The 115,343-nt window shown below is 48.5% G+C and carries 109 protein-coding genes and 1 tRNA gene (1 of these 110 running past the window's edge); 66 read left to right on the top strand and 44 right to left on the bottom strand.

What is annotated here, in order from left to right:
* Positions 1–942, top strand: partial view of an adenylate/guanylate cyclase domain-containing protein gene (locus F459_RS0102300; protein ID WP_020611118.1) — the 3' portion only. 645 nt of this gene lie to the left of the window's left edge; only the last 942 of its 1,587 coding nucleotides appear in the window; its start codon lies off the left edge, out of view; the stop codon is at positions 940–942.
* A gap of 10 nt (positions 943–952) precedes the next feature.
* A complete protein-coding gene (locus F459_RS0102295) occupies positions 953–3,451 on the top strand; it encodes a HEAT repeat domain-containing protein (RefSeq protein ID WP_020611117.1) in 2,499 nt (832 codons plus the stop codon).
* A gap of 50 nt (positions 3,452–3,501) precedes the next feature.
* Here the strand turns inward: F459_RS0102295 and leuS are convergent, their stop codons facing one another.
* Positions 3,502–5,913 carry a leucine--tRNA ligase gene (leuS, locus tag F459_RS0102290; RefSeq protein WP_026294850.1) on the bottom strand — a complete coding sequence of 804 codons (2,412 nt, stop codon included), beginning with the start codon at positions 5,911–5,913 and terminating at the stop codon, positions 3,502–3,504.
* Positions 5,914–5,968: 55 nt separating this feature from the next.
* Positions 5,969–7,231, bottom strand: coding sequence for a hemolysin family protein (locus tag F459_RS0102285; RefSeq protein ID WP_026294849.1), 1,263 nt, complete (start codon positions 7,229–7,231; stop codon positions 5,969–5,971).
* A gap of 122 nt (positions 7,232–7,353) precedes the next feature.
* Here F459_RS0102285 and htpG point away from each other — a divergent pair, with 122 nt between their 5' ends.
* From htpG to F459_RS0102240, 9 genes are all read left to right on the top strand, one after another.
* A complete protein-coding gene (gene htpG, locus F459_RS0102280; protein WP_020611113.1) occupies positions 7,354–9,225 on the top strand; it encodes a molecular chaperone HtpG in 1,872 nt (623 codons plus the stop codon).
* Between the two features lie 19 nt (positions 9,226–9,244).
* Complete coding sequence (locus tag F459_RS0102275) at positions 9,245–9,637, top strand: NusG domain II-containing protein (RefSeq protein WP_020611112.1); 393 nt, start codon at positions 9,245–9,247, stop codon at positions 9,635–9,637.
* Between the two features lie 16 nt (positions 9,638–9,653).
* Positions 9,654–10,286 carry a cytochrome c biogenesis protein ResB gene (locus F459_RS0102270; RefSeq protein ID WP_051086150.1) on the top strand — a complete coding sequence of 211 codons (633 nt, stop codon included), beginning with the start codon at positions 9,654–9,656 and terminating at the stop codon, positions 10,284–10,286.
* Positions 10,283–11,071, top strand: a complete 789-nt coding sequence (gene ccsA, locus F459_RS0102265) for a cytochrome c biogenesis protein CcsA (protein ID WP_020611110.1) — start codon at positions 10,283–10,285, stop codon at positions 11,069–11,071. Before F459_RS0102270 ends, ccsA begins: the two co-directional genes overlap by 4 nt.
* A gap of 50 nt (positions 11,072–11,121) precedes the next feature.
* Complete coding sequence (locus tag F459_RS0102260) at positions 11,122–11,532, top strand: response regulator (RefSeq protein ID WP_020611109.1); 411 nt, start codon at positions 11,122–11,124, stop codon at positions 11,530–11,532.
* Between the two features lie 4 nt (positions 11,533–11,536).
* Positions 11,537–12,805 (top strand): PP2C family protein-serine/threonine phosphatase, encoded by a 1,269-nt coding sequence (locus F459_RS0102255; protein ID WP_020611108.1) that lies wholly within the window; start codon positions 11,537–11,539, stop codon positions 12,803–12,805.
* Positions 12,792–13,298 carry an STAS domain-containing protein gene (locus tag F459_RS0102250; RefSeq protein WP_020611107.1) on the top strand — a complete coding sequence of 169 codons (507 nt, stop codon included), beginning with the start codon at positions 12,792–12,794 and terminating at the stop codon, positions 13,296–13,298. The genes F459_RS0102255 and F459_RS0102250 overlap by 14 nt, the downstream gene beginning before the upstream one ends.
* A 167-nt stretch (positions 13,299–13,465) precedes the next feature.
* Positions 13,466–14,059, top strand: a complete 594-nt coding sequence (locus F459_RS0102245) for a PadR family transcriptional regulator (RefSeq protein ID WP_020611106.1) — start codon at positions 13,466–13,468, stop codon at positions 14,057–14,059.
* The gene (locus F459_RS0102240) at positions 14,056–15,513 is read left to right on the top strand and encodes an NAD(P)H-dependent oxidoreductase (protein WP_020611105.1); all 1,458 of its coding nucleotides are present in this window, start codon (positions 14,056–14,058) and stop codon (positions 15,511–15,513) included. Before F459_RS0102245 ends, F459_RS0102240 begins: the two co-directional genes overlap by 4 nt.
* A 49-nt stretch (positions 15,514–15,562) precedes the next feature.
* Here the strand turns inward: F459_RS0102240 and wrbA are convergent, their stop codons facing one another.
* From wrbA to F459_RS0102220, 4 genes are all read right to left on the bottom strand, one after another.
* The gene (wrbA, locus tag F459_RS0102235) at positions 15,563–16,174 is read right to left on the bottom strand and encodes an NAD(P)H:quinone oxidoreductase (RefSeq protein WP_020611104.1); all 612 of its coding nucleotides are present in this window, start codon (positions 16,172–16,174) and stop codon (positions 15,563–15,565) included.
* Positions 16,171–16,629 carry a MarR family winged helix-turn-helix transcriptional regulator gene (locus F459_RS0102230; protein WP_020611103.1) on the bottom strand — a complete coding sequence of 153 codons (459 nt, stop codon included), beginning with the start codon at positions 16,627–16,629 and terminating at the stop codon, positions 16,171–16,173. The genes wrbA and F459_RS0102230 overlap by 4 nt, the downstream gene beginning before the upstream one ends.
* A 253-nt stretch (positions 16,630–16,882) precedes the next feature.
* Positions 16,883–17,593: an NlpC/P60 family protein gene (locus F459_RS0102225; RefSeq protein ID WP_020611102.1), complete on the bottom strand. Its 711-nt coding sequence runs from the start codon at positions 17,591–17,593 to the stop codon at positions 16,883–16,885.
* A complete protein-coding gene (locus F459_RS0102220) occupies positions 17,586–18,263 on the bottom strand; it encodes an SAM-dependent methyltransferase (RefSeq protein WP_020611101.1) in 678 nt (225 codons plus the stop codon). The genes F459_RS0102225 and F459_RS0102220 overlap by 8 nt, the downstream gene beginning before the upstream one ends.
* 79 nt (positions 18,264–18,342) lie before the next feature.
* On the opposite strand from F459_RS0102220, the gene F459_RS0102215 reads away from it, so the two are divergent.
* Positions 18,343–18,987, top strand: coding sequence for a rhomboid family intramembrane serine protease (locus F459_RS0102215; RefSeq protein ID WP_020611100.1), 645 nt, complete (start codon positions 18,343–18,345; stop codon positions 18,985–18,987).
* Positions 18,984–19,739, top strand: a complete 756-nt coding sequence (locus F459_RS0102210) for a hypothetical protein (protein ID WP_020611099.1) — start codon at positions 18,984–18,986, stop codon at positions 19,737–19,739. Before F459_RS0102215 ends, F459_RS0102210 begins: the two co-directional genes overlap by 4 nt.
* Positions 19,740–19,753: 14 nt before the next feature.
* Here the strand turns inward: F459_RS0102210 and F459_RS0102205 are convergent, their stop codons facing one another.
* Positions 19,754–20,842, bottom strand: coding sequence for an adenosine deaminase (locus tag F459_RS0102205; protein WP_245540056.1), 1,089 nt, complete (start codon positions 20,840–20,842; stop codon positions 19,754–19,756).
* 79 nt (positions 20,843–20,921) lie between these two features.
* On the opposite strand from F459_RS0102205, the gene F459_RS0102200 reads away from it, so the two are divergent.
* Complete coding sequence (locus F459_RS0102200; RefSeq protein ID WP_033301103.1) at positions 20,922–22,550, top strand: B12-binding domain-containing radical SAM protein; 1,629 nt, start codon at positions 20,922–20,924, stop codon at positions 22,548–22,550.
* On the opposite strand, the gene F459_RS0102195 is transcribed toward F459_RS0102200, so the two are convergent.
* From F459_RS0102195 to ulaD, 4 genes are read right to left on the bottom strand one after another with little or no spacing between them, the layout of a single operon-like run.
* The gene (locus F459_RS0102195) at positions 22,541–24,016 is read right to left on the bottom strand and encodes an FGGY-family carbohydrate kinase (protein ID WP_020611096.1); all 1,476 of its coding nucleotides are present in this window, start codon (positions 24,014–24,016) and stop codon (positions 22,541–22,543) included. The genes F459_RS0102200 and F459_RS0102195 overlap by 10 nt on opposite strands.
* Positions 24,017–24,028: 12 nt before the next feature.
* Positions 24,029–24,730: an L-ribulose-5-phosphate 4-epimerase gene (locus F459_RS0102190; RefSeq protein WP_020611095.1), complete on the bottom strand. Its 702-nt coding sequence runs from the start codon at positions 24,728–24,730 to the stop codon at positions 24,029–24,031.
* The gene (locus F459_RS0102185) at positions 24,723–25,592 is read right to left on the bottom strand and encodes an L-ribulose-5-phosphate 3-epimerase (protein WP_020611094.1); all 870 of its coding nucleotides are present in this window, start codon (positions 25,590–25,592) and stop codon (positions 24,723–24,725) included. The genes F459_RS0102190 and F459_RS0102185 overlap by 8 nt, the downstream gene beginning before the upstream one ends.
* Positions 25,589–26,245 (bottom strand): 3-keto-L-gulonate-6-phosphate decarboxylase UlaD, encoded by a 657-nt coding sequence (gene ulaD / locus F459_RS0102180; protein ID WP_020611093.1) that lies wholly within the window; start codon positions 26,243–26,245, stop codon positions 25,589–25,591. The genes F459_RS0102185 and ulaD overlap by 4 nt, the downstream gene beginning before the upstream one ends.
* A 272-nt stretch (positions 26,246–26,517) precedes the next feature.
* Between ulaD and ulaG the strand changes: the two genes are divergently transcribed.
* The 6 genes from ulaG to F459_RS0102150 all read left to right on the top strand — a co-directional run bounded on the left by ulaG (position 26,518) and on the right by F459_RS0102150 (position 32,871).
* Positions 26,518–27,582, top strand: a complete 1,065-nt coding sequence (gene ulaG / locus F459_RS0102175) for an L-ascorbate 6-phosphate lactonase (RefSeq protein WP_020611092.1) — start codon at positions 26,518–26,520, stop codon at positions 27,580–27,582.
* A 95-nt stretch (positions 27,583–27,677) separates the two neighbouring features.
* Positions 27,678–29,036, top strand: a complete 1,359-nt coding sequence (locus tag F459_RS0102170) for an ABC transporter substrate-binding protein (protein ID WP_020611091.1) — start codon at positions 27,678–27,680, stop codon at positions 29,034–29,036.
* A 70-nt stretch (positions 29,037–29,106) separates the two neighbouring features.
* Positions 29,107–29,991 carry a carbohydrate ABC transporter permease gene (locus tag F459_RS0102165; RefSeq protein WP_245540055.1) on the top strand — a complete coding sequence of 295 codons (885 nt, stop codon included), beginning with the start codon at positions 29,107–29,109 and terminating at the stop codon, positions 29,989–29,991.
* Between the two features lie 14 nt (positions 29,992–30,005).
* On the top strand, positions 30,006–30,839 hold the full coding sequence (locus F459_RS0102160; RefSeq protein WP_026294846.1) for a carbohydrate ABC transporter permease: 834 nt from the start codon (positions 30,006–30,008) through the stop codon (positions 30,837–30,839).
* 11 nt (positions 30,840–30,850) lie between these two features.
* On the top strand, positions 30,851–31,993 hold the full coding sequence (locus tag F459_RS0102155) for a uroporphyrinogen decarboxylase family protein (RefSeq protein WP_020611088.1): 1,143 nt from the start codon (positions 30,851–30,853) through the stop codon (positions 31,991–31,993).
* Between the two features lie 98 nt (positions 31,994–32,091).
* Entirely contained in the window at positions 32,092–32,871 is a 780-nt protein-coding gene (locus F459_RS0102150) for a DeoR/GlpR family DNA-binding transcription regulator (RefSeq protein ID WP_020611087.1), read from the top strand.
* A gap of 97 nt (positions 32,872–32,968) precedes the next feature.
* Here F459_RS0102150 and aspS read toward each other — a convergent pair whose 3' ends face one another.
* Positions 32,969–34,753 (bottom strand): aspartate--tRNA ligase, encoded by a 1,785-nt coding sequence (aspS, locus tag F459_RS0102145; protein ID WP_020611086.1) that lies wholly within the window; start codon positions 34,751–34,753, stop codon positions 32,969–32,971.
* Between the two features lie 86 nt (positions 34,754–34,839).
* On the opposite strand from aspS, the gene F459_RS0102140 reads away from it, so the two are divergent.
* A complete protein-coding gene (locus F459_RS0102140; RefSeq protein ID WP_245540054.1) occupies positions 34,840–35,493 on the top strand; it encodes a SanA/YdcF family protein in 654 nt (217 codons plus the stop codon).
* A 58-nt stretch (positions 35,494–35,551) separates the two neighbouring features.
* Here the strand turns inward: F459_RS0102140 and F459_RS0102135 are convergent, their stop codons facing one another.
* Complete coding sequence (locus tag F459_RS0102135; protein ID WP_020611084.1) at positions 35,552–35,974, bottom strand: hypothetical protein; 423 nt, start codon at positions 35,972–35,974, stop codon at positions 35,552–35,554.
* 82 nt (positions 35,975–36,056) lie between these two features.
* Here F459_RS0102135 and rsmI point away from each other — a divergent pair, with 82 nt between their 5' ends.
* The 4 genes from rsmI to F459_RS0102115 all read left to right on the top strand — a co-directional run bounded on the left by rsmI (position 36,057) and on the right by F459_RS0102115 (position 39,221).
* Entirely contained in the window at positions 36,057–36,737 is a 681-nt protein-coding gene (gene rsmI / locus F459_RS0102130; protein WP_020611083.1) for a 16S rRNA (cytidine(1402)-2'-O)-methyltransferase, read from the top strand.
* A gap of 48 nt (positions 36,738–36,785) precedes the next feature.
* Positions 36,786–37,073, top strand: coding sequence for a flagellar biosynthesis anti-sigma factor FlgM (locus F459_RS0102125; RefSeq protein ID WP_013252936.1), 288 nt, complete (start codon positions 36,786–36,788; stop codon positions 37,071–37,073).
* Positions 37,074–37,196: 123 nt separating this feature from the next.
* Positions 37,197–38,342 carry an iron-containing alcohol dehydrogenase gene (locus tag F459_RS0102120; protein ID WP_020611082.1) on the top strand — a complete coding sequence of 382 codons (1,146 nt, stop codon included), beginning with the start codon at positions 37,197–37,199 and terminating at the stop codon, positions 38,340–38,342.
* A gap of 9 nt (positions 38,343–38,351) precedes the next feature.
* Positions 38,352–39,221 (top strand): TrmH family RNA methyltransferase, encoded by an 870-nt coding sequence (locus F459_RS0102115; protein ID WP_020611081.1) that lies wholly within the window; start codon positions 38,352–38,354, stop codon positions 39,219–39,221.
* Here the strand turns inward: F459_RS0102115 and F459_RS0102110 are convergent.
* The 3 genes from F459_RS0102110 to F459_RS0102100 all read right to left on the bottom strand — a co-directional run bounded on the left by F459_RS0102110 (position 39,184) and on the right by F459_RS0102100 (position 43,561).
* Positions 39,184–39,414 carry a glutaredoxin domain-containing protein gene (locus F459_RS0102110; RefSeq protein ID WP_013252939.1) on the bottom strand — a complete coding sequence of 77 codons (231 nt, stop codon included), beginning with the start codon at positions 39,412–39,414 and terminating at the stop codon, positions 39,184–39,186. The genes F459_RS0102115 and F459_RS0102110 overlap by 38 nt on opposite strands.
* 200 nt (positions 39,415–39,614) lie before the next feature.
* Positions 39,615–41,096 (bottom strand): HDOD domain-containing protein, encoded by a 1,482-nt coding sequence (locus tag F459_RS0102105; protein WP_020611080.1) that lies wholly within the window; start codon positions 41,094–41,096, stop codon positions 39,615–39,617.
* Between the two features lie 74 nt (positions 41,097–41,170).
* A complete protein-coding gene (locus tag F459_RS0102100) occupies positions 41,171–43,561 on the bottom strand; it encodes a Lon protease family protein (RefSeq protein ID WP_020611079.1) in 2,391 nt (796 codons plus the stop codon).
* Between the two features lie 77 nt (positions 43,562–43,638).
* Here F459_RS0102100 and F459_RS0102095 point away from each other — a divergent pair, with 77 nt between their 5' ends.
* Genes F459_RS0102095 through F459_RS0102085 form a run of 3 tightly spaced genes read left to right on the top strand, consistent with a single transcriptional unit; the run spans position 43,639 to position 45,169 of the window.
* Entirely contained in the window at positions 43,639–44,400 is a 762-nt protein-coding gene (locus F459_RS0102095; RefSeq protein WP_020611078.1) for a Nif3-like dinuclear metal center hexameric protein, read from the top strand.
* Entirely contained in the window at positions 44,400–44,897 is a 498-nt protein-coding gene (gene lspA, locus F459_RS0102090) for a signal peptidase II (RefSeq protein ID WP_020611077.1), read from the top strand. Before F459_RS0102095 ends, lspA begins: the two co-directional genes overlap by 1 nt.
* Positions 44,894–45,169: a hypothetical protein gene (locus F459_RS0102085; protein WP_020611076.1), complete on the top strand. Its 276-nt coding sequence runs from the start codon at positions 44,894–44,896 to the stop codon at positions 45,167–45,169. The genes lspA and F459_RS0102085 overlap by 4 nt, the downstream gene beginning before the upstream one ends.
* A gap of 9 nt (positions 45,170–45,178) precedes the next feature.
* Here the strand turns inward: F459_RS0102085 and F459_RS0102080 are convergent, their stop codons facing one another.
* The 6 genes from F459_RS0102080 to F459_RS0102055 all read right to left on the bottom strand — a co-directional run bounded on the left by F459_RS0102080 (position 45,179) and on the right by F459_RS0102055 (position 49,934).
* A complete protein-coding gene (locus F459_RS0102080) occupies positions 45,179–46,819 on the bottom strand; it encodes a hypothetical protein (RefSeq protein ID WP_026294843.1) in 1,641 nt (546 codons plus the stop codon).
* 29 nt (positions 46,820–46,848) lie between these two features.
* Positions 46,849–46,922: transfer RNA gene (locus F459_RS0102075), tRNA-Ala, on the bottom strand.
* 49 nt (positions 46,923–46,971) lie between these two features.
* Positions 46,972–48,234 (bottom strand): POTRA domain-containing protein, encoded by a 1,263-nt coding sequence (locus F459_RS0102070; RefSeq protein ID WP_020611075.1) that lies wholly within the window; start codon positions 48,232–48,234, stop codon positions 46,972–46,974.
* A 118-nt stretch (positions 48,235–48,352) separates the two neighbouring features.
* A complete protein-coding gene (locus F459_RS0102065; protein WP_020611074.1) occupies positions 48,353–48,994 on the bottom strand; it encodes a peroxiredoxin in 642 nt (213 codons plus the stop codon).
* A gap of 68 nt (positions 48,995–49,062) precedes the next feature.
* Complete coding sequence (locus F459_RS0102060; RefSeq protein WP_020611073.1) at positions 49,063–49,491, bottom strand: Fur family transcriptional regulator; 429 nt, start codon at positions 49,489–49,491, stop codon at positions 49,063–49,065.
* A 35-nt stretch (positions 49,492–49,526) separates the two neighbouring features.
* A complete protein-coding gene (locus F459_RS0102055) occupies positions 49,527–49,934 on the bottom strand; it encodes a hypothetical protein (RefSeq protein WP_020611072.1) in 408 nt (135 codons plus the stop codon).
* A 109-nt stretch (positions 49,935–50,043) separates the two neighbouring features.
* Here F459_RS0102055 and F459_RS0102050 point away from each other — a divergent pair, with 109 nt between their 5' ends.
* From F459_RS0102050 to F459_RS0102035, 4 genes are read left to right on the top strand one after another with little or no spacing between them, the layout of a single operon-like run.
* Positions 50,044–51,297: a 1-acyl-sn-glycerol-3-phosphate acyltransferase gene (locus F459_RS0102050; protein ID WP_020611071.1), complete on the top strand. Its 1,254-nt coding sequence runs from the start codon at positions 50,044–50,046 to the stop codon at positions 51,295–51,297.
* A 26-nt stretch (positions 51,298–51,323) separates the two neighbouring features.
* Complete coding sequence (hydA, locus tag F459_RS0102045; protein WP_020611070.1) at positions 51,324–52,715, top strand: dihydropyrimidinase; 1,392 nt, start codon at positions 51,324–51,326, stop codon at positions 52,713–52,715.
* A gap of 21 nt (positions 52,716–52,736) precedes the next feature.
* Entirely contained in the window at positions 52,737–53,483 is a 747-nt protein-coding gene (locus tag F459_RS0102040; RefSeq protein ID WP_020611069.1) for a tetratricopeptide repeat protein, read from the top strand.
* Positions 53,480–54,907, top strand: a complete 1,428-nt coding sequence (locus F459_RS0102035; protein ID WP_020611068.1) for a hypothetical protein — start codon at positions 53,480–53,482, stop codon at positions 54,905–54,907. The genes F459_RS0102040 and F459_RS0102035 overlap by 4 nt, the downstream gene beginning before the upstream one ends.
* Here F459_RS0102035 and F459_RS0102030 read toward each other — a convergent pair.
* The gene (locus F459_RS0102030; RefSeq protein WP_020611067.1) at positions 54,892–56,055 is read right to left on the bottom strand and encodes a CapA family protein; all 1,164 of its coding nucleotides are present in this window, start codon (positions 56,053–56,055) and stop codon (positions 54,892–54,894) included. The two genes, F459_RS0102035 and F459_RS0102030, sit on opposite strands and share 16 nt — an antisense overlap.
* Before the next feature lie 92 nt (positions 56,056–56,147).
* Here F459_RS0102030 and F459_RS0102025 point away from each other — a divergent pair, with 92 nt between their 5' ends.
* Positions 56,148–56,336: a hypothetical protein gene (locus F459_RS0102025; protein WP_020611066.1), complete on the top strand. Its 189-nt coding sequence runs from the start codon at positions 56,148–56,150 to the stop codon at positions 56,334–56,336.
* Positions 56,311–56,613 carry a hypothetical protein gene (locus F459_RS0102020; RefSeq protein ID WP_020611065.1) on the top strand — a complete coding sequence of 101 codons (303 nt, stop codon included), beginning with the start codon at positions 56,311–56,313 and terminating at the stop codon, positions 56,611–56,613. The genes F459_RS0102025 and F459_RS0102020 overlap by 26 nt, the downstream gene beginning before the upstream one ends.
* Here the strand turns inward: F459_RS0102020 and F459_RS0102015 are convergent.
* Together F459_RS0102015 and F459_RS0102010 are read right to left on the bottom strand one after the other, a co-directional pair.
* A complete protein-coding gene (locus F459_RS0102015; protein WP_020611064.1) occupies positions 56,610–57,410 on the bottom strand; it encodes a TrmB family transcriptional regulator in 801 nt (266 codons plus the stop codon). The genes F459_RS0102020 and F459_RS0102015 overlap by 4 nt on opposite strands.
* Positions 57,411–57,524: 114 nt before the next feature.
* Positions 57,525–58,349 carry a Cof-type HAD-IIB family hydrolase gene (locus F459_RS0102010; RefSeq protein WP_020611063.1) on the bottom strand — a complete coding sequence of 275 codons (825 nt, stop codon included), beginning with the start codon at positions 58,347–58,349 and terminating at the stop codon, positions 57,525–57,527.
* Positions 58,350–58,412: 63 nt separating this feature from the next.
* Here F459_RS0102010 and F459_RS0102005 point away from each other — a divergent pair, with 63 nt between their 5' ends.
* Entirely contained in the window at positions 58,413–59,651 is a 1,239-nt protein-coding gene (locus F459_RS0102005) for an MFS transporter (RefSeq protein WP_020611062.1), read from the top strand.
* Positions 59,648–59,821, top strand: a complete 174-nt coding sequence (locus F459_RS23880; RefSeq protein ID WP_020611061.1) for a hypothetical protein — start codon at positions 59,648–59,650, stop codon at positions 59,819–59,821. Before F459_RS0102005 ends, F459_RS23880 begins: the two co-directional genes overlap by 4 nt.
* Here the strand turns inward: F459_RS23880 and F459_RS0101995 are convergent.
* Positions 59,784–60,746 carry an Hsp33 family molecular chaperone HslO gene (locus tag F459_RS0101995; RefSeq protein WP_245540053.1) on the bottom strand — a complete coding sequence of 321 codons (963 nt, stop codon included), beginning with the start codon at positions 60,744–60,746 and terminating at the stop codon, positions 59,784–59,786. The genes F459_RS23880 and F459_RS0101995 overlap by 38 nt on opposite strands.
* 48 nt (positions 60,747–60,794) lie before the next feature.
* Here F459_RS0101995 and msrA point away from each other — a divergent pair, with 48 nt between their 5' ends.
* From msrA to F459_RS0101955, 7 genes are all read left to right on the top strand, one after another.
* On the top strand, positions 60,795–61,322 hold the full coding sequence (gene msrA, locus F459_RS0101990) for a peptide-methionine (S)-S-oxide reductase MsrA (RefSeq protein WP_020611059.1): 528 nt from the start codon (positions 60,795–60,797) through the stop codon (positions 61,320–61,322).
* 142 nt (positions 61,323–61,464) lie between these two features.
* Positions 61,465–62,589 carry a branched-chain amino acid ABC transporter substrate-binding protein gene (locus F459_RS0101985; protein ID WP_020611058.1) on the top strand — a complete coding sequence of 375 codons (1,125 nt, stop codon included), beginning with the start codon at positions 61,465–61,467 and terminating at the stop codon, positions 62,587–62,589.
* 98 nt (positions 62,590–62,687) lie between these two features.
* A complete protein-coding gene (locus F459_RS0101975; RefSeq protein ID WP_020611057.1) occupies positions 62,688–63,596 on the top strand; it encodes a branched-chain amino acid ABC transporter permease in 909 nt (302 codons plus the stop codon).
* A 12-nt stretch (positions 63,597–63,608) separates the two neighbouring features.
* Positions 63,609–64,868 (top strand): ABC transporter permease subunit, encoded by a 1,260-nt coding sequence (locus F459_RS0101970; RefSeq protein WP_020611056.1) that lies wholly within the window; start codon positions 63,609–63,611, stop codon positions 64,866–64,868.
* Complete coding sequence (locus tag F459_RS0101965; protein WP_020611055.1) at positions 64,865–65,656, top strand: ABC transporter ATP-binding protein; 792 nt, start codon at positions 64,865–64,867, stop codon at positions 65,654–65,656. The genes F459_RS0101970 and F459_RS0101965 overlap by 4 nt, the downstream gene beginning before the upstream one ends.
* On the top strand, positions 65,649–66,356 hold the full coding sequence (locus tag F459_RS0101960) for an ABC transporter ATP-binding protein (RefSeq protein WP_020611054.1): 708 nt from the start codon (positions 65,649–65,651) through the stop codon (positions 66,354–66,356). The genes F459_RS0101965 and F459_RS0101960 overlap by 8 nt, the downstream gene beginning before the upstream one ends.
* Positions 66,357–66,379: 23 nt before the next feature.
* Positions 66,380–67,024 (top strand): CBS domain-containing protein, encoded by a 645-nt coding sequence (locus F459_RS0101955; protein ID WP_020611053.1) that lies wholly within the window; start codon positions 66,380–66,382, stop codon positions 67,022–67,024.
* Here the strand turns inward: F459_RS0101955 and F459_RS0101950 are convergent.
* From F459_RS0101950 to F459_RS0101935, 4 genes are all read right to left on the bottom strand, one after another.
* Positions 67,002–69,023, bottom strand: a complete 2,022-nt coding sequence (locus tag F459_RS0101950; protein WP_245540052.1) for a transporter substrate-binding domain-containing protein — start codon at positions 69,021–69,023, stop codon at positions 67,002–67,004. The two genes, F459_RS0101955 and F459_RS0101950, sit on opposite strands and share 23 nt — an antisense overlap.
* 206 nt (positions 69,024–69,229) lie before the next feature.
* Positions 69,230–69,952 carry an amino acid ABC transporter ATP-binding protein gene (locus tag F459_RS0101945; protein ID WP_020611051.1) on the bottom strand — a complete coding sequence of 241 codons (723 nt, stop codon included), beginning with the start codon at positions 69,950–69,952 and terminating at the stop codon, positions 69,230–69,232.
* Complete coding sequence (locus tag F459_RS0101940; protein ID WP_020611050.1) at positions 69,945–70,622, bottom strand: amino acid ABC transporter permease; 678 nt, start codon at positions 70,620–70,622, stop codon at positions 69,945–69,947. The genes F459_RS0101945 and F459_RS0101940 overlap by 8 nt, the downstream gene beginning before the upstream one ends.
* A gap of 12 nt (positions 70,623–70,634) precedes the next feature.
* The gene (locus tag F459_RS0101935) at positions 70,635–71,381 is read right to left on the bottom strand and encodes a basic amino acid ABC transporter substrate-binding protein (protein WP_020611049.1); all 747 of its coding nucleotides are present in this window, start codon (positions 71,379–71,381) and stop codon (positions 70,635–70,637) included.
* A gap of 157 nt (positions 71,382–71,538) precedes the next feature.
* On the opposite strand from F459_RS0101935, the gene F459_RS0101930 reads away from it, so the two are divergent.
* The 3 genes from F459_RS0101930 to F459_RS0101920 are packed head-to-tail and all read left to right on the top strand — an operon-like array spanning position 71,539 to position 75,945.
* Positions 71,539–72,048: an NADH-quinone oxidoreductase subunit NuoE family protein gene (locus tag F459_RS0101930; RefSeq protein WP_020611048.1), complete on the top strand. Its 510-nt coding sequence runs from the start codon at positions 71,539–71,541 to the stop codon at positions 72,046–72,048.
* Complete coding sequence (locus F459_RS0101925; protein ID WP_020611047.1) at positions 72,035–73,933, top strand: NADH-ubiquinone oxidoreductase-F iron-sulfur binding region domain-containing protein; 1,899 nt, start codon at positions 72,035–72,037, stop codon at positions 73,931–73,933. The genes F459_RS0101930 and F459_RS0101925 overlap by 14 nt, the downstream gene beginning before the upstream one ends.
* Positions 73,930–75,945 (top strand): [FeFe] hydrogenase, group A, encoded by a 2,016-nt coding sequence (locus F459_RS0101920; RefSeq protein ID WP_020611046.1) that lies wholly within the window; start codon positions 73,930–73,932, stop codon positions 75,943–75,945. Before F459_RS0101925 ends, F459_RS0101920 begins: the two co-directional genes overlap by 4 nt.
* A 32-nt stretch (positions 75,946–75,977) precedes the next feature.
* Here F459_RS0101920 and F459_RS0101915 read toward each other — a convergent pair whose 3' ends face one another.
* Positions 75,978–77,372 (bottom strand): HD-GYP domain-containing protein, encoded by a 1,395-nt coding sequence (locus F459_RS0101915; RefSeq protein ID WP_033301090.1) that lies wholly within the window; start codon positions 77,370–77,372, stop codon positions 75,978–75,980.
* Positions 77,373–77,462: 90 nt separating this feature from the next.
* Here F459_RS0101915 and F459_RS0101910 point away from each other — a divergent pair, with 90 nt between their 5' ends.
* The gene (locus tag F459_RS0101910) at positions 77,463–79,325 is read left to right on the top strand and encodes a hypothetical protein (RefSeq protein ID WP_020611044.1); all 1,863 of its coding nucleotides are present in this window, start codon (positions 77,463–77,465) and stop codon (positions 79,323–79,325) included.
* 107 nt (positions 79,326–79,432) lie between these two features.
* Here F459_RS0101910 and F459_RS0101905 read toward each other — a convergent pair whose 3' ends face one another.
* The 4 genes from F459_RS0101905 to F459_RS0101890 are packed head-to-tail and all read right to left on the bottom strand — an operon-like array spanning position 79,433 to position 84,075.
* A complete protein-coding gene (locus F459_RS0101905; protein ID WP_020611043.1) occupies positions 79,433–80,365 on the bottom strand; it encodes a DUF4340 domain-containing protein in 933 nt (310 codons plus the stop codon).
* Positions 80,358–82,448: a GldG family protein gene (locus F459_RS0101900; protein ID WP_154651600.1), complete on the bottom strand. Its 2,091-nt coding sequence runs from the start codon at positions 82,446–82,448 to the stop codon at positions 80,358–80,360. The genes F459_RS0101905 and F459_RS0101900 overlap by 8 nt, the downstream gene beginning before the upstream one ends.
* 3 nt (positions 82,449–82,451) lie before the next feature.
* A complete protein-coding gene (locus F459_RS0101895) occupies positions 82,452–83,147 on the bottom strand; it encodes an ABC transporter permease subunit (RefSeq protein ID WP_020611041.1) in 696 nt (231 codons plus the stop codon).
* Positions 83,140–84,075, bottom strand: coding sequence for an ATP-binding cassette domain-containing protein (locus F459_RS0101890; RefSeq protein ID WP_020611040.1), 936 nt, complete (start codon positions 84,073–84,075; stop codon positions 83,140–83,142). Before F459_RS0101890 ends, F459_RS0101895 begins: the two co-directional genes overlap by 8 nt.
* Positions 84,076–84,203: 128 nt before the next feature.
* Between F459_RS0101890 and F459_RS0101885 the strand changes: the two genes are divergently transcribed.
* The 4 genes from F459_RS0101885 (at position 84,204) to F459_RS0101870 (ending at position 88,863) form a co-directional block, all read left to right on the top strand.
* Entirely contained in the window at positions 84,204–85,094 is an 891-nt protein-coding gene (locus tag F459_RS0101885) for a damage-control phosphatase ARMT1 family protein (protein WP_020611039.1), read from the top strand.
* A gap of 38 nt (positions 85,095–85,132) precedes the next feature.
* A complete protein-coding gene (ercA, locus tag F459_RS0101880; protein WP_020611038.1) occupies positions 85,133–86,299 on the top strand; it encodes an alcohol dehydrogenase-like regulatory protein ErcA in 1,167 nt (388 codons plus the stop codon).
* Positions 86,283–87,119 carry a sensor histidine kinase gene (locus F459_RS0101875; protein ID WP_020611037.1) on the top strand — a complete coding sequence of 279 codons (837 nt, stop codon included), beginning with the start codon at positions 86,283–86,285 and terminating at the stop codon, positions 87,117–87,119. The genes ercA and F459_RS0101875 overlap by 17 nt, the downstream gene beginning before the upstream one ends.
* A gap of 196 nt (positions 87,120–87,315) precedes the next feature.
* Positions 87,316–88,863 carry an ATP-binding cassette domain-containing protein gene (locus F459_RS0101870; protein WP_020611036.1) on the top strand — a complete coding sequence of 516 codons (1,548 nt, stop codon included), beginning with the start codon at positions 87,316–87,318 and terminating at the stop codon, positions 88,861–88,863.
* Here the strand turns inward: F459_RS0101870 and F459_RS0101865 are convergent.
* The gene (locus tag F459_RS0101865; RefSeq protein ID WP_020611035.1) at positions 88,860–90,407 is read right to left on the bottom strand and encodes a methyl-accepting chemotaxis protein; all 1,548 of its coding nucleotides are present in this window, start codon (positions 90,405–90,407) and stop codon (positions 88,860–88,862) included. The two genes, F459_RS0101870 and F459_RS0101865, sit on opposite strands and share 4 nt — an antisense overlap.
* A gap of 120 nt (positions 90,408–90,527) precedes the next feature.
* Between F459_RS0101865 and F459_RS0101860 the strand changes: the two genes are divergently transcribed.
* Positions 90,528–90,851 (top strand): hypothetical protein, encoded by a 324-nt coding sequence (locus F459_RS0101860; protein ID WP_020611034.1) that lies wholly within the window; start codon positions 90,528–90,530, stop codon positions 90,849–90,851.
* On the opposite strand, the gene F459_RS24630 is transcribed toward F459_RS0101860, so the two are convergent.
* Positions 90,796–90,969, bottom strand: coding sequence for a histidine kinase dimerization/phosphoacceptor domain -containing protein (locus tag F459_RS24630; RefSeq protein WP_407636021.1), 174 nt, complete (start codon positions 90,967–90,969; stop codon positions 90,796–90,798). The genes F459_RS0101860 and F459_RS24630 overlap by 56 nt on opposite strands.
* A 104-nt stretch (positions 90,970–91,073) precedes the next feature.
* Positions 91,074–92,192 (bottom strand): aminopeptidase, encoded by a 1,119-nt coding sequence (locus F459_RS0101855; protein ID WP_020611033.1) that lies wholly within the window; start codon positions 92,190–92,192, stop codon positions 91,074–91,076.
* Between the two features lie 138 nt (positions 92,193–92,330).
* Between F459_RS0101855 and F459_RS0101850 the strand changes: the two genes are divergently transcribed.
* The 7 genes from F459_RS0101850 to F459_RS0101815 all read left to right on the top strand — a co-directional run bounded on the left by F459_RS0101850 (position 92,331) and on the right by F459_RS0101815 (position 100,510).
* Positions 92,331–93,899: a histidine kinase N-terminal 7TM domain-containing diguanylate cyclase gene (locus F459_RS0101850; RefSeq protein ID WP_020611032.1), complete on the top strand. Its 1,569-nt coding sequence runs from the start codon at positions 92,331–92,333 to the stop codon at positions 93,897–93,899.
* Between the two features lie 236 nt (positions 93,900–94,135).
* Positions 94,136–95,299 carry an MFS transporter gene (locus F459_RS0101840; RefSeq protein WP_020611030.1) on the top strand — a complete coding sequence of 388 codons (1,164 nt, stop codon included), beginning with the start codon at positions 94,136–94,138 and terminating at the stop codon, positions 95,297–95,299.
* A 27-nt stretch (positions 95,300–95,326) separates the two neighbouring features.
* Positions 95,327–96,106: an exodeoxyribonuclease III gene (locus F459_RS0101835; RefSeq protein ID WP_020611029.1), complete on the top strand. Its 780-nt coding sequence runs from the start codon at positions 95,327–95,329 to the stop codon at positions 96,104–96,106.
* 238 nt (positions 96,107–96,344) lie between these two features.
* Entirely contained in the window at positions 96,345–97,373 is a 1,029-nt protein-coding gene (locus F459_RS0101830) for a Gfo/Idh/MocA family protein (protein ID WP_020611028.1), read from the top strand.
* Positions 97,374–97,388: 15 nt separating this feature from the next.
* On the top strand, positions 97,389–98,753 hold the full coding sequence (locus tag F459_RS0101825; protein ID WP_020611027.1) for an ABC transporter substrate-binding protein: 1,365 nt from the start codon (positions 97,389–97,391) through the stop codon (positions 98,751–98,753).
* Positions 98,754–98,819: 66 nt separating this feature from the next.
* Positions 98,820–99,701, top strand: a complete 882-nt coding sequence (locus tag F459_RS0101820) for a carbohydrate ABC transporter permease (protein WP_020611026.1) — start codon at positions 98,820–98,822, stop codon at positions 99,699–99,701.
* Positions 99,698–100,510, top strand: a complete 813-nt coding sequence (locus tag F459_RS0101815; RefSeq protein ID WP_020611025.1) for a carbohydrate ABC transporter permease — start codon at positions 99,698–99,700, stop codon at positions 100,508–100,510. Before F459_RS0101820 ends, F459_RS0101815 begins: the two co-directional genes overlap by 4 nt.
* On the opposite strand, the gene F459_RS0101810 is transcribed toward F459_RS0101815, so the two are convergent.
* Both F459_RS0101810 and F459_RS0101805 read right to left on the bottom strand, forming a co-directional pair.
* Complete coding sequence (locus F459_RS0101810; RefSeq protein ID WP_020611024.1) at positions 100,511–101,188, bottom strand: response regulator transcription factor; 678 nt, start codon at positions 101,186–101,188, stop codon at positions 100,511–100,513.
* Positions 101,172–102,473, bottom strand: coding sequence for a sensor histidine kinase (locus tag F459_RS0101805; RefSeq protein WP_245540049.1), 1,302 nt, complete (start codon positions 102,471–102,473; stop codon positions 101,172–101,174). The genes F459_RS0101810 and F459_RS0101805 overlap by 17 nt, the downstream gene beginning before the upstream one ends.
* Before the next feature lie 179 nt (positions 102,474–102,652).
* Here F459_RS0101805 and F459_RS0101800 point away from each other — a divergent pair, with 179 nt between their 5' ends.
* The 3 genes from F459_RS0101800 (at position 102,653) to F459_RS0101785 (ending at position 107,060) form a co-directional block, all read left to right on the top strand.
* Entirely contained in the window at positions 102,653–103,966 is a 1,314-nt protein-coding gene (locus F459_RS0101800) for an amidohydrolase family protein (protein WP_020611022.1), read from the top strand.
* 15 nt (positions 103,967–103,981) lie between these two features.
* The gene (locus F459_RS0101795; protein ID WP_020611021.1) at positions 103,982–106,489 is read left to right on the top strand and encodes an FAD-dependent oxidoreductase; all 2,508 of its coding nucleotides are present in this window, start codon (positions 103,982–103,984) and stop codon (positions 106,487–106,489) included.
* A gap of 136 nt (positions 106,490–106,625) precedes the next feature.
* Positions 106,626–107,060 carry a hypothetical protein gene (locus F459_RS0101785; RefSeq protein WP_033301086.1) on the top strand — a complete coding sequence of 145 codons (435 nt, stop codon included), beginning with the start codon at positions 106,626–106,628 and terminating at the stop codon, positions 107,058–107,060.
* Between the two features lie 381 nt (positions 107,061–107,441).
* Here F459_RS0101785 and F459_RS0101780 read toward each other — a convergent pair whose 3' ends face one another.
* The 3 genes from F459_RS0101780 to F459_RS0101770 form a co-directional block, all read right to left on the bottom strand.
* Positions 107,442–108,599 (bottom strand): iron-containing alcohol dehydrogenase, encoded by a 1,158-nt coding sequence (locus F459_RS0101780; RefSeq protein ID WP_020611018.1) that lies wholly within the window; start codon positions 108,597–108,599, stop codon positions 107,442–107,444.
* Positions 108,600–108,784: 185 nt separating this feature from the next.
* Entirely contained in the window at positions 108,785–109,393 is a 609-nt protein-coding gene (locus F459_RS0101775) for a TetR/AcrR family transcriptional regulator (RefSeq protein WP_020611017.1), read from the bottom strand.
* Entirely contained in the window at positions 109,393–110,265 is an 873-nt protein-coding gene (locus F459_RS0101770; protein WP_020611016.1) for an SDR family oxidoreductase, read from the bottom strand. The genes F459_RS0101775 and F459_RS0101770 overlap by 1 nt, the downstream gene beginning before the upstream one ends.
* A 128-nt stretch (positions 110,266–110,393) precedes the next feature.
* Here F459_RS0101770 and F459_RS0101765 point away from each other — a divergent pair, with 128 nt between their 5' ends.
* Complete coding sequence (locus F459_RS0101765; protein WP_020611015.1) at positions 110,394–111,197, top strand: SDR family NAD(P)-dependent oxidoreductase; 804 nt, start codon at positions 110,394–110,396, stop codon at positions 111,195–111,197.
* Positions 111,198–111,227: 30 nt separating this feature from the next.
* On the opposite strand, the gene F459_RS0101760 is transcribed toward F459_RS0101765, so the two are convergent.
* The gene (locus F459_RS0101760; RefSeq protein ID WP_020611014.1) at positions 111,228–112,514 is read right to left on the bottom strand and encodes an integron integrase; all 1,287 of its coding nucleotides are present in this window, start codon (positions 112,512–112,514) and stop codon (positions 111,228–111,230) included.
* Between the two features lie 648 nt (positions 112,515–113,162).
* On the opposite strand from F459_RS0101760, the gene F459_RS0101755 reads away from it, so the two are divergent.
* The 3 genes from F459_RS0101755 to F459_RS0101745 form a co-directional block, all read left to right on the top strand.
* A complete protein-coding gene (locus F459_RS0101755) occupies positions 113,163–114,263 on the top strand; it encodes a hypothetical protein (protein WP_020611013.1) in 1,101 nt (366 codons plus the stop codon).
* Positions 114,264–114,467: 204 nt separating this feature from the next.
* Positions 114,468–115,097, top strand: a complete 630-nt coding sequence (locus F459_RS0101750) for a DUF3644 domain-containing protein (RefSeq protein ID WP_020611012.1) — start codon at positions 114,468–114,470, stop codon at positions 115,095–115,097.
* Between the two features lie 47 nt (positions 115,098–115,144).
* Positions 115,145–115,343, top strand: a 199-nt coding sequence (locus F459_RS0101745) for a transposase (RefSeq protein ID WP_020611011.1), incomplete at its 3' end; no start/stop codon positions are given.

Below are 115,343 nucleotides of genomic sequence, written 5' to 3'. Positions count from 1 at the left end.
GCCTATGGGAAAAGTGTGCGGGATCTCTTTTCTTCCAATCTGAGTAAGGCTGTGTTGAGTGCCATCGCCGAATCGGATCGGGACGGAAAAGAACGGCCGGGGATTCAGGGAATTGCAAAGGGGATCATCATGGGCGATGGTCGGAAAGAGGATATCGACTTTGCCCTTACCATTGCTCCGTTACGGGGTAAGCGCGGCCGAAAAGAGGGGCTGACCTTGTTGTTTACCGATCAGAGCAGGGAGCGAAAACTTCAAGATGAAATGAAGGTTGCGGTGGAAGAGCGACGTGTTATTAAAAACATGTTTAGTCGTTATCTCTCCGGGGATATTGTTCAGGCCCTGACCGAACATCCCGAGCTTGTCCGGCCGGGAGGAGCGAAGAAAATCGCGACCGTATTTTTTGCCGATATACGTGGTTATACCTCCTTTTCCGAATCAAAAGAGCCTGAATATATCATCGAAGTCTTAAATGAGTACTTCAGCCAAGCGGTGGAGGTGGTGATCAAACATCGGGGCTACATCGATAAATTCATAGGCGATTGTATTATGGCTGCCTGGGGTGTCCCTGTATTTTCCGATGAACAGGATGCAATTTCCGCCGTTTCCTGTGCAGTGGAAATTCAGGAACTCGTCAAATCCAAAAAACGTACCTTTTTTACCGGAGCCGCTTCGAAGCTTTCTATTGGTATCGGAATGCATACCGGCAGGCTTGTGGCCGGCAATCTCGGCAGCAACCGAAGGATGGATTATTCGGTTATCGGTGATACCGTCAATGTCGCTGCGCGATTGGAAGGGGTTGCGGGAAAGGGTGAGGTCATCATCACCGAAGATACCAGGTCCCTTATAGGAGAGCGTTTTAAACTTAAGGAATTGGAGCCTGTCAAGGTTAAGGGAAAAGAGAAACCTATCCACATTTTTAGTGTTCTGAAGCAGGTAAGCTAAAGGAGCGAATATGAACAGTGATTTTCTATCGATCAGAGTCGGAAACTTTCCTGTCTGGGCGATTGCTGCGGCTGTTCTCGCGGTTATCGTTTGCATTGTCGTGGTATTTCTGGCGATGAAAAGAAGATCAGCGGGAAAAAGTGTTAAGGAAAGAATCGATTCATTCCTTCGTCGTCCGGCCAAAAAAACGGCCCTTTGGATTTTGGAAGAGGCCCCGGATATGGGACTGTTTTCCGTTTTTCTGGCTGCGCTCGGTAATGAAAAAATCGCCACAGTGTTACGGGCCTGGATTGAGGCCAGTGATGATCTTTTTGTATTCAGGCGAATTGCCCTCACTGGCAGGGGCGAATCCTTCGATGGAACGGAAGCCTTTCGCTTCTTTTCTCAGCAGCTTGATCGCATCCGGGAGATGACCGGTGATCCGGAATGGCCGGCCCGCTATATGGCGGTAAAGACCTTGCTTGCCGATGATGAGGAACGCTCCCGCCGTGCGCTTATTGAGCTGTTTCACGATCCACATCCGCTTATCCGGCGGACCCTCATTGCGGAATTTCAGCCCAAGGATGATCGGGAGAAGGATGATTTTTATAATCAACTGATTGTTTTTCTTACCGATGATACGGCGTTTGAGGTCCGCAGTGAGGCGAAAAAGCGACTCCTTTCGTCGTTTTCTGACCGTTATGTTATCGATTTTTCGGACCTCGCACCTGCCGCCGTACTTCATGTGGTCGAACAATTCGATCTTTCATCTACCGAAGATCGGAGAAAAGCCTTTGCGCTGCTGGAGCATAAGGATTTGGAGATTCGCTTTGCCGCGGCCCAGTTCCTCCAGGAGTCAGGGAGTTTGGATACTCTTTTTGCCGAGGCCGATGGAGAGGATGTCGAGGGTCTGAAACGGGTGGAAATGCTTCTCGGGAATGCTGTCGAAGTGAATGTCGTCGGATTCCTTAATACCTTGCCCTTTTCTGAGAACAGGGTATCGCTTCAGATCGCTGCCGATCTTCTGCAACATTCGGGGGATCGCGGTTTGATTGCCGATCTGCTTCGAAAGGTATTTCCTCTTGTGGGAACGATCCATGAAGAGAATGGGGTTTTTCGTGGGGGTGATCCTGACCTGTTTCGGCTTTTTTCTTCCTCTCTTACCGCAGTGCGGGAGCGAGGGACCGAATCTTCCGTTTCTATGGCGGTAGAAGAGCTGGATCGTCGGTGTCGGATCTCGGATGCCGGGGCCAGGTTGATACTTGATGCTTTGCCGGCAGGCTTCCCTCACCTCGTCCTTCCCGAATTACTCAAAATTCTTGAAGAAAATTTGTGTGATGAAACATACAGAAATGCTCTCCATGATGCTTTTCTGTGTTATTCTCCTTCTCTGTACCTTGATCGCCTGATGGATATCCTGAAAAGCGGTAGAGAAGGGTATGCCCATGCCGTTCGAATCTCCGCTCTGATATTGCTTGGCAAATTGAAGTTGACCTACTGCATGCAATTCCTCCTTGAGCAGATGCCTGTACTTCCTTTTGATGAAGCACGAGATTTTTCCCTTCACCTGAAAGAGTATGCCGGTACATTATTCCAGCAACGTGTTCTCGACACATTGGAAAAAGACGATGGTAAGGTTCGTGCCGCACTTATTTCAGCAATTCCGGCCACAGGAGTAAAGGATTTCCTGACACCGATTCGTGATGCTGTGGGAGATGCAGATCCCGAGGTCAGGCGGGCTGCCGTATGGGCGCTGCTTGAGTACGGCGACCAGAAGTCGATAAAATCTTCCTTCGATCTTCTTAGGGATCCCGTTGAACGGGTGCGTATGGAAGCTGCAAGGGCTCTTAGCTCCAAGGCCGGTGACTCAATGCTTGGGAATTTTGAAAATCTTATAGCCGATGAAAACGAGGTTGAATCGGTAAAACTTGCTGCAATCAAAGGCCTCTCCCAATCCACCGGACAGAGGGCCGTGGATATTCTTGTAAAATTTCTCAAAGATCCTTCCGAGGATTTGACCGATCCCCTGATTGAGGCCCTTTCGAAATTGCGGGAGAAAAAACAGGTTAAGCAACTTATCGAGAAAATGAAGGACGCCGGACCCGAGCTGCGGGAGCGTATCACTGTTGCCTTCGGACGGATGGGGGAAGAGGCTGAAGGACCATTGCTGGCCCTGCTTTCCGAGGAGATCGGCTCTTTAACTCCTCTTATAACCGAGGTTCTTGAGGCGACAGGATACGTCGAGCATGCGATTAGGAAACTAAACCATCGGGATCCCCGGGTTCGAAGAGAGGCCGCCGAAACCCTTTCCAAGATTGGGACCCTTGCGGCGTTTCGCGGAATCGTTCTTGCCGGGCGCGATCCCGATCAGGAGGTTCGTGTGATGGTAACAAAGGCCCTTGAAAAGCTCGGGACCGAAAGCGGTAGAGAAATACTGGAGGCCTTGAAAGAGGATCCTGACAAGAAAATAAGAAAATACACACTTTGGGCCCTGGAACGGGTTGAAGCAAGATCCGGGGATGCGGAATAAAAAAAAGCCCCTGCCGCTTTCGGCAGGGGCGACATCAAGCTTTTTTGCGATTATGTGCCGATAACAATATTGACCAGCTTATCGGGAACGGCAATCACCTTGATTACCCTTTTCCCGTCGATCAGCTCTTGTATCCGTTCGTTGGCCATGGCCTGCTTTTCAAGTTCTTCTTTTGCCATACCGACGGGAAGCATACACTTAGCCCGCACCTTTCCGTTTACCTGAAAAACAACTTCGGTTTCATTTTCCTGGCACAATGCTTCGTCCCACTGGGGCCATGGCTCGTAGGCCAGCGTTTCGTTATGACCGAGACGGTCCCAGAGTTCTTCGGCAAGATGGGGAGCATATGGAGCAATAATCAACACAAAGGGCTCCCATATTTCCCGGTACAGTTTCTCACTTTTGAACATCTCATTGATGAAAATCATCATCTGAGCGATTGCCGTGTTAAACTCCAGGGCGGCGGTATCCTGGCTCACCTTACGGATGGTCTGATGAAGTACCTTTCTCTGATCATCAGGGGCAGGACCATCGATCACATCCCGTTCCCCAAGGCGCCAGACTCGGTCGAGAAAGCGGTGGACACCTGCCAATCCGTTGGTCGACCACGGCTTTGAAACCTGCAGCGGTCCCATGAACATCTCATAGACCCGCATCGAATCGGCACCGTATTCCTTGATAATATCATCGGGATTAATGACATTACCGAGGCTCTTGGACATCTTGACGCCCCCTTCTCCCAGGATCATGCCCTGATTGACCAGGCGCTGAAAGGGCTCGGTGGTATTAACGGCGCCGATTTCATGCAACACCTTGTGCCAGAAGCGGCTGTAGAGGAGGTGCAGTACCGCATGTTCGGCACCTCCGACGTAGAGATTAACCGGCATCCAGTAATCGATCTTGTCCCGTGAGGCAAACGCTTTATCGTTATGCGGATCAAGATAGCGAAGATAGTACCAGCAGCTACCGGCCCACTGGGGCATGGTGTTTGTTTCCCGTTTTGCCGGTCCCCCGCATTTCGGACAGGTTGTATTGACCCATTCATCAATGGCGGCAAGGGGCGATTCTCCGGTTCCTGTCGGCGCATAGCTTTCGACCTCCGGAAGGGTCAGGGGCAGCTCTTCTTCCGACAACGGAACTACACCGCACTTTTGACAGTGTACGATGGGAATCGGCTCACCCCAGTAGCGCTGACGGCTGAAGATCCAGTCCCTGAGCTTGTAGTTGATAGAGCGTTTGCCCAGCTTTCGTTCTTCGAGCCAGTCGAGCATCTTGGCAATGGCTTCTTCCTTGCCGAGGCCGTCGAGAAAGCCGGAATTGACATGAATACCGTCACCTGTATAGGCTTCGGATTCGATATCGCCGCCTTCGAGAACGCGAATAATCGGGATAGCGAACTTTTTTGCAAACTCCCAGTCTCGCTGGTCATGGGCCGGGACCGCCATAATGGCACCGGAACCGTATGATATCAGAACGTAGTCCGCAATCCATACCGGAATTTTCTCTCCGTTGACAGGATTGACGGCATAGGCACCGGAAAAAACACCGGTTTTATCTTTTGCAAGATCGGTTCTTTCAAGATCCGATTTCTTTGCCGCTTCATCCAGGTATGCTTGTACCGCAGCCTTCTGCCCCTCTGTGGTGATTTTTGCGACCAGCGGATGTTCGGGAGCGAGAACCATATAGGTTGCTCCGAAAAGGGTGTCGGGACGGGTCGTATAGACCGTTATTTCGTCCTCGGTACCTTCGACAGTGAAGACCACATCGGCCCCTTCGCTGCGACCGATCCAGTTTCGTTGCATCGTTTTGATCGCCTCCGACCAGTTGAGGTCCTCTAATCCCTCAAGAAGCTGATCGGCATAGTTGGTGATCTTGAGAATCCACTGTCGGATATTCTTTCTTGTCACCTGAGCACCGCAACGCTCGCATTTCCCCTCTTTTACCTCTTCGTTGGCAAGCCCCGTTTTGCAGGATGGACACCAGTTGATCGGTGTCTGAGCTTCGTACGCCAATCCTTTTTTGAAGAGCTGAAGAAATATCCACTGAGTCCAGCGGTAGTACTCGATTTTATGGGTTGATATTTCCCGATCCCAGTCGTAAGAAAACCCCAGCCGCTTAATCTGGGAGCGGAACATATTGATATTTGATTCGGTGGTGGCCTTCGGGTGCGTACCGGTCTTGATGGCATAATTTTCCGCCGGTAGACCAAAAGAGTCGAAACCCATAGGGTGTAGGACGTTATAACCGTTCATCCTCAAGTATCTGCAATATATGTCGGTGGCGGTATAGCCTTCCGGATGGCCGACATGGAGCCCTTGACTGGAGGGATAGGGAAACATATCAAGGACATAAACCCGCTTTTCCGGCGGAATTGCAGGATCTTCAACAACGTGAAAACTCTTATTACGTTCCCAGTAATCCTGCCATTTTTTCTCGATATCTGCGAAGGGATATTTGCTCATAATCGCCATGATATCGTCACGATCGGTGTGCGTCAATGAGCCTATGCTTACGAGGCTATTCTTCTTCCTTTTCGGCCGGTTCGAATATAAGTGACTCGATTCTGTTGCCGCTACGACTTTCGATGGTAAAACACCCTGCTCCGGTATCTATCCGCTGTCCCTTTTCCGGAATTATTCCAAGGTATTCGGTCAGAAATCCCGCAATGGTTTGGACATACTTGCTGTGGGGTAAGACCACGTCGAAGCGGTCGGTCATTTGTAGAAGGCTGGTGTCTCCCATGATTCTGAAACGTCCCGGTTCGATTTGGGTAATCTTCTCAAACCCCTTTATCTCATTTTCATCGTAGAGCTCACCGAAAAGTTCCTCGACAATATCTTCAAGCGTGACCACTCCTGCCAAACCTCCATATTCATCCATGACTACCGCAAGATTCAGCTTTTCTTTTTTGAATTGAAAAAAGAGTTCGCTTACTTTCCGGTTTTCAAAGACAAAAATCGGCTCGACCATCAACTCTTTTGCCTTACGCTTTCGTGCTTCATCTGCTCCTTCCGACAGAGTTTCCATGATGTCCCGGTATAAAAGAATTCCGACCACATGTTCGGGATCTTCCTGGTAAACAGGGATTCTGCTGAAGCCGTTTTCGATGATTTTGGGAAGCAGCTCCTTAATCGTTACTTCCTGGTCGACGAGAAAGAGATCCGTCCTGTGGGTCATAATCGAACCAACGGTTATATCGTTGAAACGGAAGACGCCGCGGACCATCCTTGTCTCGTAATCCTCAACCACTCCCTCATGTTCCGCAAGGCTCACCATGTGGAGGATCCCTTCCAAGCTGATTTTTGAACTGCGTTCTTTCGGTGTAAACAGCTTGGTAATGGCCATGCTGATGGTACCGATCATGGCGATGAAGGGCAGCAGGATGATGGAAAGTATGCGGATCGGATAGGCCATGGCGAGGCATATCCGTTCGTTGTGGATAATTGCTATCTGTTTTGGGGTAACTTCGGCAAAGATCAGAATGACGAGGGTAAGAACTCCTGTCATGATGCCGACGGCTGCACTACCGAAAATCCTGATGGTAAGCTGAGTGGCCAATGCAGAAGCCGCAATATTTACCAGATTATTTCCGAAAAGGATGGTCGTCAGCAGCGTATCCGGCCGCTTTGATAGATGTGCAACCAATTTTCCTGCTTTCCCCTGCCTGCTGGAAAGGAGCTGGAGTTGCACGATGGACAAACTGGTAAAGGCTGTTTCCGTGGAAGAAAAAACCGCGGATAAAAAAATGAGTACTATTAATGTACATAGTGGAATGGTCATAGAGTTTTATTATCATAGCAGTTTTTTTCCGAACAATCCAATCTCGGAATTTGCCGATCGAAGAGGATTATCAGTATATTTTCTTCAACCTCAAGAAAAAACTGAATTCAGGAGATCTGTTTATGTCAAAGCACACATTTAAGACTGAGGTGTCACAGCTTCTTCACCTCATCATCCACTCCCTTTACTCACATAAGGAGATATTTTTGCGGGAGTTGGTATCCAATGCTTCCGATGCGCTGGATAAGCTGAAATACCTCACCCTTACGGATGACGCCTATAAGGAAATTGCCTTTGATCCAAAAATCGATATTTCCTTCCAGGAGAGCCCTTCCAAGACGATTACCATATCCGATGACGGGATTGGTATGAATAAAGAAGATCTCACCAACCAGCTTGGTACCATTGCCCGATCCGGAACCAAGGCCTTTATCGATCAGCTGTCGGGGGATGCAAAAAAGGATGCAAACCTGATCGGTCAATTCGGAGTCGGCTTTTACAGCTGCTTCATGGTTGCCGACAGGGTGGAAGTCCTGACGCGGAAGGCAGGAGAGGAACAGGCGTGGATATGGAAAAGCGATGGGAAGAGCAATTTTACCATTGAAGAGGGACAGCGTGAGGAGCCCGGGACGACTATTACGCTTTTCCTGAACGACGAAGGTGTGGAATACGCCAGCCGTTGGGAGATTGATCAACTGGTGAAGAAGTATTCCAATCATATTCCTTTTCCGATTTTTCTTAGCTACGACCAAAAGAAATACGACGATAAAGGTAAAGAGACTGGAGAGATCGAACATAAGCGGGAGCAGATCAATAGTGCCGCGGCACTCTGGAAGCGTCCCAAAAATGAGCTTACCGATGAAGATTATCACGAGTTCTACAAAAGCATCGGTCACGACAGCGAGGAGCCTCTTCTCTATATCCATACAAGAGCGGAAGGAACCCTTGAGTACACGACCCTCTTTTTTGTTCCCAAGCATGCTCCCTTTGATCTCTATCAGGCTGATTACCGTCCCGGTGTGAAGCTCTATGTGAAGCGGGTCTTCATTACCGATGATGAAAAGGAGTTGATGCCTACCTATCTTCGCTTCCTTCGTGGCGTGATTGATTCCGAGGATCTGCCCTTGAATGTAAGCCGGGAAATTCTTCAGCAGAACAGGGTTCTGAACAGTATCAGGACCGCATCGGTTAAGAAGGTTTTGGGTGAGTTTAAAAGCCTGGCCGAGAACAATCCCGAAACATACAACGAGTTTATTACCGAGTATAACAGGCCATTGAAAGAGGGGCTCTATTCTGATTTCGCCAACCGGGATCTTCTGTTGGAACTTGTTCGCTTTAAGTCAACATCTCAAGAAGGCTTTACCAGCCTTGCCGCATACAAGGAGCGCATGAAAGAAGATCAGAAGGCGATCTATTACATTACCGGAGGTGATGAAGAAACCCTTCGCAGCAGCCCGCTTCTTGAGGCCTATAAGGGGAAGGGTATCGAGGTTCTCGTCATGAATGATGAGATTGACGAGATCGTGGTACCTTCCATCGGCAAATTTAACGATGTGGAATTAAAGGCTGTCAATCGCACAGGTGCCGCAGACGACCTGAAAAGTGACGACGATAAGAAAACTGAAGAATCGGCAAAGCCTTTGATGGAAAAACTAAAAAAGGCTCTTGGTGATCGCGTTAAGGATGTTGTCGCCTCCACCCGTCTCTCCGACAGCCCTTCCTGTATCGTGGCCGACGAGGATGATCCCACGGCTCAGCTTCAGCAGATGCTCAAGGCGATGGGACAGAAAAACATGCCCGAGTTCAAACCTATTCTTGAGGTAAATCCCACTCATCCCATAGTCAAAGGGCTTGAATCCTCCGGTGATGATTCTCTGATCGATGATGTTGCCCAGCTTTTGCTTGATCAGGCATTGTTGATCGAAGGGGTCGAATTAAAAAAACCTGCCGAATTTGTAAAGCATCTCAACCGCATTCTGGAGAAAGCTCTCTGATTTGTGGTAGAGTCGTGGTATGAATACCACCCGGCTGAAACGGTGGCCGCGTCCTTTGGACGCGGTCATTATCATTATAGCGGTACTTGTTATCGTTTTGATTTCCATTGAGGTGTACGGAGGCAAGGGGAGCGCTGCTCGTCTGCTTGTTCAGAGTGAGGGCCGTACCTTTGTCTATCCTCTCGACCAGGACCGCATCATTGAGGTAAAAGGCCCTCTGGGCACAACCACCATAGAGATACGTGACGGGCGGGCCCGATTTGTCGATTCTCCGTGTCGAGATAAGATATGTGTTGCCTATGGGTGGCTTGAGAATCCCGGTGAATGGACCGCCTGCCTTCCCAATAAGGTCCTTGCTGCCATTGAGGACAATTCGTCGAAGGAAGCTTCAATTGACTTTCTTAGTTATTAAAAAAATTTTGCGCTCCATGAAACTCGCTCTCATCCTTATCATTTTCCTTGCCCTTTATGCTGCTGTTTCCGGCATTACAGGAAAAGGATCCGAGGCTTTTCGCTTTCCTTTCTTTTTGGTTCCCCTTGGCTTGTTCGCTCTGAATTTAGTTTCGTGTACGGCATACCGTTTGTACCGAGAGATTTCGGGACGTCAGATGTGGCATGTCGGTCCTGATCTGGTCCATATTGCGCTTATTCTGATGATCATATCAGGGTTGATTTCGTTATTCGGCCGTTGGGAAGGGCAGGTTGCGCTTTCACCCGGTGAGGCGGCCCGCCTTGATGAGACGCATGTGGTCGTTCTCGAGGAATTTCGAATAGAACATTATGAAAACGGGGCACCGAAAGAATGGGTTTCGGCGCTTGTCGTATCTTCCAAGGGGGGAGAGACAAAAAATGCGGAGGTGCGGGTTAACCATCCGGCCCGCGTTGGCCCTTATTTGATATACCAGTCATCCTGGCAGGAAAGCGAACGAGGTGCCGTGAGTGTTCTCCTTGCGGTAAAAGATCCATCTTCTCCCCTTGCCTTTATCTCCATTGCTTTTATGGTAATGGGGATGGGTATGACCTATGTTCCGAAATTGCGATCGCTTCTGGAGGCATCATGAACGCTACCCTCTCTTTTTTCTTGTTTCTTGCGGCAACAGCCGTATCTGCTTGCTCTCTCTTTACAAAACGCGCTACTATTTTTTGCGATCTGATCGCCCGTATTCTTGCAGCCATAGCCGTGCTTTTGCTTCTCATCCTCCTTCTTTGGCGTTCATTTTCCATCGGTTTTCCTGCGTTGACCGGTATGTATGAAGGTTTGACCTTTTTCTCCGGGGCAATCGGTGGCTTGACCCTCTTTATGATGAGAAAGGGAGAGCGGGCATCCCGGATGATCAGGCTCTGGGGCTTCTTGGTGGCTGCGGTACTTCTTGCCCTTGCCTCCAGCCCTCTTGCCCCTTCTTCTCTTTCCTATCCGGTTCCGGCTCTCCGGTCCGGTTGGCTCGTACTGCATGTTTCTTTCAGTTTTCTCGGTGAAGCCGCCTTCGCCGTCTCCTTTGCTGCAGCAATCACCTGGTTTCTTGCGAGACGACCGGAAACGAAGAATAAGGCTGAAGCCGTTGCCTCGGCTGCTGTTGCTCTCGGTTATCCCGTTTATACTTTGGGAGCGCTTCTGTTCGGGGCCATCTGGGCTCAGTATGCCTGGGGCCGATTCTGGGGGTGGGATCCTAAAGAGATTTGGGCCTTGGTGACCTGGCTTGTTTACACCCTGTATCTTCATATTCGGCTAGGAAGAAAGCGTCGGGGAGCTTTTCCCATGGCCGTTTTGGTTCTCGGTTTTGCACTTGCGCTTTTTACTTTTCTTGGAGTTAATTTTCTCGCCAGCGGACTCCATTCCTACCGGTAGACTACAAACACCCTGTTGACTTCCTTGCTCCTCCTTCCTATTCTGGAACTGTGGCACAAGTCGAGGGCATTAGCACCGACAAAAGTCGTTTGATTCTTCTCTGCGATGATGAGCTCATCTTACGGAAAGTTGCACGGAAAATGATCATTGCATGTGGTTATGATGTGGAGGTTTTCGACTCAGGCAGAGATTTGATCGACTATGTTGAAAAAGAGCAGGGTAAAGCGCCCTCTGCGGTTATTATCGATCTTCAAATGCCGGATATGGATGGGGTTGCACTTTTCCGCTATTTTCGGAGAACCTTCCCCTTGCTTCCTGTGATCATTTCCACGGGGCATGTAGATGAAGAGATCATCAGTTCGGCAAAGGCGATAGGAGTTTCTTATCTCTTATATAAGCCGTATTCGATTCTTGAATTGGGTCGGGTGTTAAATTTGGCGCTGGCATCCACGGAGCATTAGTGATATGAGCGGAAATTCGAAGAGCCCTTGGAAAATTCTCATTGTTGATGATGAAGAAGAGGTTCATATCGTCACCAGGATGGTCTTGAAGGGGCTTGAATTTAGGGATAAGCCCCTGGAACTGATAAGTGCGCATACTGCAGAAGAAGCATTCGATATTTGCGAGCGGCAGCGGGATATTGCCGTCGCTCTTGTTGATGTCGTCCTGGAGCGGGATGATGCCGGTTTGACATTTGTCAGGGCCGTAAGAGATAAGCTCCATGATAAGCTCATGCGTGTCATCCTTCGTACCGGTCAGCCCGGCCAGGCTCCCGAAGCCCGGGTTGTTATTGATTATGATATTAATGATTACAAAGAAAAGGTCGATCTTACCTCGCAAAAGCTGATCACCTCGGTGATCGCGGCGATTCGAAGTTACGCCGATTTGCTGACCATCGCCGATTTGAACAGGCAGCTGGAACAGAAGGTTGCAGATCGTACCAGAGCGCTGAATGATGCAAACTTAAAACTTCGTTCCTATATTGCAAAGCTCGAAAGCGACCACGCGGCAGGTGGCAGAATGCAGCAACGACTTTTGCCGGACCAGGACCGTCGTTTCGGTGACTATACTTTTTCAAGCCGGCTTTTTTCCTCGATGTCTCTCAGCGGCGATTTTCTTGATTACTATGAAATAGATGATCAGCATATCGGATTCTACATTGCCGATGTTTCAGGACATGGCATCGGGTCGGCTATTGTTACGGTTTTGCTGAAGAATTTTATGGACACTTATCTTGAGCTTTATAAGGAAGAGGGTGTTGATCTCGTTCTTCATCCGCTTGATCTTGCTTCCAGGATAAATTCGGAGCTTTTACGCGAAAACCTTGGTAAGTATTTGACGATTTTCCTCGGAGTGCTTGATACTGATTCCGGACGGATCGACTACTGTAACTGCGGACAGTTTCCCTATCCGATGAGGATTGCAGGGGGCAGGCAGGAGACCTTGGAAGAGAGCGGAACACCTGTGGGGCTTTTTTCCGCTCCTGATTTTATCGAAGCAGGTACCGTACTTCCGGAGGGCGGATCTCTCTTGATTATATCCGATGGGATTCTCGAGTTTATGAAAGAGGGGAGCATCGAAGAAAAGCAGCAGAAATTGCTTACGCTTTTCGGAGAACACGAGCCTGATATTGGTGATGCGCTGCAAAAACTTGGGCTTGCAATGCCTGTTGCGCTGCCGGACGATATTACGCTATTGCTTGTTCGCAGGGAGGTGCCCCTTGGAGCGCGGTAGGTACTTTGTGGCGGAACGCGAGGGCATCACCTTTATTCGAATGGTAGGGAATTTGAAGTATACCGGAAGTTCCGCTTTCGATATGTTTTTAGATGATTTTCTTTCCCAGGAATATCGTGATGTTGTTGTCGATCTTTCCGATGCGATCTTTATCGATTCAACGAATCTTGGCCTCCTTGCTCGAATTGCAGAGCGTTCCCGACGCATGGGGAAACCTTCCGTTACCCTTATAAGTCCCCATAACGATATCAACAGAATACTTCGTAGTGTCAGGTTTGATCGCATTTTTCACATTGTTTCATCCCTCGATACCCCGGAAAGCCTTGAGGAACTTGAGGTGGGGGGCTCCCATACCGTCTCCAAACAGAATGATAATCTCAACATGATCCTTCGAGCCCACAAAGCCCTAATTAATCTTGATGATGCGAACCGACATGAGTTCCAGGATGTGGTGGATCTGCTGGAACAGCATCAACAGAAGCAGAACGGCTGAAGGATTACCTACCAGTTACCAAACAGCGCTTTTTTTGAGTTAGGAACCGCCTCCGTATTGTAACGCGGTGTTGTCAACAAGACCATTGTGGTTTATTATATATTTTAGATATATATCTTGAATATATATAGTATAGTTGCATCTATATTCATGCTCAAGGAGGCATCATGGCACGCACAAATAAAACGCAATATGCCATTCTCGGCATGCTGAATTATCAGCCAATGAGCGGATACGATATAAAAAAGATAAGTGATCACAGTATTGGACATTTCTGGAATGAAAACTACGGCAACATTTATCCAGTCCTTAAACGAATGATGAAAGAGGGCCTTGTTACTATGGAACTCCAGCAAGGAGACTCCGCTCCGCCGCGAAAGGTGTACACCATAACGGTGAAGGGACGACAGGTTTTTCTGGATTGGCTTGCCGGGAGTCCTGAACGGCAAATCCTGCGGAAAGAATTGCTGTTGCAACTTTTTTTCGGGCAATGGATATCTTTCGAAACTATTGAAGACAAGCTTCACAGTGAATCCGCATTCTGTTCTTCCATGATCAAAAATCTTCAGCAGATTATGGATCATCTGGAGGATGATCATGGAAAAAATCTTCCTGAGCAGTCGGTGGGTACGTTTGCGGCAGGACTACCGTATTGGAGAATGACAGTCGAATTTGGACTTCGGTATTACCAAGGCATCCGGGAGTGGTGTGATACTTCCCTGCATGAACTTTCTCAAATTGATAAGGGGGAAAAGAGATGAAGATGATTGTTTTGGGAGGAAGCCCCAAGGGTGAAATCAGTGTGACAATGCAGTATGTACATTATCTTGAGCTAAAATATCCCGAAATTATATTTCAGAAACGATTTCCTGCACATGATATTCGGCGTCTTGAGAAAAATGAAGAGGCCTTTGAGCAATTAATAGAGGATATCCGCCAGGCGGATGCAATTCTTTGGGCTTTTCCCCTCTACATTTTCTGCGTTTGTTCCCAGTATCTTCGTTTCCTCGAATTGGTGGAGGAACGAGGTGCAATTGAGGCCTTTGCAGGAAAACCTGCGGCGAGTCTCTCTACCTCAATCCACTTTTTCGACCACATTGCCCACGACTATATCAAGGCGGTCTGCGAAGATTGGAAAATGAACTTCATTGCAATGCACTCTCCCGCCATGGATGATTTGGTAAAGGCCGAAGGCCGCCAGGCCCTGGAACGGTTTTTTTCCTTTTTTCTTCATCTTGCAGGACAAAAACGTCCTGTCTGCCGACAGTTCCCTCCAGTTCCTTCGCAGAAACCAAGCTATCGCTCACTTTCTGCGCCAGTGAACATCCACTCTATGGAAGCTTGTAAAATAACGGTAATTGCGGACTCTACGGAAGGCAGCCTTGGGAACATGATAGAACGTTTTGCCTCCTGCTTTTCCGATGGAGTGGAGATTGTCGATTTGAATCGTATCAAGATGCTTAGTGGTTGTATGGGCTGCCTTCATTGCGGGCCCAAAAATATGTGCCGGTATGACAAGACCGACGAAGTTCGGCGGATCTATGAGGAAAAGATCCATCCTGCAGATGTGCTGGTCATTGCCGGGACCATCCGGGGGCGTTGGGTTTCCTCTCTTTTGAAGGCCTTTATTGATCGAGGTTTTTTTCATACCCACCAGCCGTTCCTGACGGGAAAGCAGGTGGCGCTTTTTCTGGATGGAAGCTTAACCTCCAACCCTGTTTTGTATGCTGGACTTTCCGACTACATAGCGTGCCAGGGGGGAAGTCTTATCGATACCATATGTGATGAGACGGAAGATTGCTCCTTTATCGACGGCTGTATTGACACCCTGGCCGAAAAGATAGACACGGCACAGGAATATTCCTACCGGAAGTCGCAAACCTTCCCTGCAATTGCAGGCATGAACCTTTTTCGCGATGAAGTATATATGCATCTTCGGATGGTGTTCCACGGGGATCATCGATTTTATCATCGGAACAAGATCTATAAAACCTTGCCTCACAAACGTCCTCTTGCCTTATTGGGATATCGATTAATCGGGGGAATAACATCATTACCTCCCATCCAACGGAAGATGGTCAGGAATATGCAAACTTTCATGCTTACCCCCTATAAGCCGGTCCTTGCCATGGCTGCTCGGGAGGCAAAACGGGGAGAAAAGGGAAGCGGTCCGGAAGCGGCAGATGAGAGGTGTACAAAAAGGAAGGGCCCATGACATCTTCTTAGTGTCACAGGCCCTGTTATGCGTGTTGTGGGAGATGGTGTTATGTGCTCAGTTTTTTTGCAATCTCGGCCACGTATTCCCCTTGGAACCGCGCCGCCGACAGCTCATTCTCACTGGGCATCCGCTCGCCTTTTCCCCCGGTAATTGTTGAAGCCCCGTAGGGAGAGCTTCCTGATATTTCGTCTATGGTCATTTGTCCCTGGAATGAGTAGGGGAGCCCAACAATAACCATCCCGTGGTGCATGAGTGTCACGATGGAGGTGAGGATTGTGCTTTCCTGACCACCGTGCTGAGTAGCGGAGCTGGACATCACACTACCGACCTTACCGATCAAAGCCCCCTGGGCCCAAAGCTGACCGGTTGTATCGAAAAAAGCGCGAGCCTGACCAAGCATGTTTCCAAATCTGGTGGGAATACCGAAAATGATGCCGTCCGCATCTTTGATGACATCAAGGGTCACTTCCGGTATCGACGACAGTTTTTTCTGTACTTCAGTAGCTCCCAACATCTCCAGAACCTTGGGATCAAGCGTTTCGGGAAATCGATAGAGACCTCCCTCTGCTCCCGGCACGGTTACGGCTCCTTCCAGGGCCGCCTCTGCCATGGCATGCATGTGACCGTACATTGAATAAAAAACAACGGCGATTTTCATTTTTGCTCCTCCTTCTTTCCGAGCTTTTTCGCCAAATTTCCTAATAATCGCTGTTCTTCGATGGTCAGCGATTCCATCTCCTTGGTTAGTGCTGCCGTATACTGCGGAAAATAGGCACTAATCAATCCTGTTCCCTCTTCGGTAATAGCCACCTTACGAAACCTGCGATCTTCGTTTCCCTCACTCCGTGACACCAAACCGGCCCGCTCAAGCTGCTCAACAGAGATTGAAACGGTTCCCTTCGACTTAAGGAGCTTCTCTCGTAACTCGTTCTGATGCAATGGACCAAGGTGATAGAGTGTCTCAAGAATTCCGAATCGTACAGGAGAAAGCGAAGCCGGTAATGGTGCTTTCGCAAACGTTCGATCGGAAAGGCCCTGGAGGGCCCTGTTTAGTTTTATAAAGGTATCCAGGGCGACTCGTTCCTTTTCGCTGCCGATGTAATGTGTGCTCATGCTGTGTTCCTCCGACCGATGACCATTAGTTCCGTATTGAACTATTCAATGAGAGTAAAATACTACTAAAACAGTATGATATCAAGCCCTATATTGTTTTTTATCAGTGTTACGAATATTGGTGGTCCGTAACATACAATCTTTTTTCTTATCGTCAATTACAAAGATATACATATAAAAATCAGGCAAGAGGGAAAAATCAAGGAATTTTCCTGCAAAAAGAACACATTACCACCAGGATTCGGAACACTATCTAATAGGCAAGAAGGTAGGCATGGCCCCAGGCATGCACGAGCTCCCCCGACAAGGTCTTATCGTATGCCGGACTTCCCCGCATACGCATTGGGCTGTTGACAATAATGGACTTACCATTTTCTTCCCTTGTATATAAAGATGGAGTCTTATGGTTCATCTTTTCGAGGACTATGCCTTTTCGATAGTTGTGATGAATATACTCAAGATCGCCGTTTTCCCAAACGTTAACAACCATACCAATATGGGTAAGGGGGTCATCAACTTTGCCATTACCGTTCCTGTCGTAGGTGTCGTCCCAGAAGATCAGATCTCCCGGACTCGGAGTGCTTGCTTCTTCAAGCAGCCCCTGATCGTTGAGATAGGCATATAATCGTGACACACCGTTTCCCGTATAGCGGGAAAGAGGGGCGACGAGATCGATACCGGCTCCCCAGTAGACTGCCTGCACGACTCCGGTGCAATCGAGCCGAAAGTTTTTACCTTTTACGGCAAGCCGCTTTTTTCCAAGTAGGGTATAGGCGGAGTCGATCAGTGCTTGCTGGGTTTCTGCGGCAGGGCCTGTGAGCATGTTACCCATTGCGGATGGTGACGTTCTCGATGAACCAATTGGGGACAGAGACGCACAGGAGGAGAGGATGAGGGCGGCATAGGCACCTACGACGAGGAAAAGCAATGTGGAACCACGTGCGGCGATGTTTACGTCAGCCATTGTGTTTTTTCCTCAGCCCGATCAAATAGGTCTCAAAAGAGTCTTTACGACACGCCTTAGGCTTGAGGGTTTTCAGCTGAGAGAAGCGGCTGCGCACCATCTCCATCAGCTCTTGCTCATCTCCTCCCTGGAAAATCTTAACAACCAGGTTTCCACCCGGGGTGAGAAATTCTTCGGCAAGGGTGATAACCGATGATGCAAGCGAAAAAGATCTTCTTGTATCGACGATACGGTTGCCGGTCGTAGCCGGAGCCGCATCGGAGACAATGGTACCATAGGGGCCCCTGTCTCGAATGCTTTGGCATGCATCTCCCGCAAAGGCATCTCCGGTGATGACGGTGATGCCGCTTTTTCTGGGGACCGTCATTTCTTTCAAATCAACCGAAACGATGGTCGGTTGCAATCCCTTGGCTTTGATTAACCTGGAAATGAAGAGGCTCCAACTGCCGGGTGCCGCTCCGACATCCAGGATGGGAAGTTCTGCGTTGATCACCGCAAAACGTTTCTCGATCTCTTCAAGCTTGTAGACCGAACGAGCGGGATATCCCTCTTTTTTTGCCAGCTGGCTGTAGTAGTCAGCTGTTGCACGTTTATTTGAAGCTATCTGTCTCTCCTTTTTCCCGTTTAGAGGTTTTCTTTTAGCATACGAACAGAAGGCCTTATCGGTCAACGATAGAGCCGTCGCCTTTTCTTTTTATGCGGTTGACCCGAGGAGAAAAACTGACTACTTTCTTTGTAGGAAGGAAAGCATGGATAACAGATCGATCATCAGAAGACCGTTCCGCTATCGTTATTACAACGCGGCATTCGGCATCATTATCATCAATATTGTCTTTTTCGTTTTTAATACCATATCGCCCCAAAGTCGCTATTATACCGCCCTGATTCCCGGTCTAATCATCGGTAAAGGCTTCTACTGGCAGTTTTTTACCTATATGTTTACGCATGCCAATATAAGCCACATCTTTTTTAACATGCTCGGCCTCTTTTTCTTTGGAACCCAGGTCGAACGCCGCATAGGGAGCAGTGAATTTCTGCTGTTCTATCTCTTGACAGGATTTCTGGCCGGTCTCTTCTCTTTTATTGTCTATATGTTCACCGGAATGTACGGCGCTGTTTTGCTGGGGGCATCAGGGGCTATTTTTGCGGTTCTTCTTGCCTTTGCCGTCTACTTTCCGTATGCAAACATCTACATTATGGGAATTATTCCGGTAAAGGCCCCGCTTTTGGTCATTGGATATACCGCTATCGAACTTTTTAGCCAGCTTTTATCCATCAACTCGGGTGTGGCTCATCTCACGCATCTGGCAGGTTTCGTTTTTGCATTTTTCTACTTCCTCGTCCGTCTTAACATCAATCCCATAGACGTGTTTCGAGGCGGCGGAAGGAGATGAGGATTGGGTTTTCCCTAAAAAGAATCGGGTGGCTGCTTCTTTTCTTTTTGCTTTCTTTTTTTCTTGTTCCCCTTTGGGCGTATGATGAGCAAGTTGATTTTCTTACTGCGGAATTATGGGTCGAACTTACACCCGCTGTTTCCATTCCTACGACTGATAAAGGCGATTCCCAAGAGAGTACGTCTCAGAAGCCTGAGATCCTTCCGATTTCTCCTGTTCCTCTAAAGCGGGAGGAGGCAATTCACCGACTCCTTGAGGAGGCCCAGTTTGTGATTTCGGGGATGATCTACGGCTATCGACTGGAGTATACTCCTCTTGATCGCAGCCGAGGGGTCAGCGAGGTTTTTCATGCCGATCCTGTGGCGACCATCCCCTGGGGAGATCCTGCCTTGCGCGTACTCGATACCTGGATGCGTGGGAATAAATTTTTTGCCAGGATCCGCTACGATCTGTCGCCGGACCAGATGCTTCGTCTTCGTTTCTGGAATAGCGGGGTGCACGCTTCTGCGTCGGCTAGTGCGGAGGCGGCTCTCTCCCTCGGATATCTCGGCCGCATCGAGGCTCATCGGCAGGCAATCAAACAGGCCTTCCGGGACTATCTGCGTTCCATAGAACCGAATAAACCTCGAGTCGCTACCGGACGTGTCGTGCTGGCCGAAGCCCCGATATCCGCAGTTTCTGCGGGTGGATATCGGAGCACCGTTCGCATTAGAATCGATCTTGAAGATCTCCATCCCTATGGGGCCTTTTAGAATCCGCCCTCTGCCTAATGTCCATTGTAACCTGACGTTTTTTCCACCTCAGCGTATCCCGGTTTCAGAACATCATAGATGATTTTGATTCGCTCGTCGTAGTGAGCAAATGAACTTTTCATGGCGTTTATGGTCAGCCGTTCAAGGTCCTTTAGGCTGAGATTGTAATGCTTTACAGCCAATTCCATCTCTTTGCTGAGGGTGGTATTACTCATAAGGCGGTTATCCGTATTGAGAAAAACACGAAAACCATTGCGAAAGTAGATGTGAAAGGGATGATCGTCGAAATTGGGGGCGGCACCGGTTTGGATATTGCTTGAGAGGCACACCTCAAGCGGAATACGTTTATCCCGGATAAAATGGGCAAGTGTCCCCATTTTTTCGATCCTGGTACCGTGGACCGACATATCCTCAATGAGGCGGGTTGCATGGCCTATGCGGTGAGCTCCACAGATTTGAATGGCCTGCCAGATCGATTCCAAACCAAAGGCTTCCCCTGCGTGAATGGTTATGTTGAAATTCCGATTGCGAATATACTGGAAGGCTTCAAGGTGTTTTTTAGGGGGATGTCCATTTTCGTCACCCGCAATGTCGAAGCCGACGACGCCACGGTCGCTGAAGGCAACGGCAAGCTCGGCGATTTCAAGGCTGATGGCGGCACTTTGATCTCGCATGGCGCAGAGAATCAACCCGTATTCGGTCCCCGTTTCCCTGCGGCCCCGCTCGAGTCCTTTAAGCACGGATTCAACTACCGCTTCCACGTTTAGTCCCTCTTTGAGGTGCAGTACCGGAGAAAAGCGCATTTCGATGTAGACCACATGTTCCTTTGCCACATCGAGGATCGCCTCGTAAGCAGCGCGTTCAAGGGCTTCAGCCTTCTGTAGAACAGCCACCGTCACCCCAAAACTTTCGAGGTAGAGGGGCAGGCTTTTTCTATCGGAGCCCCGGTGAAGCCACTGAGCAAGGCGTTCGGGATCTTTTTCGGGAAGTGAAATTCCGTACTCATCAGCCATTTCAACAATGGTTTGTGGTCGCAAACCTCCATCGAGGTGGTCATGCAGTTCCACTTTGGGAATCTGCCGTATCATTTCTTTTGTAACCATGCTGATATTGTAATTCATGAAAGCTTTGCGGGGAAGGGCCGTTGACACGCTTTTCTCTTCCACGTATATACTCTCGGCTATGCCTAGTTCCATAAAAAGATTGGTTATAGTCTCGATCCATATAGATCGGGGGGCTCGTGCCGTCCCTCTCGGTGCGGCTTCGGTTGCGGCCCTCGTTCAGGCACGCCATGGGGACCGGGTTAAACCGATTATTCTTGATTTCTTCCTTGATCAGGATATAGCCCTTTGTGTAGCGGCGATCAAGGAACTGCAGCCCGATATCCTTGCTTTTTCCATATACCTCTGGAATAGGCGGAAGAGTATTGAAATCGCTCGGTGTATAAAAACGGAACTGCCCGATCTTCCGATCTTTGCGGGAGGACCGGAGGTAACGGCCGATTGGCATCGCCTCGGTGAAGCATACCCGGGTTGTTTTGATCTTTTCCTCCCCGGAGAAGGTGAGGGATCGATTCTTCAGGGCCTGGATATGCTTCTTGCCGGTAGGCCCGGTACCTCAGTCCTTTTCCCGCAGAGCGTTGATCTTACCGTTCTTCCCTCTCCTTATTTGGACGGGACGCTGGATCCGGCTGCTTATACCGGTTTGCTGTGGGAACTCTCCAGGGGGTGTCCTTTCCGTTGTCATTTTTGTTTTGAATCCAAGGGCTCCGAACAGGTCAGATATTTCTCCATGGAGCGAATTACTCGTGAACTTGAGCTGTTCGCCCATGCCGGAGTCCGGGAACTTTTTATTCTCGACCCTACCTTTAATCACAACCGTACAAGGGCCAAGAAATTACTGCGCTTGATGCAAAAGATTGCGCCCGATATTCATTACAACATTGAAGTCAGAAGTGAGTTTCTCGATCAGGAACTCGCCGAACTCTTTTCCGGCCTCTCCTGTTCCCTGCAAATTGGACTGCAAAGTGCCGATCCAAAGGTACTCCGTAACATTAATCGAAGCATTAAACAGGATGATTTCCGCCGGAAAGTGCTCTTCCTGCACGAAGCTGAAGTCGTGTATGGCTTTGATCTCATCTACGGTTTACCTGGGGATTCTCTTGAGGGGTTTCTTGCAAGCATTGACTTTGCCTTTTCTATGGTACCGAACCATATCGATATCTTTCCTCTTGCTGTTCTTCCGGGAACCATACTATACGATAAAGCGGACTCCTTCGGCCTTGTTCGAGATAGCGATGATCCCTATCTCGTCCACGCATCTTCCGACTTTCATTCCGAAGATATGGCTGTTGCTTCACGTATCGCTTCTGCAATCGACCTGTTCTACAACCAGGGAAACGCTGTTCCGTGGTTTGACATCATTATCGAAAGACTTGGAATCAACCCCTCCCGGTTTTTTCTTGATTTTTCTCTCTGGCTGGAAGGCAAAATATCAGATGGGCATGATCAGGCAATGAGCGAGGTTCAGCAGATATACCTTTTAAAGCTTTTTACTGACAGGGGATTGCAGGCAGAAGGCGAGGTCGTTCATGATATTATTGAAATTTTCGCCCTCTGGGATCGCATAGATGAAGCCACTTCAGGCAATGTGCCGGAGCTATCGGGATTTTTCCACTTTTCGCCCTCCCAGCTTTTTGAATATTTGGAAGAGGGCGTTAGAGATTTGGGGGAGCTTGCATTCTTTTTGCCCCGAGTTGAAAAAACTATCCTTGTATCTTCCTCTGAAGGCGTTCTTCTGTTTCAGGAATAACCAAGAGCTTTCATGGTTTGTTTACGCCTTTCCAATATGCTGCGATATAATGCGGAGTGCTTTCTATGAGGAAGGTAGGTGTCGGCTTCCGCCTCTTTCATGTTGTCGGAAAATTCTACACCTGTTTGAGACTCCGTGAATGCCCGGTTTGTATTCAGCCATGCCCCGAATGCAGTTGCTTCCCCGTTTTTCATGCTTGTTACGGGCCTTTGAAATATATCGGCGAGGATCTGATTGTATAGGGGGAATCTTGTCATGCCTCCTGATGCAAAAATTCGATTATGAGTGTTGGTTTGTGATTCTATCTCGATGATCCTCTCGTGTAGTTCGAAGGATATGCCCTCAAGTATTGCCCGGGCCATATCTCCCCGTTTTGTTGAGAGATCAAGATTAAGGAATGCTCCCTTTGAAAAGGTCTGACCTGCCGGATCGGCTGGACCTTTGAATCGGGGAATAAGCATGACGCCGTTTGCACCTGGAGGCGATTGTGCAATTTCGCTATCGAGCAGTGAGAAGTTGTTCTTTTCCGTTGTGGTTGTTTTCGTACTGACCTCTGCGAACCAGCGATATACCGTTCCTGCGGTCGATAGTGAAGATTCGATGAGGTAATCTCCCGCTGCGGCCACATTGGAATATATCGAACATGCCTCGTTTCTGACCGGCTCTGGTGATATGGTAAGGACGTAAGCACCTGTGCCGGTATTTACCGTGATGGTTCCGGGGGTGGTGATCCCGAATCCCAGAACCGAGCATTGCTGATCGCCCCCCGCTGCAACGACCGGAATCGATCCGCTTATCGAAAGCTCTTTTCGGATCTTTTTGCATAGTTCTCCGCAGACAGAGCCTGGAGAAACAAGTTCTGCCAGTTTGGCTTTATCAATACCAAAATATGATATGAGTTTATCGTCCCAATCCTTGGCCTGCAGGTTGAAGAGATTTGTTCTGCTGGCCACGGAATGATCGGTGACCATTCTTCCCGTCAGCAGGAAGAGAAGATATTCATAGATGCCGATAAGCTTCCATGATTGCTGGTATTCTTCCGGTTTGTATTGTTTAATCCAGTACATTTTGATGGCGGAAAAGACCGAAGAAACAGGAAGGCCTGAACGCATATAGATATCCAGGTGGTGGGAGCTAAACCTCTCCAGCAGGCAGTCGGTCCTTTTATCCTGCCACATGATTGCCGGAAGAAGCGGAGTGCCGTTTTTATCGACGGGAAAGACAGGGGATCTGAATGCCGTTAGCCCGATTGCCTCGAGGGAGAGGTGGTGTTGATCAAGATGCTCAACCGCTTCCTTGAGGGCTGTTTCCAGAAGCTGCTTCCAGATAAGCGGATTTTGTTCGACACGGCCGTCGGGCAAGAATTGAGGCGAGGAGTGGTGCTGAGAGATAAAAGCGGCGTTCCCTTCCTTGTCGTAAAGAATTCCGCGGATACTGGTTGTTCCTGCATCAATAATGAGTATCATATCTATACACGCTCATTGTCCATAATAGGCGTTTTTTCCATGTTTTCGTAGGAAATGTTTGTCCAGTAAGGTTTGTTGCATGTGGGAAATAGCGGGTTGTATCGACATGGTAGCCATCGCCATGCAGGCAATTTCTTCAAGAACTACTGCGTGATAGAGTGCTTCTTCGGGTGTTTTTCCCCAGGAAAAGGGGCCATGAGCGGCCACCAGGGCGGATGGGACCGCTTCCGGATCGATGGCCCGTGTCCTGAACGTCTCTACGATGACATTGCCTGTTTCCAGTTCGTAGTTTTTCTGAATCTCGTGGTCGGTCATCTTTCTGGTACAGGGAACGGCGCCGAAAAAATAGTCTGCGTGAGTGGTGCCCAGAGGAGGCAGGTCCGTACAGGACTGGGCCCATGCCGTACTGTTTCTTGCATGGGTATGAACAATTGACCCGCAGCAGGGAAAGCCCTTGTACAACGCGATGTGGGTTGCCAGGTCACTGGATGGGCGTTTTGTTCCGTGTACGATGTTGCCATCCATATCGGTGACGACCATATCTTCGACTTGTAATTTTTCATAGGGAACGCCGCTTGGTTTTATCACAATCCACCCTTGCTTCCTGTCAACGGCGCTGACGTTTCCCCAGGTGAAGGTTACCAAGCCCCGAGCCGGAAGCTCGAGGTTCGCCTTAAAAACCGCTTCGATAAGACTATCTATATGTTTACTCATTGATGTAACCACCTTCTTTCATTCTTGTAATAATCCATTCCCTGGCTTCCTCTATTTCTTTGACCGGGTTCTTGCCTTTCCCCGACCACATCTCCATGAGAAAGGGGCCGGTAAAGTGCAGCCTTTTCAAGGCTCGAAACGCTGCGACGAAATCGACGCAGCCGTCGCCGAACGATACATCACGAAATTGACCGGGAAATGTTTTTGTCACCGCCAGTGTATCCTTGAGATGGATTGCCGTGATGAGATCCTTCCCAAGCTCCAATTCTTGCACGACATCGTTGCCCCAGGCGGTCAGGTTTCCCAGATCGGGATATACCGTAAACCAGGGATTCATGATCATTCGCTTGAGATTCATGAAACGCACAATCGAACTGATTCGATGTGTGTCCATGATCTCCATGGATAGCATAACGTGTTCCTTTGCCGCCTTCTGGACCCCCTCATTCAGACCGTCCAGAAACCATTGCCAGGTGTCGTTGTCTCCCGTTTCATAATACACATCATAGCCGGCAAGCTGGATGGTTCTGATTCCGACCTCGGCAGAAAAGTTGATAGCGTCGTGCAGTATTTTCCGGGCCCTTGCTCTGATATCGGGATTATGGCTGCCGAGTGGGAACCTCCTGTGCCCGCTAAGGCAGATGGATGGTACGGAAATTCCCGAATCAAAGACACAATTTATGAAAGCCTTCCGTTCGTCCCTTGCCCACTCGAGACGGGCCAGCCGCCTCTCTGATTCGTCGATGGACATTTCCACAAAGGAAAAGTTGAGGCGCTTCGCCAGATCCAGTTTTTCCGGCCAGGATGCCATTTCGGGCAAGGCTTTTTCGTAGATACCGAATTTCAGGTCCTGGAGGGTCATCCCTGGTTCCAGTTGTCCCTGATCGCCTGCTTAAAGGCACGGGCCGCGGCTATGGGATTCTTCGCCTCGTAAAGCGATCGACCAGCAATAAAGCATTTAACCGGAATTCCCCGAAATAGTGATAGATCCTGCGGTGCGAGTCCTCCCGTGACCGAAACCGCAAACCCCATTTCTCCCAGATGCCGGATCTTCTGTATGTCCTCATCGCTCCAGTTTTGTCCAGCCGCCGCAGCGTCACGCCCCCGGTGGTAGATCGCCTGGTTGATGCCGATATCGAGCCATTTTGCGGCCAGATCGAATGACCACGCTCCGTATAGCTCTACCTGTATCTCGCCGCTGTATGTGTCTGCAACTTTTTTGGCCGCCTCCATTGTAGCCAGCGGGGCATTGCAGATGCATGTCATCCAGCTTGCTCCCCGGGAAAACACCAAATTTGCTACGACTTCTCCGGCATCCGCCGCCTTCAGGTCGGCAACGATGGTATGACCGGGGTATGCATCGTGTATCTGTTTCACCGCTTTGGCCCCTTCGGCATAGCAAAGGATCGTTCCTGCTTCAATAACGTCTACTTCTTCTGCAACCTTTCCTGCCGATTCAAGAGCTGCCTTCAAATCCGTGTGGTCCAGGGCAATTTGTAGTAATGGTCTCTTCATAGTTACTCCGATATGTTTATATAGATCATTAAATGATCAAAACAAACATATTGTCAAGTTTGTTTTTGTATTTTTGGATGAAGAAATATATTGGTGTGCTTTGGTATATAATAGTAATTATATTTAACATATATAATTGTATTGTACAATTCGACTTTTCTATATGATTGGCTATAAATTTTACATACGTTGTGATCAAAAAATCAATTTTTTTATTGACATATGAACATAACGGTGTGAAGATTAACTATCCACAGCAGATTGGAGTTTGCATGAGCAAGATAGATACCATTACACGGGAATCATGGATTCTCAGTACGTTTCCCGAATGGGGGACCTGGTTGAATGAGGAGATTGACGAAGAAAACGTCAGGCCGGGGACCTTCGCCATGTGGTGGCTTGGATGTACCGGCATCTGGGTGAAATCGGAAGGGAATACAAATATCTGTATCGATCTCTGGACAAAGACTGGGAAACGCACAAAGCAGAATCCCCTGATGAAGGAACAGCATCAGCACCAGCGGATGATTGGTTGTCGAAAACTTCAGCCCAATCTCAGAAATGTTCCCTGCGTAATCGACCCCTTTGCTATTCGAAAGGTCGAAGCTATTCTGGCGACACATGACCATGGTGACCATATCGATGAAAATGTTGCAGCAGCGGTGTTGCAGAATATTTCCGCAGAAGTACCGTTTGTCGGGCCGCAGGCCTGTGTCGATCTCTGGACAAGTTGGGGCGTACCGAAGGAACGTTGCCGGGTCGTCAGGCCGGGGGATTCTCTGCAGATCGGTGATGTTCAGATCATTGTTCTTGATTCTTTTGATAGGACCGAGCTGGTTACCGCACCCAGGGGTGTCGTCCTGAAGGGAAAGATGCCCCAGGATATGGATCGTCTCGCCGTTAATTACTTGATCAAGACCCCCGGAGGAACAATCTATCATAGTGGCGATTCGCATTATTCCAACTATTATGCAAAGCACGGCAATGATCATGAAATCGATGTTGCACTGGGCTCGTATGGCGAGAATCCCAGGGGAATGACCGATAAGATGACTTCTGTCGATATTCTGCGAATGGCGGAATCTTTGAGAACCAAGGTGGTGATTCCTTTTCACCATGATATCTGGACCAATTTCCAGGCCGATCCCATGGAAATTCTGGTTCTATGGAATATGCGGAAACACCGTCTGCAATATCGGTTCAAGCCCTTCATCTGGCAGGTTGGTGGCAAGTTTGTCTATCCGGATGATAAAGATCTGCTTGAATACCATTATCCCCGGGGTTTTGATGATGCTTTTTCCATCGAGCCCGATTTGCCTTTCAAATCCATGCTGTAAAACTGTGTCAGTAGTTTGCGATTCCGGATTCGCTTGAATCCTTAAAATCAATTGACCACCTTTGCGTTTATTGTGAAGGGAAAATGGAGGATTACATGAGAAGATTTGTGGTTGTGCTCCTGTTGATCTTTACTTCAAGTTTTGTCTTTTCCAATGGGCAGCAGGATGCTGCCGGAAGCTCTCCGAAGAGTGCGTCAGGTGAGTTTAACTGGAGACAATATGAGGGAGAGACCATTGTTGCATGCTTTCCGAACCATGTGACGTATAACGCATTGATGCCCCTGATTCCCGAGTTCGAGGAGCTTACCGGTATCAAGGTGGAGGTCGATCTGCTCCAGTACATGAAGATGCACGATAAACAGGTATTGGAGATGAGTAAGCCTTCCGGCGATTATGATCTGATTTCAATGGTGTGTATGTGGAAAAGTGAGTATGCCGCCGCCGGTATGCTGAAGGAACTCGAACCCTTTTTCAATGATCCGTCTCTGGCATATCCGGATTACGACTTTGACGATCTTGTCCCTGCCTATGTGGAAAATACCGGCTATGTAGGAGGCAAAAAAATCTATCTCGGCGGTCCGGGGGCCAAACTTTACGGTATCCCTTTTGGTGCCGAAACCAGCATATTGATATATCGAAAAGATATCTTTGATAAATATAATCTTAAGGTTCCCGAGACCTATGATGAGGTGCTCGAAACTGCCAAATTCATCTATGAAAATGTTGACGGCATGTATGGGATGACAAGCCGGGGTGCTTCCGGGCATCAGGCGAATGCCGCTTACCTGCTGCATGCATCACCTTTTGGGGCAAGAGTCTTTGATGAGAATTGGGAACCGGTGGTTAATTCCCCTGAATCTATCAAAACACTTGAGTGGATGAAAAAGATGTTCAGCTATGGACCTCCGGGAATGACCAGTTTTGCCCAGGACGGCGAATTTCAGGCCTTTTTGCAGGGAGATGCCGCCATGTACCTTGATGCAAGCGTTTTTGCCGGTAAGGCCAGAGATCCGAAGCAGTCGAAGGTCTATGATAAACTTGGCTATGCAATGCATCCGAAGCAGGAAAACAGATTGAGTGAGTCGGGAGGATTCGGCCTGGCGATACCGGCAAATGCGAGCCATCCGGAAGCTGCATTTCTGTTCCTTCAGTGGATCACAAGCAAGGAGACCGAACGGAAGGTTATAGAGAATGGAGGAGCCCCCTTCCGAACTTCTTCGGTAAACGATCCCATTCTTCAGGACGAGTATCCGGAATTCAAGGCTCTTGCTCTGCAGCTGCCACACGTAAATCCCGATTGGCGGCCCATCATTCCTGAATGGGGGGAAATCGACAATATCATGGGTATTGCGGTCAACCAGGTATTGACCGGAGAGAAAGAGCCCCAAGAGGCCATGGACGGTATCATGGCACCTATTCGGGAGATCATGGTCCGAGCCGGATATATTAAGTAAACAGAAGCAGTAGTGTGCCGGACGTATCCGCAGGCATTGCGGATACGTCCGTGATTCAGGAGGTCCGGATTTGTTCAGCAATGGTGTCATGAAACGGAATAAAAGCCCATATCTTTTTGCATTGCCGGCAATTGCCGTTCTGTTACTGGTTATGGTGGTACCTGTCGCTTCGGGTATCAGACTAAGCTTTTTTGAATGGTTTTTGCGGGATATCAGAAAGGAACCGGTATTTGTCGGACTGTGGAATTTTGTCGACTTGTTCGGAAGCGAGAACTTTCAGACCAGCATTCGTGTCACATTGGTATTTACCATTAGTGTGGTTTGTCTGGAGTTATTCGTTGGATTGGTTCTTGCTCTTTTACTTGAAGATGGTCTCCCCGGACTTCGCTTTTTTCGTACTGTTTTCATTTTACCTGTCATGATTGCTCCTGTCGTTGTCGGTGTCGTCTGGAAATTCCTTTACAACCCTTCGTATGGGAAGATAAACTACTTTCTTTCGGTTCTGGGATTGAAAGAGATCGGATGGCTCTCGGACCCCCACATGGCGCTCATCTCGATTATCATAACCGATATCTGGCAATGGACTCCCTTTGTGTTCTTGCTTTTGCTTGCCGGACTTCAGGGAATTCCCTCTGATCTCAGTGATGCGGCCCGGGTCGACGGAGCCAACTATCTTCAGAATTTGATTCATATCAAACTGCCCTGTATCTCCGGTGTTATCGGCATTACCGCCGTGCTTCGACTCATTGATGCCTTTCGGGGGCTGGTTGTCATGTTTATCATGACCAACGGCGGGCCGGGAGTGTCGACGGAAATCCTTTCCCTTCATCTTTACAAAACAGCCTTCACCGATCAGCGCCTGGGAAAGGCCTCTGCTGTGGCTGTTATTTTGCTTGGTATCATAACGCTGCTTTCTATAATTTTTATTACCAAAAATATGAAAGATGAAACATGAAAGGCAGGGGCATAATGACGTTTAAGAATAGAAAACGACTCAATCGGTTTATTGTTCTCATGATAGTTCTGGTGGGAATGGTAATTTGCCTATTTCCCATTTACGAAATGGTTTCGACATCATTTAAATATGAGGTGGATGCCTTTTCTCTTCCTCCGAAATGGATATTTCGGCCGACATTTGAAAACTACCGGAATGTACTTCTAAGCAATGGCTTTGGACGTTATTTTTTCAACAGCGTTGTTGTTGCGCTTTCAACAACCTTTTTCAGTGTCTGTACGGGCGCCCTTGCCGGCTATTCATTTTCCCGTTTCAAATATAAAGGGAAAAAGCTGCTTATCGTTTTTACGCTCCTGCTTCGCATGATTCCTCCTGTTATCCTGGTAATTCCCGTTTTCGTTATCTGGAATTCTCTGGGGCTTGCAAATACCAGGATAGGCCTGGTCCTCGTATACATTGGTCTTAATTTACCTTTTAACATCTGGGTCCTGAAAACCTTTATCTCCGAAATTCCCAGATCGCTTGACGAGTCGGCAACCATAGACGGCTGTTCCGACTGGATGGTTTTTTCCCGGATCATTCTTCCGCTTATTGCACCGGGCCTTTCTGTGGCTGGAATTTTTACCTTTCGAATTGCCTGGAACGAATATATCCTGAGCCTTGTATTGACCAACCGTTTTACCAGGACACTGCCGGTGGCTGTCTCACTTTTTCTTACCGATGCCGGGACGGAATGGGGAAAAATCACGGCTATTGCAACCATTACCGCCATACCTGCTTTTATTTTTACATTTACCGCGGCAAAAAAGCTGATCATGGGAATGACGGCCGGTGCCGTGAAGGGATAACAGGAAACAATATGAACTCAACTGAACGGATTTTTCTGGCGCTTGATCATAAAGAAGCCGATCGTGTACCTGTCGATTTTGGCGGTCATCTTATCTCCGGTATTCATATCGATGCCTATCGCAAGCTTCTTGAATACCTCGGCATGAGTTTGGACCAGCTTCGGATTGAGCGATATCGCCAGAGGACCGCCGTTATCGATGAAGCTGTCCATCAACTTTTCCATACCGATTTTCGTCCCCTAGTTCCCCCGTTTTCCCAACTTGTATGGTCGGACGATGGCTCCAGGGAAACGTATCGTGACGAATGGGGGGTGGGTTGGGAGCGGCAAAAAGATGATGGTGATTATTTTGAATGCCGGACACCGCTTTTTTCCGAGATGCCGGACGAGGAGATGCTTCGAGAGGTTCACTGGCCGGATTATTCAAAGCCTTCCAGGCTTGCCGGACTTACTCACCGTGCCCGGACGATCTGTAAAGAAGAGAAGGTACCGATTCTCGACCTTCCACTTGGCCTTGAGCTTTTTGACGCAGGTTTCAATCTATGTGGTTCGGCAAATTTTTATATGATGCTTGCCCTGGATCCAAAGGCGGCGGAGTACATAATGGATCGGCAGCTCGAGCAGCAACTCGCCTGGTGGACTCAGGCATTTCAGACCATTCCCGATTTGTCGTTGATTCGCATAGGTGATGATCTTGGTGCCCAGGATTCGATGCTGATCTCACCCGAAATGTATCGGGATCTTGTTCTGCCCCGGCACAAAAAACTGTTTGCCGGAATTAAAACGGCTTCTCGGGGTCGGGCTAAAATCATTATGCATTCAGATGGTGCAATCCTGCCGGTTATTCCCGATTTGATCGAGGCGGGAATCGACTGCCTCAATCCTGTTCAATACACAGTGCCCGGTATTGATCCTGTTTTGTTAAAGAAAGAATTTGGCAAAGATATCACCTTTTGGGGGGGAGGGATTGATACACAGTCGATTCTCCCCAATGCCTCGCCTTCCCAGGTAAAAGAGGAGGTAAGACGTCAAATCGATATCCTTGCACCCGGTGGCGGGTTTATTTTTAGTCAGGTGCATATTATCCAAAAAGATGTTCCACCCGAGAATATTGTGGCAATGTTCGAAGCCGCCCGGGAGTTTGGCGTCTATTGAGGGAGGTGAACTCAGGGACGAACAGCCTCGAAACTTTTGCCAAAAGCGGTCATAATGGTAGATAATAGTGATACAAAAGAAAGCAAGAGGTCATTTTCATGTCTGAAAGTTCCATCGTGGCAAACCGACATCTGAAATTGCTGGATATTCTTAATCGAAAGGGGTTTGTGCGTGTCGATCAATTGAGTATGCACCTTAATGTTTCGCAGGGAACAATACGGCGTGACTTGGAGTATCTTTCACAAAAAGGCCTTCTTGAACGGAGGCATGGAGGGGCTCGCATAGCCTCTTCTCCATTAAACTCTCTTCCCGAAAGAGATTTCATGGAAAAAGGCCTGATCAATACCGAAGAAAAGAAGGCCATAGCCAGAAAAGCCCTCGAGCTTGTGCATGACAATGATATCATTTTCCTGAACAGTGGTTCGACGACACTTCATTTTTTAGAGGCTCTCCGAGATGCCCGAGTGAGGGTGTTTACGAATAATGCTTGGGCGGTATCTTGCAAGAAAGGCCCGGAGCTTGAACTGATGATTTTGGGGGGAGAATACAGGGAACAATCGAGATCGTTTATTGGTATCATGACCCTGGAAGCGATAAAGAATATCAACAGCAATATCACTTTTCTCGGAACAAACGGAATCAGTCTCGAAAAAGGTCTGACTACAGCTGTTCATCAGGAATGTAGTATCAACCAGGCAATGATCGAGAATACGAATGGCAAGGTAGTTGTTTTGGCCGATCACTCTAAAATTGGACGCGTTTCAAATTTTGTTTCAACTGCACTGAACGAAATTGATATTCTTATCACCGATAAATCCGCGCCCTCTGAAACGCTCGAGAAGTTTACGAATATAGGTGTAAACGTGATCATTGCCTGATTACAGATTGCATCAGGAGTTTTATACAACTCCGGAAAGCTTGTAGCCAATCCGGAGTCGTATATACATTATTCCAAATGGAAAAGCAGCGGAGCCTTTAGGATTCTTCCTCTTTCTCCGGCATATCCAGTTTAATGTGAAGCATCTTGAGCTGGTCTTCATCGACGAGACTGGGAGAATCGTCCATGGGGCTGTAGGCCTGGTTGTTCTTCGGGAAGGCAATCACCTCTTTGATCGAGTTCTCTCCTGCCATGATCATGACCAGCCGATCGAGGCCCGGAGCTATTCCGCCGTGGGGAGGCGGCCCGTAGCGGAAGGCGTTGAGGAGAAATCCGAAACGGTTTTCCGCTTCTTCGCTGGAAAATCCGACAATGTTGAAGATGCGCTTCTGAATTTCAGGATCGTGGATCCTGATGGAACCGGAAGCCAGCTCAAAGCCGTTACAGACAAGATCGTAGAGGTCTCCCTTTACCGCACCGGGGTTTTCCTCCAGGGTGTCGAGGTACTGCTCCTGGGGCATGGTAAACATGTGATGCGCAGCTTCCCAACGCTGTTCTTCTTCATTGTACTCAAAGAGAGGGAAGTCTACGATCCAGCAGAATCGGAAGGTCCCTGCTTCGATCAGCCCGAGGTCTTTGCCGAGTTTGCTGCGAACCGCGCCAAGACTGGTACAGGCGACGTTCCATTTGTCCCCGACCATCAGGATCAGGTCTCCGTGCTGTGCTCCAAGGCTTGTAAGCAGCTCTTCGGCAATTCCGTCGAAGAATTTTGAAACGCCACCTTCGATGCCCGATTCTCCGACTTTCATCCAGGCAAGGCCCTTTGCTCCGTAGACCTTTGCCGCATCCTCAAGTTCGGAGATCTGCTTTCTGGAGTAGCCTGAGCAACCGCTTGCCACCAGGGCCTTGACGCATCCCCCTTCGGCAACGACTGACTTGAAGGCGTTAAAACCGCTTTTTGAGGCAAGCTCGTCGACGGTTTTCATTTCCAAACCGAAACGCAGGTCCGGTTTATCGCTTCCGAAACGGTTAAGGGCATCGTCATAGGGCAAGCGCTGGAAAGGTGTTTCGAGTTTTACCCCAAGGGTTTTGTCGAAGATGTAGCTCATCATCCCCTCGACGACTTCAAATACATCGTCTTTGCTGACGAAACTCATTTCCATATCGATCTGGGTGTGTTCCGGCTGTCGGTCGCCTCGGGCATCTTCGTCCCTAAAGCAATGGGCGATTTGAAAATAGCGATCGAAGCCGGAAACCATCAAGATCTGTTTGTAGAGCTGAGGGCTTTGAGGAAGAGCGTAAAATTTTCCGGCGTGTATGCGGCTTGGTACAAGAAAATCCCGTGCTCCTTCGGGGGTTGATTTGATCATGGTTGGAGTTTCGATCTCCATAAACCCCTTACCGATGAGAAACTCTCGTGCTGCGAAGGTTACATCGGTTCTCAGTCGTATCTTACGCTGCATAGAGAAGGATCGCAGGTCGAGATAGCGGTATTTCAACCGAAGGTCTTCCTTTGCGTCGCTTTTCTCGTCGATCATGAAGGGGAGGACATCGCATTTCGTGAGTATTTCAATCTGCGAGGCCGCCACCTCGATCTCTCCTGTGTTCATATCCTTATTGACCATTTCGTCGGGGCGGCGACGGACGATACCGACGACAGCGATGCAGTATTCAAATTTGAGCTCTTTGGCTTTCTCTTTTAATGGAGCGGAGGCATCTTCGTCGATTACGACCTGCGTGATGCCGTAGCGGTCCCGGAGATTGATAAAAAGGATGCCGCCGTGGTCCCGATTTCTATGGACCCATCCATTAAGGGTAACGGTTTCTCCGACCCTTGAACTGTTCAGTTCTCCGCACGTAGCGGTTCGTTTCATATTTTCCATAAAGATGACTCTACATTATGAACGTTCCCTTTTCAAGCTGTCATTGTCAGAGACTCGAACTTCAGGCTATACTTATGTTCCGGTTTATGAAACGAAAGAGTCTTATCGTGATTGGCATAGCTATTATATGTTTATTTTTTCTATTATTGATTTTGATGCTCTTTATCGATCGCTCCATGAGTGTCGTGGCCCGAGAGCGTCTTTATGATAGCATATCGGAGGTCCCTACCGTAAAAACGGCTCTGGTCCTGGGAACCAGCCGTTATCGTCCGGGCGGAAAGGTCAATCTCTACTTTCGTTATCGCATCGAGGCTGCAAAGGCCTTGTTTGATGCGGGAAAGGTCCGTTATCTCCTGGTAAGTGGAGATAATGCTCGAAAGTCCTACAATGAACCGGTAGAGATGCGCCAGGCTTTGGTTGAAATGGGGGTCCCGATTGATCGGATAGTTCTCGACTATGCCGGATTTCGGACCCTGGATTCGGTTGTTCGCTGCCAGGAGGTTTTTGGGCAGGATCATTTTATTATTGTAAGTCAGCGCTTTCACAACGAGCGGGCCTTGTACATTGCTCGCCATTTTGGGATCGTCGCCGTGGCTTTTAACGCAAAAGATGTCGGAGGCTATTCGGGCCGGCGGATACGGGGAAGGGAGTACTTTGCCAGGGTGAAGGCTATGTTGGATTTACACTTCTTCCATACCGGTCCAAGATTTCTCGGTGAGACCGTGGAGATTCCTGAATAGAGGTGGTTTCAACCTCTATATAGTGTTCCGAATCCTGGTGCAGGGACAGGGCATTGTACTAATTCTTTTCGGTATCCTTTTTCCGCCGGTAGCAGTCACTGCATCCTAGCACATGTACATGCCGTCTCTCTCCTGAATCGAAAACTCGTGCGATGACGTCTCCATCATAGGGGACCTCTTTCCCGCAGACTGGGCAAATCCTTTTTCGCTTGCCTGGGGCAGGGTAGCAATAGGGACATCCTTTAATTTCCATCAGTCTGTCCGGTGCACCCTGTGATTTCGGATAAAGAACCGATCTTATACTTTGCCCCTTTGCCAGGTCGGCTGAACAAAGAGGACACTGTCGTTCTCGCTTTGTTTGTGGGTGTGTAAGCTTTGTTTGCGTTTTTTTACTATGCCCGCCTTTGCCGCTTCCTAAGAGCAGAATAACCAAAGCCGCCACCACTACCGCCGAAACTGCACCGATTGCCAATTCAACCATATAATTTGTGTACCCTCTTCCTTGAGAAAGTGCAAGTATCTTTTCTATTGGCAGGTGCCCCGATTCCGGTTAGGATGGAGGTATGGGAACACTCTATATTGTTGCAACTCCTATTGGCAATCTCGCCGATATCACCTTTCGAGCACTAAAAACGCTGAAGGAAGCCGATGTTATAGCCTGTGAAGATACTCGGCAAACCCTTAAGCTTCTTAACCACTATGAGATACAAAAGCCTCTGGTGAGCTGTAGGTCGCACAATGAAAGCATTGCCGCAGATCGTATCATTGAGCTTCTCCAGGAAGATAAATCCGTTGCCTATGTCAGTGATGCCGGAACCCCCGGCCTGAGTGATCCCGGAGGGGCCTTGGTACATGCGGTTCGTGAAGCCGGTTTCGAAGCGGTTCCGATACCCGGAGTATCTGCTTTTGCCGCATTAATGAGCGTAGGATCATTTCCCGGTCGGAGTGTCCTTTTTGACGGTTTTTTAAGTCCAAAGGCCGGGAAGCGGAAAAAGCGGCTTGAAGAGTTGTTGGAACGGGGGGGAAATTTCGTTTTATACGAATCTCCTCATCGGATTATCAAGCTTTTGACCGATATTGCCGATGTTGATCCTGAGCGATTGGTTCTTATTGGGAGAGAAATGACCAAATTCCATGAAGAGTACCTGCAGGGCAGCGCTCAGGAGCTTCTTAATGATTTTTCCGGTAGGGAATCTATTAAAGGAGAGTTTTCCGTCCTTGTATCCGGAAAGAAAAAACGTTAATATTAAGAGTATTCCATCCGATATATAGGATGAAAGGCAGGGTTGGAAATGAATATTGAGAGATTAGGACCGGTTGATCCGGTAAACAAGCTTGGGAAGACCAACAAAACCTCTAAACCGATAAAGCCCGGGGAAAAGGACTCAATTTCCATATCCAATGATGCAAAAACCATGGCTGAGGTGTATAAGGCCGTTGAAACGGTTAAGGCGTCTCCCGATATCAGGGCCGATCGTGTCGAAGAGGTCCGCCGAAAATTGGAGGATCCTTCCTACATAAATGATAAGCTCCTTGGTGATGTCGCCGATTCAATCATGGATATGTTCGGCATCTCCTGAGTTATGCCTTCGATAGTACTATTCCGACCACCCCTACCGGGTGGTCTTTTTTTTATTACTCCTCTTGCATAGCTCGGTATCTCCTGTAATAGTGATATAAGGATTTTGTGAGGAGGTTTGCCAATGCAGGATTTATCCCTTTACATGCCGACGAGGATATTTTGTTCTGCTGGTTCTCTGCTACGGCTGGCAGAGACTATTGGATTGCTTGGAAACCGCTTTCTCCTTGTCACGGAACGTGCTCTTTCAGAGCGTGTGGAGGTTGATCGGATACGATCGCTTATAGAACGGGAAGGCGGTGAGGTGATGATTTTTACCGACCTTCCGGCCCGGGCGGACAGTCGTAGTGCAGAGGCTGCCTCCGAGCTTGCAAAGGTAAGTAGGTTGCATGCCGTTATCGGCTTCGGAGGGCTAAGGGCTCTTGGTATTGCCAGAATGACGGCACTTGCAGCCAACTCCGATAAACGTGTCGATGATATTCTCTCCGGATCTACCGTTTCTGCGCCCCCGCTTCCTTATATAGAGATTCCCGGGACGCTTCGCAGTCCCTTCATGTGCAGCGATAGGTTTTTCATTGTCGATGCCAGAAGTCGAACCCCGCGATTGGTCAATGCCGAGGGCTTTTTCCCCTTTGCCGCTGTGATCGACCCTGAATTGAGCGGGGGCTTATCGCCAAAGTATCGGGTGGCCCTGTTGCTTGATACCCTCCTCCTTTCCGTGGAGGGCTACCTTTCCGGTCGTAATACATTCTTGTCTGAGACGGCTTTTCTAAAAGCGGTTGCACTTGCTGTTGATGCAGTGGCCGGGATGGAGGCAGGTAAGGTTGAAAGTGCCGGACTCTTTGCCGCGCAGGCGGCCTTCTTCAACGCGCTCGGAACTGCTTCAGGTTCACCTGGAGCCGGTACGGCCCTCTCCTGGAGCATAAGTGCTCATCGATCTGTACCTAAAGCCGTTGCCTCTACCATCATGCTTCCCTATATCCTCGAATATGGGTTGAGGTCCGCGCCGGAGAAGATTGCCAGGATGGGAAATATCCTGGGTGAAAATTTAAAGGGGCTTTCAGTGGTTGCTGCCGCAGACAGGACGGTCGAGCGGCTGCGTTCTTCCATCGGGTCTCATCAATTCCCCGGTCGCCTTTCGGAGCTGGACCTTGAACGTGACGCTTTCCCCGAGGTTGTTGCGAAAGCGAGGGAGCTTCCTTTCATCGCTGATTTAGCGGGGCCTCTTTCCTATGACGACCTGATGCAGCTGCTTCAACAGGCGTGGTAGTTCTGCTGCATGATTACCATAAAAAAATTGGCAGGGCTTCCGCCTTCGACGCGTATACGAAAATATCCGAGGCTCATACGATTTTTTGAAGAAGGTCTCCGAAATGATGTCTCCATCGATACTACGTACTTACGGGATTTATTTTCCCTGATCTCCGAAGATCCCTCCGTTACTAGTGCTGTTCGTGAGAAAGTGTCGGCTCTTAATCTGCAGTGTATAGGTAAAAATGACGTACAGCGCTCCTGCAATGGATTGCGGCATCTCCTTCTCGAACAAATAGGCGCTTCCCCCGCCGATTGGGACCTCTTGCCCCCCCCACCTTTAGAAGAGGGAGGCTGTGAACAGGTGCGAAAGACCATTGAGCTTGATCTTTATCTCGACGATATCCGTTCACCCTTTAATGTCGGAAGCATCTTTCGGGCCGCCGAGTCTTTTGGAGTCCGAAAGATTTTTCTTTCCCCTGCTAGTGCGGACCCACGACATCCCCGGGCGCAGAGAAGTGCCATGGGATGTGTCGATATCGTTCCTTGGTGTCGCTCTTCTTTTAACGAGATACAAACCCACATTGCTTCGAATAAGATTGTTGCCCTTGAAACGGGAGGCTGTCCGTTAAATGATTTTCACTTTCCGGCAGGTGGAATACTTGTTATTGGTTCGGAAGAACTGGGAGTCTCACCTGCCTTAATGGAACAGGCAAATCGGAGTGGAGGCACTGTTTCTATAGAAACGGGGGGACGCAAAGGGTCTCTTAATGTGTCGGTAGCCACCGGCATCGTCCTTCATGCCTGGTTTTCGCAGTTTCGTGCCGTCGGACCTGAAGTCCGACGGCACGAAACAACCATTAGCGATGGAGGGCCCGTTCTATCTCCGACTGATTAAATCCGATGATGATTCTACCATTGATGTCGATAACCGGAACGCCCATTTGCCCGGACTTCTTAACCATTTCTTCCGCTTTCTGCATATTCTGGGCCACATTGTATTCGGTAAAATTGACGCCGCGGCCACGAAAATACTCTTTTGCTTTTACGCAGTAGCCGCATGACGGAGTCGTATAGATTGTTATAGCCATGGATACACTCCTTTGGAATTTTATATATAAATAATACTATATAACAATATGAATGTCAATTGTTGTCATTAGTGTTAGGAATCCTGGTGATTTCTATCTCCAGACATATGAGGGAAGCTGAGAAGACAAGGCCCTGATAAGCTGCAACTAAGAGAAAAGGAGAGTTTTTTCATGTGCCGCCAGGATTCCGAACAGAGTAGTTACTCTCTGTTGTCGGTGTCTTTAGAAAAGGCGTCGGAAAGCCTTTGCAAAATGGCATTCCCTTGCTCTTCCGAACGGATATGAAACCCTGCAAGTACCTTCGGATCGATCTGCTCAAAGGTAATTTCACCGTTTTCCAGATTTGCCAGCGCATTTGCAAGATAGACGGTTTCTACAACATCCCGATATTCCGGATCGCATTCGGAAGGTTCATGGTGGAATCTGATTGCTTCTACAAGGGTTGCGGGGAAATTCCATTTTTCTGCAATACGACCACCGATTTCCGCATGATTGAGGCCGGCGGATAGGTCTTCAAAAAGATCTCTGTCGATTTCACGTTCCGTACAGAAATTGCTGATTCTGTCGAGAAGTTTTGGGTGGACATGTGCAAAGACAATCTTTCCCATATCATGAAGGATCCCTCCGACATAAGCATCGTCGAGAAGGTCCTTCTTTTTCTTGAAGCTTCTGGCAAGGGAATAGGCGTAAAAAGCTGTACGGTAGGAGTGGTCCCAAAGCCATTTTTGGTCCTGGGAGAGAATTTTCTGGGTCCCGTAGCTGTAAAGGAGGTTCTTCAATCCCCGTAGGCCTACCAACTTGACCGCTTCCACTATGTTATCGACCCGTTTGGGCAGCATAAATTGTGCCGAGTTAACAAGCTTGAGAAGATCGGCGGTCAACGAGGGGTCCGTGCTGATCTGCCTTGCGATGTCGGTTATTTCCGAGTCGGGATCATTGATAAGCTTCTGTAAGAAAACGATATTGTCGGGGAATTGAGGAAGCTCGTTGATCTCTGAAACCACTTCTTCCGAGAGTTTATCGAGGTTCTCGATGTGAACATCCGAGAAGGGAATGGTTATCTTTGCTACGGTCTCTCCGTCTATGGTATCGATGTCGAAAGCATCCTCATCGAGTCCCAGCTTTTTCAGCATCAATACAAGGATGACGATGCCAAGCCCCGCCCCTTCCGAGTCATCAAGGACCGTGGATAGGGCTTCTTCCATTGTTTCAAAGGCTCGGGAACGAGCAATGCGGTCGTAGACCCTGATTTGTTCCTTTTTGCTTATCTCCACATTATTTTTGACACTCAGGGTAAAGGTCTTCCCTCTTGCCTGAAAAACAACCTTGATATACAGGCCTGCTTGTTTTTGCAACTCAAGAAAATGGGTAATATTGGAAAGGGTTTCCTCTTTAAAACGTTTCATACCCTCTGCATAGTCTCTTGCATTATTGATATCCAGTTCTTTTTCCTTAAAGTAAACCCGCTTTGTGTTGGCTTTTTTGGCGTTTACCGAAAGCTCTTTCAAACAGTAAGCGATGCGGTCCTTGAGATGTTCCTGCCCAAACTCGGAAAGAAAAATACCGAGTACATCTTCGAGATATACTTCGGTCTCTCGTGGAAGGGTATAGGTCTTAATTGCAATAGGAACGGCGTTACGTGCCGCCTTCTGAATCTGTGGTACATTTACTTCCGGTGCCATGAAACTACTACCTGCCTAACAATATGCTTGCAAACGGTATTAATGATCAGGCAGTAAGGCGATGCTGTCAAGTATTAGCTTGAATAGTTTTTTACGAGGTCGGCCATCTCTTTCAGCCTTCTCGCTACTTTTCCGTTGATACTTTCAGGGGGGTAGATCCCTTTTTTGTTCCGTTTTCCCTCTTCCAGACCTGTGAGGAGTTCCATTCCCTCTCCTACGGTATCGGCCGACCAGACGTGAAAACTTCCGTTTCGTACCGCATCGCAGACTTCATCGGACAACATCAGGTTATTTTGGTTTATCGCGGGTATAATGACTCCCTGACTACCCGAAAGTCCTGTTTGACGGCAGATATTGAAAAAGCCTTCAATTTTTTCACTGATTCCTCCGACAGGCTGGAGTTGTCCGAGTTGATTTACCGATCCGGTAACGGCAATATCTTGCCTGAGTGGAATCTCTCCTATGGCCGAAAGGAGGGCATAGACCTCGGTTGAGCTTGCCGAATCGCCGTCTATTTCGCTGTAGCTTTGTTCAAAACAAATATTTGCATAGATTGAAAGGGGAATTTCTCTTGCGTAGGTGCGTCGGAGAAATCCTTCGATAATCAGAAGCCACTTGTCGTGGATTTCTCCGGAAAGACCGACTTCACGTTCAATATTAATGATTCCCTCACTGCCGGGGGCGGCACTCGCAGATATAACGGTAGGAAGACCATAGGCGTAATAGCCTCGGTCGTGAACGGCAAGGCCGTTGACCTTTCCTACCGCATTTCCTTCAAGCTGCAACAGCATTTCACCACTGAGAATCATCTCGGTCATCTTTTCTTCCGGAAGATTCCAAAGAAATTTCCGTTCCTCAAGGGCCCTGGCAACGGCTTCTCTGTCGATATCCTTCTTTCCCTGTCTACCACTCCAGTAGTCCGCCTCTCTGATCAGATCGGCAATAAGGGAGAAGCGAGTGGATAGACGGTCGCGTTGTTCTGATAATTTGATTCCGTACTCGATGATTGCGGCCATTCCCGATCGGGCGATTCTCCGTAATGATTCATCATCACAGATCATGTTTGCAAAACCAATATAACGGCCGCAATTTTCGGCCGTCCGCTCCATAACCGAATCGAATTCCGCGGTTATCTTAAAATGCTTTGCGAAGTCCATATCCTGGCCGTAGAGCAGATCGTAGAGATTTTCTGTGCCGGTAAGGATAACCTTGGTATCGATGGATATGGCCTTGGGTTTAAGAACCGTATGCTGAAGAGTGATTCCCCCTTCCGGTCCCTGTATTTCCACCTCTCCGGTTTGCAACGCCCGTTTCAGATGTTCCCATACTCCTTCTTCCTGGAGAAGATCGTGGGCGTTGAGGACAATAAAACCTCCCCTCGCACGAATGAGAGAGCCAGATTTTATCATCATGAAGGTCGTCCCCCCCTCTCCTCCGAGATCAAAACGTGATTCGATGACTCCGAAGAGGTTTGAGTAGGTAGGATGATTTTCGAAAATAACAGGCACGGTCTCTGTGGTGCCATTATCTACGATTACATTTACTCCATAACGGATGAGCGCGGGAATTGGTCCATCGTCCTCTTCGCCACGTTCTCTTAAAAAAAGATAGGTATGGGAACGTAGATCGTTTCGAAGAGTGTTCAGATAGGCTTCAACCGATGCTGAGCGGTAATCGGTCGCTATGTTGTCGATTGCTGCATCGATTACCGGTTGAAGCACCTCTGTTTTGAGGGCCTCTATCTCCTTATCTAGGGCGACACGGCCGCTGTGGAGCTCTTCAAACTGTTTTTTCAATTCATCCATAAGCCGAAAATAGGCTTCGCGAAGCTTTTCCCACTGTTGGTCCGTGATATCGCCCCTTGCCGCCTGTTCCTGGAGCTCATCGAAATCAATGGCTTTCCCCTCTATGATGGGCTTCAGATCGGTGGTTTCTTTTTCCTGTTCGCGGATCTGTATGATTTGGAATCCCTCTTTCCGAAAGCGGGCCTCGAGATCGGTGATGACGAGGTTTTCCTGCTCTTCCACCGTCCTTACCAACCCATTCCGCCGCTCTTTTACTTCGTCGCTTTCGAGTCTTGTTCGCAGGGCTGTCTTGAGTTCCTCAACAAGGTCGTGAATTTCCCGTTTGAAGAGACGTCCCTTTCCTTTTTCAAGGTAAAGCACTTTCGGAGCGTCGGGATCGTCAAAGTTGTAGACATACACCACATCTTCCAACGAGGAACTCTGTCTGGGCTTAAGCGATGCAAGAATTTTTCGTATGGCACTTGTTCTCCCTGTACCTGGAAGACCGGTGACGAAAACATTATAGCCTCGTCCTCTCATTTCCGTTCCCATTTTTAGGGCCCGGATGGCTCGGGGCTGGCCAATAATATCGGGACTGTCGATGTGAGCTCCGAATTCGGAGATTTCGTTTTCGGTGATGATAAGTTCAAGGGACTCGGCATTCAATTCTTGTTTACTCATGAAGACTCCAGTTCCCCACTATAGTTAGCGTCCTCTCGGGTTGTCAAGCGAGAGGGGCGAAGCGTATAATAGACCCTATGACAGTCAGTGAACTTGATGCCTATTTTCGCTCGATTCTTGCCATCGATGATCTTACCGGAGTCGATTACTCCCTCAATGGTTTGCAGGTCGGGCGTTTTGACATGCCGGTGCGAAAGGTTGCCTTCGCCGTTGATGCCTGCGAAGAGAGCATCCTCCGAACAAAAGATATCGGCGCTCAGATGCTCTTCGTACATCACGGTCTTTTTTGGGGAAAGGAACAGAGTATAACCGGTTCCCATTATCGGCGTATTGCCGCTTTGATCGAGAATGATATTGCCCTGTATGCGGCACATTTGCCTCTCGACATGCACGAAGCATACGGCAATAATGCAGGCCTTGCCAAACAGCTTGGTCTGAAGGATATAGAACCCTTTGGTATATTTCGAAGAGTCCGAATCGGCTGTGCCGGTAGTTTTGAAACACCCCAAACCATCGATGATGTTCTTACGCTGCTGGGAATGGATCGGGAAGAGCTTTTGGGCGTTCTCGCTTTTGGCCCTGAAAAGATCTCTTCTGTGGCCATTATCTCGGGTGGTGCGGACAAAGATGTAGAGCAGGCGATTGAAAAGGGTGTCGATCTCTATCTCACAGGAGAGCTGAGCCATCAGGTCTATCATCTGTGTCAGGAATCGGGTATCAATCTCATTGCTGCCGGTCATTATCGAACCGAGGTGTATGGTGTTCAATTGATGGCGGGCAAGCTGGAAGCGGATACCGGGATTGAAACCTGTTTTATTGATCTTCCGACGGGGCTGTAATGGAGAAGCCGTATCGCCCGTTTTTTCTCACCGCAGCTGTCATTCTGCTGGATCAGCTTACAAAATGGTTGATTGCCTCTCACGTTCCCTATCATACGGTGGCCTGGAGTTTCGGCGGAGATTTTTTGCGTATCATTCATACGCGTAATCTTGCGGTGGCCTTTAGTCTTGGAAATGGATTCCCGCAACCAGTCAAGCTTTTCTTATTTATTTTGGTGCCTCTCATCGCCCTTGTTGCAATTTCCGTTTATCTTGTGAAAGGTCGGGACCTTTCCTCTTTCCAGCGTTGGGTGCTTGCCGCCATTGTCGGCGGAGGGTTTGGGAATATCATTGATAGGATCTTTCGTCCCGAGGGGGTTGTCGATTTTATCGATGTTAAATTCTATGGGCTTTTCGGGCTCGATCGCTGGCCTACCTTTAATGTCGCAGATTCTACGGTTGTGGTAGCAGGCATCGCCCTTCTAATCTCGTTTTTTCTGGAGGAAAGGAAGCAATGAACAAGAAAGTCAATACCGTGATTTTTATCCTCGCCGCATCATTTTTCAATATTGTCATTATGATTCTTCTCATGCTGGGGCTTTTTGCCCTTGCTTCTTTGCTTTTACCTGCCGGTACTGGCGCCGGTCTTGGACAATTTGTTTTTCTCCTTATTTTTGCTGCATCGGTGGGAGGGAGCTTTTTTGTCTACCACAAGTTGGTCGGTTTTATCTCGAAAAAGATAGACATGGAAAAATATTTTCATCCCATTTTTCGGAGCCGTAAGCGATAGCTTTTTGAATCAATAGCCGTCTGAGATGGAGCGGTTTATATCTTTTTTGTATAGTTCGTTGTAAACATAGCCGCGCTTACGAAGTTCTTCTTTGAGTTCCTGAGGGAAGGGCATATTGCGCCAAAAAATGCCGCGCACTTCTCTGTCGAGTTTTTGGGTCCCTTCGCTTTCTTTGGTAATCCAGAGGATATAATCCTGTATGAAATATTCTTTCACGTCTCCGCGAATTTTCTGTGCAATAAACCATTGGTAGTAATGACCGGTAAGCCCCTCTTCCATCCAATAATGCTGGGCCTTTTCCTTTGCGACCTGCCAACGTAGATCGGCAATGGCGCTGAGCACCGCCGTTCTGAGATCCTTAGGGTACATGGGGAGAGCGATCCTCCCGCGGCTTGTCGCACGGTTGTAACGATCGAAAGGTTCCCAGCAAATCCCCTTGTCCCCATAACAGGGAACGAGGACGATATAGGGTACGATTCTGTTTGTTTGTCGCTTAAAGGTCCTGAGAAAAACACCGGGATCAAGGTGTTCGATCGAGGTCATTTCGGCGATGATATTTTCTCTGGTACCTATCTCACGAATGGAAGGCTTAAGATATTGCTTCATAAGTATGGGGAAATGATTACCCTGCCGCCCTACACACATCTTCGCCATCTGACGAACGGTGTTGAACTCTTCCTGCAGTGTTTTGCTGTCGACAGCGGAAAAGTTCCCTGACTTTCCGGCTTTTGATAAAAGCTCTTCCAGCTGATTATCCGCCGACTCCAGATCACGGAAAAAGAGAGATATCTCTTTGTCCATTGCCTGGAGCCTTCGAACCGTTTGCATGATTTCTCCAAGGCAGCTTCTCTGGCTCGCCTCATAAGGGAGTTTGACCTGTGGAAATCGTTCGTGCTGAGGATGATGCATGACATCGTTCATTTTTGCTATGATGAGTTTTTCGGCACTTTCGATTTCTATCATTTTCGACCGAATCAGGCCGATCTGGACTTCTTTGTGGCCTCGGGCTTTTTCAATTTGACCGGTGAGGCGCTGCCCCTGATTTTGCTGTTTTGCCTTTACCTCGTCGGTTGCCGAGGCCGAAATGGCTCCGATGGCGATCTTTTCGAGCCATTCGTCGATATAATAGACCGGTTCATCGGTCTGGTTCTCGGGAATGATTCTGGCAATCATCTCCCGCTGTTCTTTCGAAACGATGGTAGGTATTAAAAAACCGTACCGAAACATATACTTCTTTTGCTCGGGGAGATGGCCGTGTATTCTTGCCGCAATCGAAGCGGCAACATTCCAATAGGCGGGGATCAACTTTTGCCGATAGAGTGATTTATCTTTGACGTCCGTTGCATTAAGGAATTTAGAAAGAAGGGAATGAAGGCGCTTAGCATCTTCCCCTTCGCCGGATAGGACAACCTTATAGAACGATGCCTCCGAAAAGTAGGGAAGCGGTTTATCTGATTGAAATTTCGCTATGGGCGTAAAAGTCGTCTTGTTGAGATCAACCTGTTCTACCCCAACCGCTTCTTCGCTTATTTGACCTTCGTCGAAGAGATCGGAAAAATCCGGAGTGGTATCGGAAGAACCCTGGGGCTCCATACCCATGAGTTCCGCAATTTCTGGGTCGATGTCTCCCGAAAAAATGTTATCACTCAAGACATTTTCCTGATAAAAAAAGAAGGTTATGGAGGTGGTGGGAATCGAACCCATGACCTCGTGAATGCCATTCACGCGCTCTAGCCAACTGAGCTACACCCCCGGAGATAACAAAAGCATAGCCGGAACAATCTATCATGTCAAGATAGCTCTTATCGCCCCATACCGATGGAAAAAGAGAAGAAAGAAACATCTTCCGGAATATTCCAACCGATATTAAACTGAAGAGCAGGGAAGACAATTTTGTTCAAATAGAGTCGAATTCCACCTCCCGGCCCGTAGAAGCGCGTATAATGATTCCGCTCCTGTGGAGCGTAGGTGCCGCCGTCAAAGAAGAATGCCATGGTTCCCGTTCCCCATGGAAAAGAGAGAAGCGAGAATTCAGCTGTAACGGAACCTGCCATGTATTGCCAGCCCACACTGTCTCCCGACGGAAGGACCCTGAAGCCATCCCCATTCAAGGCGTTCAACAGTGCGGTCGGAGCGGTGGCGTCTCCCCCTCGCGCTCCGAATTTAAGCAGATGCTTCCCTGCAAAAGGGAGGGTATAGGCAATGTTCAGTTCTGTTTCGGTGAAGAGAGGTGATTCCTTTTCATAAAAATCATAGCCGACATCGAAAGAAACGTTTGCCCAAAGTCCCTTTTCGAAGAATTCCAGATAATAAAGATCCTTCCAGCTTAGCGAGAGGCCAATACCGATCATCTGGGCCGAGTCCACGTCACCATCTTCGACAAATGTACTGTCGTACTTCACTCGAACTCCGGGCTGCAAGCGTGCGTCGGTTCGTGTCTCCAGCTCGCCGTTTATACGAAACCCCTGACTGGTAAAAGAACGGATGCTGGTCTTGTCCTGAAGCAGGTCTTCCCTCTCGCTTTTTCCACCTCCGGCAAAGAGGACCAGCGTCGACGTTCCATTGGACAGCGAAGGATCGATATAGCCAATAGTGGCATTCACACTTTCGTTTAGCGTATAAAAGGCCGCGCCGATAAATTGACGCCGTAAGCCGAGGAAATTTGCTTCAAACAGCGTTGCGCCGAACATCAGCGAGTCGCCGTTTGAGGCAACCACGGGGATGGCTACAACAGAGAGCTTTTCTTCAACCACCAGTTCTATGTCGACCTCCGACCCCTCCTTGTTGTAGCGAAACTGAATTTCCGAGAAAAGATTGGTTTGCTTGAGCCGCTGCTGTGATTGTTCCACATCTTCCTTACGTAAAGGATCTCCGAGGCGGATACTTAGCAAGGGAAGAATGGCTGAACGGCGGGTTTTTTCAAGGCCTGTGATGGTAATTGATCTGACGGTAAGAGGTTCTTTGCTTTGGGGAAACGCTGTTTCTCCTTCATTGTAGGAAAACAGCGGGCTAAGGACTGTAACAAAGAGGCATAATCCGAGTGAAATAGTCGATAATAGTCTCATAGACTATACTATAGATTGTTGTCGTAAAAAAAACAGCCGGGTACCATAATAGCTTCGTGAAGAATTAAAAAAAGCCGAACGAAGCTATAAACTTCGTTCGGCAGCCATGGGAATGGCGTTAAAGCTTCTTATGGCAGAACCACCAATCAAAGCCTTCGTGTTCTGAAAGTCGAGTCTCCGCGCTTTTTTCATCGGCAGGAGGCGGAATGATGACTCGATCTCCGATCAACTCATTCTCGGGCCAGCCTGCGGGTAAGGCCACATCGTTTTTATCCGCGACCTGGAGTGCTCGAACGGCACGGAGTACCTCATCCATATTTCTACCGATTTCCTGGGGATAGTAGAGAACCAGTCGAACGATTCCTGTGGGATCTACGATAAATACCGCTCGGACGGTGTTTGTTCCTTTTCCGGGATGAATCATGCCTAATTTCTGTGCCACAAGCCCTGTATCGTCGGCGATGACGGGAAAGGGGATTTTTACCTCAAGTTTTTCATTGATCCATTGAATCCATTTGATGTGGCTGAATACCTGGTCGATCGAAAGTCCTATGAGATCACAATCGAGCTTTGCAAATTGGTCGGCCCGCTTTGCAAAGGCGACAAATTCGGTTGTACAAACCGGCGTAAAATCCGCGGGATGGCTGAACAAGACAAACCATCGCCCCTTGTAGTCGCCCGGAAGAGACTTCCTGCCGTGCGTTGTCTGAACTTCGAGTTCGGGAAAAGCCTCGCCAATGAGGGGAAATGAATGCTCCATACTAATTACCTCCATAATTTAAATAATAATCGGAACGATTACTAATAATAAACGAAATAAAAGAATTGTCAAGCCTTTTGTACAAGATCTTTCTCTCTTTGCCGTTCGGCTTCCTTGCAATGCACGCAGATACCATGAAAATCCAATTCGTGTGCGGTAACGGTATGCCCTGTCGCTTGTGCTACCTTTTCTTCAAGCGAGAGATCAACGTTAAGAGGCAAATCGTAAATCCTTCCGCATTTGTCACAGATAAAATGATAATGGGGCTCTACCGTCGCATCAAATCGATCGAAGGTACTTCCACGCCCCAGTCTTCGAACCATCCCCTGCTGTTCCAATATACCGAGATTTCTGTAAACGGTACCGAAACTGAGATTAGGGAAATCGGGACGTAGCGCTTCGTACAGCTCCTGGGCCGTAGGATGCGTATCCGTCGAGAGCAGATACTGATAAAGAGCATTGCGTTGTTTGCTGTTTCGATATAGCGCCTTATTCATAATCGTTACTACTATGAAGAGTAGTGATCCTGCTTCTATCTGTCAAGGGCCTGAATATAGTCCCAGGAAACGGAAAAGGAGCCCCGAGCCTTTTCTCCGACAGCCATAAGCCGATAATTTCCCTTTTGTGCCGCTATACATCGGTATTCGGCCGGACCTTTGTCGATACGTTTGATCAGCTTCCCTTCTGGATCGGAAATTTCAAGCCGCAAGCTTCCTGCCTTTTCCGTCTCTTCCCATCGAATAATCAGCTCGTCGCCAGGTGATAACCCCACTTTGCGTTCTTTCTCGTCGGAGAAGCGATAAAATCGGGCCTGCATGGCCGCAGGTCTATCCGATGACATGTAAAGAAGACGACCGTCTCCCTGTAAAAGTTTCAGACCAATTGCAATCACAAGGATAGGCACGGCGATGATGATTGTTTTCAGGTTTTTTTTATTCACGGGACTATTGAACCATGGACAATTTCATCGGTCAAGGTGTGATTGAAAGTAGTTGCGGCCCTGCTGCTTCTTTTTTACAATGTGAGTATCTCTTCCGTAAGGATCATAGATGCCTAACATCAATAAGAAACAAAAACAAAGACATAAAACTATCACGCCGAGTCCCTTTTTCATCAAAGTCATAAAGCCTTTTCTTCATTGGCTTCTTCCGAGACTCTATACCATCAAGATTATCCGTTCGAAGGAGTTGGCTGCAATCCATCCCCCCTATATCATTGTCGGAAATCATGTAAATTTCTGGGATCCCTTTCTGCTGGGGCTCTATATCAAAGAGATACCCCAGTTCGTTACTTCGGATAACATCTTTCGTACTCGCCTTTTTGGGGTTATCATGAAGCTGTTCGGCTCCATTCCGAAGTCGAAATTTATGAGTGATGCGGCAACTGTAGCCCAAATCGTGAGGATCATCAAAGGCGGGGGAGTGATCGGTATCTTTCCCGAGGGACGCAGGACTTGGGATGGTCGCAGTCTTGAGCACGTTCCTCAGGTTTCCAAGCTGATTCAGCGATTGGCCCTCCCTGTCGTAGGGGTAAGGGTCAAGGGTGCTTTTCTCGCCCGTCCCCGATGGGCAAGAAAGAGGAGCAAAGGGCTTGTCGAGCTGGAATACTTTTCTCTCTTTTCTGGTGAAGAGCTGAAAGGCCTTGGTTGGGAAGAGGTAAAACAGCTTATGGAAGAACAACTGTTCCATGACGATATTGCCTGGGCTAGAGAAAAAGAACTCCGGTTTGTTGGTAAACGGCGTGCGGAATATGTTGAAAAACTCTTATACCTCTGTCCCTCCTGTGAAGGGGTTGCCACCCTTGTTTCTCATGATAATACTGTCGAATGTTCTTCCTGCGGCTATGCCTTTACCTATGAGGAAACAGGAGAGCTTGGACCTGTCACAGGTCCTCTTCGTTTTTCGGAACTGGGCGATTGGAACGAGTGGCAGCAGAAAAGACTCATCGAACGTATATGTGAGCTTTCCGACGGTGAACAAATTTTTATGGAAGAGGGGCCTGCCATGCTTTTGACCGGCTATCGGGCACAGCGTTTGAAAAAGCTCAGAACGGGTCGTGCTCTCTTTTCCAGAGATACACTCTATTTTCGAACTCCCCTGCGTGAGGGGTTTTCCTTTCCTGTTAATGAACTTGAAGCCGTCAATGTACAGGACAAGGAAAAACTCGAATTTTACCATAAAGGAATGCTCTTTCGTCTTAATTTTGTTAGTAGTCGAGCATCCGCCCTTCTTTGGTACAGGGCGATTACCGGGGTTCAGGAGTGCCTTGCTTCCGGAAACCTTCTTTCGTCCGATAAGTTTTGATGTCTTAAAGTTATTGGAGGGTACGTATGTATGATCTTGTAATCAAAAATGGCACGGTTGTTAATAGCTGGGGTATGATCGAGGCCGATGTCGCCGTCTCTTCCGAGACGATCGTCGCCGTCGGTCTCGGGCTTTCCGGTAAACGGGAAATTGATGCCGGTGGCAAATTGGTTATCCCCGGTGCTGTGGATACCCATGTCCATCTTTCACTTGATCTTGGGGGCGGTCTGATTTCTTCCGATGATTTTTTCACCGGTACTCGTGCGGCAGCCTTCGGCGGTACCACTACGGTTGTTCCCTTTGTTCATCCGGAGTCTGGGGAGACTATGGAATCGGCTTTTCGCAGACGGCAAAATGAGGCTGAAGGGGATGTCGTTGTCGATTATGGCTGGCACATGAACATCGGCCCCGATGCTTTCAAAGAACCGGGAGGTCTCCAGGCGGCAGTTAATCGGATAAAATCTTTTGGCATCGTTACCTTCAAGCTTTATATGGCCTATGGTTATCGACTCTCCGACAGCCAACTCTTTCAGGCAATGGAGGCTGTCGGTCGTGCAGGGGGGCTGTCGGTAGTTCATGCCGAAAACTGGGACTTGATTTCTTTTTTGGTCGAACGTGCGGTACATGCCGGTGAACACCATCCCCGTTGGCATGAAAAGTGTCGTCCCTCTTCCTTTGAAGCTGAGGCGGTCTCGAAGGTTGCGGCGATTGCCGCTTACCTCTCCTTTCCTGCGGAAATCTTTCATGTCGGAAATCGTGCCGTTTCCAGGACCATTGAGGATGCCCGTAAAAAGAATATCCCCCTATTCGGAGAGACCTGTCCGCAGTATCTATTTCTCACCACCGATGCCTTTGAACGTGAGGGCGTCGAAGGGGCATATCCCGTTTGTTCTCCTCCGATACGTCCGGAGGCCGACCGCACCGCCATGTGGGACGCTCTGTCTTCGGGCGCATTGCAGATTGTATCGACCGATCACTGCCCCTTCTTGGCGGAAGAAAAAGAAAGAGGATTGGGAACCGGCTTTCATAAGATTCCCGGAGGGGTTCCCTCCATCGAAATGCGGCTGTCTGCTCTCTACAGCGAAGGGGTTCGTAGCGGGTACATATCACCTGAACAATGGATCGATGTGTGTTGTGCCGCTCCGGCCCGACTTCACGGCTTTGACCGAAAAGGTGAGATTGCTCCGGGGAAAGATGCCGATATCGTGATTTTCGATCCTGAGAAAGAGCATTGCCTGACGGCCGAAACCCTTCATGAGCGCTGTGGATGGACCCCGTATGAGGGAATGAAACTGGTTGGAAAGGTTGAAAGCACCCTTGTTCGGGGGCGTGCTGTTATTGATAAAGGAAGCTTTGTAGGTGCCGCAGGAATGGGGAAATATATCAGCCGCAGCGGTATTGACGCCCGCCTCCACTGAGGTCATGATGTAGCAGTGGAAATGGATTTTCGGGAAGATAGACCGGAGATCGATGCGCTGCTGGAAGAGGCCGACGAGGCTTTCGATAAGGGTGAATTCGATATGGCGGTGAGACGGTACAGTGATGTCCTGCGTATCGATTTCGAACATGTAGGTGCCCTCATGAATCGGGGAGCCGCATATCACAGCCTTGGCCAGTATGAGAAAGCGCTTGAAGATGATCTCAGGGCCCTTGAATACGATACGGAAGACGAGAAGCTTTTTTTCAATACGGGACTTGTTCTCAACGCTCTGGAACGAAATGAAGAGTCGCTTGAATACTACGATCAGGCGCTCCGTCTTCGTTTCGACTACGGATTGGCCTATTATGCCCGTGCCAATACTCTTGCGTATCTTGATCGCCATGAAGAGGCAGTGGAGGACTATGCCAAGGCTGACCGTTTCGGCGTGGAATATGACGATATTTATCGTTTTTGGGGCCTGAGCTGTGAAAAATGCGGCCGTTATCAGGACGCTGTTGACCTTTATGAGCGGGCGATGGATGAGGTGCATGACGAATCCGTACTCTGCCGTATCGGTTATTGTTTTTGGATGATGGGTGATTATCGTGCTGCGGAAGGTTTTCTCCATCGTGCGATCGGTATTGATTTTGGAGAGGGGGATGCTTGCATAACATTGCTTGCCCTCTACAGCGAGCAAAAACGCTTTTCCGAACGTGATGCTGTTTTCAGGATGCTTTCGGGATCTGAGGATGGGATGTCGCCATGACCTTCGGCCCCGATCTTCTTATTCGTTGTCCCGGCTGCAGGAATATCTACATCAGAAATTCCGTTGGTTCGGAAAATAGTCTTGATGCCCGCTATTGGTCAGATGGATGGAACGATGCTCCCATGATGCCGATTCCTCCCCTTGTGGCTTGGTGTGAATGGTGCCATACCTGGTTTTTTATTGAGGATGCTGAACCGCTTGTTGAGCTGCCCTTTGGAACAGAGCCTGGTGAGCATAAGGTTATTCCCGTCTCGGATGGTCTCGACGTTGAAGCCTATCATTCTGTCCTAAAGCAATCCTGGTCCAAAGAGCGTGAGATCCTTTTGCGTATTCGTCTCATGTGGGGCTACAATCATACGCTTCGGCAGGATCGTTACCGAAAAGATCCCGCCACTGTGGAAAGCCATGACAATTTGGAGCGTTTGGCCGATCTACTGGATCTCAACCGGGACCTGCTCATGCTTGCGGAGGTTCACAGGGAGTTGGGAGAGTTTCCCCGCGCAAAGGAATTTGCTAACACTGTTGTAGAGGCTGAAAGCGACGGGTGGAACAGGACGTGGGCGATGCGCATTATCCGAGAATCGGAGCGACGCAATATTTTCCCTGTTCAGCTGAACGACGACGAACTATTCTCTCACGAGAATCTTTTGTTTCCCGAATGTATCGATGCCGGCTATTATCCCCTTCCCGAATGGGAGGATGTTTTTGCTTTTGCCGATGAGAAGAAAATGGAGCTTACCCATCCCTTTATCTCGGTTCATTTTTCCCTCGTTGGCTTGCAGGGAGATGGATGGGCCACTTTTTTTGAGGATGGACATAGTAGTTGGCACTACCGCTATGATCGGTTATTTACCCAGGAAGAGTGGCGCTTTTTCCTTTCACTTTCCGAGGGAGCCCGGAACGAATTGATCGATTTCTGGGAGATGAAAAGTTATCAGTGTGATCAATTTAATCAATATGAGCTGAACTTCTATTATCGTACCCTTTTCCGTCTTCATTATGGTTATAGACAGCCCCTGGAAAAAGAGCTGTACGATGCTCATTTCCGCAAGTATCGCAAGGTCTGGGCTGGAATTCGTGCATCTCTTAGCCTTGAAGAAGGGGCTCCCGAAGAGCTTTTGCTTTACTGGCGCTTTTTCTGGGAAAGTTTTACGGGACGATGCAAGCTTACTCAGATAAAAGCCGAACTCGTGGACAAGATGTCGTTTGACCTATCCGAAGCGCAGAAGCTGGTGAACCGACGGCGGGATTTTCTCCTGAATCACATTGATACCTTTGAATTCGATGATGAGATATCAGATGCCTCGCCTCGTTATATCGGACGGATACCCGGTGAATTTTTCGAAAAGGCCCTGCCCGGAATGTGTTCACTCTATTTTGATGAAGAAGAAAGCCGTTTCGAGCAGTATCACGACGAGGGCTGATCAGGGCGAAGGAACCACGAAAGAAGCCGCTTCCGTTCCCGGTAAAAATCTTTCCACGCTTTCGGAACACCTTCGTCACCGATGATCTTATCGTAGGGACGAACTATCATACCCTTTACAGGATCCCGATAGTTAAAGGCAAGATACGGGGTTATGCTCCGGGAAATTGCCCTCTTCCCCGGCTCTTTTGTAAAGGTGATATTCAGGAGACAGGAATCTCCTGTCGCATTTTTCTCATTTTTATAGTCGGCCGGGTCGATATTCCAAGTTTGCCCGCTGATGAAATTGCCCATGGAATAGATGAGAACTGCCGAGGTCCCATCTATTTTCGTAAAGCGTTCCCAGGGCTGGAGCACATGACTGTGGTTGCCCCAGACCACATCCGCTCCCGCTTCGGCAAGCTCCCTGAAAAACACCTTTTTTCGTTCGAGAGGGGTGTTACTGTATTCGGCTCCATCGTGTACAGCAATGACAAGGATTTGATAGAGAGGTTTTATGGTACGAATATAGTCCAGGAACTCTTTTCTTAGGGCCTCATTTCGGTAATAATCGGTCAGGTAAATCAGTTCGTGGCCGCTCCATACATTGATAAAGCTTGTGATACTGATAAAACCGATGCTCCAATTACCAGCCTTAACCGTGGTGGGGGTGATAGGTGAACGTTGATGCATTCTGAGGCCTGAGTAGGCAATACCCTCTTCCGCGGCCAACTTTCGCATGAGTTCGAGAGTCGCGATTATGCCAGGGGCTTCTTGGTCGGCACTGTGATTATTTGCCAGGGCAAAGATATCGAAACCGGCATCCACGGCCGCCTGTACGTAATCTTGATGAACATTAAACCTTGGAAAGCTTGTATAGGGGACTTTTTCATACACAGGCGTTTCGAGATTTATAAAGGCCAGATCGGCATGTTCAATGGTCGGCTTCATTTCTTGATAGATGTCGGTGTAATCTGCCATGTTGAAATTGACATCATGTGCCATAAGATCTCCGGCGAAAAGAAGGTCGATACGTTCCGGTGGGATCACCACCTCCTGTGGCGGTGGAAGATGTGAATCTTCATGACCGTACTCTGTCAGGATGATGGTCGCTCCGTTGATGAGGACAAGTGCAGTGAAAATAGCTGCAATTCGGCCAATGATACGCATCACTCCTCCTGCTGTTGCTGATATCACATTTGATTTCTTCGCTTTATTTTACTATTTTTACTACAGATATCAATGTGTCGGGAGGTGCCTATATGGGACAAAAGGCATATCAGTGTGAAGATTGCGGTAATGAAGTGATTGTTGATGATGTTGATACGATTCCGGAATGCTGTGGAAAAGCAATGAAAGAAATCCCTTTGGATGAGTGTACCAAAGCCTCGAATCCGGAGAGCGCTCGTTCATGGGAGGTTGAGGATGCGTGTGACGACGGGGTCCATTAAGCTTTTCCTGCTTGTTGCCATTGCGGCCCTGCTGCTGACCGGTTGTTTGCCGGGAGACGGAAGTTATAGCGCCGATAGACCTGCAGGTATTTTTTCGGGGATATGGCACGGTTGGATCGCCCCGATTTCCCTGGTTATTTCGATTTTCAAGGATCGGATTGCTATCTACGAGCCGAACAACACCGGTTTCTGGTATGATTTTGGTTTTTATGCGGCAATTCTCGGAGGATTCGGAGGCTTTTCTCTTGCGAGAAAGAAACGTCGGGATAGGTATTAGGAGAATTTCTTCCTGAGTCTGGTGAGATTTTTTCCGAAAAGCCGGTCCATCTGATCGCCGAAATGGTGGGTTACCTCTGCAAGATAGAAGTCGTGAGAGATATAACTCTGGATCGACTGGACAAGTCCCCTGTTTTTCGTCCAGACAATTTGGCAGGGGAGTTGTCCTCCGAGTGTGCCGGTGATGCACCAGGTTGAGTCTACGGTGCAGTCCAGAGTGTGGCCCAGTTCCGAATAAGAGTCCATATTTTCGGTTTCGTGGAGATAAACCTCTCCAAAATTCGGTTTTTTCTCACCGTATAGCAGCATGAAGACCTTGATGCCCCGTTTTTCCGCTTTGTGCAATGCCTTTTCGAGTGTCCCCAGTTCTTCCTGCCAGATACCGATGTAAATTGTCGATTTTGCTCGACCGATCAGATCCTTTGCAAGCTCTATTGCCTTCGACTGATTGGGAAGATTCCAAACCGGATCAAAATCTGAAACGAAATTCCCTGAAGTAAGCCGCTTTTCAAGCTCGTCGGTGAACACTTCATACTCACGCCTCAGCTTTTCAATGAGTTCTCCGGGAGAAAGGGGACTGAAGAGTTCCGGCTTTGTCCCGCTGCTTGCCGCAAGCCCCTGCTTTATCAGTCTGCGGGTGACATCGTAGACACGGCTGTGCGGTACCCCTGAATTCTGGCTGATGGTATAGGCACTTGCCGGATGTTCTGCCAACAGTGAAAGATAGACTTTTGCTTCATATTCGGTGAATCCCATCTCCTTGAAATAGGAAAGAGTCTCTTCAATATCAGATTTCATGGTGTTCTCCTGGTCTGAGTTATAGTATTTCAGCGGGGATGGTGTCAAGAAATCCTTTCTTCGTATAATCACTACTATAGTAGTGATTATACGTTGCGACCGGAATTGTGGATATCAGTGTAAAATAAAATGTTCAACTGCTTCGGCAACCCCGTTTTCTTCATTTGTTCTGCTGGTAACGTAGGTGGCCTCTGCTTTTACTGCTTCGTTTCCATTCACCATGGCAACACCGATACCTGCCCATTGAATCATTGCCAGGTCGTTACACGAATCGCCGATAGCCATGACCTCCTCCCTGGCAATTCCCAGACTTTGTGCAAGATAGGCAAGGGCCTGGCCCTTATCCGCATCCTTTGGCAGCATTTCGAGGAAAAAAGGTTTTGAGGTAAAAATCGTTAGGGTATCACCGAACATCTCGGTAAGTTCTGCCTGTACCGTTTCGAGTGCTTCGGGATCCCCTGGAACCACTATCTTTACCGGAGGCTCTTCGGCCAATGTCTTTGCAAAATCCGGTACTATTTTTTTTGTCAAACCAGATAAGGAGCAGTCGATGTCCGTCCAGCTATTGTCTCTGTCGACGTAGACAGATCTACCCCGGTAAATTTCGGTCGGAAAACTTCTTGTCTTGACAGCCTCATAGATTTGTTGTGCAAGGCCGGGTTCTATTGTCTTACGAGATACCAATTCTCCCGTAGCACTTCTGGTGATGGTTCCGCCGTTGTTGCTGATAAGATATCCGGGGCGGGCTGTCATACCCAATTCATCTGCATAGTGATGCATTGCCTCGAACACTCTGCCCGATGCAAGCAGTACCGTAACTCCTGCCTCTTCAGCTTTAATAAGAGCCTGTTTGTTGTCGTCGCTAATGGTCAGATCTTCTCGTAACAGTGTATCGTCGAGGTCGACCGCGAGAAGGCGAACCGTTGATTGTTCATTCATGTATGGCAGTATACCAATCGTCTCCTGCTTGTAACAGCCCCGGAGATCTGTCAATAATAGGCAATGTTTTTAAACCTATACCGGGGCTTACCGCGTTCCGTCTACGCCCTTTTTGGTGCGAGAATCGTCAACCGAATGGGTGATTTCGTGCGGACTTTTCTCACCCTCTATCTGACTCGGGCCCTCGGCCTGCCTACTGCACTTTCCGGTACCTTTGTCATGCTCTCGGCAATGGCATCTTCCGTTGGGGCCTTTGCTGCAGGGCATTTCGTGGATAGCTATGGTCGTCGGCGTATCATCTTGACTTCTCAGCTCGCTTCTGCTCTTTTGATTGGGAGCTGCGGTTTTCTTCCGACTGGCACCTATATTCCCTGGCTTCTAATCGCAGGAACCTTCTTTATGGGAGCGATTCGACCTGCGGTGAACGCCGTGGTAGCAGATATTACCGAGGCCGACAGGAGGCAGAGTGCCTATGGTCTCTTATACCTGGGAACAAATATAGGGGTGGCCGTCGGACCTATGATAGCCGGTTTTCTTTTCCATCACTATATTCGGTGGATTTTTATCGGCGATGCCGTAAGTACCCTTATTGCAATGGCAGTTGTTTTTTCCCTTGTACCGGAGACCATACCACATGCGGGATATGCCTCCTCAGGCAATACACCGGATATAGAGGATCTTGAACGGCCGGAACGTGGTACCTTTTTGTCTATTTTGCTCCGGCGCCCGCAACTCTTGGTTTTTGCCTTGCTCGGTGTGTGTATTAATCTCATCTATTCTCAGCACTCTTTTGCCTTACCTCTGTACCTCGATTCTTTGTTTGGCGGTGCAGGGGCTGCCCAATTCGGCTTGCTTATGAGTTTCAATGCGGTGACGGTCCTGGTGGCAACGACGCTTGTGCTGGGGGCAACGGCTCGGTTTCCGGCTTCCTTCAACATGGGGTTAGGCGCGCTTTGCTACCTTACCGGTTTCGGCATGCTTGCCTTTGTTTCTGCTTTCACTTCCTTTGGTTTCTTTTTCCTTTCGACATGTATCTGGACCGTTGGAGAGATTCTGGTCGTTACAAACTACCAGGTCTTTGTCGCCTCGAACACTCCGCTTACTCATAGAGGAAGGTTTAACGGCACTATGAACCTCTCCTTCGGTATCGGCAATATGCTGGGGCCTCCGGTGGCCGGATTTTTTCTTGCTCACGTCTTGTTTTCTTCTTTCTGGCTCTTCGTGGCCGGCGCCTCTTTGATCGTTGCCACCGGTTATTATCTTTTATATCTCCGCACCGGAGTAAAAAGGAGGGCAGCATGAATATCTTCTTTTATCAGAAACTCAATTCCATATGGACATCCAACTTGGAGAAGATACGATCGGAATTCTCCCATGTCCGATTTCTTGCCGAGAGTGACAACCCGGATATCGAAGTGGTGATCGGGGCCCGAATTAATTCGAAAACAGCTCTTCACATTCTACTCTGCTGAACTCATAGACCGAACCGCAGTTATGGCATTCAACCCGAAGGGGAAAATCAGAATCTTTAAGAATCTCTTCCTGCTGGAGTCCCTGCATGCCGGCAAGAAAAGCTCCGAACCGTTCTTTCGAGCAGCTACAGAAAAAACGAAGAGGACGACTGCCAAGGATTTGGGGCGAATGCTTTCCCATTGTCCGATTGACAAGCTCGGAACCGCTTGCTCCCTCTGAAAAAGCGGTTCCGAGCGACGGCATGGCGAGGGCCGTCTTCTGTACCTTTGCCAGTGCCTCGGCTTTGGCTCCGGGAAGTTCTTGAAGGAAAAGGCCCCCGGCGCCGATAATATCCCCTTTGTTGTCGAACTGGATGCTCAATGAAAAGAAACTCTTCGTCTGTTCCGATTCGAGATAGTACCAGGCCAAATCTTCGGCAAGATTCCCGCTTCGCAGCATGATCTGCCCCGGGAAGGGCCTTTTCGCATGTTCCAGCTGCTTTGTGATTTTCAGAAAACCAGGGCCGAAAAAGGGTGATAGATCAAAATTTTCCAGGGGTTTCTCCACAGGGATGGGAACCTGAGCAAGATACCCCCTGACTTGTGCCTTTGCGTCGGTTTCCACACTCAGCCCTTTGATGGGACCACCGCATTCAATAGAAAGGATCAGCCTGTCGTTTCCCTTTACAGCGGAGGAGAGTAATCCTGCCGCAAGGTAGGCTTGACCGAGTACATAGCTTTCCAGAACCCCAAGGTCGTGGTTGGCCCGCATTTGATTCACCATCATACTGCCATGTGCGATGGCTCCACGAAGCGTGCCATCTTCCAGAAGGAATATATCAAGGGTATCCTTAGAAAGCTGATTGAGGTGTTCCGATAACGTTTTTCCTGCAATAGGTTTTTCGATCATGACCTCGATCATGAAGAGGGGACGGGTATTTGTCAACAGCCATATAACTTAGTATTTTAGTATAGTATTTACAGGAGGAAGAATATGAGGGAAGAGGTTATTGTTCTTGGCGGCGGCTGTTTTTGGTGCATGGAAGCGATCTTTCGCCGTGTAGAGGGGATCCTTCGTGTTACGAACGGCTACGCCGGAGGGCGTGATCCTGAACCGACCTATGAAAAGGTGTGTAGCGGTACCACGGGTTACGCCGAAGTTGTCGAGATCCGTTTTGATGCCGATCGGCTTTCCCTGAAAGATATTCTCGAGCTTTTCTGGAAGGCTCATGATCCTACTACACGCGATCGCCAAGGGGCAGACATCGGTTCCCAGTACCGCTCCGTCATTTTTTTTACAGAATCACACCAACAGATTATTGCGAGGGAATCCATGCAAGAGCTTTACGACCTTGGGCCGTACGAAAATCCTATAGTAACCGAGCTCCTGCCGCTTTCTCAGTTCCATCCTGCGGAAGCGTATCATCAGGACTATTATGCCCGTAATTCCTTTGCCCCGTATTGCCGGATGGTCATCGCGCCGAAACTGAAAAGACTGGAAGCAGATGGAACCGGTTCCTGAAAGCATCAATATTCGTTAACAGGGGTAGAGTTGGGGTAAAATGAATAAATATACAGCTTTTTCCCCTTATATGCTTGAAACTTGATCTCATTTTTCTCTATACTCAGATGTCATAATCTGGTCAAAAAAAAGGAGGAAAGAAATGCGTAGAGGTAGAATTTTTCTTATCCTGCTGATCGTATTTCTTACGTTGGGAATGGTTTCCTGTAAGAAGAAAGACAGTGATACCATCAAGATCGGAGTGGCTGGTGCCCATAGTGGCGACCTTGCTTCTTATGGTCTTCCCACGGTGAAGGCAGCCGAATTGGTTGTCAAAGATGCGAATGCAAATGGAGGTATTCTTGGCCGCCAGGTCGAACTGGTTATCGAGGATGATGTTTGTAAACCTGAAGTCGCGACGAACACCGCAAGTAAGCTGGTTGGTGAAAAAGTTGTCGGTGTTATCGGACATATCTGCTCGGGAGCAACAAAAGCCGCTCTCGGTATCTACAAAGATTCAAATATTTTTGCCATCTCTCCGTCGGCGACGAATCCCCCGCTGACTCAAAGCGGGGATTATCCCAACTTTTTCAGAACAATTGCTTCCGACGATGCCCAGGCCCGTCTTGAGGTTGATTTTGCTCTTGATACCCTTGGCTTTACAAAGATTGCTGTGTTGCACGATAAGGGCGATTACGGAAAGGGTCTTGCCGAGTTTGCCAAAGGCTTTCTCGAAAAGGATGACCGGGCCGAGGTTGTGCTCTACGAAGGTGTGACTCCTGGCGCCGTTGATTACACCGCAGTTATCAACAAGATTGAGGCCTCCGGTGCCCAGGCCATCATTTTCGGCGGGTATCACCCTGAGGCATCCAAGATTGTTGGTCAGATGCGAAAGGCCGGAATGGATACCGTCTTCATTTCCGATGATGGTGTAAAAGATGATACCTTTATCAAGGTTGCCGGCGAATATGCCGAGGGTGTATACGCAACCGGTCCCAAAGACACCACCAATAACCCCCTTGCCAAAAAGGCGATCAAGGAGCATCAGGATACATATGGCGAAGATCCCGGAGCATTCTATTTGAATGCATATGCGGCGACTTTGGCTGTGTTGAATGCCATCGAAGCTGCCGGGGCGACCGATTACGATGCCGTTACCAATGCCCTGCGGACAGAGTGGGTGGAAACGCCTCTTGGGAAGATCCGCTTTGATGAAAAGGGTGATGCAATCGGAATCGGATTTTCCATGTATCAGGTGCGAAACGGCGCCTATGTGGAGATCAAATAAGAAAAGCTTTTCTTCCACACGGGCGGACCTTGCGGTCCGCCCGTTTTGTACCCGGAGCATATTCTGCGTTTGAGTAACGTAGTGAAAGGTTGGAAATCATGAAACTGGATTTTTTTCTTGGGCTTCTCCTCGGAGGGCTCACCCGCGGCAGTATTTACGCGCTGCTTGCACTCGGATACACCATGGTCTACGGTATCATCCAGCTGATCAACTTCGCTCACGGAGAAATATATATGATCGGGGCCTTTACCGCCTTGATTGTCGCAGGGGTGCTTACCCTCAGCGGTATGCCGACGTTGGCAATTTTTGCGATTGCCTTGGTTGTAGCGGTAGTCTATGCAATGGGCTACGGCTACACCATTGAGAAGATGGCCTATAAGCCGCTTCGTCAGGCACCTCGTCTCTCCGTTCTGATCAGCGCTATCGGAATGTCGATGTTTCTGCAAAATTATGTGCTGTTGGCACAAACTTCGGACTTTCAGCCCTTTCCGGCTTTGATTCCCGAGTTTGCCTTTCTCGAACCCTATCGAAAGATCATTAGTTCGAGCCAGCTTTTTATCCTGATAACCACGGCAATCGTCATGGTTCTGCTTACGATTTTAATTAGGTACACAAGGACCGGTAAGGCAATGCGTGCAACCAGTCAGGATAAGACCATGGCCATGCTTGTCGGTATAAACGTTAATAAGGTGATCTCAACCACCTTTATTATCGGTTCCGGTACCGCGGCTCTCGGCGGTCTTCTGATCAGCTCGCATATAGGACAAATAAATTTCTATATCGGTTTTATTGCCGGAATAAAGGCCTTTGTGGCGGCCGTACTGGGAGGAATTGGTTCAATTCCCGGGGCCGTTCTCGGTAGCTTTGTGCTCGGTATGACCGAGAGCTTCGGAACTGGACTGGTATCAAGTGACTACGAAGATGTTTTTGCTTTCGTCTTTCTGATTCTGATCCTGATTTTCCGTCCCGAGGGGCTGCTCGGACGGTCGACAAAACAGAAAGTGTAAGGAGGCTTGGACATGACAAAGATTAATCTATGGAAAGAGGCGAAAACCTCTCTGTTTATAGCCCTTTGGTTTGTGATCCTCACCTTTCCGATTATGGTGATCAAGGTTAATACCATTGATGATATTGTTGAGTGGCGATGGGTTCGGATACTGTTTGTCGGCATCGGTGCCTTTTTCTTTTCCGCTGCCTATCGCTACATGCTCTATCGAAGGAAGACCGGGGCAAGAAGAGAATCGAAGACACGGGTTCTCAAAATACATAGACTTGGCATTAATACGGCGCTGGATGCGGCATTCTTTTCACAGAAAAAGGTTGCGCTTCCGGGCATACTCTTCATTGCCATTGCGATTATTCTTTTCCCCTTTATCACCTCAATGTACCAAACCAATATTATATCCACCGCCTTGCTCTCCGTGATGCTCGGCATGGGATTGAATATCGTGGTTGGTTTGGGAGGGATGCTGCATCTTGGCTACATAGCCTTTTATGCCGTAGGAGCCTATACCTATGCTCTGCTTAACTATCATTTCGGCGTTAATTTTTGGGTGGCTCTTCCCCTCGGCGGCTTATTCAGCATGATCTTCGGTATTCTCCTCGGTATTCCCGTTTTGCGCTTGAAAGGTGATTATCTTGCCATCGTAACCCTTGGTTTCGGAGAGATCATCAGGATCGTCCTTGAGAACTGGAACGAATTTTCATTCGGACCCAGCGGAATCGCCAATATACCGCGACCGGGATTTTTCGGGGTGAAGTTGTCTATTCAGCACGCATCGATTTTTACATATTTTATTCTTGTTGCGCTGGTCGTTTTTACCATTTTCATCGTATCAAGATTAAAAAACTCCAGGCTCGGCAGGGCGTGGGAAGCGATGCGGGAGGATGATATTGCCTGTGAAGCGATGGGAGTCGATATCACCAAGGCCAAGATGACGGCCTTTGCCCTCGGTGCTTTTTGGGCCGGGCTTGCCGGTGTTGTGTTTGCGTCAAAGACAACCTTTATTAATCCTGCCAGTTTTACCATGTGGGAATCGATCGTTGTGCTTTGTATTGTGGTTCTCGGCGGCATGGGATCCCTCGGCGGGGTTGTTATCGGAGCTTTGCTCATTGTTTTGCTGCCCGAGTATCTTCGTGCTTTCTCCGAATACCGAATGCTGCTTTTTGGTGCCGTTCTCGTTGTCATGATGATCTTTCGGCCTGAAGGTCTTATACGGGCCCGCCGTCATGTTTTTACCTTTGAACACGGTGAGAACAAAAGTGAGGCTGAAAAATGAACGAAGCTGTACTTGATGTCCGAAGGTTGACCATGGAGTTCGGGGGGTTGCGTGCGGTTGATTCCGTGGATCTCCAGGTGGCCGACCAGCAGATTGCTGCACTTATCGGCCCAAATGGTGCAGGAAAGACGACCTTTTTTAACTGTGTGACCGGGATTTACAAACCGACCGGTGGTGATGTCATGGTCAATCCTCCGGGAAAAGAGCCTTCTCGTTTGAATGGGTTGAAGCCAAATAAGGTAACCGAACGTGGGCTTGCCCGTACCTTTCAGAACATCAGATTGTTTCAGAACATGACGGTTCTTGAAAACGTCATGATCGGCAGGCATTGCCGTCTCAATGCAGGGGTCCTTGGTGCCATCTTTCGAAATAAGGCTACCCGTGAGGAAGAAAAGCGGGTCATCGAAGAGAGTTACCATGTGCTTAAGAAGATTGGTCTGGAAGAGCACGTAAACGAACTGGCGAAGAACCTTCCTTATGGTGCCCAGCGGCGTCTTGAGATCGCCCGTGCTCTTGCCACCGAGCCCTTTATCCTTCTCCTGGATGAGCCTGCCGCCGGTATGAACCCACAGGAGACCAAGGACCTCATGAATCTGATCTATCAGCTCAGGGAAAATGAGAAGATTGCAATCCTGCTGATTGAGCACGACATGAGTCTTGTTATGTCGATCTCCGAACGGGTGTTTGTGATGGACTACGGCAAGCTGATAGCCGACGGGACCCCACAGGAAATAAAAAAGAGCCCGGCGGTAGTGAAAGCGTACCTGGGGGAGGATATCGATGCTTAAGATTGAAGATGTCAATACCTTTTACGGAAACATCCAGGCGCTGAAAGGCATAACTATTGAGATAAACGAGGGTGAGATTATTACTCTTATCGGTGCGAATGGTGCCGGAAAAACGACCACCCTGATGTCTATTTGTGGTATTGTCCCTCCTCGCTCTGGAAATATCACCTTTCTTGGAAGTTCTTTGCTTGATAAGGAGCCGGATGAGATTGTCTCTATGGGGATCAGCCAGGTACCGGAAGGTCGCAGAATTTTTCCCTATTTGAGCGTTCAGGAAAACCTTGATATGGGGGCATTCCTTCGCAAGGACCAGGAGGAAATTGCCAGGGATCGTGAGTATATTTACGAGCTTTTTCCGATTCTGGCGGAACGGCGGAATCAGGCCGGCGGTACCCTGAGCGGCGGAGAACAGCAAATGCTCGCCATAAGCCGCGCAATCATGGCCAGGCCGAAGTTGCTTTTGCTCGACGAGCCTTCTTTAGGCTTGGCTCCTCTCATCGTTCTTCAAATTTTCGATATTATTAAGAAGATTAATACCGAAAATAAGACTACAATTTTTCTTGTGGAGCAGAATGCAAATCTTGCTTTGAAGACCGCCCATCGCGGATACGTGATGGAAAACGGTTCCATTACCCTTGCGGATTCTTGTGAAAACCTTCTGGAAAACAAGGCGGTCCGTAAGGCCTATCTTGGTATGTAGTAAGTAGTGATAAGGAGGAGTGTATGACCGTATCCAGAGTAATGACTCATAATCCGTTTACTATTAGCGACGATACCGCTGTGACCGATGCAGTGGCTCTTATCCACAAAGAAAAGGTTCACCGACTTCCCGTTTTGGATAAAGAACGAAAGTTGGTGGGGATCGTTTCTGAAAAGGATCTGCTCTACGCTTCTCCCTCACCTGCCTCGACCTTGAGTGTCTATGAGATGAGTGCACTCTTGGCCCGGCTTAAGGTAAAAAAGGTGATGACCAAGGAGATTATCACCGTTACCGAGCAAACCTTGATCGAGGATGCGGCCCGGATCATGGTCGATAAAAATGTCGGCGGGCTTCCTGTTATGCGAGATGGGCTTCTCGTCGGCATCATTACCGAATCCGACATTTTTAAACTCTTTAGTGAGCTATTCGGTACAAGGAAGAGGGGCTTACGAGTTACTGCCTTGGTTCCCGAACAACGCGGAGAAATAGCGGGAATGGCTGCGGCCATCTCAGAAAAGGGAGGCAACATTATCTCCTTTGGAACATTTCTCGGAGAGGACGTGAGCAATAGCCTCTGTACCTTCAAGGTCGATGAGATCGACAAAGAGGAGTTGCAAAAAGCGATTGCTCCTTATGTCGTACGTATCATTGATCTTCGTGAGGTCTGATCCGTAAGATATGTTTTATTCCCCCCTCTTTACATGATACCCTGTCTATTGTTCCTCTAAGTTGTTGAACAAGTGCCTGGACTATGTCCAGGCCCATTGTTTTCTTTTTTCGAGGCCCTTCCGCAATACCGCAGCCGTCGTCCGATATCTCTATCACGATAAAACCGCCTGTGGTGAAGGTTTTCACCTTGATTGTCCCCGTTCTCCCGTTTGGAAAGGCGTGTTCCAGTGAATTGCTGACAAGCTCATTTACAATAAGACCGCAGGGGATTGCCGTATCAATGGTTACGTTTATCTCACTCCCTGAAAAATCAAACCTAATGTTGTCCCTATGCTCGTTGCGAAAAGAATCCATAAGGTTTCTGACCAGGCTTCTCAGATAAAAACCAAGCTCGATGGAGGTAAAGTCGTCGGTCTGGTAAAGCAGCTCGTGGATGAGGGCCATTGCCCTGATCCTGTTTTCACTGACTCTGATCACCTGAGCCAATGCTCTATCTCCGACAGATCGACTTTGGAGATTAATGAGGCTGGACATCATCTGCATATTATTTTTGACGCGGTGATGTAGTTCTTTCAGCAAAACCTCTTTCTCTTCAAGGGATTTTGCAAGCTTTTTCTCCGCCTTTTTGTTTTCGGTAATATCCACCATGCTGACGAGCATATGGGAATACGCCCCCGAGCCTGTGCGGGGGATGAATATGGTGGTGAGAAATATTTTTTCTTCCCCCGAAAAAGTGACACTTTTCGTTTCCGCTCGGATATATTCTTGGCCTTCCGCAATTGCCAGAAATTCCTTCTGCAAAAAGTTTTTTATATGGCGGGTTTCAACCTTGGCAAAGGAGCCGATCAACTGTTCTTTGGATGTGGCGTTATGCATGGCCAGTGTCGCCGGATTTACATCCACGATCTTTATGTTCCTTACCATCCAGTCGATTACTTCAGGGTGTTCGTTCACATAAACACTGAAATCACTGATACCTTCCTCTCTCAGCATTCGGATCCGCTCTCGTATGACGGAAATATCCTCTTCCCAAATCGAAACAGGTACCCCCTCGAAGACGCTGCGAAAACGCCATTCCATTCCCTTCCTTTCGGTAAGTTCCTTTTCCAGCTGGGCCGTTTTCTGGCGAACGCTTCTTTTCAGGCTCCATATCCATGCAAACACAATTGCCCCACCTATCGCGATGGCGATAACAACGATGATAATCATACGGCGGCTTACGGCGTTGGACATACCTGGGATAATCTGGCCGAACCATTTTTCGTAAAGCTTGTCGTATGTTCCGTTTTCCCGGAGGATTGTTATACCATCGTTGAGGACAGCCAGGAGATTGCTGTTTCCCTTTTGTACGGCAAAACAGTACTTTCGTGGATAAAAGGGAGGACCGACGGTGGTTACGTTGCTAAGCTTCTCTTCTTTTCTAATACGTTCGCCTTGTATTCTACTCGTAAGGACCGCATCGACCTGTGGATTGCTGTTGAGCGCAACAAGTGCATCTCGATAGCTTTTTACCTTAACGATGAAGGCCTCTGGTATCCGCTCTCGAAGATAGTCATGCATGACATCTCCGGACTCCACATAAACAACACGTCCCTTAAGTTCATCGAGCGTTTGGATTGAGCTTCCCCGTTTCACATATAATGCATGGCTCACTACGTTATGGGGGGATGAAAAGTCAAAGACCTTTTGGCGTGCCTCCGTCTGATACATGCCGGTAATCAAATCGACCTCACCTGCGGTAAGCTCGTTTCGTACCTGACTCCACATCCCGAGATCGATCACTACCGTGAGATTCATCTCTTCTGCAATGGCGTTCAGAAGGTCAATGTTAAAGCCTGTAGGATGTCCTTTTTTATCGAGGTACTCAAAAGGTGGATAATCAGAATCACCTCTGGCTATCAATGGTTGGGTAAAGGCTTGGCTATGATCACTAAACAGAGGCAACGGTGTAAAGACAAAAAAGGCTGACACAAGGATGGTCAGCATGTTCCGAGCCACGAAGTTGCACATGTCTATAATGATGCGTCGAGAAAGGTAAATGTGCAAGGTGTTTCTACTGTTACGAATATTGGTGGTACATTGGTCTTAATTCCTTGAGGTAAGAACGTAGCGGCGCAACCTCTGCCCTTATCAGGGGCAGAGGTCATTTGCCTTTCTATACGGAGGAATAATCACCAGGATTCCGGACACTAAGGGCAAAAAAATTATAGGACCTTGCTCAGGAAAAGTTTTGTCCGCTCGTTCTGAGGATTATCAAACAACTCCGCCGGAGGACGATTTTCCATGATAATACCCTCGTCCATGAAAAGGACTCTGTCGCTAACTTCACGGGCGAATCCCATCTCGTGGGTCACAACTACCATGGTCATGCCATCTTCGGCCAGATGCTTCATAACATCCAGAACTTCTCCTACCATTTCCGGATCAAGGGCACTTGTAGGCTCGTCGAATAGCATGACATCGGGATTCATGGCAAGCGCTCTGGCGATTGCCACCCTCTGTTTTTGTCCACCGGAAAGCTGGGCCGGGTAGACATGGTCTTTATCGGGAAGGCCGACTGCAAGTAACAGGTCTCTTGCCTTTTTCTCCGCCTCCTGCTTGCTTGTAAGACCAAGTTTGACGGGGGCAAGGCAGATATTTTCCATCACGTCTTTGTGGGGAAAAAGATTAAACTGCTGAAATACCATACCGACCTTCCGGCGGAGTTTGTTGACGTCGCTTCTCGGATCGTTGATTTTTTCGCCTTCGATATAGATATCACCTTCCGTCGGTTCTTCCAGAAGGTTGATGCAGCGTAAAAACGTGCTTTTTCCGGAACCGCTTGGTCCAATGACGCTTACCACTTCTCCAGGTTTGATCTCTTCATTGATACCGCGCAACACTTTTAGATGTCCAAAGCTTTTGTGGAGGTTTACGATTTTAATCACTGGAGTGCAGCCTCCTTTCGTAACGGTTCAGGAGATGGGAAAGCGAAAGGGTAATGATGAGGTATATGATCGCCGTAGCAAAGAGAGGGACCGTTGCCTCATACGTGATACTTCTGATTTTGTTTCCCGCTCGCATCAGATCGTTTCCCCCAATGAAACCGATGATACTGGTCTCCTTGAGAAGGACGATAAACTCGTTGCCCAGGGCCGGTAAAATATTTTTGATGGCTTGCGGCAGGATGATTTCTTTCATCGCCAGTCTGTGGGGCAAGCCTAAGGAACGGGCCGCTTCCATCTGCCCTTTGTCAACGGCCTGTATCCCTGCTCGAATAATCTCAGCGACATAGGCGCCACTGTTTATGCCGAAGGCCAGGCTACTGGCCATTGTCTTATCCACATCAAGAGCCCGAAAAATGACGAAGTAGATAATCAACAGCTGGACCAGAACCGGTGTTCCTCTGATGATTTCAACGTAGAGCTTGCTAATGATATTTGCGACTTTGTTTTTGCTTAGCCGCATGAGAGCGAGGAGCGTTCCGAGAATAACACCCGTCATAATGGCAAACAAGGTCACCACAATGGTGACCTTGAGTCCGTTCAGCAGCAGATGCAGTCCATCCGGCCCCCCTTCCCAGAGCGTCTGAAAAAGGGTTCTTCTTATACTTTCCATCAAACCTTGCCGCTATTTCATATATTCGCTAAGAAGCTTGTCGTAGGTGCCGTTCGCTTTGAGTTCCTTTAGGGTTGCGTTGATGATCGGCAGTAGTTCGCTGCTTTTCCCCTCTTTGACGGCGATCCCGTAGTACTCCGGGTCAAAATCGAGAGAAACAATCTCAAGATCGGAATTCTGACGAATGAAATTCTGTGCAGGCTGTTCGTCGATGATCATTGCATCAACCTTACCATTTTTCAGTTCCATAATCGCTTCGAAGCCGGTGTTGAAGGCAACAATATTCGAGTCGTCGGTGAACTCCTTCGCAATCTCATTCCCGGTGGTTCCCAGCTGCACGCTGATCTTTTTCCCATTGAGGTCATCTTTTGTGGAGATCGGATTATCCGCTTTGCGTACAATAACCGCCTGGGTCGCTTCGTAGTAGGGATCGGAAAAGTCGACGCTTTTTTCACGTTCATCGGTAATGGTCATACCGGCGATGGCAAAATCGATTTTGTCCGCATTCAAGGCGGTGAGCAAGCTGTCGAACTCCATATCTTCTATGCGCAGAGTTTTTCCCGCTTTTTCCGCAATGGCTTTGGCGATTTCCACATCAAAACCGACTACCGCGTTTCCATCGGCACCGCCGATATATTCGAAGGGCGGAAAAGCGGCATTCGTGCCCATTACCAACTCGTTTTTCTTTTGGCAACCGCTTAGAACCGAAAGAAGGGCAACTAGGGCAATTGCCGTGAGCAATGTGGCTATTCGTTTCATATAGCTCTCCTTAGCATGAATCTACCTTTTTGAATAGGTAATACATATTTATACAGATTATGTCAATAGTTTTGAATATTTATTAGCTCTTTCTCTCTGTTGACAGTTTTGATGAGAGCGTATATAAGATAATAAATTATCGATAAAAGGAGAACTAATGAACACCCTAACCGGCGATAGAACCGAAGCAGCCAGTTTTGGAGTCGTATGTCGGATTCTTGATTTCTACGACCGGGATCCGGGAATGATCATACCGATTCTTCAAAAGGTACAGGAGGAGTATCGCTACCTTCCCGAAGAGGTTCTGCTTTTTTTGGCGACGAGTCTGGAAATTTCTCCGGCCCGTCTTTACGGCATCGCTACCTTTTACAGCCATTTTTCTCTGGAACCGAAGGGAAAGCATGTGATCAAGGTATGCGACGGAACCGCTTGTCATGTAAAGGGCTCCGGGGCGCTGATCGAGACCCTACGTTCAATGCTGGCTCTTGAAAAGGGAGTGAAAACCACTTCGGACATGCTTTTTACCCTTGAGACCGTGTCCTGCCTGGGAGCGTGTGGTTTGGCACCTGTGGTTGTGATAGATGATACGGTCCATGGACAAATGACACCGGATAAGGTTCGTGTACTCATCACGAAGATACGGGAGGAAGAAGATGCCGAAGCTTAATCTTGAAGCGGTCGGAACCGCTTATGAACATACTGTTTCTTCATTGCGAATGAGAATCATCATCTGTGCCGGTACCGGTTGTCTGGCAGGGGGAAGCTTGAATATATTCCATGCCTTCAAAGCAGAAGCCAAAAAGCACGGGGTTCCTCTTCATGTTGAATTGAAGCCGGAAGATAAGCCTGCATTGCTTCTTTCAAAAAGCGGCTGCCAGGGATTTTGTCAGGTAGGCCCCCTTGTTACCATCGAACCAGCCGGTATCCTTTATACAAAAGTTACTGCCGAAGATGTTCCCGAAATCTTTGAAACAACCATCCTTTCAGGAAAAATAGTGGAACGCTTGCTCTATGTTAATCCTGGCGATGGAAAGCGGTGTAGCGGTCCCTCGGACATTCCCTTCTATGTTCGCCAGTCCAGAAGCGTCCTTGCTTCCTGCGGGCTTATCGACCCCGAAAATATTCGTGAATATATCTACGGTGGCGGTTACCGTGCCGCCATGGAGGCCTACACGGCACATACACCAGAGGAGTTGTGTACGATTTTCACCGACTCAGGTCTCAGAGGGCGCGGGGGCGGCGGGTTTCCCAGCGGAAAGAAATGGGCCTTGACCCTTCGCCAGCAGGCTGACAAAAAGTATCTAATCTGCAACGGTGACGAGGGGGATCCCGGTGCCTTCATGGACCGATCCATCCTTGAGGGAAACCCCCATTCGGTGGTCGAAGGGATGATGATAGCCGCCAGGGCCATAGGTGCCGAGGCAGGGTATGTCTATGTCCGTGCCGAATACCCTTTGGCTGTAGAACGAATTCGTAAGGCTATTGATGAGGCGAGAGATCTCGGCCTGCTGGGAGAGGACCTTTTTGGAACAGGTGCCCATTTCGATATCAAGGTGATGGAGGGGGCAGGGGCCTTCGTTTGTGGTGAGGCAAGCGCGATGGTTGCAAGCATCATGGGGGGCAGGGGCATGCCCCGTCCGAAACCTCCCAGAACAGCGGAAAAAGGGCTTTGGGACAAGCCGACGGTGGTTAACAATGTGGAGACCCTTGCAACCGTTCCTCTTGTGCTTCGAAAAGGATCAAAGAGCTATCGAACGGTCGGTACCTCGGGGAGTCCGGGAACCAAGACCTTTGCCCTCACCGGCCATGTTGCCAATACCGGACTCATCGAGGTGCCCTTTGGTACGACCCTCAGGGAGATCATCTTCGAAATCGGTGGCGGCGTTCTCGATGAAAAAGGGAATGTGGACAATGATGCCTTCAAGGCTGTTCAGATCGGGGGGCCTTCCGGCGGCTGTCTTACCAGAGATCATCTCGACATCCCCCTCGATTTCGATTCTTTGGGAGAGATCGGTGCAATGGTGGGAAGCGGCGGACTTGTGGTGATGAACCGTTCGACTTGTATGGTTCAGGTCGCACGGTTCTTCATGCAGTTTACCCAGGCCGAGAGCTGCGGCAAATGTGTACCCTGTCGGGAAGGCACTCGGCAGATGCTGGATCTTCTCGACGATATCATCGAGGGGAGGGCGGACGAATCCACCATTCCCCTTCTGGAATCCCTCTGCCGAACCGTTGCCAGAGGAAGCCTGTGCGGACTTGGAAAAGCGGCCCCATCGCCGGTTCTTTCTACCCTCCGGCATTTTCGGCAGGAGTATGAAAGCCATGTTGTTGATAAGCGTTGTCCGGTAGGGGCCTGCCAGGCCCTGTCCGACTTCGTCATCGACGGTTTGTTATGCAGGGGATGCACCGCATGCGTAAAGGCGTGTCCCGTTGGAGCGATCGCAGGAGAAAAAAAGGCTCCCCACGTTATCGATACGGAGCGTTGTATCAGATGTGGCGCCTGTATGGCCACGTGCCGCTTTGGTGCGATCAGAAGAGGAGGTGCGGCGTGAAAGGGTATATAAAGGTAGATGGTATTGATGTCCCTCTGGAGGGGGAGGAAAACCTGCTTCAGGTTATCAGAAAGGCCGGGATTGAGATCCCCACCTTTTGTTATCATTCGGAATTGAGTGTCTACGGGGCCTGCCGTCTCTGTATCGTCGATATTGAGGGAAAAGGAATTCAGGCCAGCTGCTCCACGCCTCCCCGGGAAGGAATGGTCGTACGGACCAATACGGCGGAGGTGCGGGAAACCCGGCGTATGACATTGGAGCTCCTTCTCGCCAATCACGACAGAGAGTGTCCCACCTGTGAACGCTCTTCCGATTGTGTATTACGCGACCTTGCCAGCCGTTACGGCATCGACAAGGTCCGATTCAGGAAAAATCGGGAGCCGAGGCCTTTGGACACGCTTTCTGATGCCCTTGTCCGGGACCCAAATAAGTGTGTGCTTTGTGGGGACTGTGTTCGCTATTGCCACGAGATTCAGGGCATCGGCGCCATCGACTTTGCCTTCCGTGGCGAGCATGTGCAGGTTACCCCTGCCTTCGGACGAAGTATCGGAGAGGTCGATTGTATCAACTGCGGTCAATGTGCTGCGGTCTGTCCCACCGGTGCCATTATTCCCAAATCGGAAATCAACGAGGTATGGAATGATCTCCAGGATAAAAAGAGCAAAGTAGTCATCCAGATTGCACCGGCGGTTCGGGTCGCCCTTGGCGAGATGTTTGGTCTGCCCCCAGGCGAGGTGGTAACCGGAAAGATGGTCCGGGCCCTGCGCATGATGGGTTTTGATCGGGTCTACGACACTGCCTTTGCCGCCGATCTTACCGTTGTAGAGGAGGCCGCAGAGTTTTTGAAGCGGTCGAAAGCGGGTGATGGGCCGCTTTTTACCAGCTGCTGTCCTGCTTGGGTTAAATACGCCGAACAGTCTCTTCCCAGGCAGTTGCCGAATCTTTCTTCCTGTATGAGCCCGCAGAGCATGATGGGCTCGCTGCTGCGGCATGCCCTGCCCGAAGAACTTTCCATTGAGCCTGAACATCTGAAGATCGTTTCGGTCATGCCTTGTACCGCAAAAAAGTTTGAAAAGAAGCGGCCGGAACTTTCCCGGGACAGACTGCCCTTTGTCGACCATGTTATTACAACCAGGGAGCTGGGCACCATGATCCGTGAATCGGGGATCATGCTTGACCGTTTGGATGCAGATAATTTTGATCTTCCCTTTGGATTTGCCTCTCACCTGGGAGTGGGCTTCGGATCCTCCGGCGGTGTTGCCGAGGCCGTACTGAACTACCTTGATCCCGATGGATGTTCCGGCCGGATACATTGGGAAGCTGTGGAGGATCTTTCCGGTGTGAGAGAGACCACAGCCGTCATCGGCGGAAAAGCCTTTACCGTTGCCGTTGTCCAGGGAATCAAAAGTGCTGCAACCATTGCGAAGATGGTCGAATCCGGCGAGATATCCCTCGATCTCATCGAGGTGATGGCCTGCCCCGGTGGTTGCGCAGGAGGTGCCGGTCAGCCTGTAGACCGGACAGGAGAGAAACGCCTCGCCAGGGTGAAGGCCGTCCGTTCGGCAGCCCCTGCCGAGGGTGTCCGCCATGCCGGTGTCAACCCCTTCGTCCGTGAGGTATATGCCAATATGCTTGGCTGTGATCCGGGAGAGGGCGAGGCCCATCGCCTCTTTCATACCACCTATCATAGTCGAAAGCGTATCGACGGAATGGATATTCGTCTTACCGGACCTTCCGGCGCAGAGGCCCGAACGGACCGCATTCCGGTAAAGGTCTGTGTTGGGACCAGTTGCTTTCTGCGCGGAAGCCAAAAGGTGCTTTCCAAGCTTTTACATGCGGTTGAAGAGGAAAAGCTGGATCGCTTTTATGAGGTACAGGCGACATTCTGCAGCGAACAGTGCGACAAGGGGCCGACGGTCCACATCGGTGATAGGGTGATCAATCGGGCCGATGGAGACCAGATTGTAGAGCTCTTGCGGGAAATGGTTGCTACATTATCCGCGGAAGGGTAGGTGCTTCATCCAACAAGGCTGGTTCTCCTGTTTCAGGAGGCCGGCCGCTTCCCTTTTGTAAAGGTCCGAAAGAGATCGAAAAGGATGGGATCGAGCTTCAGCTCTTCATCGACAAACTGTCTTTGCATAAAATCGAGGGCTTCATCGCCTGAAAGCGGCTTGCGATATTTTCTGTTCGGGTCCGTGAGAGCGTCGAAGACATCAACGATCTCCATCACCTTTGCAGGAAAATAGGCAAGCGCATTGAATTTTATCATGGGCTCCATGGTAAAGGACATGCAGAAATCCTGCTTCAATTTTGGATTGTTTTTCCGTGCATTTGCCAGCAGCGCACGGTAAAAACCATATCCGTCGGGAGAACCGTAGTATTCATGGTGGTAGCCGGTGATCAATCCTGCTTCCCGGGGATAATTGGTTTTATGCATAACGGCGAGATACCCCTGCCTGACATGATCGACAACGGTATCCCGGTCGTAGGCGGCCTCTCCCTCATGATATTCTATATCTTTTGCCTTGCCGATGTCATGAATCAAGAATCCTGTTGCGAAGGTATGGAGCTGTGCCTCGCTTATCGCTTGCATACCAGTATGAAATACCCGTTCCAGGGTGACATCTTCCGGGTAAAGGTGCGGCAGCAGACGCTGATAATATGACTTATACTGCTTGTCAAAGGTGATTCTAATCTTATTCGGAAGGCTTGAGGTGAGCATCCTGCGGTTATAGTAGGTGAGAAAAGCAACTCCATTTAGAAACACCCTTGTCATGTGCTGGACTACCGTTCCGTTCGAACGTTGTACCAGAGAGGTAATCAACTCATCCTGCATGATGGTGTTGTCGATCAATGCGGTTGAGCTTTTTACCATCGCCCGGGTAGAATCCACAATCCCCTGGGTGTATGCTCTCGCAGCTTCGTCTCCCATGTGGATTGCTTCCAAAATCGTGGAGCGGTTTGCCAACGCTGCATCCCTTGTCGTATCGGCAAGCGCTTCAAGAATCTTTTCGTTTTCTTTCGGAGCCTCGATCAGCAGCGTATCAAGTTTTTCCCTGTCCTCTTTTATAATGGAAACACGTTCTTCGCTATCCATGGAGGCAATACTTTCATATGCCTCGCCGAAGTTGGGAAGATCTCCCACGTTCTTCTCTTCCTCTTCATGTTTGGCTATGTAGTGCTTCTCCTTTTTGCCGTCAAACTCCTTGATCATATCGATCATGGCCTGAACATGCTCTTCCGAAATGTAGAATGCCCATCCTTTATCCTGTTTCCAGAATACTTCATTGTTGTCGTAGAGCGCTCGAAAGCTGACCTTCTTCAACTTCCCATCAGAAACACGACGGCAAATAAGAGGAATTTCCTGCTCGTATAATAACGATACCATCCGCTTATCCCTGGCAATGATCTCGGATAAGGGCATGCTCTTCTGTTGCATGACTCAAAAATAGAGAATTTGGAAGAAAAAATCCAGATTAGATACTCTTGTATAAGGATTTTTTCTCAAGCTTTTCTTATGATGAATAGTATGAAAACAAACGTGAAACGTGTGGTTGCGGCATCGTTCAGGCGTGCTTTTGGCCTTGACGGTCGTTCTCCTTTGGGTGCAGGGGCTCTACCGGTCATTCCTCGGCAGGAAGCAGGCGAAGAGGAAAGGCGCTCCTGTACGTTCCTCAATCAGCTGGCAGACGCATTGGCCGATGGCAATTTCGAACAGGGTGCGATGCTCTCTCATCGGTGGTCCGATGCCGCCGGATATGCCTTTGAAGAGGCTGGAAAGGCTCTTGATGGTTTCTACGGATCGCTGAGCGACAGCGAAACCTCCTCCCTGATTACCGCTTTTGACCAGCATCGGAGGGTAGATGCTGCCAAGGCCGTTGCTGAGTTCTGGGCCCCGGAAATCAAAGGGAAAAAGCAGGAAGCCGTGAAACACTGGAGGCTCCGTTCGGCAGAACCTAATGCAAAGCCTATCAAAGCTTCAGAGATCTTGCTTCAGCTCAACGGCCTATATACCCTTCCCGAAACAATTCCCGATGAGCTTCCCGACGAGCTGAAGGACGCGGGGAACCGGCTCCTCGCCCATCCCGGGGCCAAGGTCGCTGACTACGATCATCCTGTGCCGCTTTTTCAAGATGACGAATCTCATGAGCTCGTATCTTGTCTTGCTCGTCTGGAAGACGATATTGCCTATGAGAAATCGGTTGGCCTTCTTCCTGTGCATCACAAGGTTCCCATCCTCCTTTCTGTTTCGGTTACGCACGAACATCTGGATGAGGTTGTGTGTGCCTGGATAGCATATCTGCTTGGAAAGAGGCTTTATCACCATTTTCGCCTCTATCTGCTTACCGAAGAGCGGTGTAGGTATATTGATCGAAAACTTTTCGGTGGCAGTATGCCGCAATTCGGGGTTGCCGGAGCCTATGGTCGTCATTTTACCGCTCTCAAATATTCCTCGCTTCTTTTTGAACGCGGCTGGGGAATCCGTGCAAGTTTTAAGCTTGATACGGACGAGGGGATCCTCAGCCGCAATCTGAAAGAGACGACAGGAAAAAGCTGGTTTGAAACCCTGTGTCATCCTTTCTGGGGGGCCCAGGCTGTAGATCCGAAGGGACAGACGGTCTATCTCGGGGTCAATGAAGGGGAGTATGTGAATAGCAGCGACATCGACACCCTTGGTTACCCCGATGCCCTGCGCTCTCCGGATGTGAAGCTTCCTGCCTCACATGCTGGACGGGATCTCTTTTTCCAAAAGGGCTTTGCCCATGGAAATGCCACGGCTTGGTACAACGAATTTGATGATCTTGAAGAGCTTATTAGCCATCCCGTGGTTAAGGGGGGCGGCTACGGGATCACCAATGATGGTATTCGGCAAGCGGCTCCCTTTACCTGGTCGAAGGTCGGACGGGCAGAGGACCAGCAATTCTATTTTTCCGCCCTTTCCGGAGGGGTAAGAGGGATCTTTCATCCCAATCTACGGATTGCACACTACAAAAGTGCCGTTTCGGGAGCGGAACATAAAACCGAGTCCACAAGGCTGGCCGGTGATATGTACCGCCTCGTTCAGTTTTCTTTTCTCGCCGAATATTTTGGAGTAAAAGAGGAGCTCGACCCCATGCCGGGTGTTTTTGCGAGCAGGCTTGCCAGAGCACAGGCTTTTTTTCATTTGGTCCATCGGGCGGCTGCGTTTTTGATGGAAGAAAAGGGTGATCATGCCTCTTTCTTGCTTTCCGAAGGGCTACGTTCTCTTGCCGACTTCGAGAAACTGATCGACAGCGGCAAGGCCCTGGAAGAGATTGAGAAGGAAAGAGCCCTGTGGCGGCAGTTTATCGATACGACGGATACTCTTTCGGCCGGAGTGGTGCGGGAAGTGATAGACAGCTGCGAGGTATAGCAAGAAATAGCCGTGGAAGCAAAGTAGATAATTATCACCAATATTCGGAACACTACACGAAAGGCCCCAAAGGGGGCTGCCTTAGGCATCCCCCTTTTGGGATAGTTCTACTTTCCTTCTTCTTTTGGCTTCTCTTCACTGATGAACCAGGAAGCCGGTTTCATCAGCTGTCCGGCCTTATAGGCACTTATGCTGAAAGGTTCCTTATTTGTATCGGCGAGACAGCGATATGCATTGTCGTTACCCTCCACTTTTCCGTAGATCCTGAGGGTATGCTCCTCCTTTTCACTCTGAAAGGTAAGACTCCAGGAGGCTTCCTCTTCGCTCCCGATGGTGTCGGGAGCGAGAAAGGCGGTTGCATTGATTCTTGCCAGCTGGGAGATAAAATCAGTGATCTTTTTCTGATCAACGCGTTCCTGCTGCGCTTCCGAAAATTGCCAGCTCTCCTTTTCTTCCCCGCTTTTTCTCAGAGAGAAACGTGCATCCGCCGATGCAACTCCGACGGAGATGATATCAGAAGAGGTGAAAGAGAATATCTGTCGGTTGCGAAGTTCATCCAAACTCACATCAAAGATGGATCTGAGGGCTCCTTCTACAAGGTAGATCCCTTCCCGCCCCGCGAGCGTAATGTAACATCCGCTGCCCTTATCGGCTTCTTTACCGATTCTGATAGATCTGAGCACATCGTTGTCGTGGTAGACCGCGACCGTAATTGCGTCGGCGTCCTCGAGCTTATAGCGTTCAAGCTCTCCCTCTCTGCTGACCATCTGGCCGACCTTGAGGCTGTTGAGGGCATCGGTCATGCGGGTTATCTTTCCCTCGTCTGCCGAGTATTCTTTGTCTCCAATGAACCAGCTATCTGCTTTTTTTGCCGCAACAATCGGATCTTTTCCCGGTACATGTATCTCAATACGGTCGGCTTCTTCTCCCCAGGGAGCTACCGGAGCGAAACTTGCCCGGTTCCCCGTAAACTTTGTCACAATAATGAGGAGAAGGAGTACTGCGACGGCGGCAAATTGTATCATCTTTTTTTTAGACATGGTGCGCACCTCCGGAAAAGCGTTCTTCTATGGCTCGTCGCCGCGATCGCTGGAGTCGCCATACAAACAAGCCGGCAATAATGATGAGTAACGGTATAAAACCCATGGCGATTCCCTTTATCAGGTTTCGTACCTCCGGGGAGGTCGACAACAGCTTGTGCCTTCCCAATCCCTTCGTTCTCATGGGAATGACCTGATCGTTACCGGTACTCCAATCGACCAGATTGTGAACAAAAGCTGCATTGCTGTTTGATGAGGATGGGTCGAGGAGCTGTGGTGTGGTTAACAGCGAGGTTGCCGCCACGGCGATTCGTCCCTTTGCTATCGATGTCGTTATCTGAGAAGCCGTATCAAGGGCCTGTTTTTCTTCTTCCGTGGTCTCCTCTTTGGGAGGAGCCGGAAAGGCGCTTGAGAAACTCCCCTCAAGGCTTAAAGCCAGGGGATAGCTTTGCAGTTTTTCATCCCCCGGCGGAACCATCCCCATGGGGTTAAGCATGATATTTTTGTCCATCAGCCATGACTTTTGAGACGATGAAAGGATCACCTTGGTAGTGATATCATCGCTGTTTTCTGTTTCATCGGGAATAATGAACGTACCACTTTGTAAGGTAATCATCTCACCGAGGTTTTTGGTGATGGGGCTTTCCTTGCTGAGGCTCTTGCCCGACAGTAATGGCGCCCAGTATATCTTGATGTCTCCGTACTGGGGATCCCGCTGGCTGTAAGCTTCATTGTCCAAGACATAGCCTCGCTTATAATCAATGCCGTATGCCGAAAGCTGATCCTCCAACCCCGTCTCAATCGGGGTATAGCTGGGAGGTTGACCATAGGCCGTCGGCTGGTTTACCTGGTATGGGTCCAAGAAGAGGACCAGATTGCCTCCCCTCAGAAGAAACTGATCGATTGTATAACGTTCCTTCTCCGAAATTTCCGTCTTGGGACCGTTTATGATTAATGTGCTGACATTATCGGGTATTGTCAGATTTCCATCCTCTCCGGTTTTTAGCTCCTTCAGCTCGTACATATCGGAAAGAAGCTGTTGTAAGGGAGCGGCACCCTGCTGCTGGTCTGCAAGTGAAAGCTCTCCATGGCCCGTAAGGTAGGCGACGGCAGGATTGTTCGAGAGGAGTGCTCTCATCGTTTCTTCGATTCTGGTGGCCAGATTGTCGACGCCGCTGATTGCATATCCACTGAAAAGGCGCTGGGAAAGGCCTATGGGAATGAGACGTGACTTATCGCCGTAGGAAAGCAGCAGATCGAGGGCCCCGTTACCCGCGGGGATCTGTTTCCCATCCTGATCCGTGGAAGCCCTCCAGTGGATGGTCTGGATTCCGTAACGGTCGCTGAGCTCCTTAATGTCTCCGGCATCGGGATCTTCCACACGAAAATCGATTCTGTCCCTTATGGATGGCGGCAATTGCGTTACGGCGTCTCTCACGTTTTGCTCAAGGTCGTCGAAGCCCTTAATACCGAAGGCTCCGAGAGATTTCGAGAGATAGAGGGTAAGCATCGGTTTACCGGTGATACCGTGAAGGGCATCAACGGCTGCCACCATTTTCTGCATGGTGGTGGTCAGACGATACTCAAGGCCGGATGAATTGGTAATCTGGTCGATGACTTCGATGCCGTCTCCGTAAATAATGGCCAGGCCGAGATAGGCACTCCTGCTCTGAAACTGGTCGCTTTTAATCTCCTGTATCTGAACGGGAGCGATACCGTAGTCGGATGCGCTGCTTTTACTATCCGCATCATCCATATCATAGAAGGTAACGGTGAAATCTTTTCCCCCGACCCTGACATACTCTTCGAGGATATCCTTCAGATATCGTTCCACACTGTTGTATGGAGCAGGAAGATCGTGTGAGAAAAAGACCTTGATGGTAAGTGGGGCATCGATTCCCTGCACCAGCTCTTTGCTTATTGGGGAGAGGCTGTAGACATCACCTTTGGTCAGATCGCTTCGTATATAGAACTGAGAGGCGGCGATGTTAACAAGCACGATGATGAGCAGATAGAAGAAAAGATCAGAAGCGTCCCCGAGGAGCCACTCTTTGACACTTTGCAGGCGTTCTTTGAATTTCATCATCTACCTCCTTTCCTTTACTGCTTTTACGGTAAAAAGGAGGAATACCGCCGTCAGCGAGATCAAATAGATGAGACTCCGACTGTCCAAAAGGCCTCTTGATATGGTCTTGAAATGGTATTGCGTACCGAGAAATTCCAATATGTTTACCAAAGCGGCAGGGACAAGGACAAGCATCTGATCAAAAAAGGTGAACAGAAGGGCGATGGCTGCGGTGACGATGAAGGCAACGATTTGATTGGAGGTCATGCTGCTGGCAAAGAGTCCCACAGCGGCATACGCGGCTCCCAAAAGCAGTGCCCCAACGTATCCTCCGATAATCGGACCTGGATCCGGGTCCCCGACAAGGGAGATAAGAACCACATACAGCAGGGTCGGCGCAAGCATTACTGCTATGAAGATCACTGCTGCGAAGAATTTTGAGAGGACGATTTTTCCGCTTGAAACCGGGAAACTGACCAGCGCCTCAAAGGTCCCCTTGCTCCGCTCTTCGGCAAAACTCCTCATGGTTATTGCGGGGACAAAAAAACTGAATAGAATGGGAAGTAGTTGGAAAAATCCCCGCATTTCGGCTTGATCGTAGATAAAAAAGGTGGGGAAAAAAAGCATTCCCGAGAAAAGAAGGAAGAGGGCAATAACGATGTAGGCTATCGGCCCTCCGAAGAGCGAGTAGAGCTCGCGTTTTGTCATGCTAATCATGGTCGCCTCCGGTGGTGAGCTCACGAAAGATTGCTTCCAGGGATTGTTTCTCCCTGCTCATTTCGAAAAGCGTCCAACCCTTTTGTGTTACCGTATGAAAGAGGGCTGGTCTGACATCTTCTTCCGTCCCGGCGGTTACCAGGATCGTAATAAGGCCCTCTTCACCCGGCACCTGGTGCGCTTCCAGAATGCCCGGGAGGGTGGAAAAAAATTCTGGGGCCTTTGTGGCATTCGTGCCCGAAAGAGCCAGCCGTACCGTGTAATGGCCGTTTTTAACGGCCCTCAGATTATCGGTATGGTCGTCTTTAACGATGGCCCCCTTGTTAATGATGACCACCCGGTTGGCAATTGCCTCCACTTCCTGAAGGATATGGGTGGAGAGAATAACGGTTTTTGTTTTTCCGATTTCGGTGATAAGGTTTCTGACTTCGATGATCTGGTTTGGATCAAGACCTGTTGTGGGCTCATCCAAAATCAGAATCTTTGGATCATGGATGATGGCTTGGGCAAGTCCTACTCGTTGTTTATAGCCCTTCGACAGCTGATCGATGCGTTTATGCATTACCCCGGTGATACCGCAAATCTCGGCGGTTCGCCTGATGGCTGTCTCATCCGTGATCTTTCTTACTCCCGTTACGTAACGGAGGTAATCGTAGGTCAACATTTCTCCATAAAGTGGTGGTGACTCAGGAAGGTAGCCGATAATCGAACGTATCGTTTCTGGATCTTTGGAGACATCGATGCCATTGACAGAGACGGTGCCTGATGAAGGCCGAAAATATCCGGTAATCATCCGCATGGTGGTGGTTTTTCCCGCACCATTTGGTCCAAGTAGGCCGGTGATCTCCCCTTCCTTGATTTCGAGCGAAAGATTGTCGACGGCTCTGAAGGAGCCGTAATCTTTGCTCACCGAAGATAAGGTAATCATGAGCATTCCTCCGAAAAGGGGTAGGTTCGTACTAATGTAAAAAGATAGCAAAATGGAACCGTATCGCCAAGGTTTCTCTTCCTTGATTTGTACGCTTCAAAAAGGGTACTCTCTTCATGGAGGATGAAATGCGATCATATCTTGACTGTTTCGGCTGCTTTATGGATCAGGGGCTTGATGTTGCCAGGCGCTCAGGGGCTGATGAGGCACAGCAGCGCCTCATCCTCAATGAGATTGCCGGGATGTTTCCTTCTTTTGACCTTGAGACCCGTCCTCCGGTGATGAGCCTGAAAATAAATCGGACTATTAGAGACATGACTGGGGTTTTTGATCCCTATGCCGATGAAAAAAAGCGATGTAATGAGCTTGCGCTTAAAGCGGTGGGGCTGGTACGGAGCAACATTGCAGCGGCTTCCGATTCCCTTACGCGGGCGATGGAATACGCCATTGCGGGAAACAGCATCGATTTCGGAGCAAACCACCATCTTGATATCGATGAGACACTTGCAGATTTGATCAGCGGAGAAGAGTCGAAACTGGCAAGCCAGTCTGGTTCGACCTTCATGCTGGAGGCCTTTCGAAAAGAGCTCTCAAAAGCCCGGAGCCTGCTCTTTATCTCGGACAATGCCGGTGAGATCGTATTTGATATGCTGCTTATCGAAGCCATTGCGGCTCTCTATCCGGATATCTCCATAACTGTGGCTGTCAGGGATGAGCCGATCATCAATGACGCTACCCTTGAAGATGCAAAGACGATCGGCCTCAATAATGTGTGTGAGGTGATCTCCAGCGGAAGTCCGGCACCAGGGACTCCTCTTGATCTCTGTTCAGATGAATTTTTAGAACGCTTTTTCTCCTCGGATATGGTCGTGGCCAAGGGGCAGGGGAACTATGAGACCCTCAACGATGCTCCACGGATGATCTATCTGCTGTTTCGGGTTAAGTGCAGAGTGATTTCGCACCATTGCGGTGGTGCTATGGGTGACATCATGCTGATACCTTCACAAAGCATCGACTGATCCTTGCAGTTCCTGCGGCGTACAATTACGCTTTTAATATGGAGGAACATGTATCGTCATTAAGGAAATTTGTTGCTCCCGAATTTATTTTTGGCCCTTCTGCTCTCAAAAAATGCGCTGAATATGTGAAGAATTTTGGTGCTGAGCGAATTCTGCTTGTAAGCGATGATGGTGTGACCAAGGCCGGATGGACCGGCAAGGTTGAAGCGGCTCTCAGAGAAGCTGGTGTTGTCTACGAACTTTTTCTTGATGTTTCACCCAACCCTCGTGCCGATGAGGTGATGAAAGGCGCCGACTACTATAGCCGGGCGAAGTGCGATATGCTACTTTCCGTCGGCGGCGGGAGCCCTATCGATTGTGCGAAAGGTATCGGCATTGTCGTTTCCAATCATCGCCACATTCTTGACTTTGAGGGGGTGGATAATGTGCCGATTCCCATGCCTCCCCTGCTTTGTATTCCGACCACCGCAGGTTCATCCGCTGATGTTTCTCAATTTGCCATCATTCTCGATGCTGATACCTCCTCGAAGATCGCTATTGTCAGTAAAGGGGTGGTACCGGATATTAGTTTGATAGATCCCGAGACCACCCATACCATGGATCAGGCGTTAAGCGCCGAAACGGGACTCGACGCCCTCACCCACGCCATAGAGGCTTACGTTTCCAATGCCGCCAGTGCCATGACGGATATGCATGCCCTTGAGGCGATCCGCTATCTCTGCCGTTACCTTCCGACGGTGATCCAAAAGCCGCAGGATATTGATGCCAGAGCCGGCGTTATGATGGGGAGCCTTCTCGCCGGGCTCGCCTTTTCCAATGCAAGTCTTGGTCTGGTTCACAGCATGGCCCATGCCCTCGGCGGAGTATTCGATCTTCCTCACGGCCTTTGCAACGCCCTGCTTCTGGAGCATGTGGTAGCTTTCAATTTTGAGGCTGTGCCGGATCGTTACCGAGTGATTGCTTCGCTGCTTACCGGCAAAGAGCTTTCTAGAGAATCGCAGAACGTAGTGTTGGAACTTCTCACCGATGCCTTGGTTCGCCTGCGTCGCAGTGTGCGCCTGGGCGAAACATTCGGTGTCCCAAAGGTCGATGCTGCCATGATCAGGATGCTTTCGCAGCGAGCTATGTCTGATGTCTGCATGGTGACCAATCCCAGACCCGTGAAGCGGGAAGATATTGAAGGGATCTATGGCTGCATCTTCTGAGCCCTATAGCGATGGAAATATCGATCTGGTACGCAGCAAAATCATAGGGCTTGGTGATCGATCCATTCGAAAAAGCTATTACCCCCAGCTTCGTGAGACCATCAGGGATCTTCGTGAACAGCGGGAACATCTTATGGAGCTTGTCCGGCTCCTTGAGGAACGGGAAGAAGAACTCGAACAGCTCCTCGACGAGAAAGAAGAGCTGTTACGTGAGGTCCATCACCGCGTGAAAAACAATTTCCAAATTGTTGGGAGCCTTCTCAATCTGGGGATGGATATGCTTTCGGACGGGGATGAACATGAGATCTTTTACCGCACCAAGCAACGGATCGATACCATGGCACGTGTCTATGAAGAGATCCTCCGTCGTGAGGAATTTTCGGAAGTCGATCTTTGCGACCTTATTCGTCTTGTTACCGAACAGTATGAGGAAGCCCGGCGTGGAAAGCAGGTCGAACTTTCTCTGGATCTCGACTGTCCGGGGAGAATGCTTGACTTGGATTTGGCCGTTCCCTTTGCCCTCATTGTAAACGAGGTCGTTGCTAATGCATTTGAGTATGCGTTTCCCGGGGGGACGGGGCTTTTCCATCTGAGGCTCTACCGAAGTGGTTCCGAAGATGATAAAGAAGGAATTTTGACCTTTGAGCTGACCGACAACGGTCCGAGTTTTGCCGAAAGATGGACCGATTCCGAGGCAAAGCGCCTTGGCATTGCGTTGCTCAAAGCCCTTGTCGCCCAGATAGGCGGGGCCTTCAGCTATGAGGATCAGGAGACGGGATTGGGAATGCGGTTTATTCTTCGTCTCAAGCGGCCCACTTGACCCTATCCGCCTCTTGTTTTACCATATAATTCTCAAAAGAGGGAGTAGAAGCGTGAGAATAGTTCAGGGAAAAAGAAGACAGGATGGTTGTTTTCCGTCTGCGGCGTCTTTTTCCCCGCGATCCTATTCTTGCGGTCTGTACAATTCCATTTGACGGCCGTGACATTGCCGCTTTCTTAACAAAGGAGGCGCCGTCATGGTGTTCAATCAGCTTCAAATTTCAGCACTCTCATTTTCCTGGCCTGGTATGATAGAGCCGCTTTTTACCGATCTTTCTTTTTCGATAGGAGCCGGATGGACCGGGCTTGTCGGAGCGAATGGATCCGGAAAAAGTACCATCCTATCGATCATTGCGGGAGAAAACCAACCAGATTCTGGTTCTGTAAAAGCCCCGTCCCGGATGCTTCTGTGTCGCCAGGATACCGCACACCTTCCGGATCAGGCGGACTCCTTTTTTTACGCTTTTGACGAGCGAAGTGAGGAGATCATGCGAAGGCTTGATATCCAGTATGAATGGTTCTTTCGTTGGGATAGCCTCAGCTTTGGAGAACGAAAGCGTGTGCAGATTGGGACGGCACTCTATACCGCTCCGGATCTTCTTGCCCTTGATGAGCCGACAAACCATCTGGATGAGGTTAGCCGTGATCGCCTGCTTGCCGCTCTTGCCGATTATGAGGGGATCGGCATCATTGTCAGCCACGACCGCTACCTTCTTGATTGTCTCTGTGAGCGGACCCTCTTTCTTCGGAACGGCACGGTGGTCCTCCGCCCTGGAGGAATCTCTATAGGTCTCGAAGAGGCGGCGCGTGAGGCGGAGGAAGCGAAAAGGGCCTTAACTACTGCTCAGAAGCATATGTCTTCGCTCAAGCGCGACCTTGAGCGAAGACGAAACCTGGCTCAGGGGCAACAGAAACGAAGATCCAAGGCCGGCTTACCGATCAAGGACCATGATGCCCGTTTCAAGAAAAATCTTGCCCGCCTTTCCGGTAAGGATGGTACCGGAGGAAAGCTGCTCCGTCAGCTGGATGGCACCCTGGCGGCTGCTTCTCGGGCCGAAGAGACGGCCAAGGCTCGCCTTGATGATACTACTATACGGAAGGCCTCGGGCCTTACCCTCGGAGGTGAACTGAGTGGAAAGGACCGTCTGTTCATGTTTGGCCCTGATGAGCTTCAGGTGGGAGACCGACAACTCTCCTATCCCGAATTGGAACTTCGGCCTGGAGAACGCGTTGCAATAACAGGGGCCAACGGCAACGGGAAGAGTACGCTTATCCATCTCCTCGTAGAGCATTTTTTTCTAGCTAATCAGGATGAACGCTTCCCATGGTTTTATCGTAATGCCGTATTCCTGCCGCAGGAGCTATCCGAAGCCGACCGTAGGCTGTGTGCCGACCTCGTGGCATCCCTTGATTCTTCGGAGCGGGGAATGCTCATTTCAGCCGTGCATCGTCTTGGTTCTGAGGTCGAGGGGGTGTTGCACTCTTCCCTGCTGAGTCCTGGAGAGGCGAGGAAGGTCATTATCGCCAGGGCATCGCTCATGGAAACCGAAGTTCTGATTCTTGATGAACCGACGAACCACTTGGATATCGAATCTATCCTCTTACTGGAGGATGCGCTTAAGAAATTTTCAGGAGCCCTTCTTCTGGTTTCTCACGACCAACGTTTTCGGGAAGCCTTGACCGACCGGGAGTGGAAAATTTATCAGGAGGCTCCGGGGCGATTGGTGCTGTCGGACGAACCTTAATCTTCCTCCTGCTTTTCTTCGATGACGTCGTTCCTGTCGACCTGGAAATAGTCGGTGGCTGCGTGCATCTGTTCTGCCTGGGCCGATAATTCTTCGGCCGAGGCTGCAAGTTCTTCCGAGGCCGCCGCATTGTCCTGGACGATGCGGTCGAGTTGTTCGACCCCCTTGCCGATCTGGCTCGCGCTGTTTTCCTGTTCTTCGGTTGCTGCCGAGATTTCCCTGACAAGTTTACTGGTGTTCATGATTTCGGGAACCAGGTCGTCGATGGCCGTTCCCGCCTGCTCGGCGATTTTTACGCTTGACTCAATCAGTTCTCCAATTTGATTTGCTGCGTAACGACTCCGCTCGGCAAGTTTCCGTACCTCGGCCGCCACTACCGCAAAGCCTTTGCCCGATTCTCCCGCCCTGGCCGCTTCGATGGCGGCATTAAGGGAAAGCATATTGGTTTGACGGGCGATTTCCTCGATAAGTGATACTTTTTCCGCGATTGCTTTCATTGCCTCGACCGTTTTACCTACCGCCTTGCCGCTTTCTCCTGCGCTGGTGGCCGCTTTTTGGGCAATGGAATCGGTCGCTTTTGCATTTTTCGCCGTCTGACGCATGTTTGCCACCATCTCTTCGATGGATGAAGAAATCTCTTCCATTGACGATGCTTGTTCCGTTGTTCCTCTGGAAAGATCCTGTGCAGAATAATTTACCTGATCGCTTCCGATCCGCACTTGGGCAGCTGCTTCCTGGACCTCCAGTATGATATTGCCGACCTGCTCGACCATCTGGCCCAAGGCCGAGGCAAGGGTTCCCAATTCGTCATTACGTTTTAGCGTTGGAACATCTACCAACAAGTCTCCTTCGGCAATGCCCTTGGCTATGGTGGCAAATCGTACCAATGGTCCCGCCATGGCTCGTGAAATAAGATAAATAAAGGTAATGGCAACCAGGAGGAAAATAATCGTGATCCCTGTGATCCTCGTGGCAATCGCAATGATGGTTTTTTCAATGTCATCGATGTAGATCCCTGTTCCGATGATCCAGCCCCAGGGCTTGAAACCCGCCACATACGAAAGCTTGGGTTCTATCCGCCCTTTTTCGTTGTAATATTGCCAGGAGTATTCTACAAATCCCTTACCCGATTGCTTTACCACATTGACCATTTTCTGGAAAATAGGCACACCCGTCGCATCTTTTAGTCCCGAAATATCGGTACCATCCAATTCCGGACGATAAGGATGCATCACCATAATCTGCTGCAGATTGTTGATCCAGAAGTAATCCATCCTGTCTTTTCCGTAGCTAAAGTGGGCCAGCAGCTCCTTTGCCATATCCTGGGCATCCTCTCGGCTCAATGCTCCCGATGTCTCTTTTTCCGCTGTATAGTTAATGATGCCCATGGCGGCATCGACCAATCGAGTAAGGCTTTCACGTTTTTCTTGGTATATGCTGGCACGAAAGGTCCGTATAAACAGGATATCAGAGATGAGAAGAGAGAATAATAAGAGTGTCGAAACTATGATGATTAGTTTCCAAGCGAAACTCTGCTTTTTCATGTGTTCCTCCTTAGATAATGGTATGAAACCTTGTCGAGAAAATCAAAAAATGAAGGGGAAGAATCCTTGTTGTAATCTATCTTCTTCTGCTATAAGGGTAGAGAGAGAAGGAGGCTGTGCATGGTTTTTTCACCCCCAATACAAGATGGTGACTCTATTGAAGTTGGCCAAGATGAGTTGATTGAAGCGCTTACCGATTATGATTTTGATCCCCTTGAAGAGGTCCTGGAAGAAATTCGGGAGGATTTCGAGGTTGATGCTGGCCAGCTTGACGAATATGTTGATGCCCTACGGGAAGAACCGGAAATCTTGGATGCGGTAAGTCGCTATATTGCCGATGATTTCATCGAAGAAGAGGACCTCGACTACGATTACTATCTGCGTCGTTTTACCGATGATTTGATTGTCTATCTTTTTCAGCAGTGGAGGCCCGAAGAAGAGTAGATAGGGTGAGCCGTATCATGCTTAATACAAGCTGAAGGTTATTTTTTACCCGGTGATACAGTTCCCGAATGAGTTCGTTTTTTTCTTCGAGGCCGTCTGCAATATCCCGCTGTCGCATCCTCAGCTCTTCCAGTGCCCGATCTTTCCGCTGGTCATAGATACTGAAAAGTGTATAGATCAGGATAGTTGTTACGGGGATAACGACCGGCCCTCGATGTGGCTTCATTCCTTCAAAATCTCGGTGATAAAGGCCCCATCTTTATAAAAGCACTCTCCGTCTGCGGTAATTTCCCCGCCCTGGCGCATGTCACAGATCATATCCCAGTGGATGACCGACTCATTCTCGCCACCGGTCTCTTTGGGAGCATCTCCTGCAGCCATATGAAATGTTCCGCCTATTTTTTCATCGAAAAGGGTGTTGCTGGTAAACTGCTTGATACCGTAATTGGTTCCGATGGCGATTTCTCCAAAATAGCGGCTTCCCTCATCGGTATCGAGGACGGAATGGAGAAAATCCTCTCCCTTTGCAGCATGTGCTTTTACTATCCTTCCCTCTTTGATTTCAAAGCGAACATCTTCGACCGAACGCTGTTTATATATTGCAGGAAAGGTAAACCGGACATGACCATCGACCCCGTTGATAAGCGGGGTCGAGAATATCTCGCCGTCAGGAAAATTTTCTGTTCCCGCGCAACTGATCCAACGGCGTCCGTCTACCCGTACCTTTAGGTCCGTATCGGTGGCACGGAAGTGAAGTTCCTTTTTTCCCTCCAAATAGCGGGCCCAGCGGCTCTGCTCTTCGTTGATCTTTTCCCACTGGGCGACTGGATCCTCTTTGTCCAACAGACCGGCAGCGTAGACAAAATCTTCGTATTCGCTCAGGCTCATTGCCGCTTCCTGGGCATCTGCGATGGTTGGGAATTGGGTACCGCACCATCGCAAGTCACCCGTGCCGGTGCGGTCGCTGTAAAGCTTTCTCCATGCCTTGTTGCCTTTCTGACGCTCCTGAATTCGCATCGGATCGATGTTGGAGAACCCTTTAACGTTGGAATTTCCCCATCCGAAAAGGAAGACATCGGCTTTTCCCATCATTTGTTCCATGAGAAAATTATTCTCACGAAGTTGTTCAATGGTGGAGATTTTCAGAATTTCTTCTTCGATTTCATCGCTGGTGATGAGGCTTTCCGGATGCCCTCCTGCACGAAGGACCTCCCGTGTTACCGCTTTTATCCATGGTATGGCCACTTCCTGGCCCATAATGAACACAAAATCACCAGGCTTTACCTTTGTCGAATAGTTAACGAGAAGCGAAGCGAGCTTTTCGAGTCTGAAATCCTTCATAATGCCATGTTCTCCTTATAAACTTATATCAATATAAAAGGGTTTCGAGATAAATTTCTACTACAACAGCTTCTTACTTTTTTCGAAAAGCTGGACAAGAAAAAGCGGAAGCCTTACAAAGATACAGAGGAGGCTTTTATGCGGATCGGGATCATATCGATACTGTTGTTTTTATCCAGTACGATACTTTTGTCTCTTACCGTGCCTGCCTGGGGCCACAGGGATCGGGCGCTCGGTAAATCATTTATTGCCCTGTGCTTATCGATTGCAATATACAATTTGGGTTATGGAATGGAGCTCGCTTCCGCAAACCTTACAACACTTATTGTTTGGTCGAAGTTCCAATATCTGGGTATTCCTTTCATTCCCACCTTTTTCTTTTTATTTGCAGCGAACTACACAGGGATCCGCGATCGAATACCCCTTCCTCTGGTTTTTTATCTTGTGGGATTTCCCTGCATTACCATGGTCCTGCACCTGACACAGGAACATCATAATCTTATGTATATCAATCCAACGATCCACAGGGTATGGAACATGTCGTTTCTTGCCTTTGATAAAGGGCTTTGGTATAAGATTTCCCGCTGGCATGTTGCCGTCATCATCAGTGCAGGTGCCATCCTTTTTTTACGTTTTTTCCTTCAATCTGTTGCGGTTTTCCGGCGGCAAAGTATTTTGATACTTATCGGGGCCCTCTTTCCTTGGGCGGGATGGCTTGTCTACATGTTGGATATTCTTCCCTCGGGTTTCGATCCCACGCCCTTTGCTCTTTTTCTTGCCTCCCTGTTTTTGGCCTCTGCCCTTCTGCGATATCGTCTTTTTGATGTCTCGCCGATTGCAAAGGAGCAGGTCTTCGAGAGCATTGATACCGGCGTACTTGTTTTGGACAGCGAGAAGCGGCTTGTGGACTATAATCATGCCGCCTCTCTTGTTTTTTCTGCTTTAACAAAAGAGAAGAAGGGCGTGTATGGTGAGGATCTTTTCAAGAACATAACATCGGGCAACCGCCTGTTCGAAGAATCGGATAGTGGGGATGTCTCCGTCGATATTCAGATTGCTTCCGGCGACTCTTTACGCCACTATTGGGCCCGACGGTCAAGTATACGGACACCAAAAGGGAGGGTGCTCGGGAGTCTCATTCTCCTTGACGATATCACCAATCGGGTCAGACTTCTGGAAAAGATGGAAACACTTGCATCAAAAGATCCACTGACCGGGATCAGTAACAGGCGCCATCTCTCCTCTTTCGGCGAGAAGGAGGTGGTGCGTGCCCTTCATTACGGTACGAATCTTGCTTTAATCATGTTTGATCTTGATCTTTTTAAAAAGGTGAACGATACCTACGGCCATGACGTAGGTGATCAGCTTCTTATCCATATTGTAGAAATCGCCCGCGGACTTGTCCGTGAGGCCGACCTTTTGGGCCGTTATGGAGGAGAGGAGTTCGTCATTCTGCTTCCCCAGACATCTCTGTCCGATGCGCAGCTTATTGCCGAAAGGATTCGAAGCAGTATTGAGATTTCTCCCTTATTGCTTGAAAGTGGAACCTCTATTCCCATAACGGCAAGTTTCGGGGTTACCTCTTCCTTTGGGAGTTCCGATTTCAGTTTTGAATCTCTCTGTAAAAAGGCGGATGAGGCGCTCTACCGGGCAAAGGCTGAGGGACGAAATCAGGTAGTAACCTTCCTTGGAACGGATAATGAATAAAATATATCTACTGTTCCGAATCCTGGTGGTCAAAGCATTCCAATTCTTTTTCTTCCCGTCAATTACAAAAGTGCAGGTAGAAAAGAACAAGTAATCCAGGAAATGAAAGGATTTCTCCGGGAAAAACGGCACAAAACCACCAGGATTCCGGACACTAGTTAAAATATAGAGATTTCTTAGTTTTTCTTTTCACTAAACCGGTTTACATATGATAAAAACCGGGATATTATCCTTTCATGATCACTACGCATATCAAGAATCGTTTGCTGCTTTTTCTTACGTTTATAGCATTTGTGAGCCTTGGGCTTCCCGATGGTTTGCTTGGGGTTGCCTGGCCTTCTATTGCGTCTCAGTTTGCAAGGCCTCTAAGCCGCCTTGCCCTGCTTCAGCTGGCGGCGACCTGCGGTTTCTTTTTTTCCAGTACCAATGCAGGGCGCCTTATCGAACGGCTTGGTGTCGGTCGTCTGCTGATAGCCAGCAATGTGATGGTTTTCATTGCCTTATCCGGTTTCTCCTTCGCCGATAGGTGGCCGCTGATCGTCGGCTCTATGGTGGTGCTTGGCATGGGGGGCGGGGCCGTTGATGCCGGACTGAACGCCTATTCTGCCTCACGGTTTACCAAAGAGCAAATAACGTTGATGCATGCCTTCTACGGACTTGGTGCCATGATCGGTCCGGTAATTATGCGCAGAGTGCTTCATCTTCATGCTCCCTGGCAGAGGGGATATTTGATTACCCTGAGCATGATAGCCCTGCTTCTCCTTCTTTTTATTGTATCTCAGAAGATGTGGAACGGTGGAGTTTCTCTCTCTTCGGATGCAGATAAGGCTGGAGAGGGTGAGGTTTCGGGGCGAATTAAGAATATCGGTATGCTTCTCTTTTTTATCTATACGGGAGTGGAAGTGACCACCGGGGGATGGAGCTTTACCTGGCTGACAAAGGGGCGTGGTGTGGCACCTGAAACAGCAGCCTTTTGGGTCAGCATCTATTGGGGGGCACTGATGGTCGGACGTTTGTTTTTCGGATTTCTCGGCCAGAGATGGCACACCCGCACAATCCTTTCCCGCATGGTTCTTGTTGTTGCCGCGGGCTGTCTCCTCTTTCTCCAGCCATGGTCCTCATCTATTTCTCTTGTTGCCCTACCTGTCATCGGTTTCTCCTGTGGGCCACTTTTTCCTCTTTTTGTCAGTTACACCCCAACAGTGGTGGGGCAGGCAGATGCTTCACGTCAGATAGGGCGGCAGGTAGCATTTGCCAGTATCGGGTCTGCGGTGGTTCCTCTCTTGGTTGGCCTCGGTGTGGAGATTACGGCACTTGGGGCCATCCCTGTTATGCTCCTTTTCTTTGCCCTGATTCTTGTAATTCTCTATAATCGATGGGTCGCCGGACTTGCTGAATAATCGTTGCCTGGTGATAAACTATCGTTTATGCTGAGAATCATGGAAACAAGAATTGTATCTTGGAACGTTAACGGCATTCGTGCCGCACAAAAAAAGGGATTGCTCGAATACATGATGCAGGAACATGCCGATGTGGTCTGCCTGCAGGAAACAAAGGCCAAACCCGAGCAGCTTGATGAGCAATTGCTGAGCCCCTCTGATTATTGCTCTTATTTTAGTTCCGCCGAACGCGGCGGCTATTCCGGGGTTGCCGTCTACAGTCGAAGAAAGCCTCTTTCTGTTTCGCCTCTCGGGATCGCCGAGTTTGATGCGGAGGGGCGTGCCCTGCTTGTGGAGTTTCCCGACTTTGTCCTTATCAACGGCTACTTCCCCAACAGTCAGAGCGAAGGAGCACGACTCGATTATAAACTTGCCTATTGCGATGCCATATTGAAACGTTGCAACAGCCTTGTCGGTGAGGGCCGCCATGTCGTTGTCTGCGGCGATTACAATATCGCTCATGAGCCGATCGACCTTGCCCGTCCGAAGGAAAACGAGGGGAATCCAGGTTTTCTTCCTGAAGAGCGTGCCTGGATGAGTAGCTTTCTTGATGCCGGTTATACCGATACCTTTAGGATCTTCAATAATGAAGGTGGGAACTACACCTGGTGGTCCTATCGAACAAAGGGTCGGGAACGAAATGTGGGCTGGAGGCTCGATTATTTCTGTACCGATAAAGGGTTTGAGAACCGGGTCAGAAACTCAGAAATCCGTTCGGAGATAATGGGGTCGGACCACTGCCCTGTAGTGCTGACTGTAGCGGAATAGATGTAATAACGCATATCTACTGTTCCGAATCCTGGTGGTTAAAGCATTCCAATTCTTTCTCATCCCGTCAATTACAAAAGTGCAGGTAGAAAAGATCAAAGAATCCAGAAAACGAAAGGATTTCTCCCCCCTTTCTCTCTGACAGGTACGTAATAAGTACTTTTTTGAGTACTATCGTAACCTTGTTCGGAGACTTACATGCTCTGATAATGATCTAAAAATCAGAGGGAGAATAACCATGACAATCAATCCTTTACGGTGGGGAATTATCGGAGCGGGCACTTGGGGTAAAACCCATGCGGATATCGTTTCCCACCATCTTTTAGCTGATCTGGTGGCTATAGCCGATCTTGACTCTCAACGTGCAGAACGCCTGGCTTCCGAACATGGGGTGGCTGCCTATGGTGACTATCGTGAAATGCTGGAAAAAGAGGAGCTTGACGCGGTAAGTATTGTAACTCCCGATTTCGCCCATGCTGAGCCTTTTATTGCATGTTGCGAGGCAGGAAAGCATGTCCTGTTGGAAAAGCCTTTGGCGACGAATCACAAGGACTTGGCAAGAATGAAAGAGGCTCATGCAAAATCCGGTATCAGATGTATGGTGGATTATCACAACAGGTGGAATCCTCCAATCGCATTGGCATACCAAGATATTCAGGAGGGGAAGATCGGTGATATTGTTTCCATGTATTACCGGCTTAACGATACGATTTTCGTGCCTACGGAAATGCTGAAATGGTCGGAACAATCCTCCATCCTTTGGTTTCTTGGATCTCACTCGGTGGATACCCTGCGCTTTTTTTGCGGGAGTGAGGTAGATACCGTCTATGCCCTGTCCCGTTCGATGGTTCTGACTAAACGCGGAATAGACATACCGGATATATATCAAACGATCATGACGTTTAAAAACGGCGTTGTCGCTACCATGGAAAACGGCTGGATAACCCCGAACACGCATCCCCACTGGAACGACATCAAGGTAAATGTGACCGGAACCAAGGGGATGTTCAACATGGATCTGACCAATAACCAGACCATCGAACGCTATCTGGAGGATGTAAGTGACCATCCCGATACGGTTATTAAGCCGATATTACACGGGAAACCTACCGGCTTCTCGTATGAGAGCATTATCGATTTTATCGAGAAAATCTATTACGAAAAACCATTTTTAGTCGACTTTCAGGATGCCTACAATGTCAGCAAGGTGATTCTTTCGATTTTCGAATCGGTGAAAGAGCATAAGATCGTTACGGTCGAATATTAAAACAGGAGGAACGGTATGAAAAGGAGTAGTGTTTGGAAGAGCGTTGTTCTGCTATGTTTTCTGCTGATATTTTCAGCAACAGGAACAATCTTCGCCAACGGAAGCAGTGAAACGGTTGCGGTGTCTGACGATCCGTATATCAATGCTGTCAGGGACAAATTGCAGGGAACGACCATTACCATTGCCAGTATGTCGCATACTTCCAGCAATGCAATGAGGGAAATGGTAGGTGAATTCACTGCCGAAACAGGCATTAAGGTTCGTTGGGACATCATGGAAGAGGGGTTGCTGCGCGAAAAGATCCTTATGGACCATCATGCGGGAACCGGAACCTACGATGTTCTTTTTCTTGATGCATTCAATTTATCGCAGTATTCGGCCGTGGATGTGATGATTGATCTTAAACCGCTTATTAATGACAGTACGTTGACTCCGTCGTGGTTTGATTATGAAGATATTCTTCCCGCCTATCGGGATGGAGTCGGTTCGTATGGCGGGGTTGTGTATGGAATTCCCGTTGCAGGCGAAAGCCGATTTTTGGCCTACAGAAAGGACCTCTTTGATAAGTACGGTAAAACTCCGCCTGTAACGACGGATGAACTTCTTGAGACTGCGAAATTCTTTAACGAAGAGGTGGATGGGGTCTATGGCATCGCAATGAGGGCCCAGAAAGGTATCCATTTCGCCAGCGGCTGGATGACACTCATGTACTCGTTGGGTGGACAATTTCTGGATCAGAAAACCTGGGATGTTTTGGTGGATAGTCCGGCAACGGTTGATTCTCTGAAGTATTATGTAGAACTCATGAAGCAGGGGCCTCCCGACATCTCCGTATACACCCATGAAGAGGCCATCAGCGCGTTCATGGCGGGAAAAACGGCCATGTGGATAGACGCAACCGCCATTGCCTCCTGGATCCTCGATCCCTCCAAGTCGACTATTACCGACAAAGTAGAATTTGCTCCACTTCCCGCAGGTCCTGTCGGAGCCTATGCACCGCTGGCGGGATGGAGTGCCGGCATATCGAGCGATGTTTCGGATACCCAGAAAGAGGCGGCCTGGGCCTTTATTGTATGGATGACCGGGAAAAAGCATAGTTTGGAATATGTACACGACGGTGGCGTTATTGTCAGAGAATCCTTACTGACCAACGGAGAACTAGTAGCGAAAGATAAATCCTTACCAGCACAGCTACTAACCATGAAAGAAGCTGCCAACCTGGTCAAAGACGGTATCATCTGGATCCCCCCACATCCGAAGGCGATTAAAGTTCTTGAAATTGTTGGGAACTATGGTAACGATGTCCTGAGCGGCATCTCTACCCCGGAGAAGGCCATGGAGAAGGCTCAGACTGAAGTGGAAATGATCATGAATGAATAGGCGATTCGGTCCCCGAAAAATTTTCGGGGGCCTTCTTATCTATCTCTTGGGCACAAAGGAATTGGAATGATGCTGTTTAAGCAACGAGAATACTTGAAGTATCTGCTGCCGGCTTTAACCGTCTTGGCGTTGATCAATATTTTCCCTACCTTTTTTTTGTATATCATCAGTCTTACGAATTATGATATTTCTCAGAGGGTTGAGGATCTTTCTTTTGTCGGACTTGAAAATTACCGTTACCTGTTTTCGATTGATAAGGATTTCTGGAAATCGATATGTATTACACTTACCTATACGTTTGTGAGTGTTACTGTCGAATTGATTCTTGGTTCGGCTATTGCTTTATTATTTGATGCCAATGCCCGGTTTCGAAAACTGAAATTGTCTCTTTTCATCATTCCCATGATTGCGACTCCCTCTATCATTGCGCTGATGTGGAAGTTGATTTTGAATGCGGAATATGGGGTTATGAATACCTTCCTCAGGTGGATGGGGTGTGCCGGGCGAAACTGGCTAAGTACCGATTTTGCTCTTGTTTCGCTTATCCTCATCGACATTTGGCAATGGACACCGTATGTGACACTTATGATATATTCTGGTTTGCAAACTGTTCCGCAAGAACCGCTGGAAGCAGCAGATGTCGACGGCGCATCTTGGTTCCAGAAACTTGTATGGATTGTCCTTCCTCATATCAGCACCATTGTTTCCATTACGCTCTTACTCAAACTGATTGAAAATCTTAAGAGTTTTGATATCGTTTATAACCTCACCCAGGGTGGGCCGGGGAATGCCACCGAGCTTCTTAGCCTTCATGTTTTCCGATTGGGCTTTAAGCAGACGCACTGGCTGGGCCGAGCTAGTGCCTGTGCCGTTATTTTGTTGCTCATTATCATTCCAATTGTTTCAAACCTGGCAAAAAAAATCAGTTATTCGAGAGAATCTGCATGAAGAGAAAGAAATCACCAATTATTCCCGTTGTTACGTGGATCATTATTCTTGCTGCGCTTGCCCCGGTTTTATGGATGCTGTTGATCTCCTTTAAACAACGCGTTGATATTATCAGCTTCTCGGTTTTGTTTAAGCCCACACTGGAAAACTACAAAACCGTGTTCCAGAAGTATGATTTTCTGCGTTTTATCCTGAATAGTACTATCGTCGTCGTGGCGACAACTGCAATTTCTGTGTTTCTGGGGACACTTGCCGCATATGGCTTGGCCCGGTTTCAATTCAGGAAAAAGGAGTCACTGGCGTTTGGAATCCTTTCTCTTAGAATGTTGCCTCCAATGGCGGTTGTCATTCCCTTCTTTATCATGGCCCGTTATACCCACCTTCTGGATACGCAGCTACTCCTGATCATTGTCTATTTGGGGTTCAATATTCCCTTTACCATCTGGATGATGAGAGGCTTTATTGAAGATGTGTCCTTGTCTATCGAGGAATCGGCATGGCTTGACGGATGTACGCGTCTGGAAGGTTTCTGCAGGGTTGTGTTTCCATCAATCTTCCCCGGTTTAGCCGCCACATCTATTTTCTGTTTTATCCAAAGCTGGAATGAATTTGCTTTAGCATTTTTCCTAACCAGTTTTAATTCCCGGACGGTTCCGACGATCGTCAACAGCTTCATTTCGGTGCTGGGGGTTTTATGGGGAGAAATGGCGGCTGTCGGTGTTGTCTCGATCCTTCCGATTGTCATTTTTACCATGTTCGTTCAGAAATATCTGGTAAAGGGCCTGACGATGGGGGCCATCAAAGGATAATTATAGTTGGTCGATATTGGCATCAAGGGCCTTTTTGATTGCAGCATGACGGTTATCTACTTCCATTGCCTCATAGATTCGGCTTGTGTAGTTTTTCACCGTCTGTTCTGCAAGGTAGAGCCTGTTTCCAATCTCCTTATTTGTGTATCCCTGGCAGATTAACAGAAGTAGCGCCCGTTCCTTGGCGCGCAGGGAGAGGAACCAAGAAGGCAGCGGTTCTTTGTTCAGCATGTTTGTCTTTGTTTGTTCCCACACTTTCTGCCGAGCCAATTTTCCGGCAATGGAAGGAGACATCTGGAATATACCGTTTTTCAGGGCCATGATGGATGTAATCAGCTCGTTGGGTGGAATGGTCTTAATGATATAACCGATGGCTCCGTTCTGAATGGCATGGAGAATATATTCATCGTCATCGAAGGTTGTCAGCATCATGATCTTAATGTCCGGAAATCGTTCATGGATGATTTTGGTTGCTTCCACTCCATCCAGAATAGGCATTCTGACATCCATCAAAATGATATCCGGAGCGGTTGATGCCGCAAGGGCAACGGCCTCTTCCCCGTTTTGAGCCAGGCCGACAACATCGAATTCTTTCGCTTTCAGTTTCAAAATATTGGACAGGCTTTCGCGAAAGAGTGTCTGGTCATCCGCGAGCACCAGTTTAATGCGATCCGACATCTGGTTGCCCCTCTTTGTATGGAATTTCTATATGCAGTTCAAACACATCTTTTTTTGCTTTGATGGTGAGCGTTCCTTTCAACATTCGTAAACGCTCTCGCATACCGGAGATACCCAAACCTTCTTCGTAATGAATCGACCCTTGTCCGTTGTCCCTGATAATAAGAAACAACGAATCTATGCTTTTTGTTAATAGAAAGACGATGTTCTTTGCCCTTCCATGATAAAGGGAGTTGGTAAGTCCTTCCTGCGAAATCCTGAGTAAAGCATAACTAACATGATACGGTAAAACAGACGGAAAGTTTGACGGAAAAACCTCTATGCTTATGCCCGTTGCTAAGGAAAAGGTCTCTGTCAGTTTGATGAGGTCCTTAATAAAAGAGCTCTTTCGTTTTTGCTGCGAGCGATAATTTAATAATATTTTTCTGACATCCTGATGCGCATTCTTTGCGTGATCCCTGGTTTTGACAATTAAGGTCAGAAGTGCACTCTCATCCTTTTGCTTGTAGCGGGCGATTGCTTCTTCCATCATTATTGTAGTGTTAACCATGGTATAACCAATAATGTCGTGAAGTTCCCGGGTCATGCGCAACCGCTCTTTTTCCGCAGATAGCTCTTCCATGCTCAGGGTATATTCCTGAATGGAACGATTAGCATTGGTAAGAAGACCGGTGGTTTCCTCCAGCTGCCTGTTTTTTTGTCTCAGTTCGATATTATTACTGATGAGGTCTTTGATAAAGAACATGATGAGAGAGACAAGTAGCAGAACAATTTCGGAGATAGCCAGAATTCGCCCTTTGGCTGCTTCAACCGTATAGCCTAAAAAGCGAAGCTTGAATTGGAATACGGTAAATGCCAGGAGAATAAAAGGGACCTTTATCCATGCAATTGGGCTATTGGTCATGATGATCATGGTAATAAGTGCACAACTGAGGATCATCTCAATAGTGAGGTCCTGTCCCATCGGTAGGCCAATAAGTACTAGTGAAACGAATTGTATCAACTCGGAAAAAAGCAGGCGGGAACTCTTCTGTAGGTAAAAGAAAATCTGGGATATGGAAGCACAAAACGATATGGCCATTAACAGGAGAAATTGCCATCGAAAGGCGGCCCAAAGCGAAGCACTATGAGATTGTATACTGCCATAGTAAAGGGTCGAAGCGAAATACAAAAGTAGGGAGTTACAGAACAAAAAGAGAGCGATAGTGCTGGCATATGGCAGAGAATGTACTTTGATGGCTATTCGTCTGTGGATCATCTGATGTTCTGTCATAGAAGATTTCATTCATTATATCATATATCTATAAGGCATTTCTTTTGATTCCTGATTTTTCCGAAACCACCAGGATTCGTAACACTACATGTGAAAAATTTTCTTCTAAGTTCGTACTATTTTACTTGTGAAACCGGTTTCAAGGGGCTATAATCATTCAGGACAATCACAATGACACAAGAGGGGTAACCATGGCCAATACTGTTATCAAAGGTGGCTTTTTGATGCTCGAAGAAGGCATTCGAAAGGCGTGGGGCGTGCGGGTGGAAGGGAATACCATCGTGCAGGTCGGACCCAACGAAAGCCTGACCGTTTCTGCCGGAGACAAATGTATCGATGCAACCGATAAGCTTATTGCTCCGGGATTTATCAACGGCCACATGCATATGTATGGTGTGCTTTCCCACGGTATCAGTGCCGATGCGGTAGTTACCGACTTTACCAGCTTCCTTGAGGATTTCTGGTGGCCCTATGTGGAGAACAGGATCGACCATCGTCTGGTGGAAATCACGACGAAGTGGGCCTGTGTGGAAATGATCAAAAGCGGTATCACCACCTTCATGGAGGTTCTGGAAGGGCCCAATTCGGTTCCCGGTGCTCTGGATATTGAGAAACGTGTTGTGGAGTCGGCAGGTCTTCGAGGCATCCTCAGTTTTGAGGCATGTGAGCGAATAAGTCCCGAGAATGGGCAGGTCGGTCTGAAGGAAAATATTGATTTTGCAAGGAACAACAATAAAGAGGGAAGTCTGGTGCAAGGGATGATTTCCATTCACACCTTGTTTACCGCCGGCAAAGAGTACATCATGCAGGCCAAAAAGGCGGCGGATGAACTGGGCTGCGGTATCCATATGCATCTTTCCGAAAGCGTGTACGAACCCAATTGGGTCATGGAGAAATACGGTAAGCGTCCCGTTGAATTGTACGATGAGTGGGGCTATCTCGGGCCTCACGTCCTTGCAAGCCAGGGTGTGCAAATGAGCCCGAAAGAGATCGACATTCTCGCCGAACGGGGGGTACGCGTGGTCCATATGCCCCTTTCAAATTGCGAGGTCGGCGGTGGTGTGGCCCCGATTCCGAGTTACCTGGAAAAAGGGGTGACCACCGGTCTCGGTACGGACGGTTATGTTAATAATTTTTTCGAGGTGATGCGGGGCGCCTTTCTGATCCATAAAGCCTACCATCAGGATCCTCAGGTGATGCCTGCCTCGGCGGTCTATGACACTGCCACAGCCCAAGGTGCAAGAGCGATGGGTAGAGACGATATCGGGACCATCAAAGAGGGGGCTCTGGCGGATATCATCACCATCGGTCTGGATACACCGACACCGATCAATGAGAAAAATGTGTACGATCAACTGATCCTTTTCCGAAACCCCGAGGATGTCTGTGAGGTTATGGTCAACGGCGTTCTTCTCAAAGAACAGGGAAAACTGCTTACCCTTGATGAGGCGGCGATCAAAGACGAACTGCGCGAGGCAACTGAGACGTTTTGGACCTTTTCATAACATCGTGGAGGAAAGATGATGATTAATATCAAAGAATTGAAGGGTGCCGATATCAGCTGTGAGCTTTGCGGCATCAACATGCAAAGTCCCTTTATTCTCTCATCCGGTCCACTCTCCTATGCGGCCGAGGGCCTGATCGAGGCTCACAAGGCAGGGGCAGGCGCCGTGGTGACAAAAACCATCCGCCTTAATGCGGCGATCAACCCGACTCCCCATATAGGAATCGTGAACGAGGATTCGCTGATCAACTGTGAAAAATGGGCGGACTCTCCTCCCGAGGTGTGGTTTGAGCGGGAAATCCCGATGACCAAGGCCGCCGGAGCGGTTGTTATTGCCAGCATCGGTCATACCCTTCCCGAAGCAGAGGCTCTGGTCAAACGTGCGGAGGCCGCCGGAGCCGATATGATCGAGCTTGTCAGTTATACTGAAGATACCTTGCTTCCCATGCTTGTTGCCACAAAAGAGCGGGTTTCCATTCCCGTCATCTGTAAACTGAGCGGGAATTGGCCCGATCCTGTCGGTACTGCCAGGAAGTGCCTTGAAAAGGGGGCGGACGCTATTTCCGCCATTGACTCTCTCGGACCGACCCTGAAGATCGACATTCAAAACGCCCGACCCGAAATGAACAGCGCCGACGGCTACGGTTGGCTTTCCGGAGCCGCCATGCGTCCGGTTGCCATGCGTATTGTATCGGAGATTGCACGAAACGGCTGTAGTCAACTTGTCGGTATCGGCGGTATCGGCAAGGCCGAGGACGCCGTGGAATACGTAATGGCCGGTGCCCAGGCCCTAGGCATCTGCTCCAGTCTGATCATTCACGGAATGGATTATCTCAACAAGCTTTGCCATGACCTTTCGGTTTTACTTGATCAGCTTGGCTATTCATCCCTTACCAAGGCAAAAGGCATTGCACTACCCAATTTCCCCACTGCGGAGCGAGTGGCAAAGCTTGAGTTCTCATATGAGCCCTACTACGCAAAATGCCAGGCTGCCTGTCCCGCCGGGGTTGATGTTCCCCTCTATCTTGATATGGTTCGGAAAGGTAACTATGTGCAGGCGTATGAAACCATCAGCGTTACCAATCCCTTTCCCGGAATCTGCGGCAGGGTCTGCGATCATCCCTGCGAGGGAAGTTGTCGGCGCTCTCTTTTCGATGATTCCTTGCAGATTCGTCTCATCAAACGGCTTGCCGCAGATAAAACCTATGAAAGCTTTGGCGACAAACTGCCGCTTCCCGAGATGCTTCCGAAGAACGGGAAAAAACTTGCCGTTATCGGCGCCGGGCCCGCAGGACTTACCGCCGCCTATTATCTTGCCAGGGTCGGCTACAGCGTGACGATCTTTGAGTCTCTCCCCATGGCGGGGGGCATGCTGGCCGTCGGTATCCCCGAGTTCCGACTTCCCAAGAATATCCTCAAACTGGAGGTCGATCGGGTCATCCGAATGGGCGTGGAAATCAGAACCGGTATTACCATCGGTAGGGATCTTTCCATAGAAGAGTTAAAACAGCAGGGCTACGAGCGAGTTCTCATTGCCACCGGAGCTCACGGAGATCCCGCGGTCGAGATTCCCGGTATGGATAAAGAGGGTGTCGTCTCCGGCGTCCGTTTCCTGCGGGATCTTGCGCTCGGTCGTTTCACCAGCCTTTCGGGCAAAAACGTCGCGGTGATCGGTGGTGGAAACGCTGCGGTGGATGCGGCACGATCCGCCTTGAGAATCGGTGCAGCATCGGTGACCCTCCTGTATCGTAGGGAACGGGAAGATATGCCCGCCTACGAAGAGGAGATCAGCGAGGCCGAAAAAGAGGGGGTACGCTATATCTTCCTTGCCGGCCCAAAGAGCATAGAGGGCAACGGCAAGGCCGCGGCCTTTCGCTACACCCCCATGAGCCTTGGCGAAATTGATGAGTCGGGACGTCGTAAGCCCGTTCCCTCCGGAGCTCCGTCGCAAAGCATCGATGCCGACTTTGTCATCATTGCAACCGGGCAGCGTGTTGATACCGATTTTCTTCCGCCCCTTTCCGATAGTTCGACCGGCAAGACAAAAAGCGATGGTATCTATGCCGCCGGAGACTGCACCAGTGAGACCGCATCGGTGATCGAGGCCATCGCCGCCGGCCGGAGAAGCGCCCAGGCGATACATCAAAGCCTCGGCGGAGCAGGTTCGGTTATGGAGACCAAAAGCCAGCATCGAAGCTACTTCATCGAGGTGACCGATGTGGGCAGTGCAAAAGAAGAGAGCCCGATGCTCCCCGTCTCCGAGCGCCTGTCAGGTTTCCCGGAGGTTGAAACCGGCCTCAGCGAGGATGCCGCTCGAAGAGAGGCCGCCCGCTGCATGCACTGCGGCTGTATCAACTGTCTGCGTTGTGTCGCCGTCTGCCCCTACAACGCAAGGACCCTTGATTTTCCGATCATGAGCGTGGATCGAGAACTTTGCCGCAGCTGCGGTGCCTGTGTCTCGGTTTGTCCCACCGGTGCCCTCACCGCAACGGTAGTGGACGAACTTGCAGAATCACGAATCTGATTCTCGATCTTGCAATTGATATACCCACTTTCCTTTTCGGCCGGAAGCAAAATCCTCCAGCTTCCGGCCGTTTTTTCTTTCCTCTTCCCGTGTTACACTATCGAGTATCTGAAGTAAACCTATATGAGGAGAATATATGAAACGCTTACCGCTCCTTTTTCTGTTGATGCTTATTTCCATCTCCACGCTCTTTGCTTCCAAAGAGCTTGATGCCAAGGTCGGGGATTTTTTTCAGGCCCTGAAACAGGAAAAGTATGAAGAAGGGATTACCAATTTGCTTGCCGGTTCATTGCTGGAAGAGAAAGTCGTGAATGTGACCCAAACACGTAACAACTGGATTGCCCAGTTTAGCCAGATCAAATCGCTCTACGGAGACTACCTTGCCTGGGACAAGGTCTCGACCGTCAGTCTCGGAGGGCTTGAGGAAACAACCTATTTTGTCTACTGCAGCGACTATCCGATTAAGATTGTCATCACCGAATACGACAACGGTACGGACCGTAAGATTATCAACATGTTCTTCGACGATCAGATCCTTGATACACTCAGAGATCACGGGAGCTATTTTTAGTTTTATTGGGGGGGGAAGCCTCCCCCCTCGTTTCAGCCGCGCCGCTCCTGCCGTCGCGGAGCGGCGGCGCAACGCTGACGCTTCCCGGCTCCGTCCCCTCCGCCGGGCGCCGCCTCGCGTCTTCCACTCCCCCCTACTGTTCCGAATATTGGTGATACATACCTCCTATCTCATTTTCCCATGGGCATATGTACGTAATGGCTCCTTTTTTTCCATTGCCACCGGACAAATGCACAGAGGAAAGAAGATACAGCGAATATATCACCAATATTCGGAACACTATAGAAAAGGAACGGGCCCGGGTGCAGAGGAGGGTCTGTGCTGGGGTCCGGGTCCGTTCCTGGAAAAGCCTTACTTACAAGCTATAGCAGATATGCTCCGCTATGCCTTCTTCCATTCTCCGTAGTAGGCAGCCTGGTAGATCGCCTTTACATCGGCAATCGAAGGCGCACCGGGATTGGTAAGGGTACATGGATCGTTATAGGCATTCTCACTCATACGATCCAGGACCGCTTTGAATTTTTCTTCGCTGAAGTCTACTTCATTGCAACTTGCGAAACTTGAGGGAATGTCGAGAACCTTATTCAGCCGCCTGATTTCATTTTCAAGGTTGTCGACCTTCAACGCCTTTTCCGCCAGTACGTACTTATCTGTCGATTTTTTGTTGAATTCGATGATCCAGGGCATCAAAATAGCATTTGCAAGGCCGTGGGTAACACCAAACTCTCCTCCGATCTTGTGCGCTAAAGAGTGCACCAGGCCGAGGGATGCGTTGGTGAAGGCCATGCCTGCCAGAGTGGATGCGTTATGCATATGGTAGCGGGCTTCCATATCGTTACCGTTTTTGTAGGCTTTGGGAAGCCATTCTGCAACCAGGGTGATTGCTTCGAGCGCGTAAGGGTCGGTAAAGCTGGTGGATGCGGTTGATACCAACGCTTCGGTAGCGTGTGCCATAACATCCATGCCGGTGTTTGCGGTGATATGTGCCGGCATCTTTGCGGGAAGAGCCGGATCAAGAATCGCTAGATCGGGAACCATTTCCGGAGAGACAAGGGGATATTTGATGTGGTTATCGGTATCCGTAATAACGGAAAACGCCGTGATTTCCGATGCTGTGCCACTTGTCGAGGGGATGGCTGCAAAACGTGCCTTTGTTCTGAGTTTTGGCATGGTAAGTGGGGTAACAATGTCTTCAAAGGTAAGTTCTGGGTGTTCGTAGAAGCACCACATCACCTTTGCCGCATCCAGGGCAGAACCTCCGCCGATGGCCACGATCCAATCGGGCTGGAAAGCGATCATCGCTTCGGCGCCTTTCTTTACCGTTTTGACCGAGGGGTTTGGTTCAACCCCGTCTATCACGGCTGTTTTCATGCCCGCTTTTTCGAGAATATTTTTTGCCTGATCAAGAAAGCCGAACCGTTTCATTGAGCTTCCGCCGGTTACCAGCATCGCTTTTTTCCCTTCCAGCTCTCCAAGTTTATCCAGGGCCTTCTCGCCATATACAATCGTCCTTGGAACCGAATAGTTCATGACTGCCATAACGTGCCTCCTTGGTATCGTTATCTAATTACCGATATAAATATATCGATAAATAATAAAGCAGTCAATCCCTTTGCGAAAATTATGGCCGAATTGGGGCAATACGGTGTGGAGAATAATCAATTTTTAGCTTTAGAAGTGTCTGACCACCAATATTCGGGACACTATCTGTTAGGCTTTGCTATTTACGGCTGCGAAGTGGGAAAGAGAGCCCATACCAAGTTCTCAACATACGCATTCCTGGTTGCCTTATCAGACAGTTTCACATTGCTAAAGGGCTCCAATAGCTTCGGCATCAGTCCCGGATATATCATGGTTGCACTGGTGAGATAGACAAGTTTCGTTTGCACCTCTTGTTTTGTATAGAAGTTACTGCTTGTCAGGATTTCTGCTTCGAGTGCGGAAAGAAATGCATTTATGCATTCTACTCCCGGAGTTTCGTAGTTCCCTTCGATGAAGGGCTCATAAAAATGGGCACGGCTGATGCCTGGAAATTTGAGGGCTCCCTCTAATAGAAAGGAGAAAATATGAGTAAGGCGTTCCTGCACCGGTTTCCCGACGGAATCACTAAAATCGTTTAAATCAAAAGCATTTTCAAGTGTCCGTTCCATTGCCACTTGCAGGAGATGCTCTTTGCTTCGAAAGTAGTAGCTGATGGCGGCGCTATTGACTCCTGCTCTCTGAGCGATTCTTCGTATTGTGGCGTCGTGGATGCCGAAGGTTTCGATACATTCGATGGTGGCAAGAATAATCTGTTCCTCATTCTCTGACCGTGTGTCTTGTTGTGTCTTCATCAATCAGGCTCCTTTTCCTGTTCTATGCCGCACATGCGTTCCGAGATTTGCCATAATCGTTCTGCCGCCGCTTGGTTGAGTGCCGATGCATCCGGTGCAACTGGCATGTTGTTCCGCCAATAGAGCTGCCCGCTGTTATAAACGGTGGGTTCTGTTGCAAGAAACACCGATGTTTCCGCACCTTCTATAGGCGGACGTCCCTGTGCCATCCGAACTTTCCACACCAACTTTGCCAAACCGCCGCTTGATTTTAACCCAATTTCGGTACGAACCAGGCCCGGGTCGGCCACAAAGGCTTGTATGCCGGTCCTTGCCGAATATCGTCTGTTGAACTCTGCGGAAAAAAGCACATTGGCGAGCTTTGTTTGTTTATAGGCACGAAGCCCGCTGTAATGTTTGCGGAGCTGGATATCGTTCCAACGAAGATGCGTGTGGCGGTGTGAGGCGGAGCTCACACTTATTATTCTGGGCTCAGAGGCCTTTGAGAGTGCCGGGAGCAATGCAAGGGTGAGATGGAAGTGGGCAAGATAGTTCACTGCAAATTGGAGTTCTATGCCATCCTCTGTTTGTATAAACCAGTTGGAAAAGGTTCCTGCATTGTTGATCAAAACATCAAGCGTCCCCCTTCCTCCATTCTGTGACATCAGCATGATTTCTTTTGCCGCTCGTTTGATCTGATTCTGTGAAGAGAGATCAGCAACGGTGAATTCGCAGCCGGAGGCACCGGCCTTTTCTATCGTAGCCTTTGCCTGGACACAACGTTCTTCGGATCTGCCTATGCCGATTATGTACCACCCTTGCTGTGCAAGGGCCTGTGCCGTGGCCAAGCCGATTCCCGATGTCGCTCCCGTTATTACCGCAGTTTTATTCATGCATCACCTCGCGTATTCTTCATCATATCCCGGATGGATCTTCTAGTCAATCAACTGATTAAAACATGTGATTGACTTTTTTTTATTAATCAAATAATTTAATCATATGATTAAATAAGGAGTCGCATATGATTTCTGTTTTTCTGACGGGAGCTACGGGCGGACTTGGTAAAGCTTTTGCTGTGGAATGCGCTTCCCGGGGATGGAGTCTATTTCTTACCGATAGGCAGACAGCTTCTTTAAGGATACTTGCCGAATCACTGCAGCGCCAATTTTCTTGTGATGTTGAGTATTATCCCTGTGATTTGACCGATACGAGATCACGGCAGGAATTATATCAGTATGTAAAAGGTGAGGGGCTTCAATTCAACATGCTAATCAATGTGGCCGGGCTGGATTACGAAGGTCCCTTTCTCGAGCGCAGCGGAAGCGAGGTTCGAAATCTTTTGCGCCTCAATATCGAATCATCACTTGAAACGACAGCACAGCTGTTTCGGTTGCGGGAAGAGGGTAGGCCTTTTCGGATTGTCACCGTAGCAAGTTTGGCTGCGTTTTACCCAATGCCGATCAAAGCGATGTACGCTGCTTCGAAGCGTTTTCTCCTTAATTTCTTTGTGGCATTCCGGGAGGAGATTCGTGATGTGGGAGGTTCTGTGACAATTCTCTGCCCCGCTGGGATGCCTACACGGCCTGATCTCATCGATTCCATTGAATCGCAGGGAATCATGGGGCGAATAACTACGCGGAATGTAGGAATGGTGGCCTCAAAAACCATCGATTCGGCCTTAAGAAACCGGCTCATATATATTCCTGGAAGGATCAACGGTGTTCTTCGCTCTTTGGGCCTGGTTATGCCAATGCAAGTTGTTGCTGCGGTAATTGGTTCCCGTTGGAAAAACCGCCGTGCAAAACGCACCATGGCGTTCTTATAGCGCCTGCTTCTGTGATCCCGTGACTATCTGTCAGAAGTCGAGGGGGCTTATGACGCTCAATTTATTCTTTTCTGCTATATGGGTGTAGATCATTGTCGTAGATACATCTGAGTGCCCCATCAATTCTTGTATCGATCGAATATCATAGCCATGCTCGATAAGATGTGTTGCAAAACTGTGGCGTAGGGTGTGGACAGTTGCATGCTTTTGTATTCCTGCACGGTCCAATGCCTTTTTGAAACTTCCCTGGAGTGTAGACGAGTAGATGTGATGCCTACGGACTATTCCACTCATAGGATCGATGGAAAGTTTTGGGGAAGGAAAAAGCCAAAACCACTTCCACTCTTTTCCTGCAAGCGGGTATTTCTGCTCTAAGGCAAAGGGCAGCATGACCCCATTTCGATGTTCTGCCCGATCATCCTCATAAAGTAAATGAATATGGGCCATATGAGTTTTAACATCCTGATGCAGTGATTGAGGAAAAAGTGTTTTTCGATCTTTATTGCCTTTGCCTGCCCGAACAAAAAGTACCCCATTTTCAAAATCAAGATCTTTTATCCGTAAGGAAAGACATTCACTGATTCTTAATCCACCTCCGTAAATGATTCTACACATAAGCTTGTGCAGGACCGGGAGACACAAAAGTGTAGCATCGATTTCCTTTTTCGATAGTACGACGGGAAGCCGTTGTGGGATTTTGGAAGCGACTGTCCCACTCAGATCTTCAATAGGAATTGCTAAAACGTAACGATAGAAATAGAGGAGGGCGTTAAATGCTTGCCGTTGTGTTGCTACTGCAACTTTTCGATCCACAGCCAGATGCGAGAGATACTTTTTAACATGTTGTTCTGTCAGTTTATCGGGCGTTAGGCGAGACCACCGAGCAAATCGTTCAACCCACCCAAGATAAGTTTTTTCAGTAGCGTAGGATTTGTGCTGAATCCTGAGGCTTTGTCGCATTATCCTGGTTGCTTCGTCCCACAGCCGTATAACAGATAATTCCCTTTGTTCCTGAGGTTTAGGATCTTCTGTATTTTTGACTCTTGCTTTATAAGGGGGAGTCGGTTTATACGAAGTATCGTGTTTTGGGAGTTTACCTGTAAAGCGTAAGTAAAGATAGACCGCTTCCTTTGCCTGAAGGACCTGCCATGGTTCAAAACGGGCGGAAAGCATTGAAAGATAATCTGCTACAGAACCAAAGGGTCTGCCTTTTTTGAAGGCATGATATTTTGCTACCCAGTTTTGCAAATATGTTGCCTTTTTCTCATTGTAGCGTAGCCTTTCTGTAAGGTATCTATAAAAACTATTATCGTGCATGACTTCTAACAGTATAAATGCAGAAATCTCCTGAAGTATTCAACATTGGAAGTACTATTGTTGATGTCCGGATGAATAGGAGAGACTGCACATTACGTGCTGGAAACGATATCTACTGTTCGGAATCCTAGTGATTGAAAAGAGATAATTCCTTTTCTCACCATCAATTGAAAGTTAAACCATGGGAGAAAGTATGGCAGGTTTAAAAGAAAGGTGTCTACCGTGCTAAACGGCATGTGTACCATCAGGATTCCGAGCACTAAGTAAAGTTTACCTATTTCATGAAAAATTTGCAGAAAAGGCAAGAGTTAGTGTAAAGTGTATGAAAGCTGGTTTTGGGGCAACTATTGGGACAGTATGTAATCAAGGTTCCCACTGGCATCATGGCGCTGGGACTAAACTGGTGTGGTAGGTAGGTTATGCCCACTGGGTATATCTCTATTATGTAGCACGTTATGACCATTGTTGACGGGAATAATGTATGTATGAGGAAGTTTTATGGCCATAAGTAATGTGCTAAGCGGTTTATGCGGAATAAGAGAGAAGTTATTATGTTATGCTTAATTGGGGATGCGGTTTAAATAGTAGGTGATGAAGTGATTTATGAACAGTTACAAAGATCAAGGAAGAAATTAACTATGGAAGCGTATGAATATATTTAGAGAAAATAGTAATAATCATAAAATTAAAGAAATCAATTATCAAAATATACGCTTTGAGGCTGAAGTTAAAAATTATGATAATAGATATGATATGCATTCATTTTTTATTGCAAATAGAAATGAAATATTCGGGGAATATATTTTCTTATTACATGAAGAACAGTTAAGTCAGGAAAGCTCTATAGATTTTATTGGATTCAATGAAAGTGGTGCAGTGTTATTAATAGAAATAAAACGTGGTGAAGACATGAGAAATAGACAGGAAGTGATATCGCAGATAGGAAAATATGCTTTAGATTCATTTTCAATTTATAATCTTATAATCGATAGAGAAAGATTTCTATCAAAAATTGAAAATGATGAAATGATAAATAAGAAAATGAATGATAGACTTGTCTCAAAAATAGAAAATAATATTAAACAAAATAATATAAATTTGTTTCTTTTTACAGAGGACGCTACAGATGAAGTACTAACTTCGTGCTATTTTATATCGTATGGGCAGAAGTTTCATAAGATTACGGTAATTGAAATGAAACGTATAAAAATTAATGACGAATTCTATTGTATAGTTAAACAATATAATAAACAACAATTATTAAATAGTAATAGAAAGGGAAAAGCAAATTTAGCAAATAAGATTGATAAAATTACTAATAATTTTATAAGAGAAGAAATAAAGATCCAAATAGATAGATGGGAAGAAAAGGGCTTCGTAGTATCTCCGTTAACCGTCTCAACACCTGAATATTTTACATTTTATTGGGAAAATAATCAGAGTGCATGGGTATCGTTTTATGTAATGAAAAAAAGATATAGAATACTTTCGGACGAAATAAAAGCAAATAGTATTGTTTTTCAAATAAAAGAAAATGAAAAAGATGAATATGCTTGGGTAATAAAGAGAATGGAAACATTTAACAATTATTATAAATTGGAATCTAAAAGAGGTGTCAATAAAACAGATTATACTTGTTATTGTGTAGAAGTTACTGACTATGAGAGTAATGAGATAGAAGAGGTGTTTAAATTAATTCAGAAGGTAGCCGTGATGAGGAGAGATAAATACTATAAGAATAAAGAATAAGCATAACCAGCAATTGGAGCAGACGTGGCTACTGTCATGGTTTGTGCTGAGGATTGGGTAAAGAAGAGCTTGGGTTAAAAGTGGAAGCACTAATCTGTGAAAGATATGGTATAATGCATGAAGGAAAGAGCACAAACACATGCCAGTGAACGCCACGCAGCTCAATTGAATGTTATATTTTAAAGATGAAAGAAGGATGACCTAATGCCAAAAGAAGGATATAAAAAAACATATCACTTCCTAAAAAAGAAATATGAGGATAAATCCCTTTTTACTTTTACAGAATTAGCAGAGGCCGCAGACTACAAAGTAACATCAATTCATACATACTTTAGAAATAGCTTGAAAAATAAGTTCATTTCTCAAAAAGATAAAAATAAATTAATCGCATTAGATGAAATTGACTCGTTTTCCGAAAACGAATTTATTCAGTATTGCTCACAGAAAAAAGTCGATGACATTTTAGAATTAGATTTAAGCGATTATTTAAGAGAGAATTCTATACAGTGTATGCTCTCTGCTATCGAATTACACAATAAACCAAACATTTCATACCGCTATCAGACTGTCGCTATATTATTAATTAATTCTTGGGAATTAATTCTTAAATCTTATATTACAAAATATTATCCAGATATTAATATTTTCCAAAGTGATGGTCATTCAAAACCTTTCGAAAAGATACTTAATTGTGTGATTGATCAGCTTGGAAAGGAATATTTCCACATCAGAGAAAATTTGATAGTATTATACGAATATCGTTGTAAGTTTATACATTTCTATGAAGAGGATATTGACCCACTATCCCCCTGTGTCAACATAGATTACGCCTGATGTGAGAATTTAATTTCTTCATCAGAGAACAGAACTATGGAGACAGTATGAGGTACAGCAGAGCCATCAAAGAATCAGTCTTGAAAAAAGTCTTACCCCCTGAGAAGCGGAGTATCCGTGAGGTAGCCCTGGAATACGGCATAAACGATCAGACCATCCGAAACTGGATAGAGCAGGTAAATAACGGTATACTGAACCTGGATGCAGAGTTAGGACCTGCCGCTCTGGGCAACAGAGAAAAGTTTC

Source organism: Sediminispirochaeta bajacaliforniensis DSM 16054 (assembly GCF_000378205.1).
Classification (GTDB): domain Bacteria; phylum Spirochaetota; class Spirochaetia; order DSM-16054; family Sediminispirochaetaceae; genus Sediminispirochaeta; species Sediminispirochaeta bajacaliforniensis.
This window is presented reverse-complemented; position numbering and strand designations above follow the sequence as displayed.

Coding starts and splice junctions, on each gene's coding strand:
- F459_RS0101895 (WP_020611041.1), bottom strand. CDS start 83,147: ATGATTAGCATGACAAAACGCGAGCTCTACTCGCTCTTCGGAGGGCCG.
- F459_RS0102160 (WP_026294846.1), top strand. CDS start 30,006: ATGACGTTTAAGAATAGAAAACGACTCAATCGGTTTATTGTTCTCATG.
- F459_RS0102230 (WP_020611103.1), bottom strand. CDS start 16,629: ATGAGCACACATTACATCGGCAGCGAAAAGGAACGAGTCGCCCTGGAT.
- wrbA (WP_020611104.1), bottom strand. CDS start 16,174: ATGAAAATCGCCGTTGTTTTTTATTCAATGTACGGTCACATGCATGCC.
- F459_RS0102190 (WP_020611095.1), bottom strand. CDS start 24,730: ATGAGTAAACATATAGATAGTCTTATCGAAGCGGTTTTTAAGGCGAAC.
- F459_RS0102155 (WP_020611088.1), top strand. CDS start 30,851: ATGAACTCAACTGAACGGATTTTTCTGGCGCTTGATCATAAAGAAGCC.
- F459_RS0101850 (WP_020611032.1), top strand. CDS start 92,331: ATGCGGATCGGGATCATATCGATACTGTTGTTTTTATCCAGTACGATA.
- F459_RS0101760 (WP_020611014.1), bottom strand. CDS start 112,514: ATGCACGATAATAGTTTTTATAGATACCTTACAGAAAGGCTACGCTAC.
- F459_RS0102125 (WP_013252936.1), top strand. CDS start 36,786: ATGAATATTGAGAGATTAGGACCGGTTGATCCGGTAAACAAGCTTGGG.
- F459_RS0102195 (WP_020611096.1), bottom strand. CDS start 24,016: ATGATACTCATTATTGATGCAGGAACAACCAGTATCCGCGGAATTCTT.
- F459_RS0102035 (WP_020611068.1), top strand. CDS start 53,480: ATGACCTTCGGCCCCGATCTTCTTATTCGTTGTCCCGGCTGCAGGAAT.
- lspA (WP_020611077.1), top strand. CDS start 44,400: ATGGAGAAGCCGTATCGCCCGTTTTTTCTCACCGCAGCTGTCATTCTG.
- F459_RS0102275 (WP_020611112.1), top strand. CDS start 9,245: ATGAATACCACCCGGCTGAAACGGTGGCCGCGTCCTTTGGACGCGGTC.
- ercA (WP_020611038.1), top strand. CDS start 85,133: ATGGAGGAACATGTATCGTCATTAAGGAAATTTGTTGCTCCCGAATTT.
- F459_RS0101825 (WP_020611027.1), top strand. CDS start 97,389: ATGAAAAGGAGTAGTGTTTGGAAGAGCGTTGTTCTGCTATGTTTTCTG.
- F459_RS0102105 (WP_020611080.1), bottom strand. CDS start 41,096: ATGGCACCGGAAGTAAATGTACCACAGATTCAGAAGGCGGCACGTAAC.
- F459_RS0102205 (WP_245540056.1), bottom strand. CDS start 20,842: ATGGTTACAAAAGAAATGATACGGCAGATTCCCAAAGTGGAACTGCAT.
- F459_RS0102025 (WP_020611066.1), top strand. CDS start 56,148: ATGGGACAAAAGGCATATCAGTGTGAAGATTGCGGTAATGAAGTGATT.
- ulaD (WP_020611093.1), bottom strand. CDS start 26,245: ATGAAGAGACCATTACTACAAATTGCCCTGGACCACACGGATTTGAAG.
- F459_RS0102065 (WP_020611074.1), bottom strand. CDS start 48,994: ATGGAGCATTCATTTCCCCTCATTGGCGAGGCTTTTCCCGAACTCGAA.
- F459_RS23880 (WP_020611061.1), top strand. CDS start 59,648: ATGAATATCTTCTTTTATCAGAAACTCAATTCCATATGGACATCCAAC.
- hydA (WP_020611070.1), top strand. CDS start 51,324: ATGTATGATCTTGTAATCAAAAATGGCACGGTTGTTAATAGCTGGGGT.
- htpG (WP_020611113.1), top strand. CDS start 7,354: ATGTCAAAGCACACATTTAAGACTGAGGTGTCACAGCTTCTTCACCTC.
- aspS (WP_020611086.1), bottom strand. CDS start 34,753: ATGGAAAATATGAAACGAACCGCTACGTGCGGAGAACTGAACAGTTCA.
- F459_RS0102210 (WP_020611099.1), top strand. CDS start 18,984: ATGAGGATTGGGTTTTCCCTAAAAAGAATCGGGTGGCTGCTTCTTTTC.
- F459_RS0102005 (WP_020611062.1), top strand. CDS start 58,413: ATGTTTTTAAACCTATACCGGGGCTTACCGCGTTCCGTCTACGCCCTT.
- F459_RS0102270 (WP_051086150.1), top strand. CDS start 9,654: ATGAAACTCGCTCTCATCCTTATCATTTTCCTTGCCCTTTATGCTGCT.
- F459_RS0101885 (WP_020611039.1), top strand. CDS start 84,204: ATGCGATCATATCTTGACTGTTTCGGCTGCTTTATGGATCAGGGGCTT.
- F459_RS0101985 (WP_020611058.1), top strand. CDS start 61,465: ATGCGTAGAGGTAGAATTTTTCTTATCCTGCTGATCGTATTTCTTACG.
- F459_RS0102170 (WP_020611091.1), top strand. CDS start 27,678: ATGAGAAGATTTGTGGTTGTGCTCCTGTTGATCTTTACTTCAAGTTTT.
- F459_RS0101900 (WP_154651600.1), bottom strand. CDS start 82,448: ATGAAATTCAAAGAACGCCTGCAAAGTGTCAAAGAGTGGCTCCTCGGG.
- F459_RS0101765 (WP_020611015.1), top strand. CDS start 110,394: ATGATTTCTGTTTTTCTGACGGGAGCTACGGGCGGACTTGGTAAAGCT.
- F459_RS0102120 (WP_020611082.1), top strand. CDS start 37,197: ATGCAGGATTTATCCCTTTACATGCCGACGAGGATATTTTGTTCTGCT.
- F459_RS0101780 (WP_020611018.1), bottom strand. CDS start 108,599: ATGGCAGTCATGAACTATTCGGTTCCAAGGACGATTGTATATGGCGAG.
- F459_RS0101960 (WP_020611054.1), top strand. CDS start 65,649: ATGCTTAAGATTGAAGATGTCAATACCTTTTACGGAAACATCCAGGCG.
- F459_RS0101935 (WP_020611049.1), bottom strand. CDS start 71,381: ATGAAACGAATAGCCACATTGCTCACGGCAATTGCCCTAGTTGCCCTT.
- leuS (WP_026294850.1), bottom strand. CDS start 5,913: ATGAGCAAATATCCCTTCGCAGATATCGAGAAAAAATGGCAGGATTAC.
- F459_RS0101795 (WP_020611021.1), top strand. CDS start 103,982: ATGATGATTAATATCAAAGAATTGAAGGGTGCCGATATCAGCTGTGAG.
- F459_RS0102225 (WP_020611102.1), bottom strand. CDS start 17,593: ATGGCTGACGTAAACATCGCCGCACGTGGTTCCACATTGCTTTTCCTC.
- F459_RS0102085 (WP_020611076.1), top strand. CDS start 44,894: ATGAACAAGAAAGTCAATACCGTGATTTTTATCCTCGCCGCATCATTT.
- F459_RS0102070 (WP_020611075.1), bottom strand. CDS start 48,234: ATGAGACTATTATCGACTATTTCACTCGGATTATGCCTCTTTGTTACA.
- F459_RS0102295 (WP_020611117.1), top strand. CDS start 953: ATGAACAGTGATTTTCTATCGATCAGAGTCGGAAACTTTCCTGTCTGG.
- F459_RS0102185 (WP_020611094.1), bottom strand. CDS start 25,592: ATGACCCTCCAGGACCTGAAATTCGGTATCTACGAAAAAGCCTTGCCC.
- F459_RS0102015 (WP_020611064.1), bottom strand. CDS start 57,410: ATGAAATCTGATATTGAAGAGACTCTTTCCTATTTCAAGGAGATGGGA.
- F459_RS0101870 (WP_020611036.1), top strand. CDS start 87,316: ATGGTGTTCAATCAGCTTCAAATTTCAGCACTCTCATTTTCCTGGCCT.
- F459_RS0102240 (WP_020611105.1), top strand. CDS start 14,056: ATGAAGATGATTGTTTTGGGAGGAAGCCCCAAGGGTGAAATCAGTGTG.
- msrA (WP_020611059.1), top strand. CDS start 60,795: ATGAGGGAAGAGGTTATTGTTCTTGGCGGCGGCTGTTTTTGGTGCATG.
- F459_RS0102030 (WP_020611067.1), bottom strand. CDS start 56,055: ATGCGTATCATTGGCCGAATTGCAGCTATTTTCACTGCACTTGTCCTC.
- ulaG (WP_020611092.1), top strand. CDS start 26,518: ATGAGCAAGATAGATACCATTACACGGGAATCATGGATTCTCAGTACG.
- F459_RS0102285 (WP_026294849.1), bottom strand. CDS start 7,231: ATGACCATTCCACTATGTACATTAATAGTACTCATTTTTTTATCCGCG.
- F459_RS0101840 (WP_020611030.1), top strand. CDS start 94,136: ATGATCACTACGCATATCAAGAATCGTTTGCTGCTTTTTCTTACGTTT.
- F459_RS0101815 (WP_020611025.1), top strand. CDS start 99,698: ATGAAGAGAAAGAAATCACCAATTATTCCCGTTGTTACGTGGATCATT.
- F459_RS0101970 (WP_020611056.1), top strand. CDS start 63,609: ATGACAAAGATTAATCTATGGAAAGAGGCGAAAACCTCTCTGTTTATA.
- F459_RS0102050 (WP_020611071.1), top strand. CDS start 50,044: ATGCCTAACATCAATAAGAAACAAAAACAAAGACATAAAACTATCACG.
- F459_RS0101905 (WP_020611043.1), bottom strand. CDS start 80,365: ATGTCTAAAAAAAAGATGATACAATTTGCCGCCGTCGCAGTACTCCTT.
- F459_RS0102095 (WP_020611078.1), top strand. CDS start 43,639: ATGACAGTCAGTGAACTTGATGCCTATTTTCGCTCGATTCTTGCCATC.
- F459_RS0101810 (WP_020611024.1), bottom strand. CDS start 101,188: ATGTCGGATCGCATTAAACTGGTGCTCGCGGATGACCAGACACTCTTT.
- F459_RS0102200 (WP_033301103.1), top strand. CDS start 20,922: ATGCCTAGTTCCATAAAAAGATTGGTTATAGTCTCGATCCATATAGAT.
- F459_RS0101805 (WP_245540049.1), bottom strand. CDS start 102,473: ATGAAATCTTCTATGACAGAACATCAGATGATCCACAGACGAATAGCC.
- F459_RS0102150 (WP_020611087.1), top strand. CDS start 32,092: ATGTCTGAAAGTTCCATCGTGGCAAACCGACATCTGAAATTGCTGGAT.
- F459_RS0101965 (WP_020611055.1), top strand. CDS start 64,865: ATGAACGAAGCTGTACTTGATGTCCGAAGGTTGACCATGGAGTTCGGG.
- F459_RS0101800 (WP_020611022.1), top strand. CDS start 102,653: ATGGCCAATACTGTTATCAAAGGTGGCTTTTTGATGCTCGAAGAAGGC.
- F459_RS0101750 (WP_020611012.1), top strand. CDS start 114,468: ATGCCAAAAGAAGGATATAAAAAAACATATCACTTCCTAAAAAAGAAA.
- F459_RS0102135 (WP_020611084.1), bottom strand. CDS start 35,974: ATGGTTGAATTGGCAATCGGTGCAGTTTCGGCGGTAGTGGTGGCGGCT.
- F459_RS24630 (WP_407636021.1), bottom strand. CDS start 90,969: ATGCGACAGCGGGATATTGCAGACGGCCTCGAAGAAAAAAACGAACTC.
- F459_RS0101930 (WP_020611048.1), top strand. CDS start 71,539: ATGAACACCCTAACCGGCGATAGAACCGAAGCAGCCAGTTTTGGAGTC.
- F459_RS0101860 (WP_020611034.1), top strand. CDS start 90,528: ATGGTTTTTTCACCCCCAATACAAGATGGTGACTCTATTGAAGTTGGC.
- F459_RS0102040 (WP_020611069.1), top strand. CDS start 52,737: ATGGATTTTCGGGAAGATAGACCGGAGATCGATGCGCTGCTGGAAGAG.
- F459_RS0102215 (WP_020611100.1), top strand. CDS start 18,343: ATGGATAACAGATCGATCATCAGAAGACCGTTCCGCTATCGTTATTAC.
- F459_RS0102245 (WP_020611106.1), top strand. CDS start 13,466: ATGGCACGCACAAATAAAACGCAATATGCCATTCTCGGCATGCTGAAT.
- F459_RS0101820 (WP_020611026.1), top strand. CDS start 98,820: ATGATGCTGTTTAAGCAACGAGAATACTTGAAGTATCTGCTGCCGGCT.
- F459_RS0101875 (WP_020611037.1), top strand. CDS start 86,283: ATGGCTGCATCTTCTGAGCCCTATAGCGATGGAAATATCGATCTGGTA.
- F459_RS0101955 (WP_020611053.1), top strand. CDS start 66,380: ATGACCGTATCCAGAGTAATGACTCATAATCCGTTTACTATTAGCGAC.
- F459_RS0102115 (WP_020611081.1), top strand. CDS start 38,352: ATGATTACCATAAAAAAATTGGCAGGGCTTCCGCCTTCGACGCGTATA.
- F459_RS0101940 (WP_020611050.1), bottom strand. CDS start 70,622: ATGGAAAGTATAAGAAGAACCCTTTTTCAGACGCTCTGGGAAGGGGGG.
- ccsA (WP_020611110.1), top strand. CDS start 10,283: ATGAACGCTACCCTCTCTTTTTTCTTGTTTCTTGCGGCAACAGCCGTA.
- rsmI (WP_020611083.1), top strand. CDS start 36,057: ATGGGAACACTCTATATTGTTGCAACTCCTATTGGCAATCTCGCCGAT.
- F459_RS0101835 (WP_020611029.1), top strand. CDS start 95,327: ATGCTGAGAATCATGGAAACAAGAATTGTATCTTGGAACGTTAACGGC.
- F459_RS0102140 (WP_245540054.1), top strand. CDS start 34,840: ATGAAACGAAAGAGTCTTATCGTGATTGGCATAGCTATTATATGTTTA.
- F459_RS0102255 (WP_020611108.1), top strand. CDS start 11,537: ATGAGCGGAAATTCGAAGAGCCCTTGGAAAATTCTCATTGTTGATGAT.
- F459_RS0102010 (WP_020611063.1), bottom strand. CDS start 58,349: ATGAATGAACAATCAACGGTTCGCCTTCTCGCGGTCGACCTCGACGAT.
- F459_RS0101830 (WP_020611028.1), top strand. CDS start 96,345: ATGACAATCAATCCTTTACGGTGGGGAATTATCGGAGCGGGCACTTGG.
- F459_RS0101925 (WP_020611047.1), top strand. CDS start 72,035: ATGCCGAAGCTTAATCTTGAAGCGGTCGGAACCGCTTATGAACATACT.
- F459_RS0101915 (WP_033301090.1), bottom strand. CDS start 77,372: ATGCAACAGAAGAGCATGCCCTTATCCGAGATCATTGCCAGGGATAAG.
- F459_RS0101975 (WP_020611057.1), top strand. CDS start 62,688: ATGAAACTGGATTTTTTTCTTGGGCTTCTCCTCGGAGGGCTCACCCGC.
- F459_RS0101785 (WP_033301086.1), top strand. CDS start 106,626: ATGAAACGCTTACCGCTCCTTTTTCTGTTGATGCTTATTTCCATCTCC.
- F459_RS0101775 (WP_020611017.1), bottom strand. CDS start 109,393: ATGAAGACACAACAAGACACACGGTCAGAGAATGAGGAACAGATTATT.
- F459_RS0101855 (WP_020611033.1), bottom strand. CDS start 92,192: ATGAAGGATTTCAGACTCGAAAAGCTCGCTTCGCTTCTCGTTAACTAT.
- F459_RS0102060 (WP_020611073.1), bottom strand. CDS start 49,491: ATGAATAAGGCGCTATATCGAAACAGCAAACAACGCAATGCTCTTTAT.
- F459_RS0101910 (WP_020611044.1), top strand. CDS start 77,463: ATGAAAACAAACGTGAAACGTGTGGTTGCGGCATCGTTCAGGCGTGCT.
- F459_RS0102100 (WP_020611079.1), bottom strand. CDS start 43,561: ATGAGTAAACAAGAATTGAATGCCGAGTCCCTTGAACTTATCATCACC.
- F459_RS0101865 (WP_020611035.1), bottom strand. CDS start 90,407: ATGAAAAAGCAGAGTTTCGCTTGGAAACTAATCATCATAGTTTCGACA.
- F459_RS0101755 (WP_020611013.1), top strand. CDS start 113,163: ATGAATATATTTAGAGAAAATAGTAATAATCATAAAATTAAAGAAATC.
- F459_RS0102020 (WP_020611065.1), top strand. CDS start 56,311: ATGCGTGTGACGACGGGGTCCATTAAGCTTTTCCTGCTTGTTGCCATT.
- F459_RS0101770 (WP_020611016.1), bottom strand. CDS start 110,265: ATGAATAAAACTGCGGTAATAACGGGAGCGACATCGGGAATCGGCTTG.
- F459_RS0102110 (WP_013252939.1), bottom strand. CDS start 39,414: ATGGCTATAACAATCTATACGACTCCGTCATGCGGCTACTGCGTAAAA.
- F459_RS0101890 (WP_020611040.1), bottom strand. CDS start 84,075: ATGATTACCTTATCTTCGGTGAGCAAAGATTACGGCTCCTTCAGAGCC.